Source organism: Leptospira neocaledonica, from assembly GCF_002812205.1.
GTDB classification, from domain to species: Bacteria; Spirochaetota; Leptospiria; order Leptospirales; family Leptospiraceae; genus Leptospira_B; species Leptospira_B neocaledonica.
This window is the reverse complement of record NZ_NPEA01000001.1, coordinates 1-115343: the sequence shown is the minus strand read 5'-3', so window position 1 is coordinate 115343 and position 115343 is coordinate 1. Positions and strand designations below refer to the sequence as shown.

108 protein-coding genes and 1 tRNA gene (1 of these 109 running past the window's edge) are annotated in these 115343 nt (G+C 40.4%); 85 read left to right on the top strand and 24 right to left on the bottom strand.

The features are described from left to right. The 7 genes from CH365_RS00545 to ispH all read right to left on the bottom strand — a co-directional run. Window positions 1-2622: the 5' portion of a methyl-accepting chemotaxis protein gene (locus CH365_RS00545; RefSeq protein WP_100767003.1), read on the bottom strand. The gene continues 165 nt to the left of window position 1, outside the view; the window shows 2622 of its 2787 coding nt (coding positions 1-2622); the start codon lies at window positions 2620-2622; its stop codon lies off the left edge, out of view. A 141-nt stretch (window positions 2623-2763) separates the two neighbouring features. Continuing rightward, the gene (locus tag CH365_RS00540) at window positions 2764-4869 is read right to left on the bottom strand and encodes a chemotaxis protein CheA (RefSeq protein WP_100766661.1); all 2106 of its coding nucleotides are present in this window, start codon (window positions 4867-4869) and stop codon (window positions 2764-2766) included. Beyond that, window positions 4869-5252, bottom strand: a complete 384-nt coding sequence (locus CH365_RS00535) for an STAS domain-containing protein (protein WP_100766660.1) — start codon at window positions 5250-5252, stop codon at window positions 4869-4871. The genes CH365_RS00540 and CH365_RS00535 overlap by 1 nt, the downstream gene beginning before the upstream one ends. Window positions 5253-5266: 14 nt before the next feature. Further along, window positions 5267-5629: a response regulator gene (locus CH365_RS00530; protein ID WP_100766659.1), complete on the bottom strand. Its 363-nt coding sequence runs from the start codon at window positions 5627-5629 to the stop codon at window positions 5267-5269. A gap of 19 nt (window positions 5630-5648) precedes the next feature. Then, the gene (locus tag CH365_RS00525) at window positions 5649-6920 is read right to left on the bottom strand and encodes an ATP-binding response regulator (protein WP_100766658.1); all 1272 of its coding nucleotides are present in this window, start codon (window positions 6918-6920) and stop codon (window positions 5649-5651) included. Next, window positions 6913-8991 carry a PAS domain-containing sensor histidine kinase gene (locus tag CH365_RS00520; protein ID WP_100766657.1) on the bottom strand — a complete coding sequence of 693 codons (2079 nt, stop codon included), beginning with the start codon at window positions 8989-8991 and terminating at the stop codon, window positions 6913-6915. The genes CH365_RS00525 and CH365_RS00520 overlap by 8 nt, the downstream gene beginning before the upstream one ends. A gap of 131 nt (window positions 8992-9122) precedes the next feature. Continuing rightward, window positions 9123-10061 carry a 4-hydroxy-3-methylbut-2-enyl diphosphate reductase gene (ispH, locus tag CH365_RS00515; protein ID WP_100766656.1) on the bottom strand — a complete coding sequence of 313 codons (939 nt, stop codon included), beginning with the start codon at window positions 10059-10061 and terminating at the stop codon, window positions 9123-9125. A gap of 340 nt (window positions 10062-10401) precedes the next feature. On the opposite strand from ispH, the gene CH365_RS00510 reads away from it, so the two are divergent. Together CH365_RS00510 and CH365_RS00505 are read left to right on the top strand one after the other, a co-directional pair. Then, entirely contained in the window at window positions 10402-11250 is an 849-nt protein-coding gene (locus CH365_RS00510; RefSeq protein ID WP_010515586.1) for a flagellin N-terminal helical domain-containing protein, read from the top strand. Between the two features lie 352 nt (window positions 11251-11602). Then, the gene (locus CH365_RS00505) at window positions 11603-13234 is read left to right on the top strand and encodes an ArnT family glycosyltransferase (protein WP_100766655.1); all 1632 of its coding nucleotides are present in this window, start codon (window positions 11603-11605) and stop codon (window positions 13232-13234) included. 70 nt (window positions 13235-13304) lie between these two features. Here the strand turns inward: CH365_RS00505 and CH365_RS00500 are convergent, their stop codons facing one another. Continuing rightward, window positions 13305-14336, bottom strand: a complete 1032-nt coding sequence (locus tag CH365_RS00500) for a glycosyltransferase family 2 protein (protein WP_244282929.1) — start codon at window positions 14334-14336, stop codon at window positions 13305-13307. A gap of 175 nt (window positions 14337-14511) precedes the next feature. Between CH365_RS00500 and CH365_RS00495 the strand changes: the two genes are divergently transcribed. The 8 genes from CH365_RS00495 (at window position 14512) to CH365_RS00460 (ending at window position 23005) form a co-directional block, all read left to right on the top strand. Further along, window positions 14512-15597: a CehA/McbA family metallohydrolase domain-containing protein gene (locus tag CH365_RS00495; RefSeq protein WP_100766654.1), complete on the top strand. Its 1086-nt coding sequence runs from the start codon at window positions 14512-14514 to the stop codon at window positions 15595-15597. Window positions 15598-15645: 48 nt separating this feature from the next. Continuing rightward, entirely contained in the window at window positions 15646-16065 is a 420-nt protein-coding gene (locus CH365_RS00490; protein WP_100766653.1) for a hypothetical protein, read from the top strand. A 36-nt stretch (window positions 16066-16101) separates the two neighbouring features. Next, complete coding sequence (locus CH365_RS00485) at window positions 16102-17472, top strand: TolC family protein (RefSeq protein ID WP_100766652.1); 1371 nt, start codon at window positions 16102-16104, stop codon at window positions 17470-17472. Window positions 17473-17482: 10 nt separating this feature from the next. Continuing rightward, window positions 17483-17932 (top strand): LIC13259/LIC11441 family protein, encoded by a 450-nt coding sequence (locus CH365_RS00480; RefSeq protein ID WP_100766651.1) that lies wholly within the window; start codon window positions 17483-17485, stop codon window positions 17930-17932. Continuing rightward, complete coding sequence (locus tag CH365_RS00475) at window positions 17919-19001, top strand: heavy metal-binding domain-containing protein (protein WP_100766650.1); 1083 nt, start codon at window positions 17919-17921, stop codon at window positions 18999-19001. Before CH365_RS00480 ends, CH365_RS00475 begins: the two co-directional genes overlap by 14 nt. A 10-nt stretch (window positions 19002-19011) precedes the next feature. Beyond that, window positions 19012-22299 carry an efflux RND transporter permease subunit gene (locus tag CH365_RS00470; protein WP_100766649.1) on the top strand — a complete coding sequence of 1096 codons (3288 nt, stop codon included), beginning with the start codon at window positions 19012-19014 and terminating at the stop codon, window positions 22297-22299. A 16-nt stretch (window positions 22300-22315) separates the two neighbouring features. Next, the gene (gene bufA2, locus CH365_RS00465) at window positions 22316-22579 is read left to right on the top strand and encodes a BufA2 family periplasmic bufferin-type metallophore (RefSeq protein WP_100766648.1); all 264 of its coding nucleotides are present in this window, start codon (window positions 22316-22318) and stop codon (window positions 22577-22579) included. Window positions 22580-22696: 117 nt separating this feature from the next. After that, the gene (locus CH365_RS00460) at window positions 22697-23005 is read left to right on the top strand and encodes an LIC_10421 family protein (protein ID WP_100766647.1); all 309 of its coding nucleotides are present in this window, start codon (window positions 22697-22699) and stop codon (window positions 23003-23005) included. A gap of 81 nt (window positions 23006-23086) precedes the next feature. Here CH365_RS00460 and CH365_RS00455 read toward each other — a convergent pair whose 3' ends face one another. Further along, window positions 23087-23938 (bottom strand): flagellin N-terminal helical domain-containing protein, encoded by an 852-nt coding sequence (locus CH365_RS00455; protein ID WP_100766646.1) that lies wholly within the window; start codon window positions 23936-23938, stop codon window positions 23087-23089. 310 nt (window positions 23939-24248) lie between these two features. Here CH365_RS00455 and CH365_RS00450 point away from each other — a divergent pair, with 310 nt between their 5' ends. From CH365_RS00450 to CH365_RS00440, 3 genes are read left to right on the top strand one after another with little or no spacing between them, the layout of a single operon-like run. Next, window positions 24249-24806, top strand: a complete 558-nt coding sequence (locus CH365_RS00450) for a cob(I)yrinic acid a,c-diamide adenosyltransferase (RefSeq protein ID WP_100766645.1) — start codon at window positions 24249-24251, stop codon at window positions 24804-24806. After that, the gene (locus CH365_RS00445) at window positions 24779-26071 is read left to right on the top strand and encodes a peptide MFS transporter (protein WP_100766644.1); all 1293 of its coding nucleotides are present in this window, start codon (window positions 24779-24781) and stop codon (window positions 26069-26071) included. The genes CH365_RS00450 and CH365_RS00445 overlap by 28 nt, the downstream gene beginning before the upstream one ends. Further along, entirely contained in the window at window positions 26068-27321 is a 1254-nt protein-coding gene (locus CH365_RS00440; RefSeq protein ID WP_100766643.1) for a C40 family peptidase, read from the top strand. The genes CH365_RS00445 and CH365_RS00440 overlap by 4 nt, the downstream gene beginning before the upstream one ends. Before the next feature lie 139 nt (window positions 27322-27460). Here the strand turns inward: CH365_RS00440 and CH365_RS00435 are convergent, their stop codons facing one another. Then, window positions 27461-28075 (bottom strand): LON peptidase substrate-binding domain-containing protein, encoded by a 615-nt coding sequence (locus CH365_RS00435; RefSeq protein ID WP_100766642.1) that lies wholly within the window; start codon window positions 28073-28075, stop codon window positions 27461-27463. 62 nt (window positions 28076-28137) lie between these two features. On the opposite strand from CH365_RS00435, the gene rfaE1 reads away from it, so the two are divergent. From rfaE1 to CH365_RS00295, 28 genes are all read left to right on the top strand, one after another. Then, window positions 28138-29148 carry a D-glycero-beta-D-manno-heptose-7-phosphate kinase gene (gene rfaE1, locus CH365_RS00430; protein WP_165782554.1) on the top strand — a complete coding sequence of 337 codons (1011 nt, stop codon included), beginning with the start codon at window positions 28138-28140 and terminating at the stop codon, window positions 29146-29148. After that, complete coding sequence (rfaE2, locus tag CH365_RS00425) at window positions 29145-29639, top strand: D-glycero-beta-D-manno-heptose 1-phosphate adenylyltransferase (RefSeq protein ID WP_100766640.1); 495 nt, start codon at window positions 29145-29147, stop codon at window positions 29637-29639. The genes rfaE1 and rfaE2 overlap by 4 nt, the downstream gene beginning before the upstream one ends. Window positions 29640-29720: 81 nt before the next feature. Continuing rightward, window positions 29721-31337 (top strand): CTP synthase, encoded by a 1617-nt coding sequence (locus tag CH365_RS00420; protein WP_100766639.1) that lies wholly within the window; start codon window positions 29721-29723, stop codon window positions 31335-31337. Next, entirely contained in the window at window positions 31337-32188 is an 852-nt protein-coding gene (gene kdsA / locus CH365_RS00415) for a 3-deoxy-8-phosphooctulonate synthase (protein ID WP_100705854.1), read from the top strand. The genes CH365_RS00420 and kdsA overlap by 1 nt, the downstream gene beginning before the upstream one ends. A 49-nt stretch (window positions 32189-32237) precedes the next feature. Next, window positions 32238-32831 (top strand): LPS export ABC transporter periplasmic protein LptC, encoded by a 594-nt coding sequence (gene lptC, locus CH365_RS00410; RefSeq protein WP_208861146.1) that lies wholly within the window; start codon window positions 32238-32240, stop codon window positions 32829-32831. Further along, on the top strand, window positions 32828-34159 hold the full coding sequence (locus tag CH365_RS00405; RefSeq protein WP_100766637.1) for an LptA/OstA family protein: 1332 nt from the start codon (window positions 32828-32830) through the stop codon (window positions 34157-34159). Before lptC ends, CH365_RS00405 begins: the two co-directional genes overlap by 4 nt. Before the next feature lie 9 nt (window positions 34160-34168). After that, on the top strand, window positions 34169-34894 hold the full coding sequence (gene lptB / locus CH365_RS00400; protein WP_100766636.1) for an LPS export ABC transporter ATP-binding protein: 726 nt from the start codon (window positions 34169-34171) through the stop codon (window positions 34892-34894). Further along, the gene (gene rpoN, locus CH365_RS00395) at window positions 34891-36327 is read left to right on the top strand and encodes an RNA polymerase factor sigma-54 (RefSeq protein WP_100766635.1); all 1437 of its coding nucleotides are present in this window, start codon (window positions 34891-34893) and stop codon (window positions 36325-36327) included. The genes lptB and rpoN overlap by 4 nt, the downstream gene beginning before the upstream one ends. Window positions 36328-36330: 3 nt before the next feature. Next, entirely contained in the window at window positions 36331-37293 is a 963-nt protein-coding gene (gene hprK, locus CH365_RS00390; RefSeq protein WP_086448715.1) for an HPr(Ser) kinase/phosphatase, read from the top strand. After that, entirely contained in the window at window positions 37268-37534 is a 267-nt protein-coding gene (locus CH365_RS00385) for an HPr family phosphocarrier protein (protein WP_208861138.1), read from the top strand. Before hprK ends, CH365_RS00385 begins: the two co-directional genes overlap by 26 nt. Further along, on the top strand, window positions 37531-39327 hold the full coding sequence (locus CH365_RS00380; RefSeq protein WP_100766634.1) for an LIC_11548 family sensor histidine kinase: 1797 nt from the start codon (window positions 37531-37533) through the stop codon (window positions 39325-39327). The genes CH365_RS00385 and CH365_RS00380 overlap by 4 nt, the downstream gene beginning before the upstream one ends. Further along, a complete protein-coding gene (locus CH365_RS00375) occupies window positions 39327-40670 on the top strand; it encodes a sigma-54-dependent transcriptional regulator (RefSeq protein WP_100766633.1) in 1344 nt (447 codons plus the stop codon). Before CH365_RS00380 ends, CH365_RS00375 begins: the two co-directional genes overlap by 1 nt. Further along, on the top strand, window positions 40663-41508 hold the full coding sequence (locus CH365_RS00370) for a hypothetical protein (RefSeq protein ID WP_100766632.1): 846 nt from the start codon (window positions 40663-40665) through the stop codon (window positions 41506-41508). The genes CH365_RS00375 and CH365_RS00370 overlap by 8 nt, the downstream gene beginning before the upstream one ends. After that, window positions 41505-43448 carry a replication restart helicase PriA gene (gene priA / locus CH365_RS00365; RefSeq protein ID WP_100766631.1) on the top strand — a complete coding sequence of 648 codons (1944 nt, stop codon included), beginning with the start codon at window positions 41505-41507 and terminating at the stop codon, window positions 43446-43448. The genes CH365_RS00370 and priA overlap by 4 nt, the downstream gene beginning before the upstream one ends. Next, window positions 43448-44392 (top strand): methionyl-tRNA formyltransferase, encoded by a 945-nt coding sequence (fmt, locus tag CH365_RS00360; protein ID WP_100766630.1) that lies wholly within the window; start codon window positions 43448-43450, stop codon window positions 44390-44392. The genes priA and fmt overlap by 1 nt, the downstream gene beginning before the upstream one ends. Further along, the gene (locus CH365_RS00355; protein ID WP_100766629.1) at window positions 44389-45393 is read left to right on the top strand and encodes a PASTA domain-containing protein; all 1005 of its coding nucleotides are present in this window, start codon (window positions 44389-44391) and stop codon (window positions 45391-45393) included. Before fmt ends, CH365_RS00355 begins: the two co-directional genes overlap by 4 nt. Continuing rightward, a complete protein-coding gene (gene rpe / locus CH365_RS00350) occupies window positions 45390-46034 on the top strand; it encodes a ribulose-phosphate 3-epimerase (RefSeq protein ID WP_100766628.1) in 645 nt (214 codons plus the stop codon). The genes CH365_RS00355 and rpe overlap by 4 nt, the downstream gene beginning before the upstream one ends. A gap of 103 nt (window positions 46035-46137) precedes the next feature. Continuing rightward, entirely contained in the window at window positions 46138-46404 is a 267-nt protein-coding gene (gene rpsP, locus CH365_RS00345) for a 30S ribosomal protein S16 (protein WP_100766627.1), read from the top strand. After that, on the top strand, window positions 46404-46634 hold the full coding sequence (locus tag CH365_RS00340; protein WP_008591501.1) for a KH domain-containing protein: 231 nt from the start codon (window positions 46404-46406) through the stop codon (window positions 46632-46634). Before rpsP ends, CH365_RS00340 begins: the two co-directional genes overlap by 1 nt. Beyond that, window positions 46627-47145, top strand: coding sequence for a ribosome maturation factor RimM (gene rimM, locus CH365_RS00335; protein WP_100766626.1), 519 nt, complete (start codon window positions 46627-46629; stop codon window positions 47143-47145). The genes CH365_RS00340 and rimM overlap by 8 nt, the downstream gene beginning before the upstream one ends. Next, window positions 47135-47803 (top strand): tRNA (guanosine(37)-N1)-methyltransferase TrmD, encoded by a 669-nt coding sequence (gene trmD / locus CH365_RS00330; RefSeq protein WP_100766625.1) that lies wholly within the window; start codon window positions 47135-47137, stop codon window positions 47801-47803. The genes rimM and trmD overlap by 11 nt, the downstream gene beginning before the upstream one ends. Next, window positions 47800-48231, top strand: a complete 432-nt coding sequence (gene rplS, locus CH365_RS00325) for a 50S ribosomal protein L19 (RefSeq protein ID WP_100766624.1) — start codon at window positions 47800-47802, stop codon at window positions 48229-48231. Before trmD ends, rplS begins: the two co-directional genes overlap by 4 nt. Window positions 48232-48306: 75 nt before the next feature. Beyond that, window positions 48307-48999 carry a ribonuclease HII gene (locus CH365_RS00320; RefSeq protein ID WP_100766623.1) on the top strand — a complete coding sequence of 231 codons (693 nt, stop codon included), beginning with the start codon at window positions 48307-48309 and terminating at the stop codon, window positions 48997-48999. Then, window positions 48968-49774 (top strand): hypothetical protein, encoded by an 807-nt coding sequence (locus tag CH365_RS00315; RefSeq protein WP_100766622.1) that lies wholly within the window; start codon window positions 48968-48970, stop codon window positions 49772-49774. The genes CH365_RS00320 and CH365_RS00315 overlap by 32 nt, the downstream gene beginning before the upstream one ends. Beyond that, a complete protein-coding gene (locus CH365_RS00310) occupies window positions 49762-50040 on the top strand; it encodes an EscU/YscU/HrcU family type III secretion system export apparatus switch protein (protein ID WP_208653427.1) in 279 nt (92 codons plus the stop codon). Before CH365_RS00315 ends, CH365_RS00310 begins: the two co-directional genes overlap by 13 nt. Beyond that, on the top strand, window positions 50037-51221 hold the full coding sequence (locus tag CH365_RS00305) for an HD-GYP domain-containing protein (protein WP_100766621.1): 1185 nt from the start codon (window positions 50037-50039) through the stop codon (window positions 51219-51221). The genes CH365_RS00310 and CH365_RS00305 overlap by 4 nt, the downstream gene beginning before the upstream one ends. Window positions 51222-51292: 71 nt before the next feature. Continuing rightward, window positions 51293-51652 (top strand): YraN family protein, encoded by a 360-nt coding sequence (locus tag CH365_RS00300; RefSeq protein ID WP_100766620.1) that lies wholly within the window; start codon window positions 51293-51295, stop codon window positions 51650-51652. Window positions 51653-51746: 94 nt separating this feature from the next. After that, entirely contained in the window at window positions 51747-51944 is a 198-nt protein-coding gene (locus CH365_RS00295) for a hypothetical protein (protein ID WP_008590301.1), read from the top strand. A gap of 30 nt (window positions 51945-51974) precedes the next feature. On the opposite strand, the gene CH365_RS00290 is transcribed toward CH365_RS00295, so the two are convergent. Beyond that, on the bottom strand, window positions 51975-53510 hold the full coding sequence (locus tag CH365_RS00290; RefSeq protein WP_100766619.1) for a YifB family Mg chelatase-like AAA ATPase: 1536 nt from the start codon (window positions 53508-53510) through the stop codon (window positions 51975-51977). An 81-nt stretch (window positions 53511-53591) separates the two neighbouring features. Here CH365_RS00290 and CH365_RS00285 point away from each other — a divergent pair, with 81 nt between their 5' ends. The 15 genes from CH365_RS00285 to CH365_RS00215 all read left to right on the top strand — a co-directional run bounded on the left by CH365_RS00285 (window position 53592) and on the right by CH365_RS00215 (window position 68260). After that, window positions 53592-53966, top strand: a complete 375-nt coding sequence (locus tag CH365_RS00285) for a type II secretion system-associated lipoprotein (RefSeq protein ID WP_100766618.1) — start codon at window positions 53592-53594, stop codon at window positions 53964-53966. After that, complete coding sequence (locus CH365_RS00280; RefSeq protein ID WP_425268526.1) at window positions 53935-54948, top strand: M23 family metallopeptidase; 1014 nt, start codon at window positions 53935-53937, stop codon at window positions 54946-54948. The genes CH365_RS00285 and CH365_RS00280 overlap by 32 nt, the downstream gene beginning before the upstream one ends. An 85-nt stretch (window positions 54949-55033) precedes the next feature. Continuing rightward, window positions 55034-55927, top strand: coding sequence for a general secretion pathway protein GspC (locus tag CH365_RS00275; protein ID WP_100766616.1), 894 nt, complete (start codon window positions 55034-55036; stop codon window positions 55925-55927). Between the two features lie 7 nt (window positions 55928-55934). Beyond that, window positions 55935-57725 (top strand): type II secretion system secretin GspD, encoded by a 1791-nt coding sequence (gspD, locus tag CH365_RS00270; protein WP_100766615.1) that lies wholly within the window; start codon window positions 55935-55937, stop codon window positions 57723-57725. 4 nt (window positions 57726-57729) lie between these two features. After that, window positions 57730-59403: a type II secretion system ATPase GspE gene (gspE, locus tag CH365_RS00265; protein WP_100766614.1), complete on the top strand. Its 1674-nt coding sequence runs from the start codon at window positions 57730-57732 to the stop codon at window positions 59401-59403. A gap of 10 nt (window positions 59404-59413) precedes the next feature. After that, window positions 59414-60640 carry a type II secretion system F family protein gene (locus CH365_RS00260; RefSeq protein WP_100766613.1) on the top strand — a complete coding sequence of 409 codons (1227 nt, stop codon included), beginning with the start codon at window positions 59414-59416 and terminating at the stop codon, window positions 60638-60640. A gap of 23 nt (window positions 60641-60663) precedes the next feature. Continuing rightward, complete coding sequence (locus CH365_RS00255) at window positions 60664-61146, top strand: type II secretion system protein GspG (RefSeq protein ID WP_100766612.1); 483 nt, start codon at window positions 60664-60666, stop codon at window positions 61144-61146. Window positions 61147-61194: 48 nt separating this feature from the next. Then, on the top strand, window positions 61195-61722 hold the full coding sequence (locus tag CH365_RS00250; protein WP_244282928.1) for a type II secretion system protein: 528 nt from the start codon (window positions 61195-61197) through the stop codon (window positions 61720-61722). Continuing rightward, complete coding sequence (locus CH365_RS00245; RefSeq protein ID WP_100766611.1) at window positions 61703-62251, top strand: prepilin-type cleavage/methylation domain-containing protein; 549 nt, start codon at window positions 61703-61705, stop codon at window positions 62249-62251. The genes CH365_RS00250 and CH365_RS00245 overlap by 20 nt, the downstream gene beginning before the upstream one ends. Window position 62252: 1 nt before the next feature. Beyond that, complete coding sequence (locus CH365_RS00240) at window positions 62253-62948, top strand: type II secretion system protein (protein ID WP_100766610.1); 696 nt, start codon at window positions 62253-62255, stop codon at window positions 62946-62948. Then, window positions 62945-64075 carry a type II secretion system minor pseudopilin gene (locus tag CH365_RS00235; RefSeq protein WP_100766609.1) on the top strand — a complete coding sequence of 377 codons (1131 nt, stop codon included), beginning with the start codon at window positions 62945-62947 and terminating at the stop codon, window positions 64073-64075. The genes CH365_RS00240 and CH365_RS00235 overlap by 4 nt, the downstream gene beginning before the upstream one ends. Next, entirely contained in the window at window positions 64075-65697 is a 1623-nt protein-coding gene (locus CH365_RS00230) for a cell division FtsA domain-containing protein (protein ID WP_100766608.1), read from the top strand. The genes CH365_RS00235 and CH365_RS00230 overlap by 1 nt, the downstream gene beginning before the upstream one ends. 9 nt (window positions 65698-65706) lie before the next feature. After that, the gene (locus CH365_RS00225; RefSeq protein WP_100766607.1) at window positions 65707-66237 is read left to right on the top strand and encodes a hypothetical protein; all 531 of its coding nucleotides are present in this window, start codon (window positions 65707-65709) and stop codon (window positions 66235-66237) included. Window position 66238: 1 nt separating this feature from the next. Beyond that, the gene (gene gspN / locus CH365_RS00220) at window positions 66239-67198 is read left to right on the top strand and encodes a type II secretion system protein GspN (RefSeq protein ID WP_100766606.1); all 960 of its coding nucleotides are present in this window, start codon (window positions 66239-66241) and stop codon (window positions 67196-67198) included. A gap of 21 nt (window positions 67199-67219) precedes the next feature. Further along, on the top strand, window positions 67220-68260 hold the full coding sequence (locus CH365_RS00215) for a sulfite exporter TauE/SafE family protein (RefSeq protein WP_100766605.1): 1041 nt from the start codon (window positions 67220-67222) through the stop codon (window positions 68258-68260). A gap of 113 nt (window positions 68261-68373) precedes the next feature. Here the strand turns inward: CH365_RS00215 and CH365_RS00210 are convergent, their stop codons facing one another. Further along, a complete protein-coding gene (locus CH365_RS00210; protein ID WP_100766604.1) occupies window positions 68374-71967 on the bottom strand; it encodes a vitamin B12-dependent ribonucleotide reductase in 3594 nt (1197 codons plus the stop codon). A 217-nt stretch (window positions 71968-72184) separates the two neighbouring features. Here CH365_RS00210 and CH365_RS00205 point away from each other — a divergent pair. From CH365_RS00205 to CH365_RS00195, 3 genes are all read left to right on the top strand, one after another. After that, window positions 72185-72260, top strand: a tRNA-Asn gene (locus tag CH365_RS00205). 539 nt (window positions 72261-72799) lie between these two features. After that, complete coding sequence (locus tag CH365_RS00200) at window positions 72800-73354, top strand: hypothetical protein (protein ID WP_100766603.1); 555 nt, start codon at window positions 72800-72802, stop codon at window positions 73352-73354. 14 nt (window positions 73355-73368) lie between these two features. Beyond that, complete coding sequence (locus CH365_RS00195) at window positions 73369-75588, top strand: membrane dipeptidase (RefSeq protein ID WP_100766602.1); 2220 nt, start codon at window positions 73369-73371, stop codon at window positions 75586-75588. A 109-nt stretch (window positions 75589-75697) separates the two neighbouring features. Here the strand turns inward: CH365_RS00195 and CH365_RS00190 are convergent, their stop codons facing one another. Together CH365_RS00190 and CH365_RS00185 are read right to left on the bottom strand one after the other, a co-directional pair. Next, complete coding sequence (locus tag CH365_RS00190) at window positions 75698-76405, bottom strand: LytR/AlgR family response regulator transcription factor (RefSeq protein WP_100766601.1); 708 nt, start codon at window positions 76403-76405, stop codon at window positions 75698-75700. Between the two features lie 33 nt (window positions 76406-76438). Next, the gene (locus tag CH365_RS00185; protein WP_244282926.1) at window positions 76439-77824 is read right to left on the bottom strand and encodes a sensor histidine kinase; all 1386 of its coding nucleotides are present in this window, start codon (window positions 77822-77824) and stop codon (window positions 76439-76441) included. Between the two features lie 331 nt (window positions 77825-78155). Between CH365_RS00185 and CH365_RS00180 the strand changes: the two genes are divergently transcribed. From CH365_RS00180 to CH365_RS00165, 4 genes are all read left to right on the top strand, one after another. Beyond that, entirely contained in the window at window positions 78156-78698 is a 543-nt protein-coding gene (locus CH365_RS00180; protein ID WP_100766599.1) for a hypothetical protein, read from the top strand. 19 nt (window positions 78699-78717) lie between these two features. After that, window positions 78718-80937 (top strand): membrane dipeptidase, encoded by a 2220-nt coding sequence (locus CH365_RS00175; protein ID WP_100766598.1) that lies wholly within the window; start codon window positions 78718-78720, stop codon window positions 80935-80937. Window positions 80938-81068: 131 nt separating this feature from the next. Next, window positions 81069-81536, top strand: a complete 468-nt coding sequence (locus CH365_RS00170) for a hypothetical protein (RefSeq protein WP_244282925.1) — start codon at window positions 81069-81071, stop codon at window positions 81534-81536. Between the two features lie 86 nt (window positions 81537-81622). After that, window positions 81623-82240, top strand: coding sequence for a hypothetical protein (locus CH365_RS00165; RefSeq protein WP_100766596.1), 618 nt, complete (start codon window positions 81623-81625; stop codon window positions 82238-82240). Window positions 82241-82303: 63 nt separating this feature from the next. On the opposite strand, the gene CH365_RS00160 is transcribed toward CH365_RS00165, so the two are convergent. The 4 genes from CH365_RS00160 to CH365_RS00145 are packed head-to-tail and all read right to left on the bottom strand — an operon-like array spanning window position 82304 to window position 85454. Beyond that, on the bottom strand, window positions 82304-82591 hold the full coding sequence (locus tag CH365_RS00160; protein ID WP_008589813.1) for an exodeoxyribonuclease VII small subunit: 288 nt from the start codon (window positions 82589-82591) through the stop codon (window positions 82304-82306). Continuing rightward, complete coding sequence (gene xseA, locus CH365_RS00155; protein ID WP_100766595.1) at window positions 82588-83865, bottom strand: exodeoxyribonuclease VII large subunit; 1278 nt, start codon at window positions 83863-83865, stop codon at window positions 82588-82590. Before xseA ends, CH365_RS00160 begins: the two co-directional genes overlap by 4 nt. 6 nt (window positions 83866-83871) lie before the next feature. Continuing rightward, window positions 83872-84984 carry an AI-2E family transporter gene (locus tag CH365_RS00150; RefSeq protein WP_100766594.1) on the bottom strand — a complete coding sequence of 371 codons (1113 nt, stop codon included), beginning with the start codon at window positions 84982-84984 and terminating at the stop codon, window positions 83872-83874. Further along, on the bottom strand, window positions 84984-85454 hold the full coding sequence (locus CH365_RS00145) for a hypothetical protein (RefSeq protein ID WP_244282924.1): 471 nt from the start codon (window positions 85452-85454) through the stop codon (window positions 84984-84986). The genes CH365_RS00150 and CH365_RS00145 overlap by 1 nt, the downstream gene beginning before the upstream one ends. Window positions 85455-85549: 95 nt before the next feature. Here CH365_RS00145 and CH365_RS00140 point away from each other — a divergent pair, with 95 nt between their 5' ends. Continuing rightward, window positions 85550-86194 (top strand): DedA family protein, encoded by a 645-nt coding sequence (locus CH365_RS00140; RefSeq protein WP_100766592.1) that lies wholly within the window; start codon window positions 85550-85552, stop codon window positions 86192-86194. Here CH365_RS00140 and CH365_RS00135 read toward each other — a convergent pair. Then, window positions 86191-87732 carry a phosphatase domain-containing protein gene (locus tag CH365_RS00135; RefSeq protein WP_100766591.1) on the bottom strand — a complete coding sequence of 514 codons (1542 nt, stop codon included), beginning with the start codon at window positions 87730-87732 and terminating at the stop codon, window positions 86191-86193. The genes CH365_RS00140 and CH365_RS00135 overlap by 4 nt on opposite strands. Before the next feature lie 125 nt (window positions 87733-87857). Between CH365_RS00135 and CH365_RS00130 the strand changes: the two genes are divergently transcribed. The 6 genes from CH365_RS00130 to hslU are packed head-to-tail and all read left to right on the top strand — an operon-like array spanning window position 87858 to window position 93251. After that, the gene (locus tag CH365_RS00130) at window positions 87858-88175 is read left to right on the top strand and encodes a Smr/MutS family protein (RefSeq protein WP_100766590.1); all 318 of its coding nucleotides are present in this window, start codon (window positions 87858-87860) and stop codon (window positions 88173-88175) included. Then, window positions 88175-89725 (top strand): (R)-citramalate synthase CimA, encoded by a 1551-nt coding sequence (gene cimA / locus CH365_RS00125; RefSeq protein ID WP_100766589.1) that lies wholly within the window; start codon window positions 88175-88177, stop codon window positions 89723-89725. The genes CH365_RS00130 and cimA overlap by 1 nt, the downstream gene beginning before the upstream one ends. Next, a complete protein-coding gene (gene pth / locus CH365_RS00120) occupies window positions 89713-90282 on the top strand; it encodes an aminoacyl-tRNA hydrolase (RefSeq protein WP_100766588.1) in 570 nt (189 codons plus the stop codon). The genes cimA and pth overlap by 13 nt, the downstream gene beginning before the upstream one ends. Before the next feature lie 50 nt (window positions 90283-90332). Further along, entirely contained in the window at window positions 90333-91286 is a 954-nt protein-coding gene (locus CH365_RS00115; protein ID WP_100767000.1) for a tyrosine recombinase XerC, read from the top strand. Continuing rightward, window positions 91261-91818 (top strand): ATP-dependent protease subunit HslV, encoded by a 558-nt coding sequence (gene hslV, locus CH365_RS00110; RefSeq protein WP_423789952.1) that lies wholly within the window; start codon window positions 91261-91263, stop codon window positions 91816-91818. The genes CH365_RS00115 and hslV overlap by 26 nt, the downstream gene beginning before the upstream one ends. Further along, the gene (hslU, locus tag CH365_RS00105) at window positions 91815-93251 is read left to right on the top strand and encodes an ATP-dependent protease ATPase subunit HslU (protein ID WP_100766587.1); all 1437 of its coding nucleotides are present in this window, start codon (window positions 91815-91817) and stop codon (window positions 93249-93251) included. The genes hslV and hslU overlap by 4 nt, the downstream gene beginning before the upstream one ends. Here the strand turns inward: hslU and CH365_RS00100 are convergent. Beyond that, on the bottom strand, window positions 93248-94081 hold the full coding sequence (locus tag CH365_RS00100) for a hypothetical protein (protein WP_100766586.1): 834 nt from the start codon (window positions 94079-94081) through the stop codon (window positions 93248-93250). The genes hslU and CH365_RS00100 overlap by 4 nt on opposite strands. 69 nt (window positions 94082-94150) lie before the next feature. On the opposite strand from CH365_RS00100, the gene CH365_RS00095 reads away from it, so the two are divergent. Genes CH365_RS00095 through CH365_RS00080 form a run of 4 tightly spaced genes read left to right on the top strand, consistent with a single transcriptional unit; the run spans window position 94151 to window position 97076 of the window. Next, the gene (locus CH365_RS00095; RefSeq protein WP_100766999.1) at window positions 94151-94411 is read left to right on the top strand and encodes a lipoyl domain-containing protein; all 261 of its coding nucleotides are present in this window, start codon (window positions 94151-94153) and stop codon (window positions 94409-94411) included. Beyond that, window positions 94408-95310: a metallophosphoesterase family protein gene (locus tag CH365_RS00090; RefSeq protein WP_100766585.1), complete on the top strand. Its 903-nt coding sequence runs from the start codon at window positions 94408-94410 to the stop codon at window positions 95308-95310. Before CH365_RS00095 ends, CH365_RS00090 begins: the two co-directional genes overlap by 4 nt. Next, entirely contained in the window at window positions 95300-96346 is a 1047-nt protein-coding gene (locus tag CH365_RS00085; protein WP_100766584.1) for an Mrp/NBP35 family ATP-binding protein, read from the top strand. The genes CH365_RS00090 and CH365_RS00085 overlap by 11 nt, the downstream gene beginning before the upstream one ends. A gap of 40 nt (window positions 96347-96386) precedes the next feature. Next, a complete protein-coding gene (locus CH365_RS00080; RefSeq protein WP_008589784.1) occupies window positions 96387-97076 on the top strand; it encodes a hypothetical protein in 690 nt (229 codons plus the stop codon). A 63-nt stretch (window positions 97077-97139) separates the two neighbouring features. On the opposite strand, the gene CH365_RS00075 is transcribed toward CH365_RS00080, so the two are convergent. Both CH365_RS00075 and CH365_RS00070 read right to left on the bottom strand, forming a co-directional pair. Beyond that, window positions 97140-97754, bottom strand: a complete 615-nt coding sequence (locus CH365_RS00075; protein WP_100766583.1) for a UbiX family flavin prenyltransferase — start codon at window positions 97752-97754, stop codon at window positions 97140-97142. Between the two features lie 2 nt (window positions 97755-97756). Further along, the gene (locus tag CH365_RS00070; RefSeq protein WP_100766582.1) at window positions 97757-98665 is read right to left on the bottom strand and encodes a UbiA-like polyprenyltransferase; all 909 of its coding nucleotides are present in this window, start codon (window positions 98663-98665) and stop codon (window positions 97757-97759) included. A gap of 101 nt (window positions 98666-98766) precedes the next feature. Here CH365_RS00070 and CH365_RS00065 point away from each other — a divergent pair, with 101 nt between their 5' ends. The 3 genes from CH365_RS00065 (at window position 98767) to ychF (ending at window position 101708) form a co-directional block, all read left to right on the top strand. Continuing rightward, complete coding sequence (locus CH365_RS00065; protein ID WP_100766581.1) at window positions 98767-99426, top strand: hypothetical protein; 660 nt, start codon at window positions 98767-98769, stop codon at window positions 99424-99426. Between the two features lie 5 nt (window positions 99427-99431). Next, window positions 99432-100541 carry an LIC11612 family fibronectin-binding protein gene (locus tag CH365_RS00060; protein ID WP_100766580.1) on the top strand — a complete coding sequence of 370 codons (1110 nt, stop codon included), beginning with the start codon at window positions 99432-99434 and terminating at the stop codon, window positions 100539-100541. A gap of 69 nt (window positions 100542-100610) precedes the next feature. Further along, a complete protein-coding gene (ychF, locus tag CH365_RS00055) occupies window positions 100611-101708 on the top strand; it encodes a redox-regulated ATPase YchF (RefSeq protein WP_100766579.1) in 1098 nt (365 codons plus the stop codon). Here the strand turns inward: ychF and CH365_RS00050 are convergent. Further along, window positions 101705-103345: a helix-turn-helix domain-containing protein gene (locus tag CH365_RS00050; protein WP_100766578.1), complete on the bottom strand. Its 1641-nt coding sequence runs from the start codon at window positions 103343-103345 to the stop codon at window positions 101705-101707. The two genes, ychF and CH365_RS00050, sit on opposite strands and share 4 nt — an antisense overlap. Window positions 103346-103869: 524 nt before the next feature. On the opposite strand from CH365_RS00050, the gene CH365_RS00045 reads away from it, so the two are divergent. The 8 genes from CH365_RS00045 to CH365_RS00010 all read left to right on the top strand — a co-directional run bounded on the left by CH365_RS00045 (window position 103870) and on the right by CH365_RS00010 (window position 113592). Continuing rightward, window positions 103870-104841: a sodium-dependent bicarbonate transport family permease gene (locus CH365_RS00045; protein ID WP_100766577.1), complete on the top strand. Its 972-nt coding sequence runs from the start codon at window positions 103870-103872 to the stop codon at window positions 104839-104841. Between the two features lie 166 nt (window positions 104842-105007). Continuing rightward, the gene (locus CH365_RS00040) at window positions 105008-106942 is read left to right on the top strand and encodes an alginate export family protein (protein WP_100766576.1); all 1935 of its coding nucleotides are present in this window, start codon (window positions 105008-105010) and stop codon (window positions 106940-106942) included. 13 nt (window positions 106943-106955) lie between these two features. After that, window positions 106956-108677 carry a proton-conducting transporter transmembrane domain-containing protein gene (locus CH365_RS00035; RefSeq protein ID WP_100766575.1) on the top strand — a complete coding sequence of 574 codons (1722 nt, stop codon included), beginning with the start codon at window positions 106956-106958 and terminating at the stop codon, window positions 108675-108677. Next, a complete protein-coding gene (locus tag CH365_RS00030; protein ID WP_100766574.1) occupies window positions 108644-109534 on the top strand; it encodes an NADH-quinone oxidoreductase subunit H in 891 nt (296 codons plus the stop codon). The genes CH365_RS00035 and CH365_RS00030 overlap by 34 nt, the downstream gene beginning before the upstream one ends. A gap of 2 nt (window positions 109535-109536) precedes the next feature. After that, on the top strand, window positions 109537-110148 hold the full coding sequence (locus CH365_RS00025) for a formate hydrogenase (protein WP_100766573.1): 612 nt from the start codon (window positions 109537-109539) through the stop codon (window positions 110146-110148). Continuing rightward, window positions 110145-111368 (top strand): proton-conducting transporter transmembrane domain-containing protein, encoded by a 1224-nt coding sequence (locus tag CH365_RS00020; protein WP_100766572.1) that lies wholly within the window; start codon window positions 110145-110147, stop codon window positions 111366-111368. Before CH365_RS00025 ends, CH365_RS00020 begins: the two co-directional genes overlap by 4 nt. Beyond that, complete coding sequence (locus CH365_RS00015; RefSeq protein WP_100766571.1) at window positions 111365-112783, top strand: hydrogenase large subunit; 1419 nt, start codon at window positions 111365-111367, stop codon at window positions 112781-112783. The genes CH365_RS00020 and CH365_RS00015 overlap by 4 nt, the downstream gene beginning before the upstream one ends. After that, window positions 112780-113592 (top strand): NADH-quinone oxidoreductase subunit B family protein, encoded by an 813-nt coding sequence (locus CH365_RS00010; protein WP_100766570.1) that lies wholly within the window; start codon window positions 112780-112782, stop codon window positions 113590-113592. The genes CH365_RS00015 and CH365_RS00010 overlap by 4 nt, the downstream gene beginning before the upstream one ends. A gap of 18 nt (window positions 113593-113610) precedes the next feature. Here CH365_RS00010 and CH365_RS00005 read toward each other — a convergent pair whose 3' ends face one another. Beyond that, window positions 113611-115023 (bottom strand): hypothetical protein, encoded by a 1413-nt coding sequence (locus tag CH365_RS00005; protein WP_100766569.1) that lies wholly within the window; start codon window positions 115021-115023, stop codon window positions 113611-113613. Window positions 115024-115343 lie beyond the last annotated feature (320 nt).

Below are 115343 nucleotides of genomic sequence, written 5' to 3'. Positions count from 1 at the left end.
AATGGCAGCTAACTCTTCGGAAGCGGATGCATTTTGCTGGGAAACCTGATCCAACTGTCCCATTGCCTTATTGATCTCTATCACACCCGAAGCCTGTTCCTCGCTAGAAGCGGTGATCTCTTGTACTAAATCTGCAGTTTTTCTAATATTCGGAACGATCTCATTGATGAGTTTTCCTGCTTTTTCTGCGATTGCTACCGAAGACACAGCAAGACCCGAGATCTCATTTGCAGATTTCTGGCTTCGTTCTGCTAATTTCCGAACCTCAGAAGCTACTACAGCAAATCCTCTACCATGTTCTCCTGCTCTTGCGGCCTCAATTGCTGCATTCAGAGCGAGTAGGTTTGTCTGATAAGCTATATCTTCTATGATGGAAATTTTTTCAGCAATCTGTTTCATAGCAGTCACTGTTTCGGTTACTGACTTACCTCCATCTTCTGCATCTTTAGAAGACTGACTTGCAATCTGCTCTGTCTGTTTGGAATTGCTTGCATTCTGATCGATAGAAGCAGTCATCTCTTCCAAGGATGAAGTAGTTTGTTCTACTGATGCTGCCTGTTCGGAAGCACCTTGGCTAAGAGAATTTGCGGTAGAGGAAACTTCTCCCGCAGAGCCGACTAAACTGCCTGCCTTCATAACGATATCACCCATGATCTCGTTCAGTTTGTCGACTGTGGTGTTTCCGTATTCTTTCAGTTTTCCGAATGTTCCATAATAGTCATTCTCTATCTTGGAAGTCAGATCTCCGTTAGCGAGTCTTTCCAAGGCGTCTACCACTTCATTCAATCCGGTTTCGCTGACTTGTAAGAAGGAATTGATACCTTCTCCTAAACTTCTAAAGAAACCGTCTTTTCCTTCTAGCCGTACTCTGGTTTTAAAATCCCCTTTAGCCGCGGCACCTACGATTTCTTCGATTTCCTTTTGAACAGCAAGCTCTCCGGTAATATCGGACCATTCCACCACAGCTCCCAGTCTTTGCCCTTCAGAACTCAAGATAGGGTTAGCAATTAGGGTAAAAGTCCTTCCTCCGATCACAATCGAAGACTCGTAAGTAGAGGTCAGATTTCCGACTAAATTTCTTTGGTGAGCCGGATTCTTATGGAAAGTATCAATATTGGTTCCAAGGAGACTTTGCAAATTAAACGAGCTTAATTGTTTTCTAATATCTCCTTCGCCGTTCTGGAACATCTTATATACGGCTTTATTCATATATTTGATGTTAAAATCATTATCAGCGATCATCACATTGGTGGAGGCATTGTCTAAAGCCACTTTGATACGAGTTAGCTCTTCATTTTCCAATTTGCGGACTTCCGCTACTTTTTTCTGTTCTGTTACGTCGGACCATTCTACCACGGCTCCTAGTCGGTCTCCGTTTTCGGTGAGAATAGGGTTAGCAATCAGATCGAATGTTCTGCCTCCAATTTCTATACTCGATTTGAAAGTGTTAGTAAATGAGCCGAGTATACCTCTTTGGTGAGCTGGGTTTTTGTGATAAGAGTCTATATTCGATCCAAGTAATTTATTTAAATGGAAATTGTTGAGCTGTTTTCTAATATCAGTTTCACCTATCTCAAACATCTTAACGATCGCTTTGTTCATATATTTGATATTCAGATGAGTATCTGCGATCATAATATTCGTACTGGTATTATCCAAAGCCACTTTGATACGAGTAAGCTCTTCATTTTCCTGGCGTCGAACCTCCAACAATTTCTTTTGCTCGGTAACATCCGCCCATTCAACTACAGCTCCCAGTCTATCTCCGGATTCTGTCAAAATAGGATTAGCTATCAGATCGAAACTTCTGCCGCCAATCTCTATGTTGGAACGGAATGTTTGGTTTAGTTCCTTCAAGATACCTCTTTGGTGAGCCGGATTCTTATGGTAACTATCGATATTCGAGCCCATCAAAGATTCCATACGAAATTGGCTGAGTTGTTTTTTGATATCTTCCTCCGCATTCCCGAACATTTTACGAATGGACTTGTTCATGTATGTGACCTTTAAATTTTGATCCGCCATCATGATATTTGTAGTCACATTATCCAAAGCTGTTCTGATTCGAATAAGCTCCTCTGAATCAGACTTGCTATTCGAAACAATACTTCCGGAAGAGAAAGGTTTTAGATAAATCACCAAGGCGGGCAAAAGAAGAGTCCCGAATATCGCGAACAGAAAATGATAATATACTGGAACTTCTTTCTGGACAGGAACAGATAGTGAAGATCTCGATTTTTCCCAATCGAATTTCAGTTTTTCTAATTTAGGTAGGGAATTTTCAGAAACTTGATTTAGAAAATTCTCCCTTGTATCTTTTGCCTGAATTCCCAAAATTCCTTTTGCGGCAAGGATACTTTCCTGAAGAGATTCTAGATCTTTTTGGAATTGTTGCAGATCTTCCGGATTTTTTAAACCTACTGAAAAACCTTTTAGATCGGATATAATTGTAGATTGTATCGTCTTAAGATTTTCTAATTTAGAAGAAAGAGAATCTTTACTTTGACCGGGAAGGAATAAAGAATAGAAATTGGATTCGTAATCTTTTAATTCCGAATGTATCGTTTCGGAAGAAATCGAAATTTTATCCGAGGATCCGTTCTCGAAGCCATGATCATACATATAACTCCAACCTGCAGATCCGAATGTTAGAACTATTCCCAACAATATAGACCAAACAATTACACTTAGTTTTAATTTACCCTGTCCCATACGATTTACCTATGCTATAAATTAATTATTTCCATTAGCATCGCAGTTCTTTCAACGCGCGAATGTTCTATCTCTCAAATTGGTTCTTTGGATCTTTAAAAGTGAATGAAGACCGGGCACATCAAGAATGAACGCGATCTTTCCTGTCCCCAAAACCGAGGTTCCGCTAATACATTGGATACCTTTAAAAATTTCATTCAAAGGTTTGATTACTGATTGGATCTCACCTAGTAGGTCATTGACTAGGATGCCGAAATTTCTGCCGTCATGCTCTAAAACAAGAACGTTCTTTCTTCCTTCGTCCGGATCGGGGAGTCCTAAAAATCTTCCCAGATGTAGAATGGGCAAAACTTCTCCTCTTAAGTTAATAGAGCCAGAAATTTCTTCGGGAAGAAGTTGGAGTTCCGATTCCATTGTTTCTCTTACCCAGTCCATAGGGACAACGAAATAGGAATCACAGGATCTAACTAAAAATCCATCTATGATCGCTAGTGTAAGCGGAAGACGAATGGAAAATACACAACCTTTTCCGAATTCGGATTGTACGTTCACTGATCCTCTTAAGGATTCGATATTGCGAAGGACCACATCCATTCCTACACCTCTACCGGAAAGGCTTGTAACTGACTCCGCTGTCGAAAATCCAGGCTGGAAGATTAGATTAAATATTTCTTGTTCGTTTAATACTTGGGCAGGATCTATCAGACCTTTTTCGATAGCCTTCTGTCTGATCTTTTCATGGTTGATCCCTTTTCCGTCATCGGATATCTCGATGGAAATACTTCCTGTAGAATGAGAGGCTTGTATCTTTAATTTTCCCCTTTGAGATTTTCCAAGATTCGTTCTTTCTTGGCTTGGTTCAATTCCATGATCTAAAGCATTTCTTAATATATGAACGATAGGATCGTTTATTTTTTCGATCACCGATCGGTCCAACTCAGTTTCCCCGCCCAAAATTTCGAAATCTACTTCCTTTCCGAGTTCCAAAGAAATGTCTCTTACCGTTCGTCTGTACTTTTCAAAAAGTTCTCCGATAGGTACCATCCGAAGAGCCATGGCAGTTTCTCTGATCTCTCCTACGAGTCTGGATAATATTTCGGCAGATTCGTTTAAATCGGAATCTTCCTTGTCTACAAGCAAACGACCTAGGCTTGCTTCAGAGATAATCAACTCACCTACAAGATTTACTAACTGGTCCACTTTTGCGGAGTCTATACGGATCAGCTTAGGAACGATTTGATTTGTTTGAGCTTTATCAGATTCTGACTTTTTAGAAAAAATTTGTTCCTTAGAAGTTTCTGAAGAATGTATAGAAAGGGGAGATTGAAGGCGAAGGCCCTGCAATTCCAAGGCCTTAAAATATTCTTCCTTCTCACATGGAATCTCATCAGCAATTGTATAAAATATTTCTTCGGAAGAATTCGGGGAAACAATCCTCAAAAAAGAGGAATCTTTAACAAAAGAAAAAACGGAGTCGAGATCCTTCTTATCTAAATTGGACTTGAGTTGGACTTCGTAACCTAGATAACAATTTTCAGAATCCCAATGATTCCAATCCGGCAGTTTTGTTTTGTATACGTATAAGTGTTTAATCTCTCCTATTGTTCTTAGATATTTTAAGAAAGAGAACGGATCCATTCCGTCCTTAAAAATATTTTCACCGGGGAAGAATGTAATTTGCCAGTTAGAGCTAACTGCTCCTTGTTTATCTAACTTATCATTGCTTGAATCAATTGGCGGATTTTTAATTTCTTTTTTTTCAGAAACCTTACCTGTAAATCCTTGGGCTTCTTTTATAATTTTTACTTGTTCTGCTTCTAATAGCGGATGTAAATTTTTGCCAGGGATTGGATCTCCTACGATTCGTTTTAAATGATCTATTGCTCTTAGCAAAAAATCTATTTTTGCAGGATCCAGATCTGTTTTCCCGGATCTGGCCAAATCTAATAGGGTTTCCAGTTCATGGGAACATTCTTCGATGGATTCGTATCCGAACATTCCTGCAGTCCCTTTTACGGTATGAACGGAGCGGAACATAGAATGAATCGCTTCTTCGTCGATTTCTCCCTTTTCCAAACGTAAAAGATATAATTCGGCTCCGGACAATAATTCCAGTGATTCTTGTATGAATGCTTCTTTGATCTCGGAAAGATCCATCACACCTTCTCCAGTCCATAAGCAAATTTAAAGGAAGAAGAATCTTTCTTGGAAACTCGAATACGGTCTTGAAAAAATCCGATCAAACCGTATAGATCATAAAATTCTAATAAACAATTCGGATGATTTAAAATGGCAAGATCCCAGGATTTGTACAGGGAATCCTTTTTGAGCAAAATTAAAGATTGAATAAAACTGGAATCCACCTTTTCCAGTGCAGATGTGTCAATCTCGATCCGGATCGGATTTTTATCCAAAAGAGACTGTAATTTGGACTTCCAATCAGAAGCGTAATATATCGAAGCCTCCCCAGAAAGGTCTAAATGAAAGATCGGCCTAGAATTCTTTTGGCCGAGTTCAGATACTTTTATTTCCAATGACATAAAAATTTTCCCGATTATACGAGTAAAACCTGTATCGTTTTTAAAAGTTCTTCCGGTGAGAAAGGTTTGGTGAGCCAAGCCTTAGCACCGGCCTTTAAACCTTCGGTTTTAAGATCATCTTGAGATTCAGTGGTTAACATAATGATCGGAACAAATTTATGATTAGAATCTTCTTTGATTGCCTTCACAAAAGAGATACCGTTCATGTTCGGCATATTCATATCGCTAACTACCAAGTCCACTTTGCCTTCTTTCAATTTTTCTAATCCTTGTAGTCCGTCCTCTGCCTCGACTACCGCAAAGGAGGCTTGAGAAAGATGAAGGGTTAAGATCTTTCGAAACACGGCTGAATCATCCACGATTAAGATTTTTTTCATATTCTCCTTCTTGTCATTCTCATTGAATGGGTAATAATAACTCACTCATCACACAAAGCCGCACATGTTCTCCGGTGTGATCCTTTGCATTATGAATGAAGAATAGACCGTTATGTTTCCTAAGGATCTGATCCACCGCAGTAAGTCCCAAACCAAGACCGAATCTTTCTAAATGGGATACACTTTCTACAGGAGGATGGATACGGAAGAACGGCTGTAAAACTAGGCTTTCGTGTTTTTCGTCCACGCCTCCGTAAGGCCTTTCATCCACGATATTTTTTACTACAACGCAAAAATAACCTTGGTTGATACTAGTGAATATTTCTAGAGAAGTTTTCGAAGCGCAGTATTTGTATGCGTTCAAGATCACTTCTTCCAAGGCCAGAAGGAAAAGATCTTCTTCAATATCCAGTTCTACTTCTTTTTTCAAAGTAGGCAGGGTTAATCTAAGGTTTTTTTTATCCAGATAGGGCAGGATAAACTCGCCGCAACTTTTTATTTTTTCTACAAGTTCCGACGCCTTGATCCTTTTCTTCTCTATATTACGATTAATAATTTCTAATAATTGAGTAAGGCCCTTTAGTAAATTTTTGGTGATCTCTTGGTTTTCGATTACCAGATTCATCATATTTTTATTAATTAAGTAATTTTCACCGTCTTCCTTCATTTCTGTTTTGATCATGTCCAAAAGACTGATGATGGCTCCGATCCCGGAGCCTTGAGATAAAGATGTCTGTAAAGAATGTATAGAGGATTTTTCCCAGGACTCGTCTCCCGCCTTTCTTCTAGTTTCTTTATAAGTAAGCCATTCCAGCTGGTTTCTAAGCTTCAGACTTTCCGCTTCTAGAATTGCTGCCTCGCTCGCCTTCAAAAATCGATAATCTACTGCCTTATTTAGAGCCTTATGGAATTGATCTGGGAGAATAGGTTTGATTATATAATCGAATACGCCTAACTTCATTACCTCGATGACAGTATCAGTGGAATCGAGTGCTGTTTGGACTAACACGGTTGCATCCGGTTGGAATTCCTTCAATTTCTGAATGAAAGTAGGACCATCCATTACAGGCATCATAAGGTCCACTATGTAAAAGGAATACTTATTGGCCTTTGCCATTTCCAGCGCCTCCTCTCCATTGGAAGCAGACTGGTATTGGATCCCGAACTCATCACAGAGAGCTTCGAGCATGAGCGTATTTTCTAACTTGTCCTCAACTAGAAGTATAGGATCTCGGACTACACTCTTTCTCTCCTGTTTATTTTTGATTAAGGAACTTGTAGAGTTAGTCATTGATTTGATCCGCCAATTCTTCTAATACTAATTTTAGTTCGTCCAAGGAGATAGGCTGGGAAAGGACGAAGTCGAAATTCTCCTTGGAATATTTTTTTTCAAAATCTTGAGTTTCTTCCGGAAGGATTAAAACCGTTTTCCAAATTTCCGATATTCTTTCTTTTGATGTAGAATTGGAGTCTTGGAATAGAACCACCTTTTTGTCTTTTTTAAGCTCCCTGAAGAGTAAAGGTTGGTTTTGTTTTTTAAAAAAATGAGTGAGCAGTTCTGCATTTTTCTGATCAGATAATTCCAATTGAATAAAACAGAAATTTTTTAATTTATCCGGATAAGATCCTGCAAAATTTTTTCTTGGTTTGGATTGTTTAGGGGTTTGTTCGAGCCTTGGAAGATTTAAATAAAAAGTGGTTCCAATCCCTTGTTGGCTTTTGACTCGAATGTTTCCCCCATGAGCCTCTACTAATTTTTGGACGATAGAAAGCCCGAGACCTGTCCCTTCTGTATCTCTAGATCTGGAATTTCTAACCTGATAGAATGCGTCGAAAATTTTTCTCTGTTCGGAGTCAGGAATCCCTATACCGGTATCTGTGATTTCTATTATCCAATCTTTTTCATCTTTCTGAATAGAAAGATAGATAGAGCCTTGTTCCGCGGTAAATTTGACCGCGTTTCCTACTATGTTTAGAAAAATCTGTCGAATTCTTTTCGGGTCTCCCCAGATCATCGAAGTAAGTTCTTCTGATTCATCCCATATTAAATGGATATGCTTTCTTAAGAGTTCAGGTTCTAAAAATTCTACAACTTGTTCCAGTTCCTTTCGAATGTCCATTTCTGAAAAATAGAAGGAAGACTTTCCTGCATTCAGCTTAGAAAGTTCTAGGATATCATTAATTAAACCTAATAGATGTAATCCTGATTTATGGATCAGATCTATATAACGTTTATCGTTGGAATTTTCATCTTCTATCTTGATTAATTTAGAAAGTCCTATGATCGCATTTAGGGGAGTGCGAAGTTCATGACTCATATTCGCAAGAAAGTCGCTTTTTGCGGTGCTTGCAGCCTCTGCTTTTTCCTTTTGTACGGAAAGTTCCTTGGTTCTTTTAATTACCGTTTCTTCCAGATTTTCTTTATGAATCTTTAATTCGTCCAGTATGGACATTCTTTCCAGATAAAACCCGATTAAATCTACAAATGTACGAAATGTAAATTGTTCTTCAGGGCCAGATTCGTGTTGAAAAAACTCCATTCCTAAAAATCCGAACCAATCTCCGGACATTCGGATCGGAAAAAGAAAAATTGTGTCTGTTCTTCTTCCTTGGCAAAAAGATCTTTCCGCTTCCGGGAGATCGGAAATACTGAACTCTATTATATCGTTCCTTAGTAAGTATGGCTTCCATCTGGCAAATTTTGAGGAGAGCGAAATTTCAGGATGTGTTTCTGCAAGAGTAGCACTCGAATAGGGACTTTTAATCTCTGCTTGTAATGCTAATACATCCGGGTTTGCGGTTTTCTTGTATAGATAGATCCTTTCCGCTTCGACGAGCACTAAAAAATGTTCGATTGCTCTTTCTACAGTAAAACTTTCGTGAGTTGTATTGAGTAAGACCTGCGAAGCTGCCGTAAGCCCCATTTCGGATCTGAGTCTTTTGGCAGATAATTCTTCTCTAATTACCTTTTCACTAATATCCCTTTGAATAGATAATAAATTTGTAATATTTCCATTCTGATCTTTGACGGGAGAAACCTTCCATTCGGAATAATATTTCGTTCCATCTTTTTTATAGTTAATTGTTGAAGAAGAGTAGGAATCCCCACGCGATAGGCAATTTTTAAGATTTTGTAATATTCTCCTGTCCGTTTCTTTACCGAACAAAATTTTCGGGGAACGACCGATCAATTCATCTGCTTTATATCCGGTCAGCTCGCAGAATGCAGGATTTATAAAAACAATAGAAGGTCCGTTCTCGTTAAGAACAGCGTCTGTAACAAGAATTGCGTCCGAAGTTTGGGAAACGATAATTTGAAAAAGTCCGATCTCTGTGTCGAACCGCAGATCTTCCCCGACCATATAGGCCAGAGAATTTAAGCGAAAATAAACTTAATTCAACCATTTTAGAGGTAAATTCCACAAAAATGACTTATTCTTAAGTAAATTAACTAAATATGGCCATTCCGAGACATAACAAGATGTCGAAGTGCCTACATTAAAAGATTTGCTGGTAATTTAAAGCTCATGGAGTCCTCCCTCGAACCGGGGAAAAGATCCAGGACTGCTTCCGGATAGAATTGCATTAGCTTAGAAATGATCTCATCTACCAAAATCTGAGGTGTAGAAGCCCCGGCAGTGATTCCTAAAATTTTAATCTCAGAGCTATCTAAATAATTTTTATTTAATTCTTCTAAAGAACTTACCTTGAAAGAAGAAGGTTTGGATTTTTGGGCCAATTGTAGAAGCCTAAGTGAATTGGAACTATTATCTGCACCGATTACCATCATCGCATCTATAGACTCCATCATGGAGGATACAGCTTCTTGTCTTTCAGTAGTTGCGTAACAAATATCATCTTTAGCAGGATGTTCTACGCTTGGAAATAATTCTGCGATCTTCTCCACCACCAATTTTGTATCTGCTACAGACAAAGTAGTCTGCATAAGATAGGTAATCGGTTGGTTTATATCTAATTTTCCGACCAAATTTTGGACATCTTCCGGGGATTCGACTAGGAACATATGGGCTTCTCCAGTAGTTCCTATTGCCTCGTCATGTCCTTGGTGGCCTATATAAATGATTTGGTGAGAATCTTTATACCTACGCGCTTTTCTGTGAACTCTTGTGACTAGAGGGCAGGTGGCATCCCCGATCTTCATATTCCTACGTTTTGCTTCTTCAACCACCTCTGGAGAAACACCATGAGCGGAGAAAACTACAGTAGAACCGTCAGGAGCCTCATTTAGCTCGTTAATAAATTTAATGCCTCTTTTTTTCATATCTTCCACGACTCGTCGGTTATGGACGATCTCTTTGCGGACATAGATCTGTTCCTCGGAACTGGATTGGACCTGTTCCACATAGGAAATTGCGTATTTTACTCCGGCACAAAAACCGCGGGGATTCGCGAGATAGATTTTTTCAAGCATCTACCTTTCAGACTGTTCGGGCTGGCTAAGGAGGCAAGCATTTTCGCGCTGAATCTGCGCCAGAGATGCGAAGGGCAATGTCCCGACGAAGTCGGGATGAGGGCTAAGCCCGAACCCGAAGCAGCTCGGTTTTTGCGCATTTGCGCAAAAAGGCGCCCAAACTCTTTCCAAGCGACATATACACTTATGAAAGGAAGGGATCTTTTATCTATTTTGGGGAGAAAAAAGTATCTCTTCCAATTTCGAAATCTTCCCGATTTTCATGGGGAAGAGGTCAAGGAAGACCTCTAGGAAAATCAAATTCTCTCTTCGGAGAGATTCGGATTCAAGGAGGAACCGAATGATTATTAACCACAATATCAGTGCCATCTTCGCTCACAGAACTTTGAAGTTCAATAGCGAAAGCATGAACAAAGACATCGAAAAGTTGTCTTCCGGTATGCGTATCAACCGTGCAGGTGACGACGCTTCCGGTTTGGCCGTGTCTGAAAAAATGAGGACTCAGGTCGGAGGTTTACGCAGGGCGGAACAAAACACTGAAGACGGTATGTCTTTGATCCAAACGGCAGAAGGGTATCTACAAGAAACTCATGAAGTTGTTCAAAGGATCCGTGTGCTTGCTGTGCAAGCTGCGAACGGTATCTACACCGAAGAAGACCGTCAACAAATACAAGTAGAGGTTTCCCAGTTGGTCGACGAGATCGACAGGATTGCTTCTCAGGCCGAGTTCAACAAGATGAAACTCCTTACCGGAGCTTTCGCTCGTTTGAATCCGACCGCAAGTATGTGGTTCCATATGGGTGCTAACATGCACCAAAGAGAGAGAGTGTATATCGAAACGATGAACACTGCGGCTCTGGGATTAAGAAACCCGACCGTTCTGACTTTCATCTCTCTTTCTACGGCGGGAAAAGCGAACTCCGTAATCGGACTTGCTGACGATGCTCTTAGATTAATTTCTAAACAAAGAGCTGACTTAGGGGCTTATTACAACCGTCTGGAACATGCTGCTAAAGGTCTCATGAATGCTTATGAGAACATCCAAGCGGCTGAATCAAGAATTCGTGATACTGATATGGCTGAGCAAATGACCAGCTTTACCAGATATCAAATTCTGACTCAAGCTGCTACTGCGATGCTCGCTCAAGCGAACATGAAACCGCAAACCGTGCTCCAGCTACTGAAGTAATTCAGATAGCTTAAGCCTGCCGGTTTGATCAGTATGTGATGCCGGCAGGGGAGCAGGACGCCAGTGAATGTTGGTTCTTTCGACGGGACCACGGATTTATATTTATTATAAATCGCCGTACGACTCTGAAGCCTAACTTCTCGTAAGCGAAAGTTAGGCTTTTTTTTGTACTTTGCACTGTATCTAAAATCACACCATAAGCTCGCAAGTTTCTGTTCCCATTGTGAAATTTTATTCGATTTGTAATCGAATTCGAATCTTGGCGATAAGTTTTAGAATGCGTAAGGTGAGGCCTTTACATTTTTGGAAGGTGAGAAGAATAACTCATCTCTAAAAGGAAACTTTTGCATCGATGCGAAACTTACACCTACCAATTACACTCTTTGTTTATCTTTTGTTATTAATTTTTGGATTAGGAAGTTTCGCCTTAATCGATTGGGATGAGAATATTTACGGAGCAGCATCCAAGTCAATGTTCGAGACAGGAGAATATTTTAGGATCCAAGTCAACGGACAGGCATTTAGCGAAAAACCTCCTTTTTACTTTTGGCTCGCAAATCTTTTTTATAAAGTTTTAGGACTTTCCGAATTTTCTACAAGGCTTCCCTCCGTTTTCAGCGGGATTTTTTCTTTTTTGATTTTAGTTCGATTTGGAACTCTCTTACATTCTAAAAAGTTCGGATTCATTTGGGCGTTCCTGTATTCGGCTTCTCTTCTGCCTCTTCTACTTTCCCGAACAGCTTATATTGATCATCTATTCAATACGTTTATTTTAGCATCCGTCCTTTCATTATATTTGTATGAAACAAAGGAGAAGGGGGACTTTCGTTCAAGGCTTATCTGGATCTTGTCTGCAGCATTTTTTGGTGGGATTGCTGTTCTTACGAAAGGCCCCTTAGGTTTAGCAATCCCACTCTTTATATTTGGCGCAAATCGGCTATTAGATAGAAATTTGAAAATCTGGATTTTCGATTTCCTCTTATTTGATATCGTTTCTATAACAGTATTAAGTTTTTATTATCTCACAAATTTTATACTGTATGGAAATGAGTTCATCGTTGAGTTCTTCGATTTTCAGAAAAAACTTCTCACCAAATCTTTAGAATCTCATACAGGGCCTTGGTTCTATCATTTTATCGTAATGTTTATCGGATTTTTCCCTTGGACAACGTTTTTGTTTCCGAGCGCTAAGAACTGGAGAATTTTTACAGATCCTAAGATTTCCCGGATTTCCAGGTATTTTCTAATTTGGTTAGGGATAGTGCTACTTATCTTTTCGATCGTACAAACCAAACTCCCACATTATTCTTCTTCTATCTATTTTCCTTTATCCTTCTTTGTATCATACTTGATCATAGAAAAACCAGAGATCTTAAAATCGAATACTTTCTCATTTTCCTTTTTAGGATTAGGTTTAGTTGTAGGTCTAATTTTTTTATTTCTACCTCAGATCTCAGAATATTCCAGTTCTTCAATGGGAGTCGGAAAGGAATTATTACCATCTTTCAATTTCTGGGATTCTTCTTCCGGATTAGTCCTATTTTTAGGCATTCTGATCGGATTTGTAGGATTACAATTGTTCAGGAAAGGAAAGGAAGAAGGAAAAGATTTTTTTCTGGCTTCCACCTGGATTTCGATGTTGATCTTTGTAGGAGTTCTATCGTCTACGATCACTCCTAAGATCATTTCCTTTTTACAAGACGGAAATCTGAGACTTTATGATAAAGCGGAGAAGTCTGGAAATCAAATTGTATATTATAAATATCTTTCCTTCTATCCTATGTTCTATAGAGAAAAGAAAATCCATATGATGGGAAGTTATAAATTTAAAGACGAAACATTTCTTTTAGATTCCAAAGAGAAACTTTCCATTATCTGCAATCGAAACAGCGTATTGGAGTTGGTATTAACTTATCCACAAAGAAGTTTTCAGGAAGTTTCTGCTGAAAGCGGGATTGTGCTTTTGGATTCTTCGCCAAAATAACGGAATTCAGAATCTACATTCCACACTTTGAAATGTAAAATCTGATTTGCGAAATTCTAATTTTTATGATTTAGAGCTGTAAGGTCTCGCCCACGGGCCTCTCCCCACCACCCAAGCTCAGGGTGGGGGCGGTTTTTGAAAAATTACGGAACGGAGCTTCCATTCCAAAGCGGATCAGCCTCAATTCAAAATTCGTCCTTTGGATTTTCGAAACAGTATGTAAGACGAGTCCAATTGCAATCTGGATCCAGGAAAACAACATCAGTCCTGTAGCAAGCACTGCCAGGGGAACATGATACACGTATCTATACTCTATATAATCTAACACAGGGGGAGTTCCCGCGGCTAAAGACAAAATACCAGATACAACGGAGAAAAATCCGAAAAAATGCATCGGCTTATAATCTTTAAAAATCCATAATATATTTTTCACTACCTTGTATCCGTCTCGGATCGTATTCAATTTGGAAAAACTACCGGCGGGTCTGTCTTTATAAGGAACAGAAATTTCTTCCAATCTGAACCTTTTGTCCAATGCATGTAGAGTCATTTCTATTTCTATCTCGAAACCGGAAGATAAAATAGGGTAATTTTTTACGAATCTACGAGAGAAGACTCTATAACCGCTCATCGGATCTTTAAGTTTCGTCGCGAAGAGAAAATTGATCAATGTGAGAACTAGTTTATTGCCAGTGGAATGAAATCTTCTTTTATTCTCTCTTCCGTAATCGCCTTCACTCAAACGGTCTCCCACAAGCATATCCAAATCTTTTTCTTTTAAGGTTTGGAGCATAGAATGTATCTTCGATGCGGGATAGGTAAGATCGGCATCACACATGATATAAATTTCGGCATCAACCTTATTGAATGCAGTTCGAACTGCATTCGCCTTTCCCTGCCTTGGTTCGAAGAGTATTTCTCCTAAGATAGAATGTTCAAGCAATACTCTTTGGGAAATCTCAGATGTACTGTCCTTAGAATTATTATCTACAATCACAAAATACGCACTCGGGATTTCCTTATAAAATTCTATGATGGTTTTTTCTATAGTAAGTTCTTCGTTATATGCAGGAAGGACAAGCACAAGAGGGAAGGGTTTCATTCTAAAATAGAGTTCTTATAAGTATATGCGAAGAATCATCCAGAAATCGGTTCTCCTCTGTTACAGATCCGTGAATCATAGACATTCTATGTTTGAAATCGTATACAAGTTGTAACATTCTGAATGGTGAATTCTAGTTTTCGCTTGGAGCCTTTATTTTTGTACTAGCGTTAGAATGAAAAGAAGTAGGATATTCTTCTTAGTTTCTATCCTTCTCGGGACCCTTGTATTCGGAAATCTGCTCACTTGGGCAATTTTTAGAGCGGATACATTTAGGTCTTCGGTTGATTGGGAGAAATACTCCAACCCTTATAAAAGAACTACTAGACTAAAACTCCAGAAAACCGGAATTCATTTACATACGAATCGCACCTGGTTTACTCCCGGCAGAAATTCTCCTGAAGAGATCGAAACAGTATATGCAGCGAACGGTTATAAAGTTTTAGGATTCACTGATTACGAAAGAATCACTAATACGGACTCTCCGAAACTGGCCCAGATCAAAGGATATGAATGGGGAGCTAATCTTAGAAAAAGACATTTAAGTGTTTTAGGTCTGAATGAAGCAAGTTATGATCTATTTCCTTTTTATGCAGATCCTGAAAATCTGCAATGGGTGATCGATAAATTCCAATCCAAAAACGGATTTGTAGTGATCAACCATCCATTATTGAATGAATCTTTTCCTTTAAAACTTCTATCTCAATTAAAAGAATACGATGCATTAGAAGTAATGAGTCCATTTGGGGATATTCCTAAATTTTGGGATAAATTATTAAGTGAGAAACATCCTTCTTTTTGTATGGCATCGGATGATCTGCATTATCTTCCAAGAGAAGAATATTTGAGAGTAAGGACCTCTGGAATTCCAAACTGGAGAGATCTAAGTTCTGAAATTTATAAACAAGAAGGTGAATCTCTAATGAGATATCTTCTTGTTAATACAGATAGCCTGGATGAAAAAGAAGTGCTTCGTTCTTTAAAGGAAGGCAATTACCTTTGTGTTCGTAAAATGGAAAGAAGTTTAGAGGAACCTAAATTAGGATCCTTAGGACTAAATTCCGAAAAAGAAATTCATTTCGATTTCGAGGACACCCCAATCAGCGTGGACTTCATCGGCCAAAATTCGGAAATTCTATCTCATACATCCTATCAAAAAAAGGGGTCATATAGATTGAAGCCGACAGATCTTTACGTAAGAGTGCAGGTGATATACCCGACTGCAATTATTCTGAGTAATCCATTCTTCCAAAAACCTTAGATTTTTCTTGACTTTTGGAGAATTTCTAGAGTCAGATAGAGAAAGGTCATGCATTTGCGATCTAAAAAGGCAATAGGTTCCGTATTAGCGATTGGGTTTCTTCTCCAAATTGCCTGCGTTTCTATTTATAACCTAACCGGAAATTGCCCAGTAAGTATGTCCTATCTCGAAAAGCAGAAAGAAACTTCTAAGACTCCACCTTGTCACAAATCTGAAAAATCGGAACAAAAAGGTGAGTCGTCTTCCAACGAATGTTGCCCTAAAGAAAATAGCGTTGTTTCTCTAGATCTTTCTAAACTTTTAGATTGGGAAAAATTAGGATTACAGAAAGTCCTGATCTTTTTGTTTATTTCAGAACTGAATTCTCCTCAGATCGTATTAGAGAATGTCATTTTAAACGATTCTTATATCCCGATCCATTCTTCTCAGTCCCTTAGTTTAAGCACACTCCAAGTTTTTCTAATCTAATCCATATTTTCTCTCTTTTAATTTTTAGGAGGAAATATGAACGCAAGACTTATTGTCTTAATATCAGTTTATACATTATTTTCATCCGCAACATACGCGGAAAAAAAACAACTGGAAGAGATCTTAGATGTTTTAGTAAAAGAACATCCTGAATCTAAGTCTTTAGCAGGACTTTCCCAGGCACATAAATCCCATTCCGAGGCTACTGGAATATTACCAGATCCTAAAATAGGGGTGGCTTTCAGAAATTACCCAACCCGCGGCGGATACTCGACTTCGGACAGAGCAATGGATACGCCCACAATGACAGGGGTAGAATTATCCGTATCTCAAGAGTTTCCGTTCCCAGGGAAATTAAACACTGAAAAAAGAATCTCTAAACTCATGCAGACTGAGGCAAACTTTGCCTATCTCTCCGGAGTGAATCGTATCTTAGGGGATTTTTTCAGCCGGTTGAATAAATACAAATATTCGGAGAAGAAGAAGGCAATCAACGAGAGAATATTAAGCCTTCTTGGGGCGCAAAAGTCCATTAGCGAAAACTCATATTCTTATGGCGAGAACACATTATCCGGAGTATTAAAGGCGACGATTGCCAAAACGGAAGCTATCGAAAAAGAAACAGAATATAATACCCAACTGAAAGATTTAAAGGCCCAGCTTGAATACTATCAGGTTTCAGACAAGGTGACCTTCTCCGATCTATATTCCATAGATTTGGATTCTTTCTTGGATAGCAAAAACGAAGAATTAGAAACCTTAGTTACCGCTCAAACTTCCTTAATTGAAGAATCTCCAGAATATAAGATGCAGATGGAAGAAGAAAAACGTTTAAAGGAACAGGCTAAACTTACGAAGTTTTCTCTGGCTCCTCAAACAGAAGTTTTTTTCTCTTATATGAAACGTAGATCCCAAACGTTTGCTTTGGACCAAGGACCATTAAATTACGGACTTATGGATACCACTGAATACAGAGGAGATCTTTTCAGTTTTGGCGTGAATATGAGAGTCCCGGTTTGGTCCGCACTCAAATGGAATTCTATCACGGGAGAAACGGAACATCTCGCAGAAGTCGGCAAGGACTCCGTAGAAAAAACTAGAGTACAAATGCTTTCCGAGTTAAATCGGAATCTGGCCTATATCAAAGGTGTTTCTAACCAAATCCGTCTGGTAGAAAAAAGACTGATCCCCGAATTGGAAAAGTCCGCTAGAGCAGGTTCATTCCAATATGCTTCCGGAAAGGTGAATGTGCAGGATACTCTTCTTGCTCAGACAGAAATCCTAAATACCAAAATACGTCTGGAAGATCTAAAAGAGCGCAAAAACGAATCCATTTTAAATACGTTAAAATTACTGAGTTTCATCTATAAAGATAACAAAACTCCAGAACACGAGAAACATAACTGAGGAAAAACCAATGAAAAATGTACATTATTTATTTTTAATCTCCATCTTGATTTCGGGAAACCTATTCGCCCATGAAGGTAAAGAAACGTTTGTATTGAAGGAAGTTGCCAAGATCCATTCTTCCATCTTTTCAGAAGCTCCAGGAATCCTGGATGTTCAAAAACTGATCCAATTTTTGAAAGAAGATGCGGATCATAAGAAGGATACCGAAAAATTTAAGCGGGCACTTCCGATCGCAGAAGAGTTAGGTAAAACTAGTGACCTTTCTAAAAAAAGAGAATTATTCGAACGTTTGTCCAAAGAATTAGAATCTGTCGTTGGTCATCATGATAAATCAGGAGTTTCCGTTTTTTACTGTCCAATGCTTAAAAAGAAATGGTTGGCCTCTGGTAAAGAAATCCGAAACCCATACGATTCAAAAATGAAAGATTGTGGGAAGATCATCCATGAAGCCAAATAAATTTTTTCTTCCCACATCTACAGTTTGGATCGGCAAACTTTTGGCCATTCTGGTTTTTGTAACCTTGTTAGCAGGCTGTTCTTCTAAAAAGGATATCTACTATTGTCCGATGCATCCTCATTATACTTCGGATCGTCCAGGAACCTGTCCTATCTGCAATATGGACCTGGTCAAAAAGGAAGATCCTTTCGAACATAAGGATCATACAAACGCGAGTAGCTCTTTGCAGGCCGCGGAATCTTTATCAAAAAATGAGGTACATCTTGCTGAAACTTCTTCTGACGGAAATTCCAAAGAGCTGGTCCTTTCTTTTGAAAAACAACAATCGATCGGTATCAAAACGGAGCTTGTAAGTAGAAGAAATCTTGTTAAAAAGATAAACGCTTATTCAAGTGTTGCCTATGATCCGGAATTGTATTCTGCCTTGAGCGAATACAAAGAAGCGGTTCGTTCTTCCGAATTTCTTTCTCCGGAGATCATTCGAAATTTACAACTAAGGCTTAGACAATTGGGTTTGAGTCAGGACCAGATTAAAATTTGGACTTCCGGAGCAAGAGACCCATCCGAGTTGATTTTGGGAGGAAAATCGGGTAGGGCACATATCTATTCACAAATTTATGAATCAGATTTTACTACGGCTAAAGTAGGACTTCCTATTAAATTCAAAACGGATGTTTATCCTGAGAAAGAATTTATAGGAAGGATCAAAAGTATAGATGTAATCTTAGACAAAAACAACCGCACACTTAGATTGAGAAGTGAAGTTTCAGATCCGAGTCTACTCCTAAAACCTCAGATGTTTGGGGACGCGACGATAGAAGTCCCTCTTCAGAAGATATTATCTGTTCCTACTTCTGCAATTTTGGATACAGGAAAACAAAAAATCGCCTATGTGCAAACTGCAGCCGACAGGTTCCAAGCGGTTTCAGTGCAAACAGGTAAAAATATTGACCCTTGGGTAGAAATTTTATCCGGTTTGAAAGAAGAACAAAGAGTTGTGACTGAGTCCACCTTCCTGATCGATTCGGAAGCAAAGATCAGATTCGGCTCCGACTCTCATACTCACTGAGGAAAAGTATATGATCCAATCCATCATTCGTTTTTCCGCAGAAAATAAATTTTTAGTTCTTTTGGTCACTTCGGCGATTTTAGTCGCATCATATGTGTCCATGAAGACCATCCCCCTCGATGCGATACCGGATCTTTCGGATACTCAGGTAATCGTGTACTCTCGTTGGGACAGAAGTCCTGATATCATGGAAGATCAGGTCACCTATCCGATCATAACATCTCTTCTAGGTGCACCAAAGATAAAAGTGGTCCGAGGATTTTCTGATTTCGGTTTCTCTTATGTTTATGTAATTTTCCAAGATGGCACGGATATCTATTGGGCCAGATCCAGGGTTTTGGAATATCTTTCCAGAATACAATCGTCACTTCCTGCAGGTGTAAAAACAGAATTGGGTCCCGATGCTAGTGCCGTTGGGTGGGTATACCAATATGCATTGATAGACCAAAGTGGGAACAATTCCTTGGTCGACTTAAGAACCTACCAGGATTTTCATTTGAGATTCCTATTAAATTCGGTCCCAGGAGTTTCAGAAGTAGCGGGAATCGGTGGATTCAAAAAACAATACCAGATTACAATCCATCCGAACGCATTAAGATCTTATAATGTAGATTTCGAAACCGTAATCCAAAAAGTAAGAGAAAGTAATCAGGAAACAGGCGGTCGATTACTGGAAATTTCCGGCGCTGAATATATGGTCAGAGGAAGAGGATATCTTTCCTCTTTAGCTGATATAGAAAATATTCCTCTTTCTACAGATGTGAATGGAACTCCAGTTCTTCTCAAAAACGTGGCCTCAGTACAATTTGGACCAGATATTCGAAGAGGGATCGCGGATCTAGATGGAGAAGGGGATGTGGTCGCTGGTACCATAGTAATGCGGCATGGGGAAAATGCACTTTCCGTAATCGAAAGAGTGAAAACCAAATTGGAAGAAATTAAAAAGAATCTTCCAAAGGGTGCAGAACTCATCACTACCTATGACAGATCCGAGTTGATAGAACATGCAATCAGCAATTTGAAATTCAAATTGATAGAAGAAATGATCATAGTTTCCATTGTGATCCTCATCTTTTTATGGCATTTTCCTTCTGCCATTATTCCGATTCTTACAATCCCAATTGCAGTGATTATCGCGTTCATCCCGATGAATCTATTCGATATCAATGCTAATATCATGTCTTTAGCAGGAATGGCAATCTCGATCGGCGTACTCGTGGATGGAGCAATCGTAGAAGTAGAAAACGCCTACAAAAAATTAGAAGAATGGGAAGCTGGAGGAAGGATTGGAGACTACCATACTGTTCGGTTAGAAGCTTTACTAGAAGTAGGCCCTTCCGTGTTCTTCTCTCTGCTTGTGATTGCAGTTGCCTTCTTTCCAATTTTCACACTTGTAGACCAAGAGGGACGGTTATTTCGTCCATTAGCATATTCTAAAAATATAACAATGGCAGTGGCAGCATTCTTAGCAATCACCTTGGATCCAGCAGTTAGGATGTTATTCACTAGAATGGAGCCGTTCCAATTCAAAAATGCTCTTCTTTCTAAAATTTCGACTACGATGTTAGTCGGGAAATATTATCCGGAAGAAAAACACCCTGTCAGTAAAATACTGTTTAGGTTTTACGAACCAGCTTGTCGTTATGTTCTTCATAGACCAAAAACCATTATAATTTCTGCATTCACCCTGGTGGTTCTAACCATTCCTGTATATTTCAGCCTTGGTTCTGAATTTATGCCCCAGCTATATGAGGAATCTTTTTTATACATGCCCACCACCTTGCCCGGGATCTCCGTAGCGGAAGCAGAAAAGCTCATGATCGCGATGGATAAAAAACTCAAAAGTTTCCCGGAAGTGAAACGTGTTTTTGGAAAAGCAGGCCGTTCCGATACTGCTACAGATCCTGCACCTTTTTCAATGATGGAAACAGTGATCCTTCTCAAACCTCAAGACCAATGGAGAAAGGCGGATCGATTCTATTCCAATTTACCAAGGATTTTCCAATATCCATTTCTTCCTTTTGTTTCGGAAAGACTGACAAAGGACGAGTTAGTGGAGAAGATGAACAAAGAAATGCAATTTCCCGGAGCGACCAACGCTTGGACCATGCCGATCAAAACAAGAATCGATATGCTCAGTACAGGGATGAGGACACCGATCGGAATTAAAATTTTAGGTTCTTCTCTGGAGGAAATTGAATCCATCGGGATAAAAATAGAAGCGCTTCTTAAAACGGACGAAAATGTCCGAAGCGTATTTGCGGAAAGAACAGCGGGCGGTTATTTCCTGGATCTAAATTTAAGAAGAGAAAAATTAGCAAGATATAATATTTCCGTGGAAACTGCTCAGCAGATCATAGTAGCGGCTATCGGTGGAGAACCGATCACCCAAACCATAGAAGGTAGAGAACGTTTTTCCGTAAATGTACGTTATCCTAGAGAGTTGCGTGATTCTTTGGAAAAAATCAAAACTATCTTAGTACCTACAAAAGAATTCGGTCATATTCCAATTTCTGAAATTGCAAGTATAGGAGCAAAAACCGGTCCTTCCATGATCCGGGACGAGAATGGATTTTTGGCAGGCTATGTATATGTGGATCCTTCCACCTCGGATATCGGGGGTTTCGTGGATAAGGCCAAGAAGAAGGTCGCCGATTCCATCCTTCTTCCTCCCGGTTATTCCATAGTATGGAGCGGCCAATACGAAAATATGATACGAGTTCGGGAAAGAATGATGTATATTCTGCCTTTAACGATCTTCATTATATTTTTGTTATTGTACTTCAATACCAAATCTTATATAAAAACTTCCATCGTACTTCTGGCTGTTCCTTTCTCTCTAATAGGCGCAGTAGGGCTTTTATACGTTCTGGATTACCAGATATCGGTAGCTGTCTGGGTAGGAATGATCGCTCTCATGGGATTAGATGCTGAGACAGGAGTGTTTATGCTCTTGTATCTGGATCTTTCTTACGAAGACGCAAAGAAAAAAGGAAGATTGAGAACTAAAGAAGATCTGATAGAGGCGATTATACACGGAGCGGTGCATAGGATCCGCCCTAAAATTATGACTGTACTTGCTGCAATGATGGGACTTCTTCCGATTATGTGGTCAGCAAGTACAGGTTCGGATGTAATGAAGAGGATTGCGGCACCCATGGTGGGAGGACTCGTGACTAGTTTTATTCTGGAACTTTTAGTATATCCTCCTATATACATGCTCTGGAAGGAAGGCAAACTGGAAAATATACTAACAATTCTTCCAATCGCCAAAAAAAGAAGAACGAAATCAATTTAATTAATAAGGAAACAAAATGAACAATACTACTAAAAAACTGATCATCGGGGCAGCAATCTCCGGACTATTTCTATCCGGCGAAGTATTTTCCGAAAAGCAGGATTCAGGCTCTGATAATACGAAGGGAGAATGCCACGGGGTCAATTCTTGCAAGGGAAAAAGTGACTGTCATACAAACGGAAATTCCTGCTCGGGGCAAAACTCCTGTAAAGGGAAGGGCTGGATCTCCTTAACGAAAAAAGAATGCGATGCAAAAAAAGGGACTTTCAAAAAGTCTTAAATTAGTTGATCTAAATCATTTCGCATTTCATATAATGTTAAGTTAAATTCTATCAATTTAATATTGACTGCAAGAATAACAACCCGTAAAATTAGCGGGCACAAATTAGGAGTTTTTATGAAAAAAACCTTAGCAACCATTCTATTTTCCCTGATCCTAGCAGGTAATGCTTACTCATTTACCGAGTTAGACAATCTACTCATTGCTGAAGCAACCACCCCGGATCTAAAAAAGATCGCAAAGGATTATTTTAGCAAAAAAGCAAAAGACCATAAGGAATTGGCTGATAAGTATAAATCCTTAGCCGGTCAATCCCATGGAGGAAAAGCTACTGCAGATGTGGCGGAGAAGGAAAAATATAAAAAACTAGCTGATCATTGCGAAAAAGAAGCAGCTGCTTACAAAGCACAAGCGGATAAATTCTAAACTTTCACCAATTACACTCTTGTAATAAAAAACCCGTCCTCTCGGACGGGTCTCTTCGAATTTTCAGAAAACCTGTTCTTATTATCCGAATCTTTCACTCAGAAGTTTTACCACTTGTTCCGGTCTCATGTTTGCTTGCGCAAGCATTGCAACTCCACTTTTGGTTAAGATCTGATTTTTGGTATAGTCCACGATATGTTCCGCCATATCCGCGTCCCTTACTCGGCTTTCCGCGGAAACCATATTAATATAGTTTGCCTGCAGGCCTTCCGCTGTAATTTCCAAACGGTTATAATAAGCTCCTAAATCGGATCTTTGTTTATTTACCTTTTGGATCGCGTTATCCAAAATACCGATCATCGCATTGGAAGAAGCAGGAGTAGACAGAGTCTGTTTTTTCCCATTTGCTTCCAATTGAAGAGCACCGGCATTCATAGCATCCACGAAAATTTCGAGCTTCTCATTTTGATTCGGTCCTACGTGCAACTGGATTGGATTTTTAGAATCCTTGGAATAGGCTCCACTCAAAGGACGAATTTTATTGAATTCAGCGGTTTTACCTAAGCGGTCCACTTCTTCGATGAGTTGATCCACTTCCAGTTGAACGAGTTTACGATCATCATCCGAGTAAATCCCGTTGGAAGTTTGGATGGATAATTCTCTCAATCTTTGGAGAATATTATTCACTTGTTCCAGATTCCCTTCGGTAACCTGAATAAAGGAAACTCCATCCATTACGTTTCTTTCTGCTTGGGCAAGGCCCCGAATTTGGGTGCGCATCCTTTCGGAAACAGCAAATCCCAAAGCATCATCACCGGCACGATTGATCCTCATCCCGGTTGATAATTTTTCGGTAGTTTTGTCCAGCTCGTGATTGACTGTCTTCAGTACATTATTTGCACGAAGAGCACTGATGTTGTGATTGATAATCATCAACAACCTCCCTGTAGCGAGAGTTCGGGTCCGTCCGAACTATTAGGCCGGGCTTTTAGGAGGAGAGAACCTCCCGGGCAACCCGGATTTCCACTGCGAATTTCACTCCCTTATTTTTGTGGGGAGATTTTTTTTACGATTTTTCCTCAAGACTAAAGTCACAATCGACGATAATCCAAAAGAGGGAAAATCTGCCTCCATTCTACCACCCACTTTAGCCATTTCGCAACTTTTTTTCCGTTAAAACTGCTTTTCTTGCGGGAATTTTCCGAAGTTTTTCGAATTCTGTCCCCTAAATTCAGGCTGAATCATGAAAATTTATACCAAAAAGGGAGACTCCGGAACCACATCCTTGGCTTCCGGGACGAGAGTTTCCAAATCAGACAAGAGAGTAGAATTATACGGGACCGCAGACGAATTGAACTCAAGCATAGGAGTTGCAATTTCTTTCCTAACAAAAGACTCGAAATTAAAAGAATCATTGGAGAGGATCCAAAATTTACTTTTTGAATTGGGATCCGAGCTCGCAGGATATAAGAAGAAGGATGATTCTTCCTGTATCCTAGAAGAAGATATTTCAGAATTAGAAAAGGAAATAGATCTCTGGCAAGATTCACTTCTTCCTTTGAAAAATTTTATTCTACCCGGCGGATCATCATCTTCTTCTTTTTTACATGTCTCCAGAACATTAGCCAGAAGACTAGAAAGAGACCTAGTACATTATAAAGAAGAAGGTCACGAGATCTTTGCAGAAAACCTTAGATTCTTGAATAGACTTTCTGATCATCTATTTGTAGCCGCAAGATACGCAAATTTAGAATCCAAAATCCCGGAACCAGAATGGAAATCCAGAGCCAAAGGCAAATAACTCATCCTCGAGGTTTATATGTTCTCTTCTTCGTAGAAATGTGGGAGAGATTTTCTTTTTATGGAATGAGGGCTCTTCTTGTTCTATTCCTCACAAAAGAACTTCTGATGCAAGACGCTCAGGCGGGGAGAATATACGGATTTTATAATGGTTTTGTATATCTGACTCCGATACTCGGAGGTTTACTTGCAGACCGATTCCTAGGATATAAACGATCTATCTTTTTGGGCGGAGTGCTCATGATGTTCGGACATCTTTCCTTGGCATTCAATGGTCTTTGGACATTTTATCTAGGACTTGGACTTTTAATCGCAGGAAACGGATTTTTTAAACCCTGCATTTCCACTGTTGTTGGAAGAATTTATGAATTAGAAGGTAAGCCCGAACTAAAAGATTCCGGTTTTACAATATTTTATTTTGGAATCAATTTGGGAGCGATCTTAGGTACCTGGGCCTGCGCAAATCTTGCAGAATATAAAGGTTGGCATTATGGATTCGGAATCGCCGCAGTCGGAATGCTTATCGGACTTATTATCTTCGGATTTTTAGGAAGAAGAGTAAATCCAGATGCATTCTTAGCGAATGGAAATGAATCGCTCTCGGATCTAAAAGGAGAGGATCCGAAACAAGATAGAGAACGAATATTTGCGATCTTAGTATTTTCTGCAATTACGATCACATTCTGGGCTTCTTATGAACAGATCGGATCTTCCTTAAGCCTGATTATAGACAGATATGTGGACAGAAATATTTTAGGCTGGGAAATTCCTGCGGCAAATTATCAATCTCTCAATCCACTTTTTGTAGTGAGTTTGGCTTTAGTCGTTTCTTGGATTTGGAAAAAATTCGAAGAATCAGGCAGGCATATTTCCACAGTGACTAAGTTCTGTTTAGGACTGATCATTTTAGGATTAGGGTATCTTCTGCTTTCCTTAGTAACCTTTGGATCTACCGAAAAGTTTTCCTCTATATGGATCATTCTTTCCATTCTGCTTTTAACCGTCGGAGAATTATTCCTGTCGCCTGTAGGTCTATCCTTGGTTACAAAACTAGCTCCAGTAAAAGTTGCTTCTATGATGATGGGATTTTGGTTTTTGGCAAACTTCTTCGCTCATGTGCTTGCAGGAGAATTGACCAGATACATGGGTGGAAGAGAATCCTTGTCTGCGTTTTTTCTGATCTTCTTCTTTCTTCCTACAATCACTGCGATCGGTTTATTTTCTTTCCGTAAAAAATTAGAATCTTGGATGCATGGTGTAAAATGAGAATTCGGGTCATAGTAGTTAATATTTTTCTTTTATTCTCTGTTTCGATATTTGCAGATCCTTTCGAGGATTTACTTAAAAGCGATTGGGACAAATCTCAAACACTTCTAATCAAAAACTCCGTTTTTCAAAAATTAGGACAAAGAGCGGGTAGCAAAGAAGTCCTAAAAATCACTAAAAATGTGATCCCTTGGGCAATCTTAGAAGGTGTGAGTCCTGAAAAAACCGCAGAACTTATAGTAAATTTGGACTTTGCAGTCAAGGAAGGACTCACATTCGAAGAAGCAGAAGATGCAATCCCGGTTGTTTCTAAACGGGAAATCTCCAAGGAAGATTTTAGCTATATAGGTTTATACTTTAAAGAAACCAAAAAAGCAGGAATCAGAGAAGAAGTACGAAACCGTTTTGTAGAAGCTGCCATGGAAAAAAAATGGGACGGTTTTTCGGTGCTTGCAGGTGGAAGGGCATTGATCGCGGGAAAGTTAGTAGATTTTCCGGAAAATCGTTTAGCCTCTAAAATTCTGAATCAATTCCCTTCTAAAGGAAGAAGTATTCCTTTTGCAAAAACGGAAAACTCCTTCAAAGCAGTGCTCGATTCAAAATTGGATGGAGCTTCCACTATTCTTCTTTCTAATTTAAAAAAATTGCATGAAGGGGAGAAGGTAACATCCGCTCAAAAATATGCATCTGCCCGTGCTGTAGAAACTTCTTTGGAAGAAGTAGGCGGAATCGTAATAGGAGACAGACCTAGGATCGAACCTTTGCCTGATCCACCTTTAGTTCCAAATTTACCCGAACCCGGAGAACCCACAGAGCCGGACAAACCAGGCAAAGAAAGTTGGGAAACTTTATCTTCTTCTATCCTGCAAAAAGTAGCCAAGGAGTGGGTAGGAACTCCTTATAAATGGGCAAATGCTGCAAAAACCGGAACGGACTGTTCAGGTTTTACTTTCAGAGTTTTGACGGATGGTCGTATAGGTGTTCCTGAAAAAATGGTATCTCGGGCATCTAGTGCTCAAACCAAAATGGGAACTGGGGTTTCTCATAATGAAATGAGATCTGGGGATTTGATCTTTTTCTCCGCTTCTCCCAACCAATCCAAAGTGACTCATGTGGGAATGGTTTTAAATGGAGAGGAATTTGCGCATGCTTCTTCTACTCGCGGAGTTGTGATAGATAAGATCCGGATGAAATGGTGGTTGGATAGATTTGTTCTGTCACGCAGAGTGTTTAAGAAAGTTATAAATTAAGCCGCAAAGTTGGAAAGAGGCACAGTGTTTTTGCACACAAAGACACAGAGTCACAGAGAGAAATTTTGGGGGACTAAATCTAAATGTCTCCGTGTCTTTGTGCCTCTGTGTGAAACCGCTCTTGAGTCTCCTTTATCTCTCATTCTCCTAGATTCATCTCCTCTACAATCCCCACAAGAAGCTGAGCCTTTAGGATTTGATCCGTGCTAGAAAGGATTTCCTGCTTCTTCTTAAAATTGAAATTTAGAATAGAAGAAATAAAATCTACTGGGAAAGGATGAGACCAAAGATCGTTCATTCGGAGGATCAGTTCTTCCTTAGCACCTTCTGAAAGTAGAATTCGTTTGGTGAGATATAAGATCCGATCGAAGATCTCTACAAATATTTTATCTTCGATATATTTGGAATCAGCTTCTAATTTTTCTACAATTCCAATCCGGAAAGGTTCCATTGTATCGTAAGATTCCAGTTTTGCGATACCTTTGCCTTCGAGTAGAATATTGGACCTTCCATCAGGAAGTGGATCTCTTCGAACAATCGTGCCCCAACCAAAAATAGTTTCGATCTCAGGTTGAGGACTTTTTAAATTACCCGGCTCCATTTTAATAGGTGCGATCGCCATTTCTTCGCCGGACTCGGAACAATAATCCAACATCATCCTATATCTAGGCTCGAAAATATGAAGAGGAAGAAATGTGCCTGGAAATAAGATGACTTCGGGAAGAGGAAAGATCGGAATTGTAGTTCTTGACACCTAGGATTTATCCTAACCTGTTGAAGTGAAAACGCAAATCAAATTGTAAAACCGGTTTAAAATTGTACTACTTAGATAAAAAGCGATATTTGGAAGCGGCTTCTAAATTAAAAACGACTAAAATTATAGTCATCGGAGACCTCATCCTGGACGAGTATCTGATCGGAGAAGTAAATCGAATTTCTCCGGAAGCTCCTGTTCCGGTAGTCTGGGTCAGAAACGAAAAGACCACTTTAGGTGGAGCGGGAAACGTAGTAAAAAATCTTTCCCGTTTAGGAGTTCAATCTTTCGTCTTGGGTAGAGCGGGTAACGACTCGGCTGCTAAAACTCTGGATGATCTTCTTTCTACAGAAAATACAATCTCTTCCAAAAACACAATTATCCGTTCTGAAAAAGTTCCCACCATTCTAAAAACAAGAGTGATCGCAGGTCACCAACAAGTTTGCCGTATTGATAGAGAAGAAACATTTCCTTTAAGTGATGCGGAAGAAAAACAACTCTTAGATGGTTTTTCTAAGATCATCCAAGAAGCGGATGCAGTCGTTCTTTCCGATTATGATAAGGGAACTTTAACTGCTAGTCTCATTCGCAAAACAATCGATATTGCCGAACAACATAAAAAGATCGTAACAGTGGATCCGCAAGTGTCCCATTTTTTCCAATATGAAAAGGCAACTGTGATGACCCCCAACCATCACGAGGCAGGAAAAGCTCTAGGTAAAAAATTAGAAACAAACGCAGAAGTAGAAGAAGCAGCTAAGAAGATTGCAGAAAATTTACATTCTCCTTCAATGATGATCACTCGGGGAGAAAAAGGAATGAGCCTTTATATTTCTTCCGAATCCAAGACCTACCATATTCCCACAGTTGCCAAGGAAGTATTCGATGTAACAGGAGCTGGGGACACTGTGATTTCAGTGTATACTTCTTTCTTGGCTGCTGGTTTAGGAGAATTAGAAGCTGCAATCGTATCGAATGCGGCTGCAGGAGTTGTAGTCGGAAAACTGGGAGCAGAAACTGTTTCTTTAGAAGAACTTTTAGAAGCTCTGGAGAAAAGAGGAAGTTTTCAATGAGGTCTTCCTTCTCTTCTTGTATCGAGAAAATTATTCCTTTTCAAGAAGTTAGAAACGTTTCGGAGAAGGTCCGCGCAAACCAAAAGATCGTTTTTACAAACGGAGTATTTGATCTAGTTCATAAAGGCCATCTTACTTATCTTTCCCAAGCAAGGGATTTGGGTGATATTCTTTGGGTTGGGATCAATTCTGATTCTTCTGTTAAAAGACTAAAAGGTCCGGAACGTCCAGTAAATCCGGAGGAAGATCGGGCACTTCTTCTTTCCTGTCTTTCCTTCGTGGATTATATCAGCGTATTCTCCGAGGACACTCCTTTAGAACTTATCTCCCAGGTAGCACCTCATATTCACGTAAAAGGGGGAGATTATGATCTGGAAGCACTTCCAGAGACTCCTCTTGTTCGTCAATTGGGTGGAGAAGTCAAAATTCTACCCTTTGTTCCTGGATTTTCCAGCACAGACCTGATCCGGCGTATTCGGCAAAAACCCTAGATTAACTTCTCAATTCTACGAAATTCCGAGTTGGATTTTCCGAGACTGAAGAAAACTCTGTTCAGCAGGTAGGAGATCGGTTTGTCCAAAACTAAATTTATTTTCGTGACCGGAGGTGTTTGTTCCTCCCTTGGAAAGGGTGTATCCGCTGCAGCCCTTGGATGCCTTCTGGAAAGCAGGGGTTATTCCGTTTCCCTGCAAAAAATGGATCCTTATATCAATATCGATCCTGGAACTATGAGTCCGTACCAGCACGGTGAAGTGTATGTGACCGAAGACGGTGCAGAAACTGATTTAGATCTCGGGTATTACGAAAGATTTACTAAATCCAAGTTCACTCGTAAGAATTCCGTGTCCACTGGACAAATTTATAATACTGTAATCCAAAGAGAAAGAAAAGGGGATTATCTAGGAAGAACGGTCCAGGTTGTTCCTCATATCACCAACGAGATCCGAAACAGGATCTATACTCTTGCAAGAGAAAATGCGACCGACTTCGTGATCGTAGAGATAGGCGGAACAGTGGGGGACATCGAGTCCATCCCATTCTTAGAAGCAATCCGTCAGATGAGATACGAACACGGTCCTACTCAAGTTTTATTCATTCATGTTACGTTAGTTCCTACCATCACAGTAGCAGGGGAAGCAAAGACTAAACCTACACAACACTCAGTAAAAGAACTTTTGGCATTAGGAATCCAACCTGATATTTTGATCTGTCGTGTGAACCAACCTATGCCTAAGGAAATGAAAGGAAAAATTTCCTCCTTCTGTAACGTAAAAGAAGAGAATGTGATCTCCGCTTCCGATATTAGCACTTCCATTTACGAAATCCCTAAAATGTACAAAGAAGAGAAGCTGGATCAAGTAGTTCTCAAAACATTAGGTTTAGAACTTGGAAAATCCAATTTTACGGAATGGGAGAAGATTATAAAAAGTCTTCAATCCGCAAAACATACTGTTCAGATCGCAGTTGTTGGAAAGTATATTTCCCTTCATGATGCATATCGTTCCGTTTATGAAAGTTTATCTCATGGCGGAATTGCAAACGAAGCAAATGTAGAATTTATCAAAGTAGATCCTGAAAAACTGGATAAAACAAATGTGAAGGATGTTTTAAAATCCGTACATGGCGTTTTAGTTCCGGGTGGATTCGGAGATAGAGGGATAGAAGGTAAGATCGCCGCAATCCAACATGCAAGAACCAAAGGGATCCCATTCTTTGGGATCTGCCTCGGAATGCAATGTGCTGTGATTGAATATGCAAGGAATGTGCTTGGTCTAAAAGATGCAAACTCTACAGAGTTCAGACCTGATTCTCCGGATCCAGTGATCTCTCTTATCGAAGAGCAGATGGATATTGATCAGATGGGTGGGACAATGCGTTTAGGATCTTATCCATGTAAGATCAAGAAAAACACTTTGGCATTCAATGAATACAAACAAGAGCTGATCTATGAGAGACATAGACATAGATTCGAATTTACCAATAAATACAAACAGAGATTCGAAGAGAAAGGAATGATCCTTTCCGGTATTTCTCCGGATGAAAACCTGATTGAAATTGTAGAAATTCCGGATCATCCTTGGTTTATAGGAGTTCAGTTCCATCCTGAATTCACCGGAAAACCTACAAAACCGCATCCATTATTTGCCGGATTCATCCGTGCTGCGGTCAAATTTGCAAGGAAGGCATAATGAGCGATAAAACTGCCCAAGAAAGGGATTTTTTAAGCGGTAAAAAGATTGGAGGAAAGAATCCATTCTTCCTAATCGCAGGTCCTTGTGTAATGGAAAACAGGGACTTACTCGAAAAAGTTTGTGCGGAAATGTTGGAGATAACCACAGAACTTGGGATTCCTTACGTTTTTAAAAGTAGTTTCGACAAAGCAAATCGTTCTTCCGTTTCTTCTTATAGAGGTCCAGGACTTACAGAAGGGATTAAACACTTAGAACATATTAAGAAAAAATTTAATGTTCCTGTCCTAACAGATATTCACGAGACCACTCAAGTAGGTCCACTCAAAGATGTGATCGATATGTATCAGATTCCTGCATTCTTAAGCAGACAAACAGATCTTATCGCAGAATCCGCTAAAACCGGAAAATGGGTGAATGTTAAAAAAGGGCAGTTCTTAGCTCCTTCCGACTGTAGACATATCAAAACAAAAATCCAAGAATCCGGTTCCGAAAAGTATATGGTAACCGAAAGAGGAACTACATTCGGTTACGGAAATTTGGTATTCGACGGACGAACGGTTCCAATATTACATAGTTACGATATTCCGGTAGTATTCGATGCGACTCACTCCGCACAGTTGCCTGGAGCAGCTGGAAATATCACCGGAGGACAAAGAGAATATATTCCGAGTATGACAAGAAGTGCAGTGGCACTCGGGATAGAAGGTATTTTTATGGAAGTACATCCTGATCCTGCAAAAGCACTTTCGGATGCTACTACACAATATCCTCTTTCCGAAATTAAATCCTTATTAAAGGAATTGGTCGGTTTAGACCGTTACGTAAAACAGGAAATCCTAAACCGCTAATCGATACGAGCCCTTGTATTCCCGCATACTCCTTTTCCTACTCGAAAATATAGACTCGGACACCCTTAAGAAATACGGTCCGGGCCTAGGAGTAGGACTAGGGCTTTTATTCTTAGTATCATTCTATTCCGGCGGAAAATCGGACGCTAAATACACTCGTGTAGAAGAAGAAAAAGAAAAAGGTTCCACTGTTTCCTTCAAAAATTTTGCAAAAGACCAGTATGACGGAAATGGAACTATATTATGGAAATTGAAAGCAGAAGAAGCCTATCTTTATGCTGACGAAAAAAGATACGTTCTGTATGGGATCAATTTTGATCAATATGAGAATGGAAAGTTCAAGTCCAAACTCACTGGTGAAAAAGGTGAGATCAATCAGATCTCTAAATTGATGAAACTCACCGGGAATATTCTTCTAAAAACGGAAGAACATAGGACTCTTAGAGCAAAATCATTGGATTATAACGATGAGACCAAAGAACTCAGTTCCAATGAAGAAGTTGTGATAGATGCAAACGGAACACATATCAGAGGTGTGGGTCTTAGAGCCGATAAGGACTTGAACAAGTTTACAATCTTAAGACCGAGTGCGATTACCCAAGGCGGTTCCAATCCACTTTCTTCTTCCCCTAAAGAAAAATGAAACGTATCCTAGTCTTATTCTATCTAGTATTCTTGCTTACTTCTCCGGCGAAATCTCATTCAAGACCCCCACTTTTATTTTCTGCGGAGACATTGGATCCAAAAAGTTTCCAAGGAATTGGGGAAGTAGATCCAAAACGTAAGGAAAGTTTTCCTACATTTTGGGGTGCAAATGCACTTACCCAAGAAGACAAAGAAGTCCAGGGTCTTAAAGTCACAATCTTTAGTTTAGAAGGCGGAGCTTGGATCCAACATAAAAAAGTAAAATTGGGTGCAAATAGAATAGAGGTCTTCGGAAAAGAGGCATATAAAGCTTTTTTAAAAAACGGAGTACATATAGAAGATCAAGAAAACGGAACTGTGATGAGAGCTGGAGTAGGAGAATATGATAAATATTCCGAAATGGTTTATATCAAAGAAAGACCCAGATTGAGCTTTCGGGACAAAACCGGAAAAACCACTGTTATTTCCGCAAAACAGATCGATCGAGAATTAAATACTAAGGTCACAAAATTACATGGTGGAGTAATCGTAAATCATCCGGAAGTTACGATCTTTTGCGCAGAAGCGATTTTTAAAGAATCGGAACATCTGATCACTACGGATCCAAATCCGATCTTAATTTCTAAGAACAGATATTTGAGCGGGAAAAAATTATCCTTCTACACAAACGAAAGCAGAATACTTTTAGAAGAAAATACAGTATTATTCCAATCTTCCGAAGAGACCAAAAAAGATCCGGAAGGAAATGAGAAAAAACAAACGGTTCTTACCATCCTAAAAGGGGATCGAATAGAAAGTCGTCCTAACGAAGAAAATGATCGCACAGTTCTAATCAGTGGAAATGCGACAGTCCTGCGAAAAGATATGAAGATAACTTCTGATAATATTGAATCAGTAGGAAAAGATTCTCGTATCATTAAGGCCAGAAAGAATATTAAAGTACATGATCGAGAAAACAATCTCCTTCTTTCGGGTAACGTATTCGATTATTTTAGGAACGAAAACTATCTTCACCTGACTGATGAAGGTAAGATGGAATTTTTAGACAAAAATTCGAATCAGGTAACAAGCACAATCACTGCTCAAGAATTCGAACGTTTCTTGGATCAAAAAGAAACAGTGATCCGAGGAAATATCTGGATCAAATCCAAGTCCACAGAGGCACAAGGTGAATATGCTACCTATTTTGAAAACGACGAATCTGTACTTTTAGAAGGAAATCCTAGGATTAATCGAAGTGGTAAGATTCTAAGAGCGGGAAAAATCGTCTTTTATCCAAGAGAAGGAAGATCAATTCTGACAGAAGGAGTCCATTTAGGAAATTAGGCTTACATAATGGGACAAAGGATCCGATGCCAAAACTTAATCAAAATTTACAATAAACGCAAGGTTGTAGACGGAGTCAGTTTCGATGTTCGCAAAGGAGAAGTAGTAGGTCTACTAGGTCCGAACGGTGCCGGAAAAACTACTTCCTTCTATATGTCTGTCGGTTTCGTAAAACCTGATTCAGGTCATGTGTTTATAGATGACCAAGATGTTACGGAAGCTCCTATGCACACTAGAGCAAAACTAGGAGTAGGTTATCTTGCACAAGAAGCTTCTATCTTCCGAAAATTAACCGTTGCAGAAAACCTAGAAGCAATCCTAGAAACTCTGAACATTCCTAGATCAGAAATCATTCGCAGAAGAGACGAACTACTGTTAGAATTGCAGATTATGAGAGTGGCTAACCAAAAAGGTTTTACACTTTCAGGCGGGGAAAGAAGAAGATGCGAAATCGCTAGGGCCTTAGTCACAAATCCGGATTTTATCCTTCTTGACGAGCCGTTCGCAGGGGTTGACCCTATAGCTGTAAAAGATATTCAAACCGTTATAAATAGTTTAAAACAAAAGGGACTAGGCATCTTAATCACCGACCATAACGTTCGAGAAACATTAAAGATCACGGATAGAGCATATATCATGCATAGCGGTAGGATCTTAATCGCGGGAACTCCTAAAGAACTCGTGAACGATAAAGAAGCAAAAAGAATGTATCTAGGAGAGGACTTCAAACTGTGAATCTGAACCACCAGTTAGTACAGAAGCAGACACAGAAGCTTGTCATGACGCAAGACTTGCGCCAGTCGATAGAGCTTCTGCCTTTGTCTACTCTGGAGCTCGCTGATAGAATCAGTGCAGAACTGGTGGAAAATCCAATGCTGGAAGAGGAACCCGGCTCAGAAAGAAGCAAAAGCCCGGAACTCTATTCCGTAGATGATCTAAGAAGAAAAGAGAAGAACGACTTTCTCAAAAATTCGGATCAGGGTTGGCAGGATTCTTTTAGTTTAGACAAGCCCCAATATCGAGGTACGGACGCTTCCGATAGAAACCAAAAATACATTGAATCTTCTCCTAACGCACAATCCCTTTCAGAACATTTACTTTGGCAACTCAGGATCTCCTCCTTAAAAGGAAAAGAAATGGAGGTCGCAGAAGTTTTGATCTCCATGCTGGACGATAGAGGATTTATTTCCCAAACACAGGCAGAACTTGCCGCCGAAATCGGAGTTTCCGCCAAAATAATCAAAAAAGTTTTGGAACAAATCCATCAATTGGATCCACTTGGAATCGGTGCCGGAAGTATCCAAGAAACATTATATGTCCAAGCAAGAATACTAAAACCGGAAGATAAAAATTTACACGATCTCATCTTAAATTATCTAAAAGACCTGGAAAAACTGGATTATAAAGGAATTTCCAAAAAGATGGGGCTTCCTGTGGAAGCGATTGAAGCAATGGCAGCTGAGATCAAAAAACTGGAGCCATTCCCCGCAACATTATACACTCCCCAAAAACCGGATTATATAGTCCCTGATGTGATCATTCGAGAAATTGAAGGTGAGTTCAGCATCTTGCTGAATGATGAATGGCTTCCTAAATTAAAAATTAATAAAGAATACAAGGGAATGCTCAAAAAAGGAGCCGGCGCCAAGGATTCAGACAAGGAATATATTTCCACCAAGCTAAATTCCGCCGAATGGCTGATCCGCTCCGTAAACCAAAGAAGACAAACATTATATAGAGTTGTTTCCGCAATCATAGAACTACAAACTGAATTTTTCCGCAAGGGAGTGAGGTTTTTAAAACCTCTCACTTTAAAAGATATAGCAGAAAGATTGGATCTTCATGAATCCACAGTTTCTCGTATCACTTCCAATAAGTATGTACAAACTTCATGGGGAATTTTAGAATTAAAATGGTTCTTCTCCTCCGGATTAAAATCCAAAAGTTCGGAAGGTGGAATGGAATCCTCCAAAACCATCCATGATATTATACGCATTTTAGTAAAAGAAGAAGATCCCGAAAATCCACTCTCCGATCAGGACATAGTGGAAAAAATAGAAAGTAAAGGGATTGAGATCGCCAGAAGAACTGTGGCAAAGTACCGTAAAATCCTAAAAATTTTACCATCCAACCAAAGAAAAAAAGTAAAATCTCTGGAAGCAAGGTAACTCATGTCCGTTCCCGGAATCAATGTTTCTAATATTCTAAAAGACCATCCGGAATTAGGTTTAAAACTTATCGCAGGAGAGAATGGACTCCAAAACCGAATCCATAGTTCTGAGATCAATAGACCTGGTCTTTCTCTCACCGGCTTCTACGAAAGTTTTGCCCATGATCGTATCCAAATTTTTGGAAAAGGGGAATGGGCCTATATCACTTCCAAAGAGGGCGAGGATATGGAAAAGCTCGCCGCTGATTTTTTCCATTTTCATTTAAACTGTATTATATTCACTCACGGAAATGTTCCTCCTCCCATCTTTGTAGAATACTGCGATCGTCTGAATATTCCCCTTTTGGGTTCGGATGTTTCTACTCATAAGTTCATCACGCTTATTTCTCAAATTTTGGACAGAAGTCTGGCACCCAGAACCATGAGACATGGGGTTCTAATCGAGGTATTCGGGATTGGGATACTTCTCTCAGGTAAGAGTGGAGTAGGAAAAAGTGAAACTGCACTCGAACTCATAGAAAGAGGCCACAGACTAGTAGCAGATGATATGGTCGAGATCAGAAGACTTTCGGAAAGTTATCTGATAGGAACCTGTTCGGACCTTCTGCGTCATCATATGGAAATCAGAGGATTAGGAATTTTGAATATAAAAGATATATTCGGGATCGGGTCCGTAAGAGACCATAAACTAATCGAACTTATCATCCATTTGGAAGAATGGACGGAAGAAAAAGAATTCGACCGGACCGGGCTCGAAAACAGAACGGAAGAAGTTTTAGGTGTAAATATTCCTTTAATCAAACTTCCTGTTCGACCAGGAAGAAATATTCCGATTATCGTAGAGACCGCCGCAATGAACCAAAGATTGAAAAAACTTGGAAAGAATGCGGCGGCTGAATTCAGTCAAAAATTAAATATATATTTGCAGCAAGGAAAAGTTGAAAGAAATCCACCTCAAAATTAACGAAAACGGCGCAGGGATGCACGCTCGTCCCGCCTCTGTCTTTGTGAATTGCGCGGCAAAATACTCCTGCGAAGTTCTAGTCTCCAAAGACGGGGTGGAAGTGAACGGTAAAAGTATCATGGGACTCATGATGCTTGCCTTAGCGCCCGGTCAGGAATTTTCCATCAAAACAGAAGGCGTCCAGGAAGAGGAAGCCGCAGATGCATTAGCCAAATTGGTGGAAGGCGATTTTGCGATATGAAATGGTTTCCATTCCGGGTAGAGGAAGAGAATCGATATTATCTTCGAGACCTTCTCATTTTATCTGGAGTGATCTTCATTGCCGTTCTTTCAGCGGAAATCATCCATTTCAGAAATTCTGAAAATATAGATATAGTAGATCGGATATTGATCTACGTTTATTATACAGTTCCATTAGTCGTTTTATTCCTGATCCTTTCCTATTTTTATAGGAATCGTAGGAATTTAGAAACCGGAAGGCTTAAAAGTTCCATTCGTTATAGACTTTCTCTTTCATTTTTGTTTATCGCAATGCTTCCTTCTTTTCCGGTGTTCTTACTCACCTCGAATGTGATTGGAAGAGTATTCGAAGGATTTTACGGTTTAGATATTGCCCAGGCTTTGGAAGCAGGGGACCATTTTGTCCGGAAAGAATTGGATCTAGAAAAAAGAAATCTATTAGAAAAAGCTAAACTATTCAGAAATCTTGTCCAAAGGCAAAATCCAAACCCGAATCTACTAACGAATCGCGCAAATGAGTTGGATCTGATTTCTAATCCAAATTATTATGTGGGATGGTATGATAATAATACGGCCATACTAGAAAACAGATCCTTGAAGTTAGCGATTTCTCCGCAGGAATTTACAAGCTTTGGTATAGAAGGTATTTCCGAAAAACTGGCTCTGAACCAAAATTTGGGATTTTATCTACTTAAAATAGATTCATTAAATCCTACGAAATTTCTTATATTAGGAAAACGTGTTTTTCAGGGAGAGGAAGCCAGGGCGTATTCCTTTATCAATACCAGGAAAAACTATATCACCGCGGATCTAGCAAAGGAAAAACTTCCTTATGAAGTCAGGCTTACCATTACTTTACTGACCGTGTTTGCATTTTTACTCTCCATCTTCTTCTCTCTTGTATTTGCCCGAAAAATCTCTAGGCCTATCATAGATCTTGCAAATGCGACTCAAAAAGTTTCCTTAGGAGATACAGATATCAATCTTCCCCTTACGGAAGGTGGCGAGATAGGAGCATTAGTAGAATCTTTTAACCAAATGGTGAAGGACCTAAAGTCCAAAAATGAGGAATTGATGCATTCTCAACGGATTGCGGCTTGGAAAGAAGTGGCGCAAAGAATGGCTCATGAGATCAAAAATCCGTTAACTCCTATCCAGCTCTCCGCAGAAAGAATACGCAGAAAATTAAACTCCGAAGTTCCGGAAGAATTCCAAGAGATCGTCACCAAAGGAAGTGAAACGATAGTCGGTCAGGTAAAAATTTTGGAACATCTAGTAAATGAATTCTCTGAATTTGCCAGAATGCCAGCACCTAGACTCATTAACCAACATTTGGAGCCTGTAGTATTAGAAAGTGCAAAACTTTTCGAACATACTCCAGGCATCCACATAGAACTGAACTTCGCCAAAAATTTGCCTGAAATCTTTTTGGACAAAAAACTGTTTTTAGGGATCATGAACAATCTTTTCAAAAATGCAGTGGAAGCCATCGAAAAGAGAAGGCAAAGAGGTGACTCTAGTCTCTTTCAAGGAAAAGTTCGTATTTCTACCGTATTAGAAAAAAGGATTATGAGACGTTCTGTGGTTTTACTTGTGGAAGATAATGGGATCGGAGTTTCTCCCGAATATAGATCCAAGGTTTTTGAACCGTACTATTCTACCAAGGAAGAACATGTCTCAGGAATTGGGCTCGCAATCGTCCAGAAAACTGTGATCGATCATAATGGTCATATTTCTATGGACTCTTCCGAATTAGGCGGATGTAAATTTAGGATAGAACTCCCGGTAGCTTAATGAGAATATTCATAGTAGATGACGAACCGGAAATCCGTAAATCTCTCCAAGATATTTTGGGGGACGAGAATTACGAAGCGGAACAATTCTCTTCCGGCAAAAACTTCTTAAAACATCTTAAGATAGAAAGACCAAGTTTAGTTTTATTAGACGTTTGGCTCGGAAAGGAAGACGGACTCGCGATCCTAGACGAAATCAAAAAAATATATCCCACCGTCCCAGTCGTTATGATCTCAGGGCATGGAACCATAGAACTCGCGGTACAAGCCACCAAAAAGGGCGCATTAAACTTTTTAGAAAAGCCATTATCTATCGCAAAAGTTTTAGAAGCTGTAGAAGAAGCATTAGTATATTCGGAAAAATCGGAAGCTACTGAAATTAAACTAGAATCCGATGAAATTTTAGGAAATTCTCCGGCTATACAAAAAGTGAAATTTTCCATCGCGCAAGCAGCGGCAACGAACGCAAGGGTGTTTATCTATGGGGAAAATGGAACTGGAAAGGAATTAGTCGCTAAAACTATATTCAAAAATTCTAAACGAAAAGACCAACCTTTCGTAGAGGTTAACTGTGCCGCACTTCCCGAAGAATTGATAGAATCGGAACTTTTCGGTTATGTAAAAGGAGCATTCACAGGTGCTACTGATACAAGGATCGGAAAATTCGAAGCCGCCAACGGAGGTACCTTATTTCTGGATGAGATCTGCGATATGTCCTTATCCACACAAGCAAAGGTGCTTCGTATCTTACAAGAACAAAGATTCGAAAAGTTGGGAAGTACAGAACAAGTATCTGTGGACGTTAGAATTATCGCCGCCACTAATATCCCGGTGGAAGAAGCAATCAAGGAAGGAAAGTTCAGAGAAGATTTATATTATCGGTTGAACGTAATTCCGATCGTAATCCCTCCTTTAAGAGATCGTAAATCCGATATTCCACTTTTAGTAGATCATTATGTAAGGCAAACGATCGCTGAAAATAATCTTACTCCCAAAATTATTGAGAAGGAAGCAGTTTCTATTTTGGAAAACCATTTTTGGCCGGGAAATATCAGAGAATTAAAGAACGTAATCGAAAGACTTTGTATTATGACCGTAAGTGATATTATACGTGCCCAAGATGTGAAGGATTCCATGACCGGTTTCGTAAAAGCAAACGACCTGGTGGAAAAAGGGGACTTCAAAAAAGCGAAAGAAGAATTCGAAAAACAGTATATTCTAAAAACGCTACAGACTAACGAAGGAAATGTTTCCAAGACCTCAAAAGCACTCGGAATAGAAAGGTCACACTTATATAGAAAAATGAAATCCTTAGGAATTCAGGCGGAGGATATCCATGACTAAGCCTGGAGTATTTCAGGAATTAAAAGGCATTCTACAGGACTTTAAATTTTTAGTCCAAAAAGGAGAATTTCCCATCTTACGCAGACAGGGAGAAAAGGATCCCCAAGATCTGGAGTTGGAATGGAAAGATTCCTGGAATTGGTCCTCTCTTGGCTCTAAAAAAGAAAAGGAATCCTCCGTGCCTGGGATCCAAATGAGGATCCCACCGAAAAAAGAAGACCGAAACTTTTCCTGCAAACTTTGTCCGGATCGCCTTAGCGCTATCCGACATTTTATCATCCGAGGTAGAAAGAAAATATTAGTACTTCATTATACTGGTGAAACAATTTCCGGAAAGGAATCCTATGTAAAAACTTCTCCTTTAAAAATTTTCAGGACCAGCGAAGCGGAAGATGTATTCGATAGAATGATCCAAAAAGTATTCGGATTCACAATGAAGGAGTTCTATTTTCAAGAATTTCCGGGATGTTTATTTTCCCAAGACAGGTCCGGTGAAGAAGATTGGAAAAGAAGGACTGAGAACTGTAAAGTCCAAGTGCAGGAAACCATCCAAGAAGAAGGGATCCAAGGAATTATACTCTTAGGCGCTGCAGCCACTTTATTTTTCGGAAAAGAAGAAGCTCTCAAACAAATGGGTAAAACTTTGGAATTCCAACTCGGGGTCCCTATGGTAGTACTTCGTTCTCCGGAAGCGATTTTAGCGGCTGAACAAAAAAGAAAATCCAGCAAGGCAGATTCTCCCGAATTCCAAGAAGCCAAAAAAAAGGAAATAGAAGTCAAAGAAAGTATCCTCTCTCAACTTGGGATCTTTCACCAGGAGATTAAAGAAAAAATTTGATCCAATACGCAGAATTAACCTTCGATCTTCCTATCTTAGAGGACACATTCACCTACGAGGTCCCTCCAGGTACCCAAGTCGGAATGAGGGTAGAAGCCAAACTCAGAGGAAGAAAAGAAGAAGGGATCGTATTATCCTTACATCATAATGAACCTAACTACGAGGTTTTACAAGTAGATCGGGTCATAGACAAAACTCCAGTTATCAATGAAGAACAGATTGGGCTCGCATATTGGGTAAAAGAGCAGTATCTCGCTTCTCTTGGGGAATGTATCCACAAGATGATCCCTTCTGGGAGAAGACATTCTAAAGTAAAACTTACAGAAGGACTCACTGCCTCAGAACCCTTTAAATTAAACGAAGAACAAGAAGCTGCTTACCAAAATATAAAATCCGATTTCGGAAAGGATTCCATCCATCTTCTATTTGGAATTACCGGAAGTGGAAAAACGGAAGTTTATCTACATTTAATTCGGGACATTCTCCAGAACTCGAACAAAGGAGTTTTACTCTTAGTTCCGGAGATAGGTCTGACTTATCATATTATTCGTAAATTAGAAGCTGTGTTTCCGGGAGAGATCGCTTTATTACATTCTGCCTTGAAAGTTTCAGAAAGATTCAAAGCATATACGGACCTTCTTCAAGGCAAAAAAAGAATCGCAGTAGGTACAAGATCTGCGGTATTTGCACCCGTCTCAAATTTAGGGTTAGTCATTATAGACGAAGAACATGACGGTTCTTTTAAAGAACATTCTACACCCAGATATCATGCAAGGCAGGTGGCTTTACAAAGATGCAGAACAAATAAAGCAGTTTTAGTTTTGGGATCGGCAACTCCTTCTTTAGAAGTATATCATCTTGCTAAAACCGGAAAGATAGGTTTACAAGTTCTTACAAAAAGACCTGGGACCGCAAAACCTCCGACAGTCAGGATCGAAGAAAATAAAAAAGACGCAAGGCTTCTCGGTTCTGAACTTACATTTGCGATCAAACAGAGATTGGATAAAAAAGAACAGGTCATTCTTCTTTTAAACAGAAGGGGATACAGTCCTCTCATTTATTCCGAAAAGGAAAAAACATACATTCCTTGTCCGAATTGTACGTCTCATCTATGCTATCATAAAAAAGGTACCGTTATCTGTCACCTCTGTGGTTTTTCAGATTCTCTCCAAAGATTAGAAACTAAATTGGGAGAAAAATTAGTAATGATGGGAACTGGTACCCAAAAGTTAGAAGAATTTCTATTAGAAACTTTTCCAGGTGCAAAGGTAGAACGTCTAGATCAAGATTCTATCCAAGACAAAAGTGTTCTTACCGACGTGATCGGAAGATTGGTAGATGGTGAGATAGATATTCTCACAGGAACACAAATGATCTCCAAAGGATTAGATGCTGCACGAGTCACTCTAGTTGGAGTTTTAAACGCGGGAATTGGTTTAGGTCTTCCGGATTTTAGAGCTGGAGAAAGAGTATTTTCTCTTTTGACTCAAGTAGCTGGAAGAGCAGGGCGATCCGATCTAGCGGGAGAAGTTTTGATTGAAACAAATACAGTAGATCATCCGATCATTCGAATGGCATTAGACCAAGACTATATTCGATTTTACGAATCGGAGATCAAAACAAGAGAGGAACTTTTTTATCCGCCATTCTCCAGATTGGTTCGTATCTTATCCAGGTCCAAAGACGAAAGTCTTTCTCTTAAAACCATTGAAGAAGTGCATCAAGTCCTAAAAAAACATTTGCCTGAACCAAATACAGTTGTGTTAGGTCCTGCTCCTTGTCCTTTTTATAAAATAGATGCAAACTTCAGAAATCATATACTGATCAAAACGACAGTGCAGAATAAATGGAGAGAGATCCTAAAAAAAGAGATCCGACCTCTTAAAATTTCTAAAAACGTTTACCTGGAATTGGATTTTGATCCATTGGATCTTGTTTAATGAAAATCGCATTTTTTGGGACCCCGGAACCTTCTGCCAAACTCTTGCAGGCACTACTGCAAGAGCCAGAGATCCAAGTACAATTCGTAGTCACAAATCCGGATCGCCCAAAGGGTAGAAGTAAAACCCCTATCCCAAGTCCGGTAAAGGATATTGCAATTTCTGCAAATCTTCCAGTCTTCCAATACGAATCCATAAAAAAGGAAAAAGAAGAAGCTCTCCAAACCTTTTCCAAGTTCGATGCGGAGCTCTATGTTGTATTTGCTTACGGATCTATTCTACCTAAAGAAATTTTCTCTCATCCTAAATTCGGTTCTATCAATCTACATGGATCGATTCTTCCCGATCTAAGAGGGGCATCTCCAGTCCAAACTTCTCTTTGGAAGGGTTATACTAAAACAGGGATCAGTATCCAATACCTGGGAGAAAAAATGGACGAAGGAGATATTATCTCCATCCAAGAAGTAGAAATAGACCTGGAAGATGATACAGGAACCCTCATGGAAAAAATCACCCAAGCTGGGATCCAAAGCCTAATTCCACTTTTAAAAGGCCCCCGAGCAATTACCTTCGAGGCCTCTCCACAAGATCATTCCAATGCAACTTATTGTACTAAAATCCAGGCAGAAGATCGAGTCCTGGATCTAAAACTTTCTGCCGAGGAATTGCATAATCGAATTCGTGCATTAAGTCCAGATCTGGGCGGATATTGCAGTTTCAGAGGCAAACGTTTGATTTTATGGAAAACAAGACCTGTGGATTTTTCCGAAACGACGATAGAGTCAGGCAAATTGAAACGAATGGACAAAAAGGCCCTTATTTTCCAGTGTGGAGATGGCCGTTTCTTAGAGATCCTTTCCGTCCAACCGGAAAATAAGAACAGAATGACTGTTGCAGATTTCATGAACGGTTTCCGTATTTCGGACGAGGATCGTTTCGAGTGACCAAGGAAGAACTCCGCTCTAAATATCTCCCTATCGGGGGTTACTTTTTTTTCATCGCATTCGGCTTAGTAGTCTTTTTCATAGCCGCCTTCTTAGTAGTATTCGTTCGTACGAAAAGTGCCACCATGGTGGTCATGCCTGATGTAGTAGGTAAACCGTACAACGAAGTCCATAACGAATTAATGCGTCTCCAGCTGAAAGTCAGATTGGAGTCCAAACGTTATCCGGACAAAACAGATGGTATCATCATCTACCAATCCATTCGTCCCGGAAGAGAAGTAGAAGCAGGTTCCAAAGTTTCTCTTACTGTCAATATCGGTTTAGACCGAATCGATATGCCCAACCTAAAAGGGCAAAGTTTGGTCTCCGCCAAAAACTCCATGGAAAAAGTTCTTTCGGGAGAAACTTACGTTTCTTTAACATTGGGTGGGATCACCTATGTGGAAGTAAAAGAAGGAGAACAACCTGATACAGTAGTGGACCAAATCCCGGAAGCAGGTAAAAATATCACCGCTGGTGAAAAAGTATTCTTACTAGTTACAAAACCTTCTACCAAGAAAAAAGAAGGAGAGCCCCAAGCAGGATTAGAATTTAAACCTGGTGATTCTTTTGCATTCGCTCAAAGAGCTCTAGTAAGGGCAAAAATTTCCTCCAAGGCAGAAGTGGTTGTAACCAAATTTCGTCCTGATAATGGAAAGATTGAATCTGTCCAAAAAGTAGGAAACGAATACAAGTTTAAGGTATTTTATTTCGAGCCGGAAGATAGGGTAGAAAGCGGATATGAAAGTTTCGTTTATGAGGCTCCTGAAAACGGAACGTATTCTTTGATCGTAAAAGATCAAAACGACGAAACCAAACAAGTGGAAATCAGCGCTCCCACAATCTACCAAGAGGGAGAAAAAATCCAAACCGTCTTTTACAGAACAGGAGATGTGACTCTGGTTCTTTTGGACGATAAAGGTTCGAAAGTAAAATCCAAAGACTACGAGAACGAATTTTGAAAATCTCCGCTTCTATTTTAGCCACCCAACTTACAGCACTTGCAAATACAGTTCCTGATTTTAAAAAAGAAGGAATCGACCTAGTCCATATGGACGTGATGGACGGAAATTTTGTGCCTCAGATCAGCTTCGGAGAAGCGGTCAATAAAGAGATCAAAGCAATGACCCAAATCCCACTGGACGTTCATCTCATGGTGGAGAAGCCTGAAAATCACGTTCACAAATATTACGAGCTGAATCCTTACTGCATTACTTTCCATGCGGAAACTACTCGTTTTCCGATTCGTTTAGCTCAGGAAATAAAGAAGAATGGACCGAAAGTAGGGGTTTCTCTGAACCCTGGGACTCCAGTTTCTGCATTGGAAACGCTTCTACCTTATATTGATCTAGTACTCATAATGACTGTCGAGCCTGGATTCTACGGGCAAAAATTCGTGGATGGGGGAATGGACAAGATCAGAAAAGTCAAGTCACTCATCTCCAATCACCCGATCGAACTGGAAGTAGATGGGGGAGTCAATGATACAAATATCAAAGAACTCGCCCAAGCCGGAGTGGATATTTGTGTTGTGGGAGCGGGTTTATTCAAATCCGGAGACCCAAGCGAGAATGGGATCCGCTTAAAAAGTCTAGTAAAGTAATACTGCTATTAAATATTGACAGTCCCGCTTTCCGCGAAATTATGGCGTATTAGGGCAAACTCATGCAGTAAGCCCATCCTTATTTATTCGAAGGAATTTTACTTTGGTTAAGATCAGACTACAAAGAACCGGAGCCAAAAACAACCCTCACTACCGAGTAGTGGCTGCAGATAGCCATTCTCCTAGAGACGGTAAATTTATCGATATTCTTGGACACTATCACCCAGCAGAGGTGAAAAGCCAAACAGTCCTGGATAAAGAGAAAATTTTAGGCTGGCTCAGCAAAGGTGCTCAACCTACCGGAACCGTTCTGAACCTCATTAAACACGAGGGGATCTGGGCGGAATATAAACAATCTCTGAAGAAGTAATGGAAGAGCTGATCCGCTATATCGTTACTTCTCTAGTAGATCATCCGGAGGAGATTTCCGTAAAGGAAATCGAGGGCGACGAACAAACCGTCCTAGAACTCCGGGTTTCCCCGAAGGATGTGGGAAAAGTGATCGGCAAGAATGGTAGGATCGCTAAGTCCTTAAGAGCGATCTTAACCGCAGCCTCCATCAAAGCCGGAAAAAATTTCTCCTTAGAAATTATTGACTGAGACTCGTATCCTAACCGGACATTTAGGAAAACCCTTCGGACTGAAGGGTTTAGTCCGACTGGTTGCAGAGGATAGTTCCGTTCCGGGGCTCAAATTTCCAATCCAAGCTACCCTAGAATATTCCTCCAGGGAACCAATACCTGTAAAGATCCTGAAAGCAACCCTACAAGCAGGAAAGATACTTTTACAATTAGAAGGTATCAATTCTCCGGAAGAAGCTTCTTCCTTAACTGGTGGAAAACTGTATATCGATCGTTCTCATTTTCCCAAATCCAAAAACGAAGAATATTATCTATTCGAGTTAAAAGGTCTGAAAGCAATTGCCGAAGACGGAAAGGAACTCGGATGGGAATTAGTGGACATTCTAGAAAATCCGGCACATTCTATCTTAGTCTTTGAGACGCAAGATTCCGAGGTCTTAGTTCCTTATGTGGAAAAACATGTAGGAAATATAATCTTAGAAGAAGGTAAGATCGTTCTAAAAAGTCCTGAGGATTGGAATGAAATTTAATTTTATTACCTTATTCCCCGCTAAAGTCCAAGCATACTTTTCCGAAGGACTGCAGGAGAAGGCAATCCAAAAGGGAGTGTTCTCCGTAAACATCGTACATCTGCGGGACTTCTCCAATAATAAACATCTAAAGGTAGACGACACACCTTATGGAGGAGGTCCGGGAATGCTCTTAAAAGTAGAGCCAATCGACCTGGCCTTAAAATCATTGGGAGAAGATAAAGGGGTCGTAATTCTTACCACTCCTTCCGGAATACCATTCGATCAGAACGTTGCAGAAAAACTTTCCAAGCTCGAAAAACCAATCACTCTTATATCAGGATATTATGAAGGAGTGGATCACAGGGTAACAGAGCATCTTGTTGACATAGAACTGTCCCTTGGAAATTATGTAATTTCAGCCGGAGATTTGGCTAGCCTCTGTATTACAGATGCTGTGTCCAGGCTTTTGCCCGGCTTTTTAGGCGACCGAGAGAGCCTGGAAGAAGAATCTCATAACGAAAGGGATGTTTTAGAATATCCACAATATACGAAACCTTCCGAATACAATGGTTGGAAGGTTCCAGAAATTCTCTTGGGCGGAAACCACGCGGCGATAGAATCTTGGCGCAATGCCAATCGAAAGAAAGTCGACCCTGATATTACGAGGAATTTATGAAAGAACTTTTAAAAGGCGGACTTCCTACAGAAGCGAATCGTACCCTTAATTTCAATGTTGGGGATACTGTAAAGGTCCATTATAAAATCCAAGAATCCGGCAAAGAAAGGGTCCAGGTATACGAAGGAGTGGTGATCTCCATCTCCAACGGCGGAAACGGAAAATCTTTCACTGTTCGTAGGATCTCTTACGATGTAGGTGTTGAGAGAGTATTCCCACTTTATTCTCCTCGTATCGCTAAAATTGAACTAGTACGTAAAGGTAAGGTTCGTCGTTCTAAACTGTTCTTCTTAAGAGAACGTTCTGGAAAATCTGCTCGTATTCGCGAGTTGAAAGGCGGAAAAATCTTAGTAGCAGAAGACAGAAAGCGCCAAACCGCTGAAGAAGCAAAAGCTGCTGCTCCTGCTGAAACCGCTGCTGCGGAATAAGAATCTTCTTTAGTTGCGGCGGAATTCTCTGCCGCAATCTCTTCTTCTCCTCCTTTTTACCTTCCCTTAAAACCAATGCCTCTCGCAAATTTCGAACCGGAAGAATTGAAATTTTTTCCAGATCATCTTCCTTGCGGAATAGATGAAGCGGGACGGGGTCCATATGCGGGCCCATTATCTGTGGCAATGGTTTTATTCACACCCGAGGTCCTGGAAAAGATTTATTTGGGACAGATCTTAAAAGGACTGAACGATTCTAAAAAACTCACAGAGTCCAAACGAGAATCTTTATTTCAAGAGATCCAAGAAACTGCCCACAAAACCGCTCACGCATTCTTATCCCACACCTATATAGATCGTTACGGGATCAATAGAGCAGTATTAGAAGGTATACTGAAATGTTATAGAAAGGGCTCCGAAGCTCCGATAGAAAGTACCGGAAGAAAACTTCTGCTCTTAATAGACGGAAATTATAATTTTTCAAAATACAAGGAATCGGAAGAGGTAAAACGCCAGTCTTACTATTATAAAAAAGGGGATTCCAGGATCGCAAGTATCGCGGCCGCATCCATCATCGCAAAAGTAAAACGTGATCGTTTTATGAAAGCGATTGCTTCTAAGTTTCCGGGTTATGGATTCGAAGGGCATAAAGGATATGGAAGTGCGGCACATGAACAAGCAATCCGGGATCTGGGACTAGCAAGAATCCACAGAAGGTCTTTCACTAAAAAATTCCATGCTTCCCATTCCTCCTCCCAACCCGATTGATAAAAACCAAAATCCTCAGGTCCGAAAAACGGATAAGGTCCCAGAATCCCATCAAATTTCTTTCTTAGTCAGTTCTTCTACTAAACTTCAAAATCCAGAATTATTCGAAGGTGAATCCAAAGAAGCTCCATTTTTCAGGGTTTGGGTGAAAGAAGGTACGAAGGACGGAAAGGCAAAACTTCTCTGGAAAGGAGAAACATTAGAAGCGGAAACTAAAACAAGTCTTCTCACAGGAGAACAATTACTTTTATCTCGAACCTTATCCGGTAGCGGTTCCGAATGGAAAATACAGGAAAGGAAACTAACGTTAGAAACGGATGATTCTAAAATTTTTTCTCCTTTGGAAAAAGGACTCACAGGAGTTTTGGAGAAGGTACTACATAAAGAAGAAGGTCCCATCTCCGAAGATAGTATTCTGGCATTTTTGAAGAGCTATTTTCCTCATTTCGAATGGAAAGCGGAGACTCCCTATTTCGAGTGGGAATGGGAGGATGGAAATGCGGAAGCATATTTGGGTGGAACCGATCCGGGTCGAATATTTGTGCTCTTTATGGAGACCAAGGAAGACGGCCCGAGTTTGTACAGATTCCATTGGAAAAAAGAAGATGCATCGGACCTTGTTCTAACCGCTATTTATACTAGTTCTAAATTGTACTTGCATATAGGTCGGAATCGTAAAAAATTTATGCAGTTCTTGGAAGAATCGGGAGTTAGATTCCAGGAACTCAGGATACAATATAAGCCCTCTTTACAGAGAAGGGAATGGACTGCGTGAAATTCGGAATCGCCCTAAAGTTTACACCGGACGAGAATAAAGGCCCTAAAATCCTAGCAAAGGGAGAAGGACTTTTAGGTGAAAAGATCAAGGGTGTGGCTAAAAGACACGGAGTTCCGATAGTGGAGGATGCGCCTTTGGCCGAGGCTCTTTCTCCGATACCGGTAGGGCAAGAGATCCCGGAAAATTTATACAGAGCGGTTGCGGGTGTTTTTGCTTTCGTACTCAGCCAAAAAGCGGAAGCAACAAGGGAATTTGAAAAATGAAAAAATTGAACGTGTCCGAATTGAAGCCGGGTATGAGATTTACAAAGCCCGTTTATCTGGACAAAGAAAATCTGTTCATCACTTCTAATACTCCGATCACTGATTCGGACTTGGAACGTTTGAAAAGATTCGGGATCACCGAGGTATTAACCCATGGGGATATCCTAGTAATCGATGTAGATCCTGAAAGATTGGAAACCCAATTAGAGGATTTTATCATCAGCACGATCGTAGACGAGGACCTTCTTCCTTTAAAAGGAATCTACGATAATCTGAACCGTATTAAGGTACAATTTTCCAATCTATTTAAAAACACTTTCGCATTAGTACAAGACGTTTATAGAAAAGTTGCGGATGATAAGATATTCGATTTCGGTCCAGTAAGAGAACAAGGAGAAGCGTTAGCTGACTTTGTAAGGACACATAATAATCTTTCGTATTTAATCCTTGGAATGAATAATCCGGGGTATTATCTATATAATCAGATCACTACTTCCACATTCTATGCTCTTATCATTGGAAAACTTCTGGATTTCTCTCGTCCTAAAATGGTGGATCTTGCGATCTCTTGTCTGGTAGCGGATGTAGGAATGACAAAGGTCCCCGCAACCATTTCCGAAAAAACGGACCAACTCACCGACGAAGAATACAAATCCATTCTAAAACATACGATCATAGGCTACCAGGTACTTACCCAGAGGATCAAAATTAAGAATAGTTTGGCGGTTGTGGCTCTACAACACCATGAACGTTTTGATGGAAAAGGGTATCCTCAAAAGATCGCAGCAACTGCGATAGAGGAGAATGCGAGGATCTATGCAATTGCGGATAATTTTTCCGCTCTTATCACTAACAGACCTCATAGACAAAGAGTACTTCCTCACGAAGCAATCAAATCCATGATCAGTATGGATGTGGGTAAGTTTGATCTGAAAATTGTGCGCACATTTTTGAACCAAGTCTCCTTATACCCCGTGGGTTCTTGCGTGGAACTTTCAGACAAACGAGTAGGGATCGTTCTTGCTGCGAATGCAGATAAACCTTTAAGGCCTTCTATTCGTATTATAAAGGACGAATATGGAACTTTCGTTCGTAACTTGGTCTTAGTGGATTTGGTAAAAGAGAATCATCTATTTATTGTCAAGGCTCTCGATCTTCAGGAAGCAACTGTAACCTCTTAATTTTTTTTGGATCTATACTTCTAAACCCAAAAAGTGTTCTCCATTCTTCTTTTCCGAAACAGGTTTCTGGTATGGGACCTCGCTCCAAAAGAAAAGTACAGAAAGGAAAAGAAGGAGAAAACCTTGCCGCTGGACTTCTTCTCAAGCAAGGTCATAAAATTTTAGAAAGAAACTTCCGGATCCAAAAGGGAGAAATCGACATAATTAGCGAGAAAGAAAACGTCCTGTATTTTACGGAAGTGAAGTACTGGGCTAAAACTTCCCCTATTCACCCCTTGGAAATATTCAGTCAGGCAAAGATCCGAAGAATGAAAACGGCGGCAGCATATTATTTGAGCAGAAACGTTTCGTTTAGAGATCATTTTGTCTCTTTCTCGCTGGCCTTAGTTACCGAAAAAAGGGAACTGAAATATTATCTTCATCTCTTCTAAAACAATCGTTAAGCGATTTCAAAAACGAGTCGATTTTCGAATTGTCTGCGGGTTCTCAAGGATGAGGACCTTAAATCGTTACAAGGAAGTAACTATGAAAAGCATCCAAATTCTCGGCAACTTGGCCGGGTCCGACCCGTTCGGACCAGACCCAGTGATTCTGAGAAAACGAGGAGTTCCGATCAAAAAGCGGAAATTCGAGGACTATAAGAAGAAGATCGAGGACGAAAACTACATTGATTTCGCAATCGATAAGATCGCTATGGAACTCTCGCATTTCCTGTCAAAGTAACCACAAAAATAAAACCGTCGAAAGAACAAATTAGGTTACGGCCCTGTTTTCCGGAGACCATCCGGAATTCAGGAAAACAAGGGCCTCCTCCAAATTCCTCAAAAGCACTTCCTCCGAACCTTCGAGATCCGCAATCGTCCTTGCTACTTTCCTAAAATGGGCCACCTTACGAATGCTGAACTTTTGTAAATTGTTAGCCTTCCAAAAATAAGATTCACATTCCTTGGAAAGTGGAATCATTCTTTCCACTTCTTCTCCTCGTAATCTTCCGTTGTATAATTTACCCGTTTCTCTGAATAATCTTCTGTATTGTATTTCCGAGGCGGATTGGATGGAATCTCGAATAGATTTTAGATTTATCGAAACCTTCTCCCCATCTAAATTTCCTGAAAGGCCCAGATGATAAAATATTTCGATCCGATCCAAAAATGGTCCGCTAAAGGAGGACTGGTAATTCCGGATATTTGAAACACTGCAGTTACATTCTTTTATTAAAGTTTGGTAATATCCGCAAGGACAAGGGTTGGTGGCTCCAATAAACAAAAAAGAAGCAGGGTAGGTCATAGAACCGCTGATCCGGGAAATTGTAATTTTCCCTTCTTCCATTGGTTCTCTTAAGGCTTGTAAATTTTTAGAATGAAATTCCGAAAGTTCATCTAAGAATAAGATTCCATTCCCTGCTAGAGAAACTTCTCCCATTCTTAAGCCGATGGATCCACCAACTAATGAAATATCGGAAGCAGTATGATGAGGACTTCTAAAAGGCCTTTCTACTTCCGTATCGGATAATATTTCTTGTAAGGACCGAATTCCTAATAATTCGATTCCTTCTTTCTCTCGTATCTCGGGAAGAAATCCATGTGCCAATTTCGCGAGCATTGTTTTTCCGGCACCTGGCGGACCGGATAGTAAACAATGATGAAAACCGGCACTTGCAATCTGCACCGCTCGTATTGCGGGCAATTGGCTTTTATGAAATTCGGATTTCCAAGGTAGAACTTCGGATCTGATCCTTATATTTCCTCTTGGCTCGGACTTGATCTCACCCTTTGCCAAGGAAACTAAATCTTTTAGATGAGAAATTGCGTAGATCGGAAATTTGTCTAGAATAGAAGCTTCTTTCCTATTTCCAAAAGGAACAACCGCAGCAGTAAAACCGGTATTTTCCAAACCTGAAAGAATAGGAAGAATTCCTTTCAAAGGTTTTATGGATCCATCCAGTCCCAGCTCGCCTAGGAAAAGAAACTGTTCTAGTTTTTCAGAAGGAATTATCTGACCCGTTAAATATAAAATCCCTGCGGCAATGGGAAGATCTAAGTATGTCCCTTCTTTTTTTCTGCCAGCAGGAGCAAGATGGACCAAAATGTTCTGCAGAGAATATTCAAATCCGCTGTTTTCTATCGCGATCCTGATTCTATCTGAGGATTCCTTTATAGAAGGGCTCGGAAGTCCTGTGATCTGGAACCTTGGAATGCCCCTTTTGATATTGATCTCTACAGATACCGGAAATGGATGTATTCCCTCCAGAGAAGCCCCAAAAAATTTGGTCAGTTTACATGTCTCCATACCGGGACAGGTGCGGAAAAATTCAGGCCTCGCGCTTTTTTTCTAAAAACTAGTTTATCACATCCGGACCTTCAGTAAGTTATGCATGAAATGGTGCGATTCTTCGCTTTTTTATTGGCTCTATTTACTATACAGTGCGGAGCCAGATTGATTAAAAAAGAGAAGTTATTCGAGATCAACGAGCATTACCAAGATAAGATATACAGCCTTAAAAAAGACACAAAAGTCTCCATGACCGAAACTTTTAAGAAGGGAATGTTGGTCCGAATCTACATCGAATCGACTCCTTCCCTGATTAAAGTGAAATGTTTCCCTGCGGACCAAAAAAGGGAACATGCAATCGGCAGGCTGATCGCCTATCAGGTAAACGAAGATTTAGAGAAAAAGACCATCAGTATAGAGGATTTGGATAAGATCGTTGCAAATGAGCTCACGGAATATAAAAAGAAAAAGTAGCCGTCGTTCCCCACTAGGTTCAAGAAGGCATCCCGACGCAGCCGATATTAAATATGTGAAACGGACGATTCTTTGCCTTCCCATTATATCCGCCATGGTGGCTTCTGCTTTATCGGCCGATCCGCTTAAAAATTACGAAAACGCGATCAATGATTACGCGAATAAGGACTCTTCTTTCTTTACGGACAAGGAAGAACGTAAAATCAAACAATTATTCTCCCAATCTCCGGAAGAATGGGAAGAAGACAAATATTCTTCTCTTAGTTATCATAAAGATAAGTCCAATTTGGAACTCCCTTCTTTCATTAGTATCAATCCTATTGTTTCCTCCAAGATAGTTAGCCAGAGCGGCTTTATTATAAAATCTTATATCGTAAAACCTAAGGATACTTTATTCAGGATTGCCAAATCATTAAAAACCACTGCCGCTAAAATTTCAGAAGCAAACGGTTTAAACAAAGGTTCCGTTCTAAAAGTAGGACAGAGCTTAAGTGTTCCAGTAAAAGTGGGAAATGCTTCCCGCCAAAAGATAGAATATAAAAGAGTATTCATCACTCCTGTTTTAGGCGCTAGATTCTCTTCCAGATACGGTAAAAGAAAAGATCCATTCCACACAGGTGGAGGCGGTTACCATACTGGGATAGATATGGCTGGCCCTCAAGGAGCACCAATACTCGCTTCCGCAGATGGTGTGGTAAGTTTTGCCGGAGTCAATGGCGGTTACGGGAACTCAGTTATCATAGACCATCCAAATGGTTATAGAACCATGTATGCGCATTGCGCTAAAATTACAGTGGAAGAGGGAACGAAAGTGAGAGCAGGCACGGTCATAGGTGCCGTAGGTCGTACAGGCTCCGCCACAGGTTCCCATCTCCATTTCGAGGTGTTCTATAACGGAAAAAGGATCAACCCTGAGGTGGCTCTTAGGAAGACCTTAAAAATTGTTACTAACCTGGACCCAGGCAAGGTAGCAAAACTTTAAGCGATCATCTTTCCAAAAGCCGGGACCAATATTTTGGGATCCGGCTTTTTTAGAATGATTCCTTAAAAAATATCCGAAGGGCGCAATGAACGCAATTTTTATCGAATTCAGAAAACATACATTCTATGTTCTGATCCCTGTCGTGATATTTTTTTCCTTCTCTTTGGCATATCTTTGTAGAGGGATCCTTCTACTTTTTCTGACCCCGAATGTGCAAACAGGTTCCTCCACTGCGGCCCCACGAAGACCCGTGGCCGAAAATTCTATCACGGTCGAAATGTCCAAGGAAATGGTAACCGGTTCATTATTTAGGGGAAGTTTGGCTCCTCCTCCTGGTGAAACTCCCGCCGGAGTAGACGGTTCCCCTGGAGCACCTCCGGATACCGGAGAAGGCGAAGAAATGAGAGTTACCGGAACCTTAAGCGGTCACTGGAGTTTTGCCAGAGTAACTATTTTAGAAAAAGGGAAACAAAGCGCGGAAGAATTCGCAATGGGAGATGCAGTGGGCGGATACAAGGTAAAGTCCATTCTTCTCAACCATGTAGTATTGGAAAAAGGGGGGCAGTCTCTCAAAGTGGAGATAGGCCAAACACCTGGAGAAGCCAGGGCCAAATTGGGAGCCCAAGCAGATTCTCCTAGCGGACCGCCTGCAGCGGATACGGTCCGTAAAATTCTGTCCAGACAGGATGTGAATAGAAAATTAGCGAACGTAGCTGAACTTTATAAGGGAAAATTCGGTCCTTATTTGGAAAATAACACGATCGCAGGTTACAAAATTTACAGCATAGGCAGCGATCATATTTTTTATTCTCTGGGAGCTAGAACCGGAGATGTGGTGCGGCGGGTAAACGGAATGCCCTTAAACGATACGGTGAAAATGATGGAGATATGGAATTCCTTGAAAACGGCCGATAAAGTATCCGTAGACGTAGAGAGAATGGGCAAGATATTGTCCTATGAATTCATCATCCGGAATTAAAGATTAAATGCGCAAAATAGATTTACGATCCAGATATTTGAGAAACGCAACATTCGCGTTCTTACTTCTTCTTTCTGTGAACGAAGGTTTACTATCTCAGGCCTCCAAAAAAGGAAGCAAGAGAAGTACTGCCCCAACCGCTGAAGATACGAAAGAAAAAACCTTTTATGCGAACTGGAGAGATACAGAACTTAATGATTTTCTAAAAGGGATGAGCGCGATCCTAAAGAAAAACATTCTATTGGATGAGAGTTTAAAAGGTAAAAAGATTACTATCATTTCCCAAAAAGAGATCCCAATCAAAAATGCATTTCCGTTCATGAAGGCCGTTTTGGAGTCCATGGGATTTGCTATCGTGGAAGAAGTGGATCTGATCACTATCGTAAAATTAAAGGATGCACTTGCAAGATCTCCGTACGTGAGAGTGGGTAAGGAGCCTATCCCGGAAACGGAAGCATTAGACAATCGTATTATCACACAGATCATTCCGGTAGAAAATGTAAAACCGGAAGAATTGGAGCCTATCTTAAAAAGATTAACTTCTCCAAACACTGATATTATCGTTTATAGAAATACGAATACGATCGTACTTTCCGGTTCTACTGCAGATATCAATAAATTACTCACTTTAGTAAATGAGTTGGACGTAAGACCGGACGAGACAAGCCCTGGAGCGGTTGCTTCTGCTGGTGATGTTCATATTTATACATTAGAATTCAGTGAAGCGGAGAAGATTGCCGCTACTCTGATCAAATTGGATAATCCTATCGTAGGAGATCCTCCTGTTGCAAGTGGTGCCCCGGGAGCACCGCCTCCACCTGCTCCAAAAGTAGAAAAGATCAAAGCGGTTGCTCATAAGGAATCCAATTCAGTGATCGTTACTGCAACTGAATCCGAATGGAACGAGATCCGTAAAATTATCCGAGTTTTGGACTCTGCAAGAAAACAAGTATTATTGGAAGTTTTGATCGTAGAACTTTCTTCGACTGATACAAATGACTTCGGTATTGACTGGAGATTCCAAGGGCAGGGTCCTTATAGCCAGTTCAACTCGGGACTTGCCAAAGAAGGAAATATCATTAACTCCAGCGGTAGGATCAACCCGAACCTGAACACGTTATCCGGCTTCTCTCTTGGTTTCGTCCAAGCGGGGGCCCAACAAATCTTAGGGATTTTGAGTGCTAACCAAGGAAATGAGAACTTCAACGTATTATCTGCTCCTCAAGTTTTGACCTTGGACAACCAAGAGGCTGAGATAAACGTAGGACAGGATGTTCCAGTCAGAACCCAAAGCCGTAACGCAGGTTTGGGCGGTGCAAACGCAGTAACGGTGGACAACTATGAATATCGTCCAACAGGTATTAAGTTAAAATTCACTCCACATGTGAATAAGAATAATCGTATTACTTTAGATCTTTTACAAGAGATCAAAAATATCGCCTCTATTGCACTCGCGGGAGGAAACCCTACATTCAATAGAAGGGAAGTAAAAACCACAATCACTATAGATAATAGACAAACGATTGTGATCGGGGGTTTGATCTCCAACGATAAACAAAAACGCCTGATCAAGATCCCGTTACTCGGAGATATTCCTTATCTGGGTTGGATCTTCCGTAGAACTACCGAACAATTAAAAAAGACCAATTTGATGGTTTTTATTACTCCACATATCTTGGACAATCGTGAACTTGCTGATAAGATGACTGTTAAGAAGAAGTTACAACAAGAAAGATACGAAATCGAAAGGGAAAGGGTTCTAAACAAAGAAGCCACCATCAAGGAACGCGGAGAATAAGACAGTGAAAACTCTAGGTGATATTCTTGTAGAAGACGGGGTCATATCCGCCAAGGATCTAGAAGACTCTCTAAAACTACAAAAAAAGAATCATTTACCCCTAGGACATATTCTTCAAAAAAAAGGGATTGCTGGAGAAGTAGACGTTCTCAAGGCAATGGCCCGCCTATACAAAATGGAATTCAGGGAAAAACTGGATTTCAAGGGAATGGAAGAAGTTTACGACCGTATCCCCCTCAAACTCATCCAAAAAAGTAAAATAGTTCCTTTCGAGCTAAATAAGAAGAACGTTAAAATCGCAGTCTCCGATCCTACGGACCTTCACCCGATGGATGATGTACGTTCTGCATTAAAAGAATTTAAAATAGACTTCATACTCGCACCTGAACCTGAGGTGATGAGACTTATCCATTCCCAGTTCGACACTACATCCGCAGCAGCGAAAGATATGTTGAACGAAATGGAAGGTAGTTTCTCGGAACTTGCAGAAGGTTTCGACAACGAGACGATCGACCTTTCAGACGATGCTCCTATCATCAAGATGGTGAACGTGATCCTTTCTCAGGCAGTAAACGAGAGAGCTTCGGATATACACGTAGAACCTTATGAAAAAAGTCTAGTGGTCCGCTACAGGATTGACGGTATTCTTCATAATGTATTAACTCCACCCAAGTCGTACCATGCGGGGATCACTTCTCGTATCAAGATCATGTCCAACCTGAACATCGCAGAGAACAGACTACCACAAGATGGTAGGATCAAACTCAGACTTGCAGGAAAGGATGTAGATATCCGGGTTTCCACAATTCCATGTCAGTTCGGAGAACGTATCGTTATGCGTCTCTTGAACAAAACAGACCAGAAATATTCCTTGGAGACAATGGGATTTTATCCGGATCTTGTTAAAACACTTCGTACTCTTATCTATGAACCTCACGGCATCATCTTAGTAACGGGTCCTACAGGATCCGGAAAATCCACCACATTGTATTCCGCTTTGACCGAGCTGAATACGGAAGAAAGAAATATTATCACCTGCGAAGACCCAGTGGAATATCAGATTGATGGCGTCTCCCAAATGCAGATGCAGGAAAAAATAGGGCTTACATTTGCGACCGGCCTTCGTGCAATTTTACGTCAGGACCCGGACGTGATCATGGTGGGAGAGATCCGGGACGAGGAAACTGCGAGGATCGCAATCCAAGCTTCTTTAACGGGTCACTTAGTATTCTCCACTTTACACACAAACGATGCCGCTTCTGCAGCGACAAGACTTGTGGATATGGGAATTGAACCTTATCTAATCACTTCTACAGTATTGGGATTTATGGCCCAAAGGCTTGTAAGAACTATATGCAAAGAATGTAAAATTTCTTATAAACCAACTCCTCAAGAACTGGAATCCATCGGTATTTCCAAAAAGGATCTGAAAGGTGGAGTCTTGTATAAGGGCAAGGGTTGTTCCCATTGTATGAATACCGGATTTAAAGGAAGAACCGGGGTATATGAACTTCTAATCATAGATAGTAAAATCAAAAATGCGATACTCGCAGGATCCGATACGAATAAGATCAATGATGTTGCTTTAGAAAGCGGATTTGCTACTATGAGAGATTATGGGATCCGAAAAGTATTGGATGGAATCACCACCCCGGACGAAGTTCTAAGGGTTACCTAAGTTTCCTTCCATGGCGCTTTTTACTTATACTGCATTTAACAAAAAAGGAAAGGAAGAGAAGGGGATAATAGACGCCCCCAATATCCAATCCGCGAGAGCAAAACTTAAGAGCAAAGGTTTCTATGTTCGTCAAATTTCCGAAGATGCGGAAAGAAAAGACAGAGAACTTTTTCCATTCTTAGCTAGACTTCTTTATAGAGTTCCTAAAAAAATAATCGGTCTTTTTTCCAGACAATTAGGAACTCTTTTGGGTGCAGGTATTCCTCTAGACAAATCGTTATCCAGTATCATCGAGCAGACTGATCACGAAGTTTTTCGCAAGGTTGTGATCGCAATGCAAGCGGATATTACGGAAGGAAGTTCCTTATCCGATTCGATGAGAAAACATCCGGATATATTTCCGAACCAGTATCCTTCTCTTGTTTCAGTAGGAGAAAGGACAGGTGATTATGAAACCGCGCTCATGCGTCTTGCGGAGATGGAAGAAAAAAACCTACAGCTAAAAGGAAAGGTTACTACCGCACTCGTTTACCCTGGAATTATTTTCTGCCTATTGCAGCTCGTGATCATATTCCTACTCACTACGGTAGTTCCTCAGATCGAACATCTATTCGTAGAATTTAATGCAACACTTCCAGTAATCACACAAATCGTGATCGGAAGTTCCAGAATTCTAACAGGCTATTGGTTTTTGATCTTCCCGCTGATAGGTGCCGGAGTTGTGGGCTTCTTCTTTTATAAATCCACTCCGGAAGGTAAGGAAAAATGGGAGAAGTTCGTTCTCGGGATACCAATCATCCGAACACTCAATAAAAAAGTACTTATATCCAATTTTGCCAGGAACCTAGGAATTCTTCTTACAAACAGGGTTCCTCTCATTATTTCTCTCCAAATTGTAGAACAGATCGTTAACCATTCCGTTTTCGGACAAGAAATACGGAATGCTTGCGATAGAATTCGAGAAGGAGAGAAACTTTCTGCCGCATTCACTGGGTCAGAGATATTGCCGCAACTAGTCATAGGTATGATGTCCGCCGGAGAAGTTTCGGACAGGGTTCCAGAGATGTTGAATAAGCTTGCAGAGATCTACGACCAAGAAGTGGATTCCGCTCTAAAAAATGCGACCCAGGCAATTGAACCTCTAATGCTCGTTTTTATGGGTTTTGCGATCGGTATCATTATGGCAGCGATCATCGTTCCGATGTTCAGCTTGACCCAAAACTTACAAGGTATATAACAATAGAAATAGGAGAACCGACTTTGAAAACGGGAAACAAACGGAGAAAAGGATTCACTCTTATCGAATTAGCGATCGTCGTCGCCATTTTAGGTGCATTGATGACTATCATTCTTGTCAGCGTGGATTTCGGTGGAGTGAGCATCGAGACCGCAAAGATGAAGATCAAAAAAGACAAACAGGAACTTAGATTACATCTAGAAAGATATGCTTCCAAATTCGGAAGTTATCCTAGCGAAGAGCAAGGTCTAGACGCACTAGTAGAAAGACCGACTAACGGAGAAATCCCTGAGACCTGGATCCCTATGGTAAGCAGCAAGGATTCTATCAATGACCCTTGGAAAAACCCATACAAACTCAGATACGATGGAGCGGGCGAGATACAGATTATAACTTATGGTCAGGATAAAGCAGAAGGTGGAGAAGGCCTAAATTCAGACTTTGATATCACTAAAGAAGAACAATATCCGCCACAATTTACTTCTGCATCCGGCGCTAAAAAATAAACTAAAGTGGGTCCAAGAGCGAAAGGCCGGATCCGTTCCGGCTTCACATTGATCGAATTGGGAGTCGCAGTATTCCTGATCGGAGTAATGTTCGCTCTTGTCCTTCCTTCCTTAGTCAATTTGCTCACACCAGGCGCCCAAGAAGAAGCAATGTTATTACATGACGTTGTGAACTTCTGCTTCAGAAGGGCGAAGATCAATCAAAGGACAGTCTATCTTCAATTAAACGTGGACACGGAAACGTATACCATCCTCGACATGGAAAGGGACGAGACCGGTTTAAAGGAAGTTCCAGTATTCCAGGACAGGGAGCTTCCTAGTTCTTCCGCCATTGTAGATGTGATGGATGGACGAGGTTATAGATACAATACCGGAAAGATCCGCATTCCATTCTCTCCTATGGCCGTGGCGGAAGATTTTTATATCCATTTAGGTCCGGATCCGGAGATCACAAGAACACTCATCATCAAACGTTATGGTGGGAAATCGGAAATAGAGGACGGAGAAGTTGTAGTCTCCAAGGAACAATTGGAAGAGTACAAACGTAGCGAGCAATATGGCACGAGTAAGTTTTAAAAGAAAAAATCCTCTTAGAAAGAGACAGGGTTTTACTATTTTAGAAATGACCTTGGCGTTTGCGTTAGCCGCCGGTTGGCTTCTATATGTACTAATGGTGGTTTCGGAAGGAATACGACTTAAAAAAGTGGCAGCACTCCAAATGGAAGCCACTCACTTAGCAAAAATTAAAATGGCCCAGATCGATTCCGCTACCATTCTACAAGCAGACACCAGCTCTGGAGAAATTCCCGGCTACCAAGACTGGAAATTTACTACGATTATAAAAGAAGAGAATTTAGATCTTCTTAAAATGGCAGGAAAGGATAGCGGCAAAAAACCCGAGGACCTACTAGGTGGTGCGAACTCCAGCATGAACCAGCTCATCGCCAAAAGAACAGGTAATAACCAAGGTTCTGCAACAGGCGGACTTATCGCTGTATTTCATATTTATGTAACGATAGAATATCCTACAGGTGGAAGGGATAACCAAGGAATTCCAGTAAAGGAACAATACACGATCGAGACCTATAAGGCCAGGATGAACTGATATGAAACTTTTTTCATTACATTCAGTTTTTCTTAAGTTCCTTCGGAAAAGAAAAAGGTCCGGATTTACGCTAATAGAATTAACTATAGTCGCAGCCTTATTAGGTGTTCTGCTAGGAATGGTATTCGGGACTTATGCGACTATTTTAAAAGTCACTCGCCCAACTTCAGGCTCCGAAGGTGTAGATAGAGAAAAGGCGATTTCCGTTATCGAAAATATTCGAAGTACTTTGACCATGGCATTCTATTTTCAAACCGAAAAAAATCTGGTCTTTGTAAGTAGAAAAGGACGCAAATCAGAAGATGGTCCAAGACATCCTGGCGAAAGTACCAAGGATCATTTTATAGTATTTGCAGCGGTTCATCCCAACTCGGAAGAAGTTGCCCTTCCAGAAGTAAGAGAAGTTGAATATTATCTAAAACAAAAAGACGGTACTGATTATTATAAATTGATGAGAAGAGAAGACGAGATCGTCGACAAATATCCTTTCGTGGGCGGACAAGAATATGAGTTATTGGATAACGTAAAATCTCTCTCCTTTAAATTTTCCAAAACGGGAAAAGAATGGGAAGAAGAATGGGACTCCTTCCAAAGAAAAAGTATCCCACGCCTTATCCGGATAGAGATCATCGCGAATATGGGAAATAAGGAAAGACGTTTCGAAACTCTTGCCTTCCCAGGGATGCTTCTGAAATGAATTCAGGTCTCGGTCTAAAAGGCAGAAGATTTTCCAGAAGAAGAGGAGCGATCGTTTTGCTCTTAGTCGGAGGAATCGGTGTGGCTGCTTTAACCACCACCTTAGATTTTGCGGAAAGATCTATGGCGGAATATAAAATTTCCCAAGGAGAAATGTCGGGTTTCAAGGCTTCTCTTTTAGCAAAGGCAGGATTCCAAGGAGCCTTGGCCGCACTTAGAAAAATTCCAGAAGAACAATTATACCAATCCGGGATAGGCCTAAATCCGCCGCCAGTTCCAATGGGAGGAGGGTGGATCTATTATAAGATCCAAGGCGAAGATGGAAAAATTAATCTAAATTCTATCTTCAATGCAGACACAAAAGAACTCAATTTAAGAAACCAAGAAATGGCCCAGAGACTTCTGGAACGTTTGGGAATGAAGAGGGACCTTTTCAATCCTGTGATTGATTGGCTGGATGATGATAGTCAGGGGAATTTCGAAATTTCCTATTATGAAAAACTGACACCTCCCAGAAAAATCAAAAATGCTTATATGTATTCTCTATCAGAGCTTACCTCCGTGAAAGGTTTTGACCCTAAAATAGTGTATGGCTCCCAAAAACCTCCCGACTATGAACAAAAGTATTCCAAGGATTTTATGTCCGACGAGGAGAAAAGCCTGATCGGGGAGTCCGATTTCGTACTAGCAAATAATTTGACAGCATTTGTTCCCTTTCAGAGGAATTACGACGATAGAATCAACTTGAACGCCGCGCCGTACTTCGTTTTAATGTCTCTATCCGATTTTATGAACCGCCAATCCGTCCTTCAGATCATGAAAATGAAAATCAAAAAGGGCGGCTACCTGAAGGACATTAAGGATCTAGAGACCATCCCGGAATTTCAGGTACCTTCCGTGGGCGGGCTTTCTCTCTACAAAGAATTAGCGGGAGAAGGAACCGATGTGTCCGGTGGAAGGATCAAAACAAAGGGTGAAATTTTCCGGATCAGCGCAGTCGGGGAAGTAGAAAGAAACTATAATAGTAAAAAAAGTTCCGATGTTATGAAAGGCCCTAAAATTGTCCGCAGGATCACCGGAATTTTTGACCTGACCAATAACCTGATGCTATATTATAGAGAAGATTAATGTTCTTATACGAAAAGTTTTTAACCGTAGATTACGGTACGAATTCCGTAAAGGGTGCTCTGTTCCAGAGAGTAGCAGGGAACCTGACCTTGCTTCGAGCGGAATCCATGCCCATTTCCAGAATGGAAGAAAAAGAATACGAAACAAATGTACTTCGTTTTATAAATACCTACTTTGCCGAAGAACATGCGATCGTACTTTCTCTTTCACTAGACAGACTCTTTGTTAGAGAGATCTCCATCCCATTAACTACCGAAAAAGCAGTGAGAGAAGTAATCCCCTTTGAGATAGAAAGTAGGGTCCCTTTTCCTATGGAAACCGTAGAAGTATTAGGATCCGTTTGGAGAATCGACCAAGAGAAGTCGGATGTGATCACTTATACTTCTCATCATTCTGAGTTTGATACATTAGCCTCTCCTTTTCTGGAATCTAGCCTTGTATTCCGTGGGATCTTTGTGGATTCAATCTGTTTGGGTTCTGTTGTTTCCAAACATTTGCATAAAGAGATCCAATTTGCAAATGTTGCCCAGTTGGATATAGGCGGCAAAAAATCAATCTTGAATGTCACTAAGGATGGAAAGATCGCTCATACACGTTTTCTTTCCGTAGGTGGGGATACTCTTACAGAAGAAATTTCAAAAGCATTAAAGATCCCTAAAGATAAAGCAGAAGCCTTAAAGACTAGTATTCAATTCGAGCCATTCCATTCTCCGGAAGACGGTTTAAATTTATTTGCAAAAGAATACAAACTTAAAATCGGAGATATCAAAAAGGCGTTCAGCATTGCTCAGGATTTTTTTACGTCCTTAAGCGAAGAAGTCCGAAGAAGTTTTCTTTCCTTAGAAGAAACGGAAAGACCTGAAGTTGTTTTTCTTTCCGGAGAAGGAAGTAAGGTCAGAGACTTGGAATCCTTTTTAGGAGAAAACCTTGGAATCCAAGCGAGAAGATATGATTTTTTAAGCGCCGATCCGGATAGATTTGCCACTTGCTATGGAATGGCATACCATCTAATCCAATCAAAAAAATCTAAAATAGATTTTTTGGAAACCCCTTATGTCAAAAGGCTTAATAAAAATTTATTCGATATCAGTATATTCAAACCTCATATTATCTTGAGTTCGGTTTCTTTTGTTCTTTTGATCGGAGTATTTTTCCTAGGAATCATTTCCGATAAAAGAAAACTCGCAGCAGCGAATAAAATCCTGGCCGAAAAAGTAAAATCGAGTACCGGTTCCAGTGTTCCTTCTAACAGGGATCCAATAGAATTTGCAAAAAGCCTAAGAGATGGCGCTGAAAGAAAAACGGAACTATATAGAAAGTATCTTTCTAAACCGAGTGTTTTAGACGTACTACATGAAATTTCCTTAAAGTTCCCTGATCCAGGGATGCAACCTTTCTTATTCCAGAGTATTACTTACGACAACGGTACTGTTTCGATCCAGGGTGCTGTAAATGAAATTTCAGAAATCGGAGTTTTTGAAAATTCATTAAAACGTTCTCCTTTATTTAAAACTGTAAAAACGGAAAATAAAGGACAGCATTACGGCCTTAAAACCTTTAAGACACTTTTTGTCATAAAACTGGAAGTCGTGTCTAAAATAGAAGATCGAGGCGGCGATTAGATTAAGCTTATGTTGCAAAAACTACAACCTAGAGAAAAAATCTTAGTATTGGTCGCCGCTGGATTGGTAGTGCTCCTTCTGGCAATATTGGTGGTCCGAAAAATTTATAAACTTAGAACGGACCTTTCTGAGACTGTCAGCAATACCCCTGGACTTGTTGCTCAATTAGACAGCACGATTTCTGAATATCTATTTTTTAGAGGTTTAGAATCTGTAAATACGGGAGAGAATGACCAAAGTACCTTTGCAGCTAAATTGGAAAAAATTTTTACGGATAACGGAGTTAAGGAAAGGATTTCAACAATGAGACCGATCCCTGCTAGACCGATCGACAAAGATAAATACCAGGTAATTATTTTCGAAGTAAGCCTAAGAGGCGTTCCTTTGGAAAATATTATGACAGTTTTATATGATATTGAAAAAGGCAATAAAGTAAATGCCCGGGTGGAGTATTTCCAAACTAATAAACCTTACCAAGACAAGAATACCTACGACGTGAACATGAAAATTGCGGCCTATAGTGTCGCCCCCGGAAAATAAGATGGCTCGCGCAAAAAAAATAGAAATAGAAGAAGAGGAACAACTCATCTCAAACGAGGAAGAAGAATTCCTCACGATGGAATTGGAGGAATTACCTCCTGATGAATTAGAGGAGGACGATACTCCCAGATTTTCTCTCAAACAAAAACTCATACTGATCGGAAGCGGTTTAGTTTCGTTCCTTCTTTTTTTGATCCTTTTATTCCCTTACGAAAACATAGTCCGACAACTCATGAATTCATCTTCCGGACAACCAAGTAGTGTATTTTTTAATGAATTATCAGTCTCCGTCCTACTCGGAAAAGTTTCCGTAAAATCTATGGAGATCATGGGCCAAACGTTTAAGATCCGATCTAAAGACGCTCAGATCAAGGCAGGCCTTTTTTCTTTATTAAGAAAAAAGGTAAACGGTGATTTCGAAATAGAAGAATTGGAAGTAGATTACGACGGCCAAACTTTAGGAAACATAGGTGAATTAGAAGGCCATTTGCAGTTGGACTCTTTAAGCGTTCCAGCCAGCAGATTTGGTGGAGCATTCTCACTTAAAATGCCGGAAGGAAAATTCGGATCCTTCCCGAACCTTCCCGAAATTCCTTTTATAGGAAAAATAGAAAACTTTTTCGTAAATAAGATACTCATCACTTCCAGAATTGACCAAGGAATGGTGGAATTCGAAGAATTTATCATAGATACTTCAGTCGCAAGATTAGATCTACATGGGAACTTAAGACTTTCAGATTCGATCGCCAATTCCCAATTGAATCTAAGAGCCTGCTTCGAGTTAGAAAGGAATTTTGCATCTGCTGCAGAAAATCAAATCATCGTAGGCGCCTTAGATCTTCTTGAAAAAAGCGGAAGTGGGAAATGTATCCCGATCACTGGGACTTTTCAAAGACCTGAATTCAAGATCCCCGGTTTGAACGCTCCTGCAGGTTTGCCTGGGGCAGGCCCCGTTCCTTAATAGTAAAACGTATGACCTCCAATGATATCCACCTTAGTCCTTTTATTCTTAGGTTCGATATTAGCTTTTTGGATAAGCGCAGTATGCGGAGGAGGCGCAAGCCTAATACTGATCCCGATTTTGACAGGATTATTAGCTGCTTCCTTCGTTCCGTTTTCTTTAACGATTGGCACCGCAGTCAGTTCCGTTTCTAGAATTATAGTATTTAGAAAAAGTATACATTGGAAAATATTCTACTGGTTTGTTCCCTTTTCAATACCTGCGGTTTTGTTGGGAGCCTGGTTACTAAAATTCCTTAATCCGTTATATCTCCAATTATTGATTTCGTTCTTTCTAATTGCAAACCTTCCGCAAATTTTGAAACCGAAGACAGCCCCTGATGAAACAGGAACTCCAGATCCGAACTATATTTTAGCCTGTCTCGGATTCTTTTCCGGTTTTATATCAGGGGTTACCGGCGCAATTGGATTGGTATTCAATAGGTTTTATCTTAAATACGGTCTGAATAAGGAGGAAATTATAGCAACCAGGGCAGCTAACGAATTATTTTTGCATTTATTCAAATTAGTTGTTTATATTTGTCTTGGTTTTTATTCCGAATTGGCATTGTATCTAGGGCTTTCTATAGCATTCGCGTCTATCATCTCTTCATACACTATAAAATTTATATTACCGCATATTAGTGATTTTGTTTTTAAAAAAATCGGCTACGGCTCCATGATTGTCGCAGGCATTTTCCTTCTTTCGAGTTCCTTTGTACAAATAATCGATAAAGACAATATTCATATTTCTAAAAATTGGGTGGTTGGAGAAACTGAAACGACTATCAATTGGAGAGAAAGTAGTTTGGTCCTGGAATTCGAATTGGACGACGGATTGGAAATCGAACGACCCATTCAACCTATCGAATTACCGGATCATCTAAAATTAAAGTATGATTCTCTGATCCAAAAATATGATAAAATCCTAATAGAAAAGGTCTTCCGATTTCGGGAACCTGTTAGTTACGAATTTTATTGTTACAAAGGGGCTAATTTAGCTAAATTTGAATTTTCAGAATAAGGTTAGTTATCTTATATCTGGCGGAAACACTGTCGCATTAAGTCATAAAAAAACCTCGAATAACAATCTGCTACCCGAGGTTTTTCTTTTTATCCAGACTGGAACTCTTTAGATCAAGAACATCCAGTGGTTGCCCCGCAGGACATACATTTCAAACAGGAACCGTTTCTTACCATCTCGAAAGATCCACATTCTGTGCAGGAATCTCCAGTATAACCTTTGATCCTTGCCATTTTGATCTCTTCCATCAGAGCAATTCCTGAGCTAGGCTTCTCTGTCCTCATCATCTGAGAGTAGGAAATTGTTTCCGGCTCGGAAGCAGGAGCAGTTTCCACTACTGCAGAAGCTACTGGTTGAACAGGTGCCTTAGGTTGGATGGACTCAGAAGATTTTCTGGATCCAATCTCGTCTCCTCTTAGATCTTCAGGAGCTACTTGGCCAAGGTCGTATCTTCCCAGGTAAGTGATCGCAAGTTCTCTGAAGATAAAATCGATTACGGAAGTACTCATTTTGATATGTTTATTTCCGGTCACGATACCATTTGGCTCGAATTTGAAAAATGTGAATGCATCCACAAACTCTTCTAATGGAACTCCATGTTGTAGACCAAGAGATACTGAAATCGCAAATGCGTTCATCAAACTTCTGAATGCTGCACCTTCTTTGTGCATATCCACGAAGATCTCTCCGAGTTGTCCGTCTTCGTATTCACCAGTTCTTAAATAAACTTTGTGACCGCCAACAACTGCTTTTTGAGTATAACCGGCTCTTCTGTTAGGAAGTTTACGTCTATGAGAGATATATTTATAAACGATCTTTTCTGCAAATTGAGAAGGATCTTTAGCAACCGCAGCTTCTGCGATCTCTTCTTGTTCTTCTAACTCGATTCCATTTAGAAGTTCCAATACGGAGTTCAAAGGCTGAGAAAGTTTAGATCCGTCACGGTAAAGTGCATTCGCTTTTACCATCATTTTCCAAGAGATATAATATGCGTTTTTGATATCTTCAATAGTTGCATCTTCTGGAAGGTTGATCGTCTTAGAGATCGCACCGCTGATGAAAGGCTGAGCTGCAGCCATAGTGCGGATATGAGACTCATAAGAAAGATAACGCTTTCCGTATTTACCACATTTGTTCGCACAATCGAATACAGGGTAATCTTTCTCTTTTAAGTAAGGAGCGTTCTCGATGGTCATTGTTCCACAAACATAATCATTTGCTTTATTGATCTCATCTTTAGAGAAACCTAAATGTTCGAGCAAATTGAATGTGAAAGAATCATACGTTTCTTTTGCGATCCCTAAGTTCTTTTGTAAGAAATTCTCACCTAAGTTAAACTTATTAAATGCAAAATTAATATCAAACGCGTAAGGAAGAGAAGCTTCTACTTTTTCCAAGATTTCGTTCGTGAAACCTTTTTCTTTCAGGCTTTGTGTATTGATTACAGGAGCTCCGTTTAAGGTAGCATGTCCTTTACAATAATTCACGATAGATTCGATTTCGGAAGGGGAGTATCCAAGTTTACGAAGAGCCAAAGGAACGGATTGGTTGATAATTTTGAAATAACCACCACCCGCTAATTTTTTGAATTTCACCAAAGCAAAATCAGGCTCGATACCAGTAGTATCACAATCCATTACAAGACCGATAGTTCCTGTTGGTGCGATTACTGTAACTTGTGCGTTTCTGTATCCATGAGCTTCTCCTAAAGAAACTGCATTATCAGAATCTTCTTGAGCTGCTTTCAAAAGGTAAGAAGGGCAGTATGCAGGATCAATTCCTACAGGAGTGATGGTCAAACCTTCGTAATCTTCAGAAGGAACATTATACGCCGCTCTTTTGTGGTTTCTTAGAACTCTAAGCATATGCTTTTTGTTCTTCTCATAACCAGGAAATGGTCCGAGCTCTTTTGCCATTTCCGCAGAAGTAGCATAAGCGGTCATATGCATGATAGAAGTGATGGCACCAGTGATCGCCATTGCTTCCTTGGAATCATATGGAATTCCCATGATCATCAATGCAGAACCAAGGTTTGCATATCCGAGCCCAAGAGTTCTGAACTTATAAGAAAGTTCTGCAATTTCTCTAGAAGGGAACTGAGCCATGGTCACGGAAATCTCTAAGATGATTGTCCAAAGGCGGCAAAGATAACGGAAACTTTCTACATCGAAAACAAGAGTTTCAGGATCTACAAATTTCTGTAAGTTCGCAGAAGCCAAGTTACATGCAGTATTGTCCAAGAACATGTACTCTGAACATGGGTTGGAAGCATTAATGTTTCCATCTTCCGGACAAGTATGCCATTCGTTGATGGTAGTATGATACTGTGTTCCAGGGTCAGCAGAAGACCAAGCTGCAAAAGAAATTCTATCCCAAAGATCTCTTGCTCTAATGGTTTTTGCAGGTTTAGCAGCTCTTTTTTCTTTGAGAGCTTTTTCCTTTTCAGTTCTGTTATATAAATGCCAAGGAAGATCTTGTTCTACAGCAGTCATGAACTCATTCGGAAGGCGAACAGAGTTATTGCTGTTTTGTCCGGAAACGGTATTGTATGCTTCTGATTGCCAGTCTGTGGTTAACTCTTCGAATATAAGTTCTCTGTATCCTTGTCTGGCAAGATCGATCACTCTTTTGATATAATTGTCTGGAATTAAAACTTTCTTAGCTTCTACGATGGTTTTCTTAAGAGCGGCATTCTTTTTAGGTTCGAAACGATCCTCTCCCTCCATCTCGTAACAAGCTTTCATGATCGCATTCAGATGTCTGTTGTTCAGAATGGATCCAGTTACAAGAGAAGCTACTTTTTTCTCTTCTTCTACTTTCCAATCTACGAAACGATCGATATCCGGATGATCTACATCCAAACATACCATTTTAGCAGCACGACGAGTGGTCCCGCCAGACTTGATCGCACCGGCAGCACGGTCTCCGATCTTTAAGAAACTCATTAAACCGGAACTTTTTCCTCCACCAGAAAGGGATTCGTTTTCCGCTCTCAGGTTAGAGAAGTTGGTTCCTGTTCCGGAACCGTATTTGAATAGGCGAGCCTCACGGACCCAAAGATCCATGATACCACCTTCATTGACTAGATCATCATCTACACTTTGGATAAAACATGCATGAGGTTGTGGATGTTCGTATGCGGAAGCAGATTTTACCAATTTTCCACTGGTAGGATCCACATAGAAATGTCCTTGGGATTTACCGTCGATCCCATACGCCCAATGTAATCCAGTATTGAACCACTGAGGGGAGTTAGGAGCGGACATTTGAGAAGCCAGCATGAAAGAGACTTCTTCGTAGAAAGTTTTAGCGCTTTCTTCGTCTGAAAAATAACCGTATTTATATCCCCAATAGGTCCAGCAGCCCGCTAAACGATGGAAAACTTCCTGTGCGGAAGCCTCTCCACCGAAACGATCTTCTGCTTTTAAAGAAGAAAGTTTTTCAGTGTCTGGTTCAGAGCGTTGTAACCATTCTGGAATGCCTTTTTCATCTACTTTTTTTAAGTATTTTGGCACTCCTTTGCGTCTGAAATACTTCTGGGCAAGAATATCTACTGCAACTTGAGACCATTGGTCCGGAACAAGAATGTCCTTAGCTTCGAAAACGACAGAACCATCCGGGTTAGAAATTTTAGAATTCCTTTTAACCCAATTTAAGTCCTTGGAAAATCCCTTCTCAGGTGAAGTGAAATGTTTATTTAGCTTCATAGCATGCTCCTTATGAAACTCCGGCAAAATATAGTGCGTTTTTGGATTATGTCACGCTACTATAGCTTTCGCATTTTCAGGTAGCACTTTTCCAAAAGCTGTTCGGTTTTTGCCGGAAAAATTGTTTGTAGATCCGATCAGAAAATACCTATGTCTCGAAGATTTTTCATTGCCAGCCTGCCTCATTTCTAAAAACTGGATTCTGCTACCACGACACTCCCCTTTAGCTCAGTCGGTAGAGCAAGTGACTGTTAATCACTGGGTCGCAGGTTCGAGCCCTGCAGGGGGAGCCATCTCTGTCTTTCCTTCAAATCTTACCAAATTTCGGCCAATTTACGATCTAGTTAATAGACCCTGTAGATCCACATTTGTTTAGTCTTTTTGCGATAATTTACGTAATTTTATCCAATATTTACTACGAAAAAGCCTGAAAAGTAACGGCCATTTACCCACAAAAATACAGGTTAGGGCGACTCTTCGCTAACGCTCAGACCGCGCTTCTACGGGTTCGCGCATTCGCGCTCATCCGGGCAAGCCCGGACTAAAGCCCTTCGCATCGCTGTCGCAGCCTTTTACACAAATTCCCGGATTTTCGCAGAAAAAGCCAAATACTCCGTCCAAAAACGTCCCTTTTTTGCCTGATTTCGCATAATAACGTGTTTGTTATGCGAAATCAGGCCGCTCTGCCGAAACCACTTTATATAACAACCGATCGATTATAAAGATTCCCCTTATATAAGGGGAGAATAAGAATTTTTCCATTCATCATACTTAGATCCACTTTCATCCCAAACTCATTGCACATACGTACAAATACTTATACCTTCTTAGTATGTCGCGAAAAATAGCACTGGCTGCCGTATCCATTCTTATCATAAGCTTATTTGTTCTTTTGGTGATTCCTTCTTCTTCGAAGGACACTGAGGCTGCCCATTCTCATTCACCCAAAAGCGGTTTTTCCGAAAGATTCTCTTCTTTATCTAATTTTTTAGGCCTTAACTCCTCTTCTTCCAATGAAGATGAAGAAGGACTTATTCCTGCTTCTCTTTTGAGAAACGAAACTCCTGACAACTTATATTGGATAGCTGTGGCAACTCCGAGAGATGCCGCGGAAACAAAAGCCCAACATGAACTTCGAGAAGATTGGGCGGCTCTTTATGGAAAAATTTATTCCAATAAAGCGACCCGCAAAGAGATAGATCAGTATTATACGGCTCAGATCAAACTACAAGAAGATCAATTGGAGCTATTGAAGATCATGGAGGATAGATATCCGGAACGTTTGAATGACGATTCGAGAAGAATGATCCTAGCTGGCAAGGAACTATATGCTAAAAAGTTAAAAAACGTAAAAGATGAATATGAAAAACACATAAACCAAAAATAGATTTGGAGAGAATTATGAATTATCGGTCAATACGAAGATCCGTATTCGGCTTCGTAGTATGTACGATGTTTTTCGCAGGAAGCGCATCCGTGTTTGCGGATCCTTATTGGGGAACATTCAAGAAGGATAGCTGCACGTCGATTTTCCCGGGCAAGCGTCAGTATTCTGCCATCCTTTACGGGATCCCTTCGGGACAAAGCTGGGAGACTACATGCGCGAATATGGGAGCAACCATTAACGGCCAAGTATTTACAAAGCCTAGTCGTTGTAAGAACACCGGTTTAAATATGTGGGGAGAATTCGATTTAATCGACGACTCCTGCGAAGCGAACTGGTCCGCAACAGACGACGGTGGAGGTTATAACTGGACTCATAAAAATGACGGTTGCCAGACTTCCGGAACATACGCGGGCAAAAGAAAGTATTCTTCCCGTATTTGGAACGTAGTAGGTATTACCTGGGAAGCTGCTTGCGCTCAATTGCCTCTTACTATCGCGGGTAAAACTTATACAACTCCAACTCGTTGTGTGAATACCGGAACCACAGGTATGTGGGGAGAATGGTATGTTGCAGATTCAAGTTGTGAGTCCGCTCCAAAAGTGTATGCAAGAGGTGCTCAGGATTCTCTCAAAAAATCTGGAACTCTTTCAGGTTATGTGGATCTTCATACTCACCCGATGGCTCATCTAGGCTTTGGAGGAGTGATCTTCCATGGAGCTCCTTATGGAGAACCTGCTACTGCACTCGCGGACTGCCCTAGTATGTCTAACGAAGGCCATTCCGCAGGACACTCCAGAGTAGAAGCAATCGTACAAGACGATATTATCGGAGCTCTACTTTCTACCGCAAAACATGATAATAGAGGATACGCAAGTTTCCCTTATTGGCCGGCAAACAATAGCTACACTCACCAGACAATGTATTATGAGTGGGTCAAACGTGCTTATGAAGGTGGCCTCAGAACTATGGTGGTGCTTGCAGTAAACGGTGACTATATGTTCGGAGCAACGGACAATGGTCTTCCTGATATTATCAAAGGTATCGCAATTGCAACGGATCCAATTTATGATCTAAACGACATGAACACTTTACGTCGCCAAACCCAAGCAGTATATGATATGCAAACTTGGATCGATCAGAAGAGCGGGGGAGCGGGCCTTGGATGGTTCCGTATCGTAAAAACTCCTGCAGAGGCACAAAGTGTGATCGCAGCCGGTAAACTTGCGGTTGTTTTAGGTGCGGAAGTAGACTATTTAGTAGATTGTACTACAACCACTTGTACAGACACCATGATCACCCAAGGTGTTCAGGAAATGTATGACGCAGGTTTACGTTATATCTTCCCGATCCACTTGAAAACAAACGGATTCGGCGGTGCAGGTCTTTACAATATCCTAGGAAGCGGAACCAAGTACGATTGTAAACATTACGGCCAAGATTGTAACGTTGCAGGTTTAACTTCTTACGGACCTAAGATCATGAAAGCCCTTATGAAAAAAGGGATGATCATAGACGTAGGTCATATGTCCGCAAGATCCTTGGATGGAGCACTGACATACGCTGAGCAACAAGCTTATCCAGGTATTGTTACTGGTCACACCGGTGTTTACGATATGGCGAATAAAGCAAATCGTCACGAGGCAAATCCAACCGGAACAGCGCTCAAACGTATCATTGCATTAGGTGGAATGATCGGGCTGATCCCAGGACAAGGAAATTTGGATGAAGTAGGGGAATGGAGACAAAACTCTGATGGATCCTATATTTCTCACGCTTGTGGAGGAACTACTCAGACATTCGCACAATCCTATCAGTATCTTAGAAATCTGATCGGAGACCAAGCTTATGACGGAAGAATTAGTGTCGGAACCGACTTTAACGGATTCGCTCATATGCCTGGACCTCGTTACGGAACCCGCGCATGTCCAGGAGGAGTGTCCACAATCACTCAACCTGATTCAGCTAAAGTAGGATACCCTTTTGCGCCGGATGCATCCATTAGAAAAGCTGCAACTCTTTCAGCACTTCCTTCTCTTGGAAAATATACCTTCGGAAATAGGACATTCGACTTTAATACAGAAGGAGCAGCTCATATAGGGCTTATGCCGGACTTCTTTGAAGATTTGAGACAGCAAGGTTTAAAACGTTCTGATCTGGAACCGGTTTATAGATCCGCTGACTTCTTCACCACTATGTGGCAGAATGCAGTCACAAGAGGTGCGAGCATCCAATAAAGAAATCTAACGAAATAGATTTTTCTTAAGCCCGCCAAACCCTGCGGGCTTTTTTTTGCTTAAATAGAAATTCGAGATTTCACTGGTATTCGAATATGTTGTAAGTTATTCAACCCAACATATCTTTTAGGGTATTATAATTTGATCTGGATAAAGCAACTTCTGCAGAATCACCTAGAAGAACTTTGAAATGGTTTCCTTTTCCATGTAGTATCTTCTTCACTTCGGAAAGATTGATGATAAAAGATCTATGAGAACGGAAAAAATCGGAATTGAGTTCTGAAAGAACTGATTCCATAGTTTTGCGTATCAGCTCTTTTCTCCCAGACTTTAGATGGATCTCGGTAAAATTACCCGAAGCTTCAAGATATAGAATATCCTGGAATCGGATCACTTCTATCATCCCGTCTTTTTTGAGAGAGATACTATTTTTGCGCATAGAATCCGCCTTAGAAGCGGAAGCAGACTTCATACGATCTATCGCAGCGATAAATCTTTCTCTAGTGAATGGTTTTGCCACAAAGTCCAAAACGCCAAAATCAAAGGCGCTTACTGCGTTCTGCTTATCCGAAGAGATCACAATCGTATAAAAGGAATCTTTTTCCGGGAGCTTAAGTATCTCGTATCCTGATTGTCCTTTAAGATTGATATCCAAAAGAAGAAGGTCGATTGGATTTTCTCGAATACTATAAAGAGCAGGAGTTAATTCATCGAAGGTTTTGAGAGAGACTAGGCTTTTTCCAAATGCCTCTCTGCAATAATGTTGGATGGTCCTTGCCATCAATTTATCATCTTCGACTAGAACAGCTCTCACCATGCTTAGCGATTTCTATAAAAAATTCTGAAATGGTCAATCTGAAATTTTGGTTTTGGCAAATAGAAGTGTAAACGTAGCTCCTTGTCCGGGCTTACTCTCCAAACTGATTTTTGCGCCAAGGAGTTCTACCAATCTATGAACCGCATAAAGACCCACACCTGTAGAAGGTTCGTTACCTGTAGGTTTTGCAGATAGACGAGTGAACCTGGAGAATAAAAGTTTTTTATCCTCGTCGGTAAATCCTTTTCCCTCGTCCCTGATTTGTATTTGTATGAAGTCTCCCTTATCTTTTACTAATTTAGATTGAATGAAGATGGAACCGCCTATAGGCGAATATTTTACGGCGTTTGAAACTAAATTATCTAATATACTCGCGACAGCCTTTCTATCAGAACGAATCTTTAGATCTTCTTTTTCAAATTGAGTGTGGAATTGAATACGTTTTAAAGATGCCTGGTAATCGAAGTTTTGGATGGTAGATCTTATATAAGAATTGATATTCAAAATATTATAATCTATTTTTATATTTTCAAAACCGGAAGCAGCAATTCCCACTAAATCGTCGATATGCCCTAAAATTTTTCTAGAAGAACTTTCTATATCAGTAAGGATCTCCTTCTTCTCCTTATCCGAAAATGATTTTAAGTTTTTGCGCAAAATTGTGCTAATACTCATGATCCCTGAAAGTGGGCTTTTCAGATCATGAACTGCAATGCTGATCATATCACTTTTATTCGTATCTTCCTCTCGCAACCTTTCATTCAAACGGATAATCCTCTGGGTTTTCAGATAGGTATTCGCCAAAGTTAGGAAAGACACACGATCAAAAATTAGGATCAAAAACAAGGTCACCAAAGGGTTTTGTAAAAGTACAGGTTCTCTATTCCCGGTATAATATATAAAACAGTATAAGATTGCGTAATTAATGGTGTACACGAAATACTTAGTTTGGTCCGGAAATCTAAACATGATTGCCACACTGAACATTGCGCCTGAGAAGAGCGAAATTTCAGGAAGTCTGGGAAAGACAACAACTGTGATACAGGTCCCGGTTAAGGAAAGAAGAAGGACCCCGATCCTACAAAGTAATTTGATTCGATCCAGGCCAGCCCTATGCAAACGACCAGAATTCAAAAGAACATTCATCGTCAAAAAAACGGCATAAAATACCAGATCGAATAGAACGAATGAATTGTCCTTCGCATCCGAAAATGCATCCACAATATCATAAAATGCAAAAGGCAAAATGATGATAGGCAGGATCAGATAAACATATCTGAGTACGATTAAAATTTCAAGGTAAGCGTTTCGAGTAAATACAGGAGCAAAATTTACGGAGGAAAGTATCTTTGCTTTTCTATACTGCCTGAGAGCAAAACGATAATTAAGCCCGAAAAAAAATCGAATGAGCGCCCTCATAGTCCCATATTTATCCCTTTCCCTTTTAAAAAACTCCCTTTTTTGTCCGATCATTCGATTTAGGAAAACTAGTGAAAAAACTTTGTCAAAAAGATGAACAAGAAAAGCCATAAATTCCGGAAAAAAGAATGTACTTATCTCCAAGAATACAAGCAATTATCATAGAACTACCTGTTCTAGTTTATAATTTTATGACTTAAGTACCGATTTTACTTCTTCTTTCAATCTTGAAAAATACTAGAGCGCGTTTCCAAATATTTATAACATTTTTCTAATAAATAATTACAAAGAATTTGCATAAAGGAGCGGAATGTAATATACTGTTTGGCCGATGCCATCTAAGAAAAACGCATTACTGATTTCTTCTGCTTTTATTGTAGTTGTTCTCATTTTTATTTTTACTAGAAGTCAGGCCGGAGCTTCTCAATCCTCTTCCAAAAATGTTTTTTCGGAAGGGCTCTCTATCTTCTCCGGATTTATGAAACTGGGAACTTCTTCTTCTCCCTATAATGAAGATAACGCAGTCGTATCCGCTTCTCTTTTAAAAAGTGAAACTCCCGATAATCTTTATTGGGTGGCAGTTGCTACTCCCCAAGATGCTGGAGAAAAAAAAGCTCAGGAAGAACTCTTAGAACATTGGGCCACATTGTACGGAAAAATTTACTCCAACAAGGCGACCCGCAAAGAAATCGATGAATATTATACCTCACAAATAAAACTCCAGGAAGACCAACTGGAGCTATTGCGCCTAATGGAGGATAGATATCCAGAGCGCCTTGATGACGAAAAACGCAGAATGATCCTAGCCGGCAAAGAACTATACGGCAAAAAGCTGAAAAACGTAACCGAAGAATACAAAAAACATACAAACTAGTAAGTAGGGAGAGAAACGTATGAAAACTCGGTTTTTACGAGGTCCTGCGTTAGGCGTCGTATTCCTGACTGTTTTTGTCACGAGTACGTCCGTTTTCGGTGATCCATATTGGGGAACATTTAAGAAGGATGGTTGCACTGCAATTTTTCCGGGGAAACGTCAATATTCCTCGATCCTTTACGGGATTCCATCCGGCCAGAGTTGGGAAACAACCTGTGCGAATACGGGTGCAACCATCAATGGCCAAACATTTACAAAGCCAAGTCGTTGCAAAAATACCGGATTCAATATGTGGGGAGAATTCGATCTGATCGATGATTCTTGCGAGGCGAACTGGGCAGCAACGGACGAAGGCGGGATCTATAACTATACCCATAAGAACGACGGTTGTCAGTCTTCGGGAACTTATGCGGGTAAAAGAAAGTATTCTTCCCGTATTTGGAACGTGGTAGGAATAAGTTGGGAAGAAGCCTGCGCTAAATTACCTCTTACCATAGCAGGTAAAACATATACAACTCCTCATCGTTGTGTAAACACTGGTGGTGCCACAGGAATGTGGGGAGAATGGTATGTTGCAGATTCAAGTTGTGAAACTGCTCCACAAGCTTACAACAGAGGAGCTCAGGATTCTCTGAAGAGAACCGGAACACTTCCAGGTTATGTGGATCTTCATACTCACCCAATGGCAAATTTAGGTTTTGGTGGAGTAATCTTCCATGGTTCTCCATTCGGCCCAGCTGCAACTGCACTCGCAGATTGTCCGAGCACTTCAGACGAAGGACATTCTGCTGGACACTCTAGAGTAGAAGCAATCGTACAAGACGATATTATCGGAGCCTTATTAGGAACAGCCCGTCACGATAATAGAGGATATGCAGGCTTCCCTTATTGGCCTGCGAACAATAGTTACACTCACCAAACCATGTATTATGAATGGATCAAACGCGCTTATGAAGGCGGAATGAGAGCCATGGTAGTACTTGCAGTGAACGGTGACTATATGTTCGGAGCGACGGATAACGGACTTCCTGATATCATCAAAGGTATCGCAATCGCTACCGATCCTGTATACGACCTGAACGATATGAACACCTTACGCCGCCAAACCCAGGCAGTGTATGATATGCAAGCTTGGATCGATGCACAAAGCGGCGGTCCAGGGCAAGGTTGGTTCCGTATCGTAAAAACTCCTGCGGAAGCGCAGACTGTAATTTCCGGCGGTAAACTTGCAGTGGTCTTAGGTGCAGAAGTTGACTATCTGGTAGATTGTACCGGAAGCAACTGTAACGATTCCATGATCACACAAGGTGTACAAGAGTTATATGACTTAGGACTACGTTATGTATTCCCGATTCACTTAAAAACCAATGGATTCGGTGGAGCAGGACTTTACAATATTCTCGGAAGTGGAACCAAATACGATTGTAAACACTACGGACAGGATTGTAACACTGCAGGTCTGACAACTTACGGACAGAAAGTTCTTAGAGAGTTGATGAAAAAAGGAATGATCATCGACGTTGGGCATATGTCCGCAAAATCCTTGGATGGAGCTATCACATTCGCGGAGCAACAGTCTTATCCTGGTATCGTAACAGGTCACACCGGCGTCTATGATATGGCGAATAAAGGAAATCGTCATGAGGCAAACCCGACAGGCGCTGCACTTAAACGTATCAGTACATTAGGTGGAATGATCGGCCTTATTACCGGACAAGGAAATCTGGAAGAGATAGGTGAGTGGAGACAGAATAGCGACGGTTCGTACATCGCACATGCTTGCGGTGGAACTAGCCAAACATTCGCTCAATCCTACCAATATCTCAAAACTCTAATAGGAGATCCTGCTTATGATGGAAGGATTGCTATTGGAACAGATTTTAACGGATTTGCTCATATGCCTGGGCCTCGTTATGGAACCCGTGCTTGTCCTGGAGGAACCTCCACTATTGCACAGCCAGAGGCTTCTAAGGTTGGATATCCTTTCTCTCCGGACGCTTCCATTAGATTAGCGGCAACTCTTGCAGCTTCTCCTTCTCTTGGAAAATACTCCTTCGGGAATAGAACATTCGACTTCAATACGGAAGGTGCCTCCCATATAGGGCTCATGCCTGACTTCTTTGAAGACTTAAGACAACAGGGTCTTAAACGTTCTGATCTGGAGCCGGTCTATAGATCCGCTGACTTCTTCACTTCAATGTGGCAGAACGCGGTAAATAGAAGCGGAAGTATCCAATAAATTCGACCAAGGCCCGCTCCCAAGCGGGCCTTTTTGTATCTATAAGTCTAAAAGAAAAAGTTTGGTCTTTGGAACGAAAAGAGCAGAGTAGGTTCTAAGATAAAAAGAGCTTATTTTTAATGAGGCCTTTATTGAACCCAAAGACCCTAATTCCGTCCTTATTCCTTATGCTAACTGTAGCTTGTTCCAATGGAGACACAGACTCCACGGATGATACTGCGGCTAGCTTATTATACTCGGCTTACGGAGCCAGTTTCACTCCTGTGCCTACCGGCGGATGTGCGGATTCTGCGGTCTCATCTATCGTTACCGGGGGAACCGCTACATTCTCAGGTGCTAGTTATTATTATTATTTCTATTCTTTTACCGGAAACGGCGCAACAAATACCTTCAACGTTAGTTTTACTAGTGGAGAAGCAGACCTATGGATCGGTGCAGAAAACGCAGTGCTAATCCCAACGGATTTCAGCCAGGTCGAATTTAGAAGTGAGAATATCGGAACAGAATCTTATTCAGGTGTAACTACTGTTAACGGTTCAACCCGTTGTTTGGTCATTCCGGTCACTGATGCCGGGACCATCACCTTGTCTGTGCAGTGAATTCGCGACCATAGTTTAATAAATAATTGACAATCGCCTCCGCGGCCTTATCTTTCCGTCTCCAGATCCATTAAGGAGCAAAACGGATGTCAACAAGCGAGCCACTAAGTATAGTCGGTATCATCAGGAACAGCATAGAATTAGGATTAAAAAACTTTGTCCCCCTATTCGTTGCCTTTATTCTTTGGTTAGTAACCGTATGGATACCATACCTAAACGTAGGAACATCGATAGGATTATTTATCCTGATTCCGATTAAGATCGGAAGAGGGGAATCTTTTTCACCGACGGATATTTTTAATAAAGAAAACAGAAAATACATAGGTGAATTCTTTCTTACCGTAGGTTTCGTAATTTTAGGATTTTATGCCGGAGTACTTTTCTTTATTATTCCAGCATTCGTAATCGGCGTAGCATGGGGCCAAGCTACTTTTCTATTATTTGATAAAGGTTACGATCCGATCCAAGCTATCAAAAAGAGTAATGAAATCACCTATGGTAAAAAATGGATTATATTCTTAGGTTCAATAGCATTGGTGATTAGTTTGGCGATAGCAGCTTTTATACTTAGCTTTATCACTGGACTTATTAGCCAATACTTAACTTATTTAGTACTTTTCGTGATCTACGTGACCTTCTTTCCGATTATCATCGCATCTCACGGATATATTTATAATTCTCTAATTAAAGAAGCAGGATTATAAATCTCATAAAAAAGGCGCCAATGCGGCGCCTTTTCTTTTAATCATATATAAATTTATATTTATTCAAAATAACTCATCATCGTCGCTAGGTGGAGTTGCAGCTCTAGAAGAAGTTTCCGATTTAGGGCTCGCGGTTTTCTTCTGTGTTTCTCCGCTCCCTGACTTGGAAAGATATTCTATTTTTCCTTCAGCTTCCGCAAGAATAGATTGGCAAAGAGTTCGAAGTTCCATTCCTCTTTCGTAAGATTTAATGGATTCTTCTAAGGTCAATTGTCCTCTTTCCAAATTTTCCGCAATCTGCTCCAATTCGGTTAAAGCCTGCTCAAAACTAATTTCCGTTTTTTTACTCATTGTATTTCACCTTGGTAAGAAACCCGAATCCTACCTTCCGCCAATATGACCTCTAGTTCTTCCTCTTTCTCTAACTGAGCCGGAGATGTAACGACTTTTTTTCCTTTCTTACGAACTACTGAATATCCTCTTTTTAAGGTTCCTAAAGGAGAGAATCCTTCTAATTTTCCAGAGAGAAGTTGGAATTCCTTCTTCTTTCTTTCCAACTGAGATTTAAAAGAAGTGATAAGTCCGTTCGATACAGGACTAAATTTGTTTTGGGCACTCATCAGATAATTTTTGCCCAAAAGATGAATCCTGGAATTGATCTCATCTAATTGCAAGATCCTATCATTTAGCATGGACCTAGGATCTAAAAATGCTTTTTTATTCGTGAGGATCCTAAACTTTTCTTTCAAGTTGCTAACCTGGTTTTTTAAAGCGGTTTTAAGTCTCACTTCGAATTCCGCAAGCCCTGATTCTACAAGTTCCATTTCAGGCACGGCCATTTCTGCGGCGGCAGTAGGTGTGGGGGCAAAATGGTCCGCTGCCAAATCGGAAAGAACGGAATCTATTTGATGGCCTACTGCGGAAATAATGGGAACTCTACTTTCCGCAAAGGTGAGGACCACTTTTTCGTCATTAAACGCCATTAAGTCTTCCGTGCTTCCGCCACCTCGACCCGCAATGATTAGATCCACATCCCATTTCGGGTCATTCAACTGTTTGATTGCGGAAATAATAGACTCGGGCGCTCCATCTCCTTGTACCAAACAAGGAGAGATCAAAATATCTATATTAGGAAATCTTTGTTTAGAAATACGGATAATATCTTCTATCGCCGCTCCAGTAGGGGAGGTAGCGACTCCGATCCTCCAAGGGAATGCAGGAAGTTTCCGTTTTCTTTCCGGATCGAATACTCCTTGCGCCGCAAGTTTTCTTTTTAACTCTTCTATTTGGAGAAGAAGGTCCCCTTGTCCCAACTCCTCTATTTTAGAAATATTTAGATTATATTGTCCTCTAGGCTCATAAACGGAAATGGCACCGAATGCCTTGATTTCCATTCCATTTTCCAAAGGTTTCCCTTTATATCTTCCGTTACTATAAGAGAAAAAAGTACAGGCGATGAGTGACTTAGGGTCTTTTAAGTTAAAGTAAATATGACCCTGGTGGGATTTGGAATAATTGGAGATCTCTCCCTGGATCCAGATATTTCGGAGAATGTCCGGACCGGTCAGAAGTTGTTTAACGATAGAATTGATCTCGGAAACTGAATATGTTTTTGTTTCTTCCATCAGAAATTAACTGGCGAAAAAGTCTTTTCTGTACAATTTCCAGAAATCCCAAAGGATCACAACCATTGTAACCGCAACCGGTCCGAGAACCAGTCCCATGATCCCGAATTCTTGGATGCCTCCGATCAAGGACAAAAATATTAATAAAGGATGGATCCTAAGTTTTTTGTCCAACATCTTAGGTTTTACAACATTCTCCAGAACTATATACAGGGTAAGACCCATTACCATAAATAAACTGGCGCCAATGATATTGTTCTCAATGAACATTAAATAAAGTCCAATCGGTAGCCAAACCACTGAAGTTCCGATCACTGGGATTAAAGAAAAAAATGCGGCAAGACTCGCATATAAGAACGGGTTCGAAATTTTTGCGAATAAAAGAAGAATATAAACTCCAGCTCCCTGCATAATGGAAACAATTAGATTTCCTTTAAATACAGTCTGCACTGCGGATGCGATCTTTCTTCCTACTTGTTCTTCTACTTCCGTGGAGAAGGGTAGGTTATCCAAAATGAATCTTTCTATCTTCCTTCCGTCTTGGTAAAAGAAAAACAAAAGTAAAAGAGAAAAGAACAGATTCATAATGATCCCGGCAGGAAGATCGATAGAACCCAGAATAAAAGAAGAAGCATTGCTCAAAACGGCGTACAAGCTATCCAAGTTCAAAATATCTATATAATTCTTGGCAAAATCTCCGTAAATTTCAGGAAGTTTCACCCAAAAGAAAGGATTATCCGTAAAAAGATCTGTGAGAATGTTCAGACTCATAATCGTATCTATGATCTTATCTTCCGAAAGAGAGATTCTAATTTTGAATAGAATAGAAAGAGATTCCTCGATCAGAGTTCGAATCATAAAATAAGAAGGAAGAATTACGATCATACAAACGGAACCGATCATGATCCAAGGAGCCACTGGCTCAAATTTTGGACCAACCAATCTTCTTAACTGTTTGTATTGTTTGCGTGTCGCTAGGTATAAGATCAAAGCAACAAGTGCTGAATAAAAATAAGGTCTTAAAACTACGAATAATAGAAATCCTGTCCCGAGGCAGAACACACCTAGGATCAGGTTAAAAAGTTTTCGGTTGGTTTCCTGTCCTTCTTTGGGGGACATCAAAAACCTCCATTCGTGGTTTTCTGGAATAATTTTACGATACTTCCTCTTTCTCCGGGATGGATGGTGATCGCGAGAATCTTATGCCGAAGAACATCCACCAAATATAAACTTTTCTCCTCAGATTTTTGGCTTTGTAAAATTTTATGACCAAAACTGGAGATCAAATATTCGTAATATCTCTCCATCGTGGTTTTTGGAAGAGAGGTTTTAAAAACTACAACCGCTTCCTTATTCTCCAGAAGGCGATCCGCTTTCAATTCGGTAAAAAACAATACCTCTGAATCATCCGGAACAAAATTGCTTGGAATGGAAGAAGGCGCCTTATACGGTTTTTCCACTATGGTAAGTTGGTTATGCCTGAAAATTTTAGGCCTATCTCTGACCTTCTTAATTTTTACAGGGTCAGGACTCATCAAATCGGGTAATTTGGTTTCTTGAGAAAAAAGAGAAAAATTCCCGATCAGCAAAAATACTAGAACCGAACCGAGGACATGCGAGAAACTGCGGCCTTCCACGAAATTTAGTTGAATCTAACGCTTCCCCCTTGACAATCCTTTTCTAGATGCAATTCGCCGGATTCGATTTTTATATCCAAACTCTATTGGATTGGGTATCCGGTCTGCCGAGCGCCCTTGTCTGGTTTTTTTTCGCATTTTCCAATTTTACCGAAAACGTTTTTCCTCCTTGGCCGGGCGATACTGTCACTGCATTCGGAGGATTTTTACTCGCAAGAGGCGCCTTAAGTTTTTGGGAACTAGTCTCAAGCACCTTGGTTGGAAATCTTGCGGGTGCCTGGGTAATGTATGCATTCGGTCATAAACTATTGGATTGGCTGAAGAATAAAAACTTCCCGTTCAAATCGGAACTCTACAACGAAGAATCCATACAAAAAACATTGGATTGGTTTTCCAGAAATGGAGTCGTTGTAGTGATCTTTTCCAGGTTCTCCGCAGGAATACGATTTTTCGTTTCCATCGTCGCAGGAATGGTGGAAATGAGGCCCTTGCTATTCTTCTCCGCATTCACTTTAGCAGTTACTATCTGGTGCGGGATACTAATCTATGGCGGATTTTATTTAGGATCTCATTGGGAGAAGGTTCTAGAATTTTTAGCTCTGTATAATAAAATTTTTACAGGCTTCTTCGTGACTGCAGTTATCGGATTTATAATCTACAAAAAGTTTTTTGAAAGAAGAAAGGAAGCCTAGGCTTCCAAAACTTCTTTTAACGTTTTTACAAATTTTTTATGAATTGGGTCAGTTTCTTTAGGTAATTCTAATTTTTTGGCAAGTTCTAATAGAACATTCGGTTCTATCACTTTTCCTTCGAACCATTGCCCTGCCATATCCCCTGAAATTTTTAGTACAGAAGATAGATCCAAAATTTCTCTTTCAACCATCACAAGTGCAAATCCCAAGGCACCATCTGTAGGAATATAAGGTGTAATTCCTTCCGTTTTCCAAGGATCTAAACCGGTAGGAAGAGCACTTCGTACATTCCATTTCATTTCGTCGGAAGGAGGTCCAAGTTCTGTTTTGTTAATGAGAACCAACTGTACAGGATTAATATCTCCGTGGATCCTACGATTTTCTTCTGCAAGTTCTCGGATGAGCTTTGCATTATCTCTAGTAATCGCGTCTCTTCCTAAAAAATTCAATTTATAGAGATAATCTTCCAGTTCTTTCCCTTGTAAGGCTCCAGTCAGAATAAATTGGTATAGAATAAAGATCAGATAATCACTTTCCGTATTGTCCCCAAGTAAAATTTCCTTGGAGTTTGTAGGAAGATAGATCCTATCTCTCAGAAGGATCGTAAGTTTATACGCCAATTGGTCGAATAAACTTTGGAAAGAAGAACCCGCGAATTTACGCACCCTTTCCAATGCTCCCCAAAGACCTTCCGTCAAAAATCTGGTAGGATGAGAAAGAGTGTCCCAAAACTTATCCACCATTCCTTTCAAAGTACCTTCCAGATACTTCAAGTGAAGTGATTCCGTTTTTACTCCTTGGGTCCTGAAAGTAGAAAGTAAGGTCCTTCTGAAAAAATGAGGACTAGCGGAAATAAAACAAAGAGGGGAATCCGACGTAGCCTCTCTCAATTCCTTGAATAATGTAGGCATCCCGGGCAGAGGTAATTTCTGCTCAGGTGTTTCGAATAATGTGGAAATTTTTCCCTTATTGGAATGTATATCCGTGGCTAGATAGGTCTGGTCAATATCGGAAGTAGTTACAATTCCTGCATATTCTTCTGCCAAGATACGTAAAGCTCCCATTCCGATTAGGCTTTGGGAAACTAACTCGTGTTTGCCGGGAGTATTTAAGTAGGCTAGATCTTTTCCAAACTGCCTATACGAATCCGGTTTTAGAAAATGAATATGAAATACGTAATTTCCGGGAGCCAAAGGAAAGGTAAATTCATGAAAGAAGAACCCACTTTCGTCCCCCCTGATTTCAGGAGAACGATGTAAAATTTTACCGGACTGATCCACAATTTCCGCTACAAGGATCGGTTTACGCACTGATTCAAGTCCGTAATCTAAAAATGGAGTAATCTCTTTTTCTTGTCCTTGGAATAAGCCGGTGAGAAGGTCCCATTTTTTAGGATCCGTCATTTCTTCGCTGACGGAAATATCCACCACCTGGCCACGGATATAGTAACGGTTCTCTCTTCCGAGAGTTCCTCCGCAAATTGCGGCCCTACGTTTCTCCGTATTCTTGGAAATTTTGCGTTCTGTTTCTTCCGTCACAATCTTGCAGGATTCCTTTTTTACATTTTGGGAAAGGAAAACTCTACCATGGGGGTTCTAAAGGGAAAGCAAAAATCCAATTTCTTTCTTTTCGAGGGAAAAGGTCCTCCTAGGATGGTCTCAGGATGGCGAGGGGGAAACATTCGGACGGGAACCGGAAAGGTCCCAAGTCGATTTATATCCGCAAAATGAGATATGAAGAGGCATATCGGCTCTTAGACCGGGAAATCCAAGCTGCATTCATGAAGGGAGAAACCCTGGTAGAAGTGGTGCACGGGATTGGCGAGGGAGTTTTGAAAAAAATGACCGACGATTATATCCGAGCACACTCCTTTCTAAAAATTTTAGAGGATGGCGGACTTCACCTCGCAAATAATCCTGGTTCCACACTTGTGGAAATCATGGGCCCGTCTTCGGAAGATCTTAAAAAGTATTTAAAATAATGGGAACTACAAGACCAAAAGTCCAGATCCTGGATGTAACTCTCAGAGATGGGGAGCAGACCAGAGGTGTCAGCTTCTCCGCTTCCGAAAAATTAAATATCGCAAAATTTCTATTACAAAATCTGAAAGTAGATAGAGTGGAGATCGCATCCGCTCGTGTCTCTCAGGGAGAATTAGAAAGTGTCCGAGGAATCATGACCTGGGCTGCTTCCGAGGGTTTGGAAAAAAGGATCGAAATTCTGGGATTTGTAGATTCTCACAAAAGTGTGGATTGGATCCTGGCCTCCGGTGCAAAAACCTTAAATCTACTTACGAAAGGTTCTCTCAAACATCTAGAAGGGCAGCTTAAAAAAACTCCAAAAGAACATTTTGAAGAAGTATCCGAAACCATCCAATACGCTAAAAAGAATGGCCTGGAAGTAAATGTGTATTTGGAAGATTGGTCCAACGGATATCTAAATAGTAAAGAATATGTTTTGGACTTTGTTTCTCATCTTTCCAAAGAACCATTAGGCAAAATTTTCTTACCAGATACATTAGGAGTTCTTTCTCCTGACGAAACATTCTCAGGAATTTCTCTTCTTACCCAAAAACATCCCGAACTACATTTCGAATTTCATGGGCATAACGATTATGATCTTTCCGTAGCAAACTGTTTATTCGCGGTTAAAGCGGGAGCAAAAGGTGTACACGTTAGCGTAAACGGCTTAGGAGAAAGAGCCGGAAATTCTCCGCTAGAAGCAGTAATCACAGCATTACATGATAAAGCGGGTGTGCTCACAGAAGTAAACGAAAAAGCGATCTCCGAAGCAAGCCGCCTGGTAGAAGCTTTCAGCGGAAAAAGAATCTCCGCCAACCGTCCGGTAGTGGGAGAAGATGTATTCACTCAAACAGCCGGTGTACATGCGGACGGGGATAAAAAGGGAAATTTATACGCAAATCCGATCCTGCCGGAACGTTTCGGTAGAAAAAGAAGTTATGCACTAGGCAAACTCGCAGGAAAAGCAAGCATCTCAGAAAACCTAAAACAACTCGGACTTGTGCTTTCTCCCGAAATCGAAAAAAAGGTTTTGGAAAAAGTAATAGAGCTTGGGGACCAAAACAAAAATATCACGCCGGAAGATCTTCCATTTATCATCGCAGATGTTTCCGGAAATTCCAGCGTCCAAGCGATCAAAATCACAGGATGTAAGATCAACTCAGGTCTTGGAATCCGACCAAAAGCAATTGTAGAATTAGAATATCATGGCAATAAATATTCTGAGGAAGGAGAAGGGGATGGAGGTTATGACGCATTCATGTCTGCCCTGACTAGCATTGCTACCAAAGCAGGCCTTTCTATTCCAAGACTCGTAGACTATGAGGTTCGTATTCCTCCCGGTGGAAAAACGGATGCACTTGTGGAAACAATGATCACCTGGAACAAGGCCCAGGAAAATCATGAGGACGAAAATTTTAAGACCATGGGAATCCATTGCGACCAAACAGTAGCTGCAGTTTTAGCTACTGAAAAAATGCTGAACTTAATTCTTCCTACATGGCAAACTTAAAATTGATGATCGTAGGCCTGGGAAATCCCGGTCAAAAATACGAAAAAAACCGTCATAATATTGGCTTTCTGGTCCTAGACAATCTCGCTAAAGACTGGGGGGTGGACTTAAACCATTCTTCCAAAGAAGAAAAAGGTAAAATAGACAAGGACGGAGTTTCTTATTATTTTCTAAAACCGCTAGAATATATGAATCTTTCCGGAAGAGCAGTCTCGGAACTCTCCCGTAAAAACGGGATCCCTCCCGAAAACATTTTAGTCATTCATGACGAGGTGGATTTTCCATTCTCCAAACTCAAATTTAAACAAAGCGGTGGAAATGGTGGTCATAACGGGATCAAGGATATCTCCGAAAAACTAGGTTCACCTGATTTTTTCAGACTCAGATTCGGGGTAGGAAAACCGGGAGACAGCGCTCTCACTGCAGGACATGTTCTATCCAATTTTAACCAGGAAGAAATGAGCAAATTGCCCGAATTATTCGGCCAGGCAAAACAAAAAATCCAGGATTGGGTCCGGGAAAGACAGATCATTTTTTCGAAAGCCTCCGATAAATAAACTATCCCGGAAAGGTGAATTTCTCCGGGAACTTTTATCCGGAGAAACCTGTGAGCGAATACGCGGTCAAACTTCCCCAATTTCCTTCCGAAATCCTGAATTCTGCCGCTTCTCGTTTTTACGAATATCTGAGAGTAGAAAAAAATTATTCCCAAAACACTCTTAACGCGTATCTACTGGATCTGAAATCATTCTTCGAATTCTGCTTACAAGAACAGATTGAAATTTACCAATTAGAATCTGTGGATGTTCGCTCTTATTTTGCATTCCTTTCTAAAAACCAAGGTTTGGATAGAAGGACCCAAAGCAGAAAACTCTCCAGCCTTAGGACATTCTATAAAGTATTATTAAAAGATAATTTGGTTCCGGGAAATCCCATCCTTTCCGTGAACTTTCCTAAAACCAGAAAACAAGTCCCGAAAAACTTTCGAATCGAAGAAACAGAAAGTATTTTAGATTACGAATACGAAAATGAGAACGCATCCGAGATATTAAATGTCAGAGATAAAGCTATCTTAGAAGTATTGTATTCTTCAGGACTCAGGGTCTTTGAGCTAGTAGACGCGACTCTAGTACAATTGTCTGCGGATCATTCTATCTTAAAAGTTATGGGTAAAAGAAGAAAGGAAAGATACGTATATTTAGGAAAAGAAGCCATCCAAAGTTTAAATGAATACTTGGATGTACGTCCTAGATTCCGTCCCAGATCCGATGAAATTTTTCTGAATCAAAAGGGAAATAAACTGACGACCAGAGGGGTTCGTTATATTTTGAACGAGAGAAGGAAACGAATGGGATGGGACAAACCCATTACCCCCCATAAATTCCGTCATACGTTCGCAACGGACTTACTCGATGCCGGCGCGGATATCCGTGCAGTCCAAGAGCTTTTGGGGCATTCCTCTCTATCCACCACCCAGGTTTACCTGAGCGTGAGTAAGGAAAAGATCAAAGAGGTCTACCGAAAGGCTCACCCACATGCAAGACTCGATAAATCCAAATAAAATACATGCAACTACGATACTATGCGTTCGCAAAGGCGGAAAAGTAGCAATCGCAGGTGACGGACAGGTTTCTTTTGGAAACACCGTCATGAAAAACACCGCAAGAAAAGTTCGCAAACTTTACTCCGATAAAATTGTCTCCGGCTTTGCAGGTTCCGCCGCAGACGCATTTACCTTATTCGAATTATTCGAAAAAAAAGTGCAAGAATACGGAGGAAGTCTTTCCAGATCCGCGGTCGAACTTGCCAGAGAATGGAGATCCGACAGAGCTCTCCGAAGACTGGAAGCAATGCTAATTGTTGCAGATAAGGATGAATCCTTTTTAGTTTCCGGAACAGGAGATGTAATCTCACCAGACGATGGAATATTAGCGATAGGCTCTGGCGGAAATTATGCACTCTCCGCAGCAAGAGCACTTTATAATCATACAAATCTGGAACCTTCTCAGATCGTAAAAGAAGCCATGAACATAGCCGCAGATATTTGTATATACACAAATCATAATATAATTGTAGAGGAAATCGGACAATGAGCGAATTCCTTCCCCAAACAAATGAAACCAAACTAGGGGATGACGAACTCACTCCTAGACAAATCGTTTCCAAACTAGACGAGCATATCATAGGACAAAAGAACGCCAAAAAAGCCGTGGCAATCGCTCTTAGAAATAGAACTAGACGTAGAAAACTAGATCCTGAATTAAGAGAAGAAATTTATCCAAAAAACATTATCATGATCGGGCCTACAGGAGTGGGAAAAACCGAGATTGCAAGAAGACTTTCCAAACTCTGCGGCGCTCCTTTCTTAAAAGTAGAAAGTACAAAATTTACGGAAGTAGGTTATGTAGGTAGAGACGTAGAAAGTATTATTCGAGATCTCGCTATGGTTTCCTTAAACCTAGTTAAACAAGAATTCAGAAAAGAAGTAGAAGCAAAGGCGAAGGAAAGAGCAGAAGAAGCTTTGTTGGATATCCTACTTCCTTTTCCGGCTAAAACTTCCATCGCAGATCCTCATCCACCTTCTATAGGTTTTTCCACAAACGAAGCGGATGAAGAAAGAGAGAAAAGATTTTTAGAAACCAGAGAGACCATGAGAAAAAAACTCAAATCTGGGAAACTAAACGAACAAATTATAGAAATAGATATTCCACAAGCAGGACCACAAGGACTTCCGATGCTCCAAGTATTCGGAGCTGGGAATATGGAAGATCTGGATAATCATATCCAAAATGTTTTGGGCGATCTAATGCCTAAAAAACAGAAAAAACGAAAATTGCCTATCCCCGAAGCTCTTAAAGTTTTAGAAGAAGCGGAAGCAGAAAAACTTTTAGATCCTGACAAGGTACAAAGAGAAGCCCAAAAACGAGTGGAAGAGATGGGAATCGTATTCTTAGACGAGATTGACAAGATCGCAAGTAGAGAAGGAAGAGCAGGCGCAGACGTATCTAGAGAAGGTGTCCAAAGAGACTTACTCCCGATCGTAGAAGGTGCAACAGTAAATACAAAGATCGGCCCGATCGTAACGGATCATATTTTGTTTATCGCAGCTGGAGCATTCCATATGTCTAAACCTTCTGACCTCATCCCGGAATTGCAGGGACGTTTTCCAATCCGAGTAGAACTCGAAAAATTATCTATGGACGATTTCGAAAAGATCTTAACCGCTCCCAGATCTTCTCTAGTTAAACAATACCAAGCATTACTCGAAACGGATGGGATTAAAATTGAATTTGCTCCGGACGGGATCAAAGAGATCGCAAAGATCGCCTATGATATGAACGAAAAGCATGAAAACATAGGCGCTCGTAGACTAAACACGATCATGGAAAGGCTCTTGGAAGATCTAAGCTTCGAAGGCCCGGATCTACCGGAAGACCAAAGAAAATTAACCATCAACAAGGCAGCAGTCGAATCCAAATTAAAGGGAATTATAGAAGATAAAGATCTAAGTCGTTATATTCTTTAAAAAGCCATTTCGCGAAGTGCTTCTAATGGATATCTCATATAGACAGTAGTAGTTCTGGAACCGGATGTAATGGTCAGAAGATCTAACGGATTCAAACCCATTGTATAATAACCTTCGTCGATCATAGCGATCCCGAAACCTGCACTTTCCTTTTCGTCCAAAAATTCAGGACGGAAGAAGTCTGCGGAATTTCCTTGGTCGAATAATTCCTTATGACGAATACGGGATTCTTCTATTCTTCCAAAATCCATATTATGGATCGGAGAATCATTACGGATCCTGAAATTCAGTTCGTCCTTAGTGATCCTGATCTTAACAGAAATTCTCATTCTGTTTTTCTTAAGTTTATAACGGATATCAGTTAAGAATTCTTTCTCTTCGTCTTTTAAGATTTGTTTTTTAGCACGGATTCGATCTTCTAACTGAAGAATGTTCTGAACCTGCTTCTTGATCTTATCCGGAACCACATATCTCTGCATCGCATCCCGAAGAGGAGAAGTATCCATGATGATCTCAAGTAGTTCTTCCGCTTCTTCTTGGGTTTCGCCAAGCTTTTCTATTTTTCTCAGAAGTTCGTCTCTGAAAATAATATGGCGGATATTTCCTTTGATCGCGTTTAATAATGCCTCCATGAGTCCGCTGAAAAGATGAAATGCAGCGAGAGGGTTAGCACCGATCTCTTCAAGGAGACCGTTAACGAGTTCGGAAAGAATATCTCTGGTAGGTTTCGTTAGACCTTTCAGTTCTAAATGGAAGAATCTTCTCTGCTTGAGTTCTTCTATATTTTGGAGGATTTGAGCCCCTTTGAGGACAGATTTCTGGTTTGCCATAGGAGGGAACTTAGAAAATTTAGTACACGTTGGCTTGTGGACTCTATACGGCAAGCTGGTTTTAGAGAGATGGGATCAAAAACCGAAGATTTCGAACTAATCACTCCCGACCTGGGAGATACCGACAAAATCGAACTAGTTCGATGGAATTTTCGGTTGGGGGATCAAATCAATGAAGGGGCAGAAGTCTGCGAACTAGTCACAGATAAAGCTTCCTTTCCGATGGAATCTCCGATTAACGGAATACTAGCGAGAATCGACAGGGAAAAAGGTTCCGTCATCAAAAAAGGAGAAATTTTGGGAATGATCCGGAGGAAAGTTTCCGAGTGAAATTGGTCCATTTATCGGACCTGCATTTTCCCGTAGTATTTCCTTTCACTAGTCTGAAGGGCAAGATGATCCCGGGATATCTAAACTATACCTTTCGGCGTAGGAAAAAATATCCGATCTCTCTCTGGAATGCAATCGTTCGAAAAGTACAATCCTTAAATCCGGACTCTATCATTATCTCCGGAGACATCACAAACGTTTCTCATTGGAAAGAATACAATGAGTCCAAAAAAATCCTAGAACCTGTACTCGGGGACAAAACATTTATGATCCCTGGAAATCATGATCGTTATACAGATATTGCGGCCGGAAAAAAAGGATCCGATCTACCTTATTACGAGAATTTTTTCTCTCCTTGGATGGGGGAAAGTATCCCGTTACAAAACGGATATCTTCGAGTTAAAAAAATAGGAAAACTAGCTTTAGTAGGCTGGGACTCTAATATGCCACTTTCCGTATTGAATGCATATGGGTATGTGGGAGAAGAGATCGTACATTCTACATTGGAATATTTGGAAAAAGAAAAACTAGATCATTATATTCTAATTTGTCATCATCCGATCTGGAATCCTCCGGAACGCCAGGAAAGTTCCGGTCATAAAATGAAAAATAGGGAAGAGATAGCGGAACTTTTGAAAAAAAGGCCACCTTTAGCCTATTTACATGGTCATGTACATACGAACTGGGTAAAATATCCGGATCCTGGAAAACCATACTACGTGATCAATTCCGCATCCAGTACTAGAATTTCAGATCAAAGACACCAAAGTGGCTTCCATCTACTGGAATGGAACGGAACACAATTTAATATCAAAAGATTCGCATTCTCCAATGAAGAAGGGGAATTCACAGAAACACAAATGATCTCATACGAAGAAAAGGAAACAAATGGCCGGTAAAATCCAACCAATCGACATCCAAAGAGAACTCACCAAAATCAAACATCCTGAGCTAAAAAAAGACATCGTGTCTCTCGGAATGATCGGTTCTCTAGAAATCGGAGAAGAAGAAACAAGTATCTTAGTTAAAACTCCTAGCCAAGATAGAAGAATACAAATCGGATTAGAAGCGCAGATCCGTCAGACACTTTCTAAAAAAGAAGGAGTCGGAAAAGTAAAAATCAAGTTCGAAGTAGATCCTAAGATGACCCTCGACGATTCCAATAAGATCCTCGGGGTCAAAAAGGTAATCGCAATCGGTTCCGGAAAAGGTGGGGTTGGAAAATCCACAGTCACAGTAAACCTTGCATCAGCAGCAGCCGCAATGGGCTACAAAGTGGGAGTGATGGATGCAGATATTTACGGACCTTCTATCGGAAAAATGTTCGGAGTAAATGGCAAGGTTGCACTCAAAGCAGAAGAAGATAAAATTTATCCATTAGAAAAAGACGGACTGAAGATCATCTCTTTCTCTTTTTTAATAGAAGAGAAACAACCAGTAGTATGGCGGGGGCCAATGCTCGGAAAGGCGGTAGAACAATTTTTATATGATATCGTCTGGGGTGAATTAGACTTCTTATTTATAGATCTTCCACCCGGAACAGGAGACGTACAATTATCTCTTGCTCAGCTCATAGATTTAGACGGTGCAATTTTAGTAACCACACCACAAACCGTAGCACTTTTAGATGCAAATAGAGCCGCATCCATGTTCCAACAAGTCAAAGTACCGATACTAGGTGTTGTGGAGAATATGAGTGAATTTGTGTGTCCAAATTGTGGACACTCTTCCGCGATTTTTTCTAAGGGCGGAGGTGAAAAATTAGCAGATTCTGCCGGTACAAAATTCCTGGGAGGGGTCCCACTTACTATGGATGTAATGAGTGCTGGAGAAGCAGGAAAACCTCTGGTTTTTCAAGAACCAGAGGGAATTATCGCAAAATCTTATAAAAACATACTCCAAAACCTGGCCGAAGAGATAAAAAAGTGGGAATAATACTCTGGGGCCAGTCAGTTAGTACAGAGGGAGGCAAACCGTGAAGTTCGAAAAAGGTACAGAGAAGAATCCATCCGGAAACCTCATAGTATATTGCAACGTTGTTGGAGAAAATCCGCTATTTCCGGGCGGCAAAATTATAGCTTCCAACGTAGTGGTAAGTTTTCTCAGAATAGGAGAAAATTTTCCAGTTGTAACGTTCCCTCCCGTCTCCCTAGACAGTTACGAAGACCTAAAACGTATTATCACAGATCATTACGACAAGTATGATGTGGTAAAGATCAAAGACTTCGAAATGCCTGCGGGACAAGAAGATTCCAATTCTTATATCAAAGAAAGAATGGATCATTTCGAGAATGTAGTCATTCGATACGTAGAATTATGTAAGAACAGAGAAGGTGGTTCTTTTCCTGTTCAGGAAAAAGAACCAGAAGGTGTTAGAGATTATCTGGATGCCTTAGCTAATCTTTCTTTAAAAGTAAGACGCTCAAGCGGTATCGCGAGAGAAGCTTCTCTGCTTCATATGGAAAGACTGGTGGAAACTTTTTCAGGAAAACACCCTGAGTTCGATCTTCATAATTTCCGCAAAGCTTTGGAAGTTCCAGGCCAAACCGGAGAAGAGTTAGTAGGATTGTATCTGCAAAAATTCAACGCTATCTCTTACGAAAGATATGAAGATGCTTCTGATCTAAACAAAAAGATCCAAGCAATAGAATCAGTTAGTCCTTAAAAATTTCGGGGCGCCGGGCCCCGAATTCTTCCATTTTTTACGTACCTTTCCTTAACCGTTTATCTACGGATTCCAACGAGGATAAAGATCTATCTCTCTTCCTAAAAGCCTGAAAATCCGAGTGGCCATAAAATCTCCCAGGTCTTCTAAACTTTGGGGCATTTGATAAAAACCAGGAGAAGCGGGGGCAATGATTGCACCTGCATCATGAAGAGCTAACATATTCTCCAAATGAATTCGATTGTAAGGAGTTTCTCTCGGGACCAAGATAAGTTTCCTTCTTTCCTTTAAGGAAACATCAGCTGCTCTTTCAATTAAATTTTCAGTAATCCCCGTGCGAATTGCAGCTACAGTTTTCATAGAGCAGGGAAGCACCACCATTCCGTCCCAAATATTAGAACCAGAGGCAATATCAGCACCTATATCTTCGAATTTTCTAAAATGAAATTTATGAACTTGTTTAGGATTCCATTTTTTACGTACAAACTCTAGGACGTCTTCTCCGGTTTGAACATTTGCCTCATATTCTTCTTTAAAAACTCGGATAGAAGCAGGGCTCGGAACAAACCAGGTCTCTCCAGGAATTTCCATGAGAACTTTCAAAAATCTGGCAGCATAGATGGAGCCACTTGCCCCAGCCATTGCAAGTACCAGTCTTAACGGTTTTTCTTCACTCATCTTTAAAGCCTAGAAAATAGAGAAACTAAATTCGGACCAGTTTCTGCCAAAATCCCTAAAAAGATCACAAGAGAAATCCAGGAATGTATCTGGTAGAAACTAGGCGGAAAATTTCCGTCCTTATTTTCAGAGGCGATCTTTTGTTCCTTAAACAATAAATATCCCACGAAAATTAAAAAAGCCCAGAAAGCTCCTTGAAAACCAGAATACCAAGCTGCAGTTCCTAAAAAAGAAATAGAAAGAATATGAGAAATTCTTGATATAATAAACGAATTTTTTTCTCCGAAGCGAACAGGAACGGAATGGAGGCCTTCTTTTTTGTCGAATTCCCTATCCTGCAAAGCATACAGAATATCAAACCCTGCCAGATTGAACGCAAGCCCTAGGGTCCAAAATCCGGCGATCCAGGAAAATTCTTCCCGAATCGCGATCCAAGTCGCCAGAGGTGCAAGACCGATCGTCAATCCCAGATAAAAATGGCAGAAAAATGTAAACCGTTTCGTATAAGAATAAGTTAATAGAAGAAATAGAGTAGGGAAGGAAAGATAAAAAGAAAGAGGGTTTAAAAACCAGCTGCCTATAAAAAATACAAGAGACGATCCGATGATAAAAATCACCGCCATAAAATCGGAGATCTGACCACTTGGGATCTCTCTATTTGCAGTCCTTGGATTTTTAGCGTCAATCTTACGATCCGCCCATCTATTAAATCCCATAGCCGCACTTCTTGCACCTACCATACAGACCAAGATCCAAAATAATTTTTGGCCCATGACAAGAAGAGAAAGACTTGGCTCTTGTAAGATTGCGAGAACAAATGAGATCCCCGCAAATGGAAGAGCGAATAAAGTATGGGAGAATTTTATAAAACGACCGTATTTGCCTATAGCAGCAAGAGTATTGGAAGCCATCAGAGGAAGTCTTGTAGAATCCTATAAGTTAGAAAGCAGATTTTTTAGAACCAAAACGAAAATGGATGATTTTTTGACCTCCCGGAGAAATCCTAGTATCCATGATCCAAAACACGGATACCAAGCCAAATCCAAACGTTTCTTCCGAGGAAATTGATTCTCTATTAGCTGAGATCGTATCTTCTCCCGAATTACATTTTAAATGGTTAAACACTCTTTCACTTTTGGAACATATCGGTGCTCGTAAAATTCATACCAGCCAAACGGGAGCGTTTCTTTCCGAAATGGTTTTAAGACATGCTTCGGAAGAAGCAAGACATGCCGCATATTTCAAAAAATTAGCATTAAAAGTTAAACCTGAGAGTACGGAAAATTTCGAGAAAGACTCTTTACTATGCGGATACTCGGCCGTTTCTTATTTCCAAAAATTAGATATTTCCGTAGAAAGATCCTTTGCGGCGGAAAATTTTCCTAAACATACTAAATCATTTCTCTGCTATCTATATGTCACAAAATTAATAGAAGAAAGAGCCGGTTTGGTCTACGAAAACTACGATCAGATCTTGGACCAAAAAAAATTAGGAATCTCAGTAAAAGGGATCATCAAGGAAGAAGAATCCCATCTTTCCGAAATGGATGAACGCCTTTCCGAACTAGACCCTAAATTCGAATCCAGAACATTAGAATTTAGAGAAAAAGAACAAAAACTTTTTCAAAAGTACTTCCAAAATATAAGAAAAGAAGTTTTTCAATACTCTTAATCCAAATGAATTTTATTCCAAAATTCGAGATCAAAAAATTAGGTGCGCTGGTAGTTTTAGTTGTCCTAATTCTTTTAGGACCTTCTCTCCAAACTCAGTCTGTTTCCTCGGAAAGAAAAGATTCTCCGATAGGACTCGTGGTTTATTGCCCTCTACAGTCTGAAAAAGAAACTCCATTTGATTTCGAAAGAACCTTGGGGCTTTGGTACAAAAGATATAAACAACAAAAAATCCAAGAAGGGGGAGGAGCAATTTTACTTGTTTCTGCTCCCTATCTTCCTAAAACTTCGGACGAAATAGAAAGACTGAAAAAAAATCTGGGCGCAGAGATCATATTCACCGGTCATCATTCGCTTGTTCCTAAAAAAGAAACCGCAATACCTTCTGATAAAAAAACAAAAAAGAAGAAGGCCACAAAACGCAAAAAGAAACCTTCTACTCCAGACACGAATACAAATACGGAACAACCTGAGAAACTGACTCCAAAACCGGATGATTCCAAACCAAAAGTGGAAACTCCAAAATCTCAAGAGCAAACTAAAGAAATTACTTCTAAACAAGAAGAGAAGGCACGGATTGCTAAAAAGAAAGTTTCTTCTTCCAAAAAATCTAAGAAAAAGGCCTCAAAACTTTCCGCTAAACAACAACCGGTGATCCCACCTGGAATTCTAACGGTAAAGGAAGAAGCTGGATTAAATTTTATATTCTATTCTCCTTCCCTAGAATCCGTACAAGCTGATGAAAAAAATCCATCTTCCTGGATTGGAGATTTTAAGATCCAGTTCTCTAAAACTTTCGAGTCCCAGATATTCCATTTTTTACTCGCTCAAGATCCGAGTGAAAAACCGAAGGAAGACTCCAATCCGATCGCAGAAGGATTATCCAATTTTAAAAAAGAACTTTCGGATACTCTACCTTCTATCGTTCTTTTATCCTCACCAAGAGCTTTGCGTTTTTTTAATGGAGAGTATAGCTTTGGATGTGGAGCAACCCCTGATTCCTTAAAGATCAGCATTTTAGAGTTATTTTTTAGGAATGGAAGACTGATCCGGATCAATGAGGAAGTCCAAACCTTAAATTCTAAAGAATCGAATAAGTCTTGGATCCTGGAATAAAGACTTCTTATTCCCTTCTGTAAATCTAAACGAATTTACAGATTCTCTTTCTTCCAAAAATTGACCTGTATGAGCTTGAATTGCGGGATCGTAGGACTTCCAAACGTAGGAAAATCAACCATATTTAACGCATTGACCAAGGCCGGTGCCGAAATGCAAAACTATCCGTTTTGTACCATCGAACCGAACAAGGGTATCGTGGAAGTTCCTGACACAAGATTGGACAGGCTCGTTGAAATTTACAAACCACAGAAAAAAGTCCCGGCAATCATGGAATTCGTGGACATCGCAGGACTCGTCAAAGGTGCAAGCCAAGGGGAAGGTCTTGGAAATAAATTTCTTTCTCATATTCGAGAAGTAGACGCAATCTGCCATGTAGTCCGTGCGTTCGAAGATGAGAATATCACTCATGTTCACGGCAAAATAGATCCGGTAGAAGACGCACAAGTTGTTACAATGGAACTTATTTTTGCGGATCTTGAATCGGTAGAAAAGCAATACCAAAAAATTTCCAGAAATGCAAAGGCCGGAAATAAAGAAGCACAAGAAGCTACTGCAGTTTTAGATAAAATCATGGTAGTTTTGAAGGAAGGAAAACCGGCAAGACTTGCGGATATTAAACCGGAAGAACAAAAACTAGTCAAAACATTCAATCTGATCACTTCCAAACCTGTTCTTTACGTGGCAAATATCACGGATAAAGCGGCTATCGCTAAAGAAAATCCGATCGTAGAATCCGTCAAAAAAATGGCCCAGGCAGAAGGCGCGGAAGTTGTCACTCTCTGCGGAAAATTCGAAGAGGAAATTTCCGGCTTAAGCAAAGAAGAACAATTAGAATTCTTAAGCGAGATAGGAGAAACAAGCAGTGGATTAGATAGAATGATCCAAGCAGCCTATAAACTTTTGGGACTCGTAACATTTTTCACAGCGGGAGAAGTAGAAGCAAGAGCCTGGACTACAGGTGTGGGAAGCACTGGACCAATCGCTGCATCTGTGATCCATTCAGACTTCGAAAAAGGATTTGTTCGCGCGGAAGTTATGAAATTTGAAGATCTGGACCGAACAGGAAGCCCGAACAAAGTAAAAGAAGAAGGTAAACTCAGGATAGAAGGAAAAGAATATATCGTTTTAGATGGAGATGTTATATTTTTCCGAGTAAACGCCTAAGCACCTCTGCCGCTACTTTCTTTACGATAAGAATTCGGATTCGTTCCGGTTAACTTTTTAAATTCCAGATAGAACGCAGATCTGGAACTGAATCCTGCTTTTGCACCTATCTCTGTGGTATTTTCGTCCGGAAATTCATTCAATAATACTTTAGCTTCTTCCACTCTATATTGATTGATAAGCGATGGAAAATTGGTCTTGAATTCGGTATTGATGAGTTCAGAAAGTTGGTGAATAGTAATCCCAAGTTCCTTGGCCATATGTTCTTCTTTTAAAGACTTGGTCAGATAAATTTTTTCGTTTTCCAGTAAGGATTCTATCTTAACCACAAAGTCTTTCACATCCAAGGAAGAAAGATGTGTCTTACGATTGGAACCTTCTTCTTCTTTTCTTCTCAATATCTCTCTGGACAATAAGGATACGAATACTGTCAGAGGAGGCAGGTAATACAATACTCCATATACTGCCATTCTATTATAAGGATAGAAGTCGAAATGGAAAATTGTTTTGTACAGATCCAGAAGGAGGAAAATCCCCCAAACCGAGATAAAAAACATTTCGTAGACAGTATTATTCCGTATGGAAGAAATATGAGTCTTTCCAAAATAGAATAACATACATCCGTAATTAAGTACTAAAACTAAAATCCTATGATCATACCAGAATTGATAAAGTGGGATGAGAGGGTATAGGATCCCTGCAAAACACACTAACCAGAAGAATGGAGATCTATATACTAGGCCTGCATTTTCCTTATTCCACGCTGCCAAATAAAAGAAGAAGGCGATATGAGTGATTCCCAAAAATAGAAAGTAGTTATGACGAAATAGATTGTTCTCATTTCCTACGATGGATGCAAATTCCTTTCCATGCAAAAAATATAACGTGGCTCCCACTGCAGTTAAATGAAAAGGTAAGGCCAAAAACAAAGCCTTTCTGGATTTAAAATACAGGTACAAATTATATCCAAAAGCTAAAAGAAGTACAAATCCTACGCTCAAAAAGAGAACGGACCGTAATCTTACGATCACCATATAATCATCTTCTGATAATAATCGAACAGGAAAGTTGATATCCTCGTTGGACAATACGTAAAGATAGAAGATCCGTTCTTCCTTCGGTTCCAAACGTATATTAAAATGGGGAAGTGGGGAAATAAAATCGTTCCAGATCGGATCCAGGTCGTAACCTGCAAATCCAGCCTCGAAATTTCCCTTGGAGTCCACGGAACAAAGTTCTGCGTCAGGCACATTCAACCAAAGTAGAGCCAAAGTTCTGTGGAGTTGTTCCTTTCCATCATTCGCAAGCCTAAATCTCAGCCAATTTCCGGATGAACTCCTTTTTAAACGTAAAACATTTCCTGCATTATGATGCCATTCCAATTGGTGGAGAGAGGAGATAGTTTCGGGTTTACAATGGCGAAACTGGTAACCTCTGTACCTGTACTCCATTTTTGAACTAATATTTTCGACAGGGGAAGAAGGGGTTAATCGAATGGTTTCTACAGTAGGAAGGGTAGGCGCCGCATATAAATTTGCTCCAATTGCAGCAATAAGGCCCAAGAAAAACAAAATAAGAAATCGAAAATAGATATTTGAGAAGTAAGGATTTCGGATTCTATTACTGGATTGTTTCATTTAAGCCTGATACCAGTTAATCCCTTTTCAGGTAGGATACCAGGTATTTTTCCTCAGTCATTTCATTTTTTATCAAAATTAATACCTGGGTCGAATTTCGTTCAAATTTATAAGAAATTCCAAAAATATAAACCCACCTATCTAAATTTATAATCTTGGAATTCCTAACTCTCCTTGTTTGTGTTAATCTTCGGGAACAAAAATGAAGCCAGAAAGAGAAGGTATTGGGGACAATCTTTCTAAATCTTCCTAGGAAAAACTAATTTCATTTCCTTTGACAAATTAGCCCTAAAGTATGATGCCAGGCTGTCATTAAGTTTGCAAATTTCAAATAGCCTGCTCATAATTTAAGCAAGATTAGTCCAAAGGTATAATTCTTAGAAAATTTTTCCTAATTCAGAATTTTTTAGTGTCCAATTTTATAAGTTTGGAAGGTCTTGTATTATATAAGTTCGTCTCCTACTTAGGAAGAGAGCTAAAAAAGTCGGGAAACCTGGACAACAAAACCCGAGGAGAAAAACCAAATGGTAGATTCGGCGATTATACAGAACATACTTAACCCACCGGTACTGTTCTTCTTTTTAGGAATGGGAGTCATCATCTTCAAATCAGATTTGGTGATCCCTGAGGCTTTATCGAAATTCTTTTCGATGTATTTACTTTTCGCGATCGGATTTAAGGGAGGCCATGAACTTTTTAAGACCCCTTTTAGTTCCGAACATGCATTAACCTTATTAGCATGTAGCATCATGGCAACTTTAGTGCCGATCTACGCGTATTATATTCTTAAAGTTAAATTAGAAAAGCATAACGCTGCTGCTTTGGCCGGATCGTTTGGATCTATCAGTGCGGTGACTTTCGTAACTGCAGGTGCTTATCTTCATAATTTGAATATCGAATACGGTGGTTTTATCGTAGCAGGTATGGCTCTTATGGAATCTCCAGCGATCGTAATCGCAGTTATTCTGGACAGACTTTCTAAGAATAAATCAAACGGTGGCGGATCCATTAATTGGAAAGCTCTTCTTCACGAAGCGTTATTCGGATCTTCTATCTACCTTTTAGTAGGTGCTTTGATCGTAGGATATTTGACTGGAGACAGTGGCTGGAACGCTGAGAAACCGTTTACTGAGGACTTATTCAAAGGAATTTTAACATTCTTCCTATTAGACATGGGAATTTCCGCAGCAAAAAGGTTCAAAGAACTTACTCACGTAGGCTTCTTCCTAATTGCAGCAGCTATTCTTCTGATGGTGATCAACGCAAGCGTTGGATTATTACTCACTAAAGCGATCCACATGCCAGAAGGTGATGCATTGATGTTCGTAGTTCTTTGCGCTTCTGCTTCTTATATCGCTGTTCCTGCGGCAATGAAAGATATGATCCCGGAAGCGAATCCGAGCATCTATCTTACGGTGGCATTATCCATCGTATTCCCGATCAATATTATCCTCGGGATCCCATTGTATCACTACTTAGTTAAAGCTATCATGTAGGGTATTTTTCCCCTCCGGGAGTGAACTCTCGGGGGGATTATTTTTGCTTAATATAAAAAAATGTAAAATTCTTTGGACAAATTCCGAAATTTCGGATTTTTGTATCCGGTTTCGAATTTTGGGAGAATTTCCTAATATTCGAATCTACTAAAACACGGAGTACCATATGAAACTGTTTCGATTCATAAAGATAATCCACCAAATTCGACCAATTGGTAAATTCAGTTTGATTCTACTGCTTTTGACCATAGGCTCCCCAAGCGTATTTTCCCAAGCCAATAATAAAGGCACCGTAACAGCGGAACCTAGCCCAACACCTGTTACTGCAACTCCTCAAAAGTCTGCAGCGGAGGAAGAGGATAGCTATGTTTCGCCAATGAAATCCAGCGGCTTAACCCCAGATTTTACCAGGAGCATGTTCTTTGAACCAGAGTTAGGAAAAAAAGTCGCGAACCATAAAAAAGCATGGTTAAACGATTGGATCAGAGTAGGCGCTTACGTTCGTCCCAGATATGAGGATAGATACAATCTAGCATTCGATAAATCGAATAAGGGTTATACCTCTAGAGCAATGCAGACTTCCCAAGTCTTCTTTATCATTGATCCGAGCCCTTATTTTTCTGCAAAAGTAACCTTCCAAGATGCAAGAGTCTGGGGAGGAGAAACTCCGGCTAGCGTAGGAGATGTTCGTGCAAACGTTTTCGACGCAGCAGGAACGACTACTACGAGTAATCCTGCAGCTGGCGGAACCGGTACAACTATCCCAAGCCAAACCTCCATTCGAGAAGCTTTTATTCTTTTGAAAAAACTTCCCTTAGACGCGAAGGTTCAGGTAGGTAGACAAATTCTAGCCTATGGAGATCAGAGATTATTGGGTGGTGCGAACTGGACAATGAACGGTCTGTCTTATGACGGTGCTCGTATCATGTTCGATCAGGACAATTACAAGATCCACTTCTTCGGAACTAAAATTGCCGCAAATCAAAACGGTGTCAATGGTGTAGTTTCGGCTAACGCTCCGATTACAGTCACAGATCCTGTAACTAAAAAACCAACCGTTGTGAATCCAGGCCAGCCGGACCAATACATCGTAGGAACTTATAACTCAGTAACTGCAAAAGATTGGTTCACTCTGGATGTTTACTCCATCGGGCTTTTAACCAAAAAGACTGCAATTGCAGGAGCAAAATCAGATCTAGATCTTTATAATAACTCTTGGGCAAAACAACAAAGTGATCTGATCACCACCGGTTTCCGGATCACAAACAGGACTGCGAATAATAATCTTCCTAAGGACGGATTCTGGGGAGCTTGGGATTGGGCAATCGAAAGCGCCTGGCAGACTGGAGCCACAGGACAAAGAAACGTAAAAGATCCACTTTTGGATTCTTATGTGCAGCAGAATATTGCAGGGATGTCCGGACAAAGTTATGGCACCCAAGCTCAAAAATATTCCGGGTCTATGCATGTATTCCAAACCGGTTATACTTTCTTTGAAAAGTTAAGAGCAGGTTTCCAATATACATACGCTTCCGGAGATAATAATCGTACGGATGGAAGTAATGGAACTTTCCAAACTCTTACCAACCCTCGATTCGGAGTATTTCCATATTGGAATAACGTAGCAGGTCTTTCTGAGAATATTGATACTAAAAACTTAAGTTCTTATAATATCAATTTTTCGTATAAGACTGACCATTATGGAACATTCTACGCAGCATACATCATCAATAATAAGGTACAAACCCAGGATGCATGGTATGCGATCAATGGTACTGCGAACACAGGATCTTCTACCGAAAGTAACGGTGTTGGACAGACCACACTCACAGTAGGTGGAACAGGAAAGAATATCTATAACGAATTCGACCTGACCTGGATGTACGTAGTAAACGATTACGTTTCTATATGGATCGGAGGCGGTATCTTAACTGCAGGTAACGCAGTTAAAAATCAGAGAAACGCACTCTATCATTACAATACACAAGCGACCTCGACTGAAACTGCAGGTCTTCATTTGAACACTGGAGTTGCGACAGGAGCGAACGGAACAGCCTCTATGGCTCATATGTTCTTCTTCCAAGTGAACGCAGGCTTCTAAAAAAGGAAAACGTATGACAGTATTGGCTTATCTATCCGTCATAACTTCTCTCCTTGCACCTTTTCTAATAGGAAATGTGCTCGGAGTAGATTTTTTCGGGAAAGATAGTTCGATCGGTCTTGGGTTAGCTCTCCAAGCGATACTAGGTGGTTTCATATCCATATATGTATATGGATATGAAAAAGAAAGGAAGGCGTTAGTCATTTTCGGCTACGCCGTTTTTTTCCTTAGCACAGGGATTTGTTACCTGGTTGGAAAAAGTTTATGGTTAGTTCTCTTTTGGGAATTATCCACGATAAGCGCTTTTCTTCTTTATATTGGAGGCAAATGGAACGATGCCTCCATTCGTAGTTTTGTGGCCTTGGTCGCGGCGGGAGGGATAGGTGCCTTCTGTTTTACGTTTTGGATCTTTTCGAATGATCCAAGATCCGGATTATTCTTTCTGATCTTGGGACTTTTGATCAAGTCAGCATTTTTCGGAGTTCATTTTTGGCTGCCAGAAGCTCATGCTGGAGCACCTGCGCATGCTTCTGCGGCTTACTCCGGATTATTAGTTAATCTACCTCTGGTATTATTTTCCAAATTTGCCCTTCCACTTTTACCTGGAACCCATTATACAACCATATTGATACCGTTAGCCGGAATCGGAGTATTATGGGCCGGGATCACTGCATTATTCAGTAGAGAAGTCAAAAAATCCATCGCTTACAGCACGGTGGAGAATATGAACTTTTTATGGTTGAGTTTACTCATTTCCACTTATTGGCAATCGAGTGAGCAGGAAAGTTTAAGAATGCTTAGCAAGGCATTCGGGGTTCTTTTTTTGATTTCCTTGGTACATCATAGTATCAGTAAAACGTTCCAATTCTTATTCTTCGGATATCTTACCAAATTATCAGGTAGTTCAGAAGCCGATGAAAACACTGGAATTGGAAGAATCAGCGGAATTCCTACATTCTTAGCGGCGATCGGGACCATGAGCTTTCTTGCGATCCCAGGAACCACAGGCTTCTTATCAGAATCCACATTTATTAAATTATTATCCGCAGTTTTAGAAGTTACGGATACGAGTGCAGCACTTGTTCTTCCTCTTCTTATTTTGGTCTGCACAGGTTTAGCGGTAGGAGCTGCAGCTCACTTAAAACTTTTCCTTGGACTTGTTCTTTCCAGGCCTCGCACAAATTTCGAAGACCATGGAAAGAATACTACGATCAATGTTTCCTTATTCTTAACTGGTGCCTTGATACTGATCTCACCTCTGATCATCCTTAGTCTCACGAACTATTATGCAGTGAGAGTGGATTGGCTGGATTTCTCTTGGTTCAGAGGGATCGGGATCTTGAACGTAATCGGTTTAGTCATACTGTTAAGCGTAGGGTTGTTAGGACTCAGGCATAAAATCAAAGAGAGAAAACTGTGGGATTGTGGCGGCTTATTCGGCGGATCGGAGGTGGCGATCGCGAGTTCTGCTCTTTCCGATCCGCTAGCCGCTCCTTTAGGCAGATACTTTGCAGACAAAGCAGGCAATTCCAGATTAGATAAAGGGTTCATTAAGATTTTATTAAGAATACTTTCTTCTTTGAAAGCTAAGATCAGAGGAGCGGATGATGAATCCATCTCTGTGGACTTAACTTATTCTTCGTTTACTGTTTTATCTATTCTAATCGTAATCATTATCGTTCGTCTTGCGGAGGGAGACATATGGTCACAGCTACTTTCTTATTGGGCATTCTGATTCAGATTTTAGCCTTTATATCTCTTCCATTCTTATGTGGGGGTGTTCTCCAAAAGATCAGGGCTTATGCCCAAGGTAGAAAAGGTGCACCTGTTCTACAGATTCTTTATGACACAATCCGAATGATTAAAAAAAGTCCGATCGACGGTCCTTTTTCCGGATTTTTCTCAGAAAGTTCCGCGATATTCGCTTTTGCTTTCGGACTGGTCTTATGGTCCTTGGTTTCTTTCGAATGGGCTTCTTTATTACTGATTCCATTTTTAATCGGAATGATCCGATTTGCGACTGTGGCGTATGCAGTGGAAAACGGAACTTCTTTTGGTGGAATGGGTGCTGCAAGAGAAACTCTTCTTTTCATCTTCGGAGAACCCATCCTAATCCTAGTGCTTGTAGTATTAGAATCCAATGTAGTCTTCCACGAAAACTTCGCACATATTTCTTTTGCGATCTTATTCTTCTTGGGAGCTACTCTGATCGTTCTCTCCGAACTCGCCAAACCTCCGTTTGACGATCCGAGAACACATTTGGAACTCACGATGGTTCATGAAGCGATGTTATTAGAAGCTTCCGGAAGAACCAGAGCATTTTTCGAGCTGGCTCACCAATTTAAAACCGCATCCTTGTTCTTACTTCTGACCAAACTAGGACTGGAACATGTGGAAGTATTCTTAGGAGTTTCTTCCGTTCCTGTCTGGAAAGAATTAGCTTCCTTCGGAGGAGCCATTCTTCTTTCCGCGTTAATCGGTTATTGGGAAGCAAACAGTACCAGACGGAAATGGATCTGGATCCCGGAATTGCTGGGCTTGAATTTTATCTTCATGCTGATCTTGGGAATTCTTCTGAAACTAGGTAAATAAATATGAGCGCAGACCTTAGTTATCTTATCATTCTATTGACCGGTGTGGTCATTCTTTTAGAAAACAGGCTCAAGAGGGTAGTCATCCTTTTGGGAATCCAGGGTTTTCTTTTACTTCTACCTTTATACCAGGAAGAAAGTGGAGACGGTTTTCATTCCATCTTCTTAGCTGCGATGGTGATCGTATTCAAAGGTATCTTAACTCCGATCATTCTTTTTTGGACAGCGAGAAGTATACATTCTCCAGAATCAACTTTTCCTAAAGTAGGATATCTTCCTACACTCGCACTCTTGTTCGCGGGTGCAGCAGCATGTTACTTCTTCATGGATATAGTTTCAGCATTCTTTGGGAAGTCCCATCAATACGGATTACTTTATGTTCTTCTTCTGATCTACATCGGAGTGATCGGGTTTATTGTCAGAAGGAACTGGATCGGTGTAATTGCATGTTTCAGCATTTTTGAGAATGGGACATTCTTACTCACGCTCCTGCTAAAATCAGGTGTACCGATCGGAAGTGAGTTCGGATCTTTCCTGGATGCAGTCTTGATCATTGGAGCGGGTGCCGCCCTTAGGATCAATAGCGAACAATATAAGGGGGAAACTTCCAAATGAACTTCGATATTCTTTTAGGGATCGGAGCCGGAGTCTTCGTCCTAATTTTCCTAACCTATGTTTTAGCTCCTACAAAGAACCAAACAAACTTACTTTTCTGGTCGATATTACTCGTTATCTGTGCCGCGATCAATTTTGCAGTTTGGATCATACGAGACTGGAATGAAGAAGGTACTACATTACAATGGGTCTTGATAGAAGCGACCACCTTCGTGGGCGCGTTACTCATCTCTTCCAGTAGAACCGTAAAATCCTTCCCGATCGCTTGGAAATTTTTGCTGATCAACTCTTTTGGACTTGGTATCGCATTTTTAGGAATTATACTCATCCGTTCTTCCTTACATGTGATCAATCAGCCGATCGAATTTCTGGCTGCCAATTCTTCTTCTCATCCGGAAATCATTTGGGTGGAAATCGGTCTCTGGCTTGCGATCTTCGGATACACTGCAAAACTCGGGCTCTTTCCGAATCACGTATGGATAGAAGATACCTATGGAGAAAGTCCTACACAAGTCTCTTCTCTACTTTCCGCATTCATACCTGTTTCGGTATGTTTTGCACTAAGACCTTTCGTACATCTGGATCACCAACTTTTTCCTCATACATTCAGCGGGGCAGATGGTTTACTGGTCTTAGGAATATTAACGATTTTCTTAAGTATTTTTGCAGTATATGATCGTGATGATATCAGAAGGATTTCCGCAAAAGTTGCACTTTTCCATACGGGAGCCTTAGCTGTTTTTCTTTGGATGGATCTAAGCGAGACTGTTTTCTTGTTCATGATGGCGACTAACCTTGTTGTGAAATCTCTTTTATTCATCAGCATGGGAATCGTCAGAATGGACGCAGGAAAAAGGGAACTTCATAAGATTATACAAGCGGATTCGATCAATAAACCTGCATTGTCTCTATTCATCTTAGCATTGTTCTTAGCATTCGTGATGCCTGGTTCTCCTATATTCGTGACGGATATAATTTTGATTAAGGCAGGGCAGATCGGAGGAAAATCTTTCGTGATCTTGGTTCCGATCTTAGGGATCGTATTCTTCGGAGTGATGTTGTATAAACTTGCACCTCTATTGAATATCAAAGGAAGACCATTTTCAAAAGATCTTTCCACTATTCTTCGGATCAGAATGACGAACGGATTTTTCCTACTTCTACTTCTTCTCAGCACTGGTTGCTGGGGATTTTACCTGTTATTACAAGGTGTATTATGAAAAACGTTACCGGAATTTTTCACACTTCGGAAACGAAACAAACTCATCGTTTCTGGCTGACTCGGGATGGAATAGAGAAAGAAACTCTTTCTAAAACCGCAGAAAAAAGTTTATATGAGGATCATTCTAATCCGATTTGGATTCTCCGACATAGCTTAGGTGTTGACCAAGGTGCGGAAGATTATTCTTACATGGATTATGAGAGATATCTATCCCAAGATAGAAAACACCTTCTCGAAAAATTCATGACCAAGTCCGGGATTAAGGACTTAGTATATAGAGGGATCAATGTTCCTGTTCCGAATTCTTTTTATTCACATGCAGTTGGGCCAATCCACGCAGGAGTGATAGAACCTGGACATTTTCGTTTTATAGTAGAAGGAGAGGAGATCCGAAATTTAGATATTCGTCTAGGTTTCCAAAAAAGAGGCCTTCTAGAAAAAATGAAAGGCCTAAACAAGGATTCCATCTCTCCATATGCGGAAGCAATTTCAGGCGACTCTACAATCGCTTATGGAATCGCATTCAGTAAAGCGTTCGAAGAAGCTCATGGTATCCAAGTTCCGGAAGAAGTGAATTTTGCAAGAACTGTTCTTCTCGAAATAGAAAGGATCGCGATTCATATCGGGGATATGGGAGCAATTGCGGGTGACGTAGGTTATTATCCACTCCAAGGCGTATGTGCCATGCAAAGAGGAGTTCCCTTAGGAGTAATGGAAGCTCTAACAGGTTCTCGTTTCGGAAGAGGAGCCTTAAGCCCGGGAAAAGTTAGACTTAAAAAAGAACTTACGGAATCTTTCTTAAACGATCTAGCAAAAAGGATCCAAGATGTAACCTCCGATGTGGCAGGCCATTTCGAAAGAGCTGCTAACAAATCTACGAACAGAGAAAGATTGCAGATCTGCGGAGTAATCACACATAAACAACTCAAAGATCTAGGCTTTATCGGAATGGTGGAAAAATGTACAGGTTTTTCCAGAGATCTTCGTCATCACGATTCAAGTTATTCTCTCGCAGGAGAATCCATTAATTTGGATCTGGATGCAGGCCAAATGAGTGGGGATGCTTGGGCAAGATTCTATCTACGTTATGAAGAATTGAAGAATAGCGGGCGCTGGTTAGCTAAGGCAATTCCAGTATTAAAGAATTTTCATAAAGCATACGAAAGTTTCCAAAAAACAAAAGTTTCTAAACCGAAATCCGGAGTATATTTCGGCGCCGCGGAAGGATGGAGAGGTCCTGTTCTTATTTCCTTCTCCCTAAATTCTTCCGGTGATATTTCGGAAGCTTATGTGAGAGATCCTTCCGTTTTGAACTGGCACGCATTAGAACTTGCAGTCAGGGGAGAGAATATCGGGGATTTTCCTCTGAATAATAAATCTTTCAACCTCAGTTATGTGGGAGTGGATCTATGAAACAAATCCAGGAAATCATCAATATATTCCGTCCGGCAAAAAATCTAAATTTTGAAAAGATGGGGCCGACCAATCCGAATGCGAGAGGTATCCCAGTACCTTCTTCTAAAAAAGGATTTCATCTGGACAAATCTATAGAGAAGGTTTGTCCCACCGGAGGATTAAAAGTATCGTCTTCCAAGGAAGTAATATTCGATTACGGTGCCTGTTTACAGTGCGGTCATTGTGTAGAAGCCTCTTCCGGACAATTAGAAAACTCTGGATTTGTCCACGTATATTCAGTAGACAGAGAAGCATTAAAAGTACGTTATATAGATGGCATTCCGGCAACTTACGAGGAAGAAGTTTCCGAAAACGTAAAACAATTTCGTAAGATCACTAAAAACACTGGCTTCCAATACAGAGAAGTGGCAGCAAGTGGAAATAATGCAACGGAAGCGGAGATCAACGCTAGCTTTAATGCCGTTTTTGACAGCGAAGCAAGTATGGTAAGAGTGGTAGCTTCTCCCAAACATTCGGACGCAGTTGTCTTTGCAGGGCCGGTCGGACCCAATATGGAAATTCCCCTGCAAGTAGCCTGGGACACAACCCCGGGACCGAAGGCTCTGATTGCCTGCGGAACCGAAGCGGTTTCCGGTGGATTATTCCAAAGAGGAAAATTACCAAAAGAACCGGACCTATTTATCGGGGGGGATCCTCCTAGACCGGATGTAATCGTAAGCGCATTTCGATATTTGATGGGCAAGAAGAAGTTCTCCTTTAGAGAAGAACTCTCCAAATTCATTTCGGAACGACGCTCTAAATCTTAACTCCTAACTGGAAGCGTTTTACGCGGATATAATCATTTCACCTGCGTAAAATGCTTCCTTCGTTTTTAAACCAATTCCGGAAAACTTATCTTCTCCATTTATATCGGAGATCACATCTGTAGGATAAGAAATCCTTGGATCAGATTTTGTATGGATCGGATAAAATCTTTTTTGGTCCAGATAAGAATAAGTGGTCAAGATTACCATTTCCTGATTATGAAAGACTGCGTCCAAATTGCGGATCATAGTATTCACTCTAGAAGAAACGTTTTCATTAAAATCGTTCCAACTCCTAAGTTCTCCCGAAATTTCAACATTCAAATGAATGATAGCAGGGTAGGGCTTAGGATCATTTTGCCTGTTCTTTTCTAAAACTTTTTTAGCAACGAGTAGGGCATCCGTATCGTCCCCTCTTCCCGTTTTTACCAGAACCGCTTTATTTCTTTGTAATAGTTCGAAACCTTCTCCATAACAAATCAGTTCTTCTGCGTGATCCAAATGTTTCCAACGTTCTTCCGCTGGTAATTTAGAAAGTTTACGTTTTTGATTTAAAGTATAAGCCACATTCCAGATAATTTGGTATAACAAACTAGGAAGAAGTGTAGAAGGTAGATCCTTTATTCCGGAAAGTTTTTGGTAAACCGCATGAAATAGATCCGGTTGGATCAGTTTCTGAGATTCCATTTCTCCGGAAGAAATAATCGCGGAAATTTCCCGGATCAAAAATGACTTAAGGGAAAGAGAAGTTTGAAAATCAGCATAAAAATCAGGAACCTTTCCGGAAAATAATTCTTCTGGGGTCTTAAATCCCACATTTTTGGAAATGGCGGGATCCTTAATTTGGTATTTTAGAAAAGCAGAATGAAAAATTTCAGAAGGCTCGTTAAATCCAAAATTTGCCACTATTTCCTGAGAATCAACAGTAGTCCCGTCATCAAAGATCAAAGTTTCCGACATCAGATCCGTATTCGTGATCCCTTCGATCACATAAAGTTGTTCTTTAGAAAATACTTTTCTGACCGCTTCCGTCTGATCTTTGATAGCCGCACGAGCAGCTTCTTCGTTTCCTCCGTGGGCAGCACAACCTAATCCAGGGATATCTGATCTATGCATATATGCGATGAATAATGCAGGCATTCCTGGAGTGTTGCATAACGCATCGTTCACAACTCTATCAATACGATTCCAAAACCAAAAATTGTTTATATTGGTGGAGACGATATTTCCATCCGTTCTACCGAAACGGATCGTAGTAACAGGATATCCTTTTAACTTGCTTCCATGAACTCGTCCGTCTATACATTTAGTAACTAATACTTTAGGAGTTCTTAAACTAAATTCACGGATCACATGTTTCATTCTGTGAATCGTTTCAGATTGCAGAACGTTTTCTTTTAAATATTGATCTATGTATTCTTTTGCCGGTCCCAATTGAATTCTCCTATCTTTTTAAGTCCGTAGAATACTTTCCCAATCCAGCAAACTTCTATTTATAATTCTAGAATAATAAAATCCTCATCTCTTGGAAATCCATTTATATGCGACAGAAGAATGGTCATAAGTTGAATAAAAATAATACTCTTCCATTTGAATTCTTCACCTTATACTCAGCCTTTTTACATCCAAAATGAATGTTTTAAAAGATCGAAAAAAAGAGAAAAACTCAAAGAAATAGATACAAAAGTTATTTGACCGGTTGGGTGACGTAATTAATATGGTCTTTACGCCTGAAGGAGTTCGCCCGGGAGGGA

Bases quoted from the DNA above. Each gene is read 5' to 3' on its own strand.
- CH365_RS00045 (WP_100766577.1), top strand. From the start codon at position 103,870: ATGGTAGATTCGGCGATTATACAGAACATACTTAACCCACCGGTACTG.
- CH365_RS00495 (WP_100766654.1), top strand. From the start codon at position 14,512: ATGAAAAGAAGTAGGATATTCTTCTTAGTTTCTATCCTTCTCGGGACC.
- CH365_RS00315 (WP_100766622.1), top strand. From the start codon at position 48,968: ATGCTTCCCATTCCTCCTCCCAACCCGATTGATAAAAACCAAAATCCT.
- CH365_RS00025 (WP_100766573.1), top strand. From the start codon at position 109,537: ATGAGCGCAGACCTTAGTTATCTTATCATTCTATTGACCGGTGTGGTC.
- CH365_RS00380 (WP_100766634.1), top strand. From the start codon at position 37,531: ATGAAATGGTTTCCATTCCGGGTAGAGGAAGAGAATCGATATTATCTT.
- CH365_RS00130 (WP_100766590.1), top strand. From the start codon at position 87,858: ATGGCGAGGGGGAAACATTCGGACGGGAACCGGAAAGGTCCCAAGTCG.
- CH365_RS00070 (WP_100766582.1), bottom strand. From the start codon at position 98,665: ATGGCTTCCAATACTCTTGCTGCTATAGGCAAATACGGTCGTTTTATA.
- hprK (WP_086448715.1), top strand. From the start codon at position 36,331: ATGTCCGTTCCCGGAATCAATGTTTCTAATATTCTAAAAGACCATCCG.
- CH365_RS00010 (WP_100766570.1), top strand. From the start codon at position 112,780: ATGAAACAAATCCAGGAAATCATCAATATATTCCGTCCGGCAAAAAAT.
- CH365_RS00225 (WP_100766607.1), top strand. From the start codon at position 65,707: ATGTTGCAAAAACTACAACCTAGAGAAAAAATCTTAGTATTGGTCGCC.
- CH365_RS00440 (WP_100766643.1), top strand. From the start codon at position 26,068: ATGAGAATTCGGGTCATAGTAGTTAATATTTTTCTTTTATTCTCTGTT.
- CH365_RS00455 (WP_100766646.1), bottom strand. From the start codon at position 23,938: ATGATTATCAATCACAACATCAGTGCTCTTCGTGCAAATAATGTACTG.
- CH365_RS00450 (WP_100766645.1), top strand. From the start codon at position 24,249: ATGAAAATTTATACCAAAAAGGGAGACTCCGGAACCACATCCTTGGCT.
- CH365_RS00275 (WP_100766616.1), top strand. From the start codon at position 55,034: ATGAACGCAATTTTTATCGAATTCAGAAAACATACATTCTATGTTCTG.
- CH365_RS00500 (WP_244282929.1), bottom strand. From the start codon at position 14,336: ATGAAACCCTTCCCTCTTGTGCTTGTCCTTCCTGCATATAACGAAGAA.
- CH365_RS00085 (WP_100766584.1), top strand. From the start codon at position 95,300: ATGGCCGGTAAAATCCAACCAATCGACATCCAAAGAGAACTCACCAAA.
- trmD (WP_100766625.1), top strand. From the start codon at position 47,135: ATGAAATTTAATTTTATTACCTTATTCCCCGCTAAAGTCCAAGCATAC.
- CH365_RS00040 (WP_100766576.1), top strand. From the start codon at position 105,008: ATGAAACTGTTTCGATTCATAAAGATAATCCACCAAATTCGACCAATT.
- pth (WP_100766588.1), top strand. From the start codon at position 89,713: ATGGCAAACTTAAAATTGATGATCGTAGGCCTGGGAAATCCCGGTCAA.
- CH365_RS00245 (WP_100766611.1), top strand. From the start codon at position 61,703: ATGGCACGAGTAAGTTTTAAAAGAAAAAATCCTCTTAGAAAGAGACAG.
- CH365_RS00470 (WP_100766649.1), top strand. From the start codon at position 19,012: ATGATCCAATCCATCATTCGTTTTTCCGCAGAAAATAAATTTTTAGTT.
- CH365_RS00215 (WP_100766605.1), top strand. From the start codon at position 67,220: ATGATATCCACCTTAGTCCTTTTATTCTTAGGTTCGATATTAGCTTTT.
- CH365_RS00260 (WP_100766613.1), top strand. From the start codon at position 59,414: ATGGCGCTTTTTACTTATACTGCATTTAACAAAAAAGGAAAGGAAGAG.
- CH365_RS00370 (WP_100766632.1), top strand. From the start codon at position 40,663: ATGACTAAGCCTGGAGTATTTCAGGAATTAAAAGGCATTCTACAGGAC.
- CH365_RS00165 (WP_100766596.1), top strand. From the start codon at position 81,623: ATGTCAACAAGCGAGCCACTAAGTATAGTCGGTATCATCAGGAACAGC.
- ychF (WP_100766579.1), top strand. From the start codon at position 100,611: ATGAGCTTGAATTGCGGGATCGTAGGACTTCCAAACGTAGGAAAATCA.
- CH365_RS00485 (WP_100766652.1), top strand. From the start codon at position 16,102: ATGAACGCAAGACTTATTGTCTTAATATCAGTTTATACATTATTTTCA.
- CH365_RS00375 (WP_100766633.1), top strand. From the start codon at position 39,327: ATGAGAATATTCATAGTAGATGACGAACCGGAAATCCGTAAATCTCTC.
- CH365_RS00540 (WP_100766661.1), bottom strand. From the start codon at position 4,869: ATGGATCTTTCCGAGATCAAAGAAGCATTCATACAAGAATCACTGGAA.
- CH365_RS00015 (WP_100766571.1), top strand. From the start codon at position 111,365: ATGAAAAACGTTACCGGAATTTTTCACACTTCGGAAACGAAACAAACT.
- CH365_RS00185 (WP_244282926.1), bottom strand. From the start codon at position 77,824: ATGAGGGCGCTCATTCGATTTTTTTTCGGGCTTAATTATCGTTTTGCT.
- CH365_RS00050 (WP_100766578.1), bottom strand. From the start codon at position 103,345: ATGAAACAATCCAGTAATAGAATCCGAAATCCTTACTTCTCAAATATC.
- CH365_RS00340 (WP_008591501.1), top strand. From the start codon at position 46,404: ATGGAAGAGCTGATCCGCTATATCGTTACTTCTCTAGTAGATCATCCG.
- CH365_RS00210 (WP_100766604.1), bottom strand. From the start codon at position 71,967: ATGAAGCTAAATAAACATTTCACTTCACCTGAGAAGGGATTTTCCAAG.
- CH365_RS00190 (WP_100766601.1), bottom strand. From the start codon at position 76,405: ATGGTGAGAGCTGTTCTAGTCGAAGATGATAAATTGATGGCAAGGACC.
- CH365_RS00405 (WP_100766637.1), top strand. From the start codon at position 32,828: ATGAAACGTATCCTAGTCTTATTCTATCTAGTATTCTTGCTTACTTCT.
- CH365_RS00035 (WP_100766575.1), top strand. From the start codon at position 106,956: ATGACAGTATTGGCTTATCTATCCGTCATAACTTCTCTCCTTGCACCT.
- CH365_RS00290 (WP_100766619.1), bottom strand. From the start codon at position 53,510: ATGGAGACATGTAAACTGACCAAATTTTTTGGGGCTTCTCTGGAGGGA.
- CH365_RS00445 (WP_100766644.1), top strand. From the start codon at position 24,779: ATGGAAATCCAGAGCCAAAGGCAAATAACTCATCCTCGAGGTTTATAT.
- CH365_RS00160 (WP_008589813.1), bottom strand. From the start codon at position 82,591: ATGAGTAAAAAAACGGAAATTAGTTTTGAGCAGGCTTTAACCGAATTG.
- CH365_RS00175 (WP_100766598.1), top strand. From the start codon at position 78,718: ATGAAAACTCGGTTTTTACGAGGTCCTGCGTTAGGCGTCGTATTCCTG.
- CH365_RS00030 (WP_100766574.1), top strand. From the start codon at position 108,644: ATGGTCACAGCTACTTTCTTATTGGGCATTCTGATTCAGATTTTAGCC.
- cimA (WP_100766589.1), top strand. From the start codon at position 88,175: ATGGGAACTACAAGACCAAAAGTCCAGATCCTGGATGTAACTCTCAGA.
- CH365_RS00230 (WP_100766608.1), top strand. From the start codon at position 64,075: ATGTTCTTATACGAAAAGTTTTTAACCGTAGATTACGGTACGAATTCC.
- gspD (WP_100766615.1), top strand. From the start codon at position 55,935: ATGCGCAAAATAGATTTACGATCCAGATATTTGAGAAACGCAACATTC.
- hslV (WP_423789952.1), top strand. From the start codon at position 91,261: ATGCAAGACTCGATAAATCCAAATAAAATACATGCAACTACGATACTA.
- CH365_RS00200 (WP_100766603.1), top strand. From the start codon at position 72,800: ATGTCGCGAAAAATAGCACTGGCTGCCGTATCCATTCTTATCATAAGC.
- CH365_RS00525 (WP_100766658.1), bottom strand. From the start codon at position 6,920: ATGACTAACTCTACAAGTTCCTTAATCAAAAATAAACAGGAGAGAAAG.
- CH365_RS00240 (WP_100766610.1), top strand. From the start codon at position 62,253: ATGAAACTTTTTTCATTACATTCAGTTTTTCTTAAGTTCCTTCGGAAA.
- CH365_RS00065 (WP_100766581.1), top strand. From the start codon at position 98,767: ATGATCCAAAACACGGATACCAAGCCAAATCCAAACGTTTCTTCCGAG.
- CH365_RS00305 (WP_100766621.1), top strand. From the start codon at position 50,037: ATGAAAAAATTGAACGTGTCCGAATTGAAGCCGGGTATGAGATTTACA.
- CH365_RS00520 (WP_100766657.1), bottom strand. From the start codon at position 8,991: ATGGTCGGGGAAGATCTGCGGTTCGACACAGAGATCGGACTTTTTCAA.
- CH365_RS00060 (WP_100766580.1), top strand. From the start codon at position 99,432: ATGAATTTTATTCCAAAATTCGAGATCAAAAAATTAGGTGCGCTGGTA.
- CH365_RS00180 (WP_100766599.1), top strand. From the start codon at position 78,156: ATGCCATCTAAGAAAAACGCATTACTGATTTCTTCTGCTTTTATTGTA.
- CH365_RS00020 (WP_100766572.1), top strand. From the start codon at position 110,145: ATGAACTTCGATATTCTTTTAGGGATCGGAGCCGGAGTCTTCGTCCTA.
- CH365_RS00320 (WP_100766623.1), top strand. From the start codon at position 48,307: ATGCCTCTCGCAAATTTCGAACCGGAAGAATTGAAATTTTTTCCAGAT.
- gspN (WP_100766606.1), top strand. From the start codon at position 66,239: ATGGCTCGCGCAAAAAAAATAGAAATAGAAGAAGAGGAACAACTCATC.
- xseA (WP_100766595.1), bottom strand. From the start codon at position 83,865: ATGGAAGAAACAAAAACATATTCAGTTTCCGAGATCAATTCTATCGTT.
- bufA2 (WP_100766648.1), top strand. From the start codon at position 22,316: ATGAACAATACTACTAAAAAACTGATCATCGGGGCAGCAATCTCCGGA.
- rfaE2 (WP_100766640.1), top strand. From the start codon at position 29,145: ATGAGGTCTTCCTTCTCTTCTTGTATCGAGAAAATTATTCCTTTTCAA.
- CH365_RS00535 (WP_100766660.1), bottom strand. From the start codon at position 5,252: ATGTCATTGGAAATAAAAGTATCTGAACTCGGCCAAAAGAATTCTAGG.
- lptB (WP_100766636.1), top strand. From the start codon at position 34,169: ATGGGACAAAGGATCCGATGCCAAAACTTAATCAAAATTTACAATAAA.
- CH365_RS00100 (WP_100766586.1), bottom strand. From the start codon at position 94,081: ATGGCAAACCAGAAATCTGTCCTCAAAGGGGCTCAAATCCTCCAAAAT.
- CH365_RS00195 (WP_100766602.1), top strand. From the start codon at position 73,369: ATGAATTATCGGTCAATACGAAGATCCGTATTCGGCTTCGTAGTATGT.
- CH365_RS00280 (WP_425268526.1), top strand. From the start codon at position 53,935: ATGAGCTCACGGAATATAAAAAGAAAAAGTAGCCGTCGTTCCCCACTA.
- CH365_RS00095 (WP_100766999.1), top strand. From the start codon at position 94,151: ATGGGATCAAAAACCGAAGATTTCGAACTAATCACTCCCGACCTGGGA.
- CH365_RS00505 (WP_100766655.1), top strand. From the start codon at position 11,603: ATGCGAAACTTACACCTACCAATTACACTCTTTGTTTATCTTTTGTTA.
- CH365_RS00285 (WP_100766618.1), top strand. From the start codon at position 53,592: ATGCATGAAATGGTGCGATTCTTCGCTTTTTTATTGGCTCTATTTACT.
- CH365_RS00475 (WP_100766650.1), top strand. From the start codon at position 17,919: ATGAAGCCAAATAAATTTTTTCTTCCCACATCTACAGTTTGGATCGGC.
- kdsA (WP_100705854.1), top strand. From the start codon at position 31,337: ATGAGCGATAAAACTGCCCAAGAAAGGGATTTTTTAAGCGGTAAAAAG.
- CH365_RS00510 (WP_010515586.1), top strand. From the start codon at position 10,402: ATGATTATTAACCACAATATCAGTGCCATCTTCGCTCACAGAACTTTG.
- rplS (WP_100766624.1), top strand. From the start codon at position 47,800: ATGAAAGAACTTTTAAAAGGCGGACTTCCTACAGAAGCGAATCGTACC.
- fmt (WP_100766630.1), top strand. From the start codon at position 43,448: ATGAAAATCGCATTTTTTGGGACCCCGGAACCTTCTGCCAAACTCTTG.
- CH365_RS00530 (WP_100766659.1), bottom strand. From the start codon at position 5,629: ATGAAAAAAATCTTAATCGTGGATGATTCAGCCGTGTTTCGAAAGATC.
- ispH (WP_100766656.1), bottom strand. From the start codon at position 10,061: ATGCTTGAAAAAATCTATCTCGCGAATCCCCGCGGTTTTTGTGCCGGA.
- CH365_RS00075 (WP_100766583.1), bottom strand. From the start codon at position 97,754: ATGAGTGAAGAAAAACCGTTAAGACTGGTACTTGCAATGGCTGGGGCA.
- hslU (WP_100766587.1), top strand. From the start codon at position 91,815: ATGAGCGAATTCCTTCCCCAAACAAATGAAACCAAACTAGGGGATGAC.
- CH365_RS00310 (WP_208653427.1), top strand. From the start codon at position 49,762: ATGGACTGCGTGAAATTCGGAATCGCCCTAAAGTTTACACCGGACGAG.
- CH365_RS00150 (WP_100766594.1), bottom strand. From the start codon at position 84,984: ATGTCCCCCAAAGAAGGACAGGAAACCAACCGAAAACTTTTTAACCTG.
- CH365_RS00480 (WP_100766651.1), top strand. From the start codon at position 17,483: ATGAAAAATGTACATTATTTATTTTTAATCTCCATCTTGATTTCGGGA.
- CH365_RS00490 (WP_100766653.1), top strand. From the start codon at position 15,646: ATGCATTTGCGATCTAAAAAGGCAATAGGTTCCGTATTAGCGATTGGG.
- CH365_RS00140 (WP_100766592.1), top strand. From the start codon at position 85,550: ATGCAATTCGCCGGATTCGATTTTTATATCCAAACTCTATTGGATTGG.
- CH365_RS00295 (WP_008590301.1), top strand. From the start codon at position 51,747: ATGAAAAGCATCCAAATTCTCGGCAACTTGGCCGGGTCCGACCCGTTC.
- CH365_RS00235 (WP_100766609.1), top strand. From the start codon at position 62,945: ATGAATTCAGGTCTCGGTCTAAAAGGCAGAAGATTTTCCAGAAGAAGA.
- CH365_RS00460 (WP_100766647.1), top strand. From the start codon at position 22,697: ATGAAAAAAACCTTAGCAACCATTCTATTTTCCCTGATCCTAGCAGGT.
- CH365_RS00300 (WP_100766620.1), top strand. From the start codon at position 51,293: ATGGGACCTCGCTCCAAAAGAAAAGTACAGAAAGGAAAAGAAGGAGAA.